The following is a 110,963-nucleotide window of genomic DNA, read 5'->3' as shown; positions in this document are numbered from 1 at the left end:
ACCGCCTCGATCCTGTCGATTGCGTCGATATCGATCTCCCCCAGCTCGTCTCGGTCGTAGGCCGCACGGATCGTCTTCGCGTCATCGGCCGGGATCATGCCGATCCGGCCCATGGCCTCGGCCGCGAAGACTTCGATCTGCCACCAGATGCGGTAGCGGTTTTCGGCCGACCAGATGGCCGTCATTTCGGGGCGGGAATAGCGGGGAACCATGGCAGGGGCGGCTAGCAGACAGGGCGCGGGGGTTCAAATCGCATCCCAAACCTCGCGCGATGAACGGGTATCAGGGGCCTAAAGCAGCGCTAAAGGAGCCTGATGGCCATTGCGCAGGCCGGGAGAGAATAGCCGCTTTACCGCCGCCACGCACGCCCGCAGGAATCCTGCAAGGAACACAGCTCGTTGAATTTAAAGCGGTTTTAGCATTTAATGTCGATGACGACCATGGAGTCGCGCGTTCTTGTGGAGGCGTGTGATGGGGTATTCAGGAGTCATCGTATTTGGCGATAGCTTGGTAGATGCTGGCAACGCTCTAGGTCTCGCAAATTGGTACGATGGGCTGCCCTTCACAGAGCCGGTGGATGCGGCGCCAACCGCCGATAAAGGTTATTACTCTGGCAGGTTCACCAACGGGTTCACGTTCGCGGATTTGATCTGCAACAAATATGTTGGCGTCCCGACCAAGCCGGTTTTCCCGTACGGATACGAGGATCCATACATCGGGGTGCGCATCGCGCCCTTTGCCTCCGATCCTTCCGGACATAATCTGAACTTCGCCTACGGCGGCGCGCAAATGCGCCGAGGTAGTGAGAAAGTGCCTGACATTGACGGGCAGACCGATGCCTGGCGTGATGCTGTCGACGGCGATGCCGATCCCAACGCGCTTCACATGTTCGCTTTCGGAGCAAACGACGTCCATGACCTGGTGCCCAAGACAGGCTCCTGGGCGAGCCTTTCATCAGCTACCGCGGCGCTGACGCAGGCAGCTGACAATTACATCCACGAGATCCTCGGGACCATCAACAAGGGCGTGCAACATGTACTGGTGATCGGGGTGCCCGACATCGGCATCCAGCCATATTACAATGGCCTCGCGGACGAAGCGGCGCGGCGCGCGGTCGCGACGCAATATTCCGCGCTGCTAGACCAAATGCTCCAGAGCAGGATTGCCGCGCTGAATTTACCTTCGAACGTAGAATTCAAATATGTGAGCTTCACCCAGATGGCCGACCACGTAATCGGCACTATGGACGATCTTTACCCGGCATCGCAGATTTATCCTCTGAACCAGAGCAGCGTTGTGTTCTTCGACCAGGCACATCCCACGGCCCAAGTGCATGCTTTGGGGGCGGCCTATGTTTTGGATCAGTTGAATGGCAGCGCTGCCGGTGATCGGTTCCCACTTACTGCACCCGACTACAGCCTGAGTGGCTCAATCGGTGTGAAGGGCGAGGTCGACACGGTCGTCGTGTCGCTCGCAGCAAGCACGTCTTACGCCTTCAACCTGTTGGGTCTGAGTTCGCTCGGCGGAAACGTATCGATGCTCGAGGACCCGTTGATCAAAGTGATCGGCCCAACGGGAGCCACCATCGGTTCAAACGATGACGGCGGCGTCGGCCTTGATGCGAGCTTCACGTTCACGACGGTGACGGCGGGGGATTATATTCTCCAACTTTCCGGCGTCGGCAGCATGACCGGTACCTACCGGCTGCAGGCTGACGGGACTGCCGCCGGCAATAACACCTACGCAGTGTCTCACAGCTCAGCAGTCATTCTGGAGCGCGCTGGCGAAGGTTTGGATACGGTATTGGCAAGCGTCAGTTACGCGCTTCAGGCTAATGCCTCGATCGAGCAGCTGAGGACCAACTCCGATATGGGTATCGGGAGCATCAATCTTACGGGAAATGATCTCGCACAGACTATCGTCGGCAATGCTGGGAACAATATCATCGACGCCAAAGGAGGAGCGGATTCGATCTGGGGCTTGGGAGGCATGGACATCTTCCTGTTCAGCACGAAACCTACGGCTAGCAACGTAGATCGCATCTACGATTACAACGTCGCGCAAGACACGATCCGGTTGGATGATGCCGCGTTTCTTGGACTAAGCGTCGGGGCTCTTGCAACTGGCGCATTCGCGACGGGAGCGGCAGCACAACAGGCCGATGATCGCATCATCTACGATCCGCTGACGGGTAACCTGTACTTCGATCCGGATGGGATGGGTGGAGCGGCGCAGGTGCAATTTGCTGCGCTCAGCGCCGGTCTTACCCCCAGCGCCGCCGATTTCGTCGTCGTTTGATGTCGAGCGCAAGCGCTCAACCGTTCACGACTGGTGGTAGGCGCCAGCCGCGCTCGAACGGTGGACTAACTGATGTTAGCCTGGACGCCGCAGGTCTGTGCGATTGTAACGAGTCCCTGCTTTGTGATTCGCGTGGGGCAAGTCACATTCGGGGCGGAAGAAGGCGCATGTCAGACGCCCTGTATCTAGTCGATCGCGCCCAACAAGAACTCAATGCAGCAATGCGATCCGCTGACTTGCGGGTCCGCCAGGTCCACCTCGAACTGGCGGACGCATATTCCCGTCGGTTGCGGGAAATAAGATGCCGCGAAAACAATATCATCCCCAGCGTGTTTTTCCGGGATGATGTGCAGCGAGATGTGACCTCGCAGTCCTAGAGGTAACGCTAGTGGAGATGCGCATGAGTTCGCAGATGAACGCCGTCATGGCGGTGGCGGTTACCGCGGGGAAGCTGGCGGCCAACCAGGCAAAGCAGAAGCCATTAGCTTCACCGAGCCGTGAACAAGCCAAGGCTTGTCCAACCATTCTGAACCAAAAAAGGGCGGCTCCGCCGTCGTAGCGCCGGAGCCGCCGCCAGAGGAGTCGCCAAGGGGTTGGGGAGGATGGCGAGTCCAAGAACTTCTATAATCATAAGCTAAGTGTCTGTGAAATTGGGAAAAACACCTAGGAATGCACCGCGAGAACCGGTTTCTTTGCTTGACAACCAACGCCTCGGCGCAGCGAGTGGTCAGCCATTGCTCGCATGAGGACTTGCGGCGCAGAAAGGCGAAGGGCCCAGTTCTACTGCGTCAATTGGGGACAGCGTCCTCGGTCTGAGGAACCCACCGACGCGCTAGCCGCTCCAGTTGCCATGTCAGACGGGGCGGAGAAACTACGTGCGCTCGCCGCGCAAAGCCGGGTGCTGTCGAGGCAGTCCTCCGATCGAGAGCGCGCCAAGCTGCTGCGGTCGCTTGCGGACCTGTATGACACACAAGCAACGGAGTTGGAGGCCGTTGAACCAGCGCCGGCACTTGGGTGACCGGTCGGCCCGATAGGCCTGGTCTTTGTAGCGCCAATGTCCGCAATGGCCCAAAGCAGATTAGATCAGCCCCATCGATCTCATGCTCGTTCGCCCTTGAGCCCCGACGATCACATGGTCGTGCACCGTGATCTTCATGTGCCTTCCCGCATCGACCAGATCTCGCGTCAATCGGATGTCCTGGCTTGATGGCGTCGGATCACCGCTGGGGTGGTTGTGGACGATGATGATGGCGGTTGCGCCTAACGCGATGGCACGCGCGATGACTTCCCGCACGTGGACGGAGGCTTCATCGACCGAGCCCTGCCACATGGCCTCGTTGGAAATAAGCATGTTCTTGGCGTTGAGGAAAAGGACGCGGACTTCCTCGATGCGCTGATGCGCCATCTGAGCGTGCAGATAGTCGCCTAGCGCGTCCCAGCTAGAAAGCACTGGCTGGTTCTCAATCTTGGTTTCAAGCAGCCTCAGGGCAGTCGCTTCCGCAATTTTCAGGGCAGCGATGGTAGGATCGCTCAATCCTTCGCGGCGGAGCGTGTCAGCGCTCGACGACAGCAAAGGACCGATCCCTCCAAACTCCTGAATAAGCTTCTTCGCCAACGGTTTGGTGTCGACGCGCGGGATCGTCAGGGTCAGCAGGTATTCGAGCAGCTCATAATCGTGGAAGCCTTTCGGGCCCGCGTCGAGTAGGCGTTGGCGGAGCCGGGCGCGGTGGCCGCTCGCCAGTTCGGCTTCATCGGATTTGGACGCGCGCTCGTACATGCCGCCCCTTGGTGAGCGATTTGTCCGAGCAACGCCGCTGTAGACGAGCGCCGCTCGACAAGGGAAGGGGTCATGCCGGTCTCGGAACGGTCCAAGGCCGCGGGGGTTAGTAAGTCCCAATGAGCGAGTGGTGGCCGAGTGAACAGGGGACGAGCCGTGCCGGATGATACCGGCGCGACCGTAGTCGTGCGCCGCACTCCCTGGGGCCGCATCGCTATGTTCGCAGCGCTCGGGCTGCTCATTGTCTTCGCCATTGCGATCGCCGTTGTCTGGATACAGCGCCGGCCGATCGCAACGCACTATCTCAAAGCCGAGTTCGAGAAGAAGGGCGTCACGGCCAGCTATCACCTCGATCGCGTCGGCTTCCGGACGCAGGAGGTCAGCAATCTCGTCATCGGCGATCCAAAGCACCCGGACCTCGTCGCCCGCCATGCGCTGATCCAGATGCAGCTGAAGCTCGACGGCAACTTCCAGGTGTATCGCGTGGTAGCCCGCGGCGTCCGGCTGCGCGGCAAGCTCGTGAACGGAAAGGTGAGCTGGGGCCAGATCGACAAGCTGCTTCCTCCGCCGAGCAAGCAGCCGTTCAAGCTGCCGGACATCGTCCTCGATGTCGCCGACAGCAGCATCGCGCTCGCTACGCCGTTCGGGCCGGTGGGCGTGGCGGCTGAGGGCTCGGGCCGGCTGAGCGGGGGCTTCAAAGGCAATCTCGCCGTTGCTAGCCCCAGGATCGTGCCGGGCAAATGCGCAGCGACGAATGTTCGAGCAAACTTCGCCGTGGCGGTGGTCGCTCGGCATCCGCGGGCAGAGGGCCCAGTCACTCTTGATCGCTTCGCTTGCCCGGCGAGCCGTTTTGACGTTGCGGCGCCGAGGTTTGACGCCAAGACCAGCTTCAACGAATCCTTCACCAGCATCGACGGTAGCGGTCGCATGGCGATCAACACGTTGGTTGCCGGCGAGAACGGGCTGGCAAACTTCGTGGGTTTCCTCACTTACAAGGGATCGCTGGAGCGCGTCGAAGGACAGGTGAAGCTGTCGGCGCAGAAGTCGCGGATGGCGACTATTTACGCGGACCGCACGCGGCTCAACGGCAGTTACCATCTTGGACTCAGCAAGGGCACCTTTGCGCTCTTCGGTGATTTCGCGGCGGACAGCGCGGCGCTGGATCCGTCGATGCTGGCGGGCGTGACTCAGCCGCTTCAGGCTGCGGCCAACACGCCGATTGGGCCAGTGATCACCAGCATCAGCAACGCGATCGGTCGGACCACCCGTAATTTCAACGCTGCCGGCGGCATTCAGGTCGTGAACTTCCCCGGCGGCGGAGCGGTTCGGGTGAAGGACGCGAACATCCTCGCGGCAGGCGGCGCGCGCGCTCGCGTTTCGGGTGGCAGCGGCGTGACTTATTATTGGCCGGCATCGGCGCTTCGTATCGACGGCACGATTGAGATGGCCGGTGGCGGCTTGCCCAGCGGACGGGTCAGCTTGAGCCAGGCACGTCCCGGCGCTCCGATGAGCGGTGCCGCAAATATCGCGCCTTATACGGCGGGCGGTCAGCGCCTGGCGTTCACGCCGATCCGCTTCGGCCCCGGACCGGGCGGAACGACGGCACTCAGCACCGTTGCACAGCTGGATGGGTCGTTCCCGGGCGGGCGGGCGCAGGCGCTAAGGCTGCCGATTGAAGGGCGCATCGGCAACGGCGGCAGCTTCGCGTTCGGCACGAGCTGCGCGGTGGTCAGCTTCAACTACTTCCAGATGAGCTCCGTGCAGTTCGGCGCGACACGCCTTCCCGTGTGTCCCATCGGCCCAGCGATCATCTCGAAGAGCACGAACGGTTCGGTCCTCACGGCCGCTCGCGTCAACAATCCGGTCCTGAACGGGCGTATCGGCACATCCCCGCTGCACTTGGCCGCTGCGAATGGAGAAATTCGAGGGGCGCAGTTCGCGTTTAATCGGATGGGGATGCGCATTGGGAAGCCTCAATCTCCTGTCGTTGTTGATGCAAACCGGCTGCAAGGGTCGTTCGCAAATGGGGGGATGTCGGGGACATTCGGCGGTGGCCGAGCGACGATCGGCGACATCAAGCTGCTTGTGAGCGACGCCAATGGCCGCTGGCGCTACGTCGGCAGCCGTTTGAGCCTGAACGGCGGGCTCAACCTGTCGGACAGCAGCGAAAAGGCTCGCTTCTACACGCTGCACAGCAATGACTTCAGCTTCCTGCTGGCCGGCGACAGCATCCGTGCAGGCGGCACGTTGGTTCATCCGGGAACAGGGATCCGCGTCACAGACGTGACGATCCGCCACGCGCTGTCGACAGGTAACGGACAGGCTCTCCTCGACGTGCCGCAATTGACGTTCGGCCCCAATTTGCAGCCTGAAGAACTGACCCCGCTGACGGAAGGGACAGTCGCTCTCGTCAACGGCACCATCAGCGGTCAGGGACGGATCAATTGGTTGGGCAACGGGAAGGTTACCTCGACCGGCGATTTCTCGACTTCAAACCTCGATCTTGCCGCGCCGTTCGGCCCAGTGACCGGCATGCGCGGGACGATCCACTTCAGCGACCTGCTCAACCTCGTCACACCACCGGGGCAGGTGATGAACATCCAGTCGATCAACCCGGGTATCCTGGTCGAGAATGGCGTCATCCATTACCAGCTGCTTCCGAACCAGCTGGTGAAAATCGAGCGCGGCGAGTGGCCGTTCATGGGCGGCCGCCTGGTCCTTCACGAAACCGTGCTGAACTTCGCCAAGCCGACCGCTAAGCGGCTGACCTTCGAGGTGGTCGACCTCGACGCTCACGTGTTCGTCCAGTCGCTCGGCTTCAAGGAGCTGGACGCGACCGGCAAGTTCAATGGCGTTCTGCCGATGATCTTCGACGAGAACGGCGGACGCGTCGTCGGCGGCCGGCTGGACTCCGAGGCGCCTGGCGGTTCGCTCTCCTATGTGGGAGTCGTCAACAAGGCCAACCTCGGCACGATGGGCAACATCGCCTTCAACGCCCTTCGAGACCTACGCTTCAAGTCGATGATCATCCGCCTCGACGGCGACCTCGCAGGCGAATTCGCTGCGCGCCTCGATATTGATGGAGCCGGCATCGGCCAGTCCAACCAGACCCAGAAGATCATCCGCGGCCTGCTCGCGAAGATTCCGCTTCACCTGAATGTGACCATCACCGGTCCGTTCCGCGCCCTGATCGCCACTGCGAAATCGGTCAGCGATCCGCGCGACCTGATCAAGGACGTACTGCCACGTCCGCTCGACGACGTCCCCGGCATCAGCACCGAGGTCCGTCGCATCGAAGAGCAGCAGCAACAGACCCAGACGCCTGTCGACGAGCAGGCCAACACCGCACCGCCACCCGCCACGAAGTGAGAGAGAAGATGATGAAGTCCCTTATAGCCCGTCCCGGATTGCTCGCCATCGCGGCCCTATCGGCGCCACTGGCGAGCTGCATCTCGCTCAAGGCGCCCGAGAAGCCGATCGACATCAACCTCAACGTGACGATCCGCCAGGAAGTGCTGGTGCGGTTGCAGCGCGATGTTGAGCAGCTGATCAACCAGAATCCGCAGGCCTTCCCGCAGCAACAGCAGAAGAAGCCTCAGTGAAGAAACTTGTCATTCTTCTGGCGTTGGCAGGTGCCGCGCCAGCAGTAGCGCAGTCGCCTGCCGTCGATGCGGCGCGCGTCGAGGGATCAGTGGGTGAGCGTTACGACGGATATCTTGGCGTGGCGGCGCCTGTTTCGGGTTCGGTGCGGAGCCAGGTCGCGACGATCAACATCCGCCGGCGCACGCTCTACAGCAATCTCGCGTCCAGCCGGGGCGTAAGCCCTGCAGATGTCGGGATCACGGCCGGCTGCCAGCTTCTCTCTCGCGTAGCGGTCGGCGAGGCCTATCTGTGGAACGACGGAACCTGGCGCAGGCGGGCGGCGGGCCAGCCGGCGCCGGTGCCGAGCTACTGCCGCTGAGGCTCGAATGACCCACGATAGAGGGGCTTGATCGCTGCGATCAGTTGCCGGCTGACTGGCAGCGTCACCTCATACTCGCCCTCGACATAAGGCCCCGCGACGTAAGGTGAGGCGGTGAAGGCGATCGCGTCGAAGCGCCCATTCTTGTTCTTGTCGACGGGCGCGATGGCCAGATCGGAGTATTTCGGACAAGCGTTGAAGTCAGGGAGGTTCATTTTCTCGCCCTGACGTCGCTTGTTTCGCTCCTTGTTCAGGGCGGCACAGTAGGGGCCCTTGGTCAGGGCAGAAAACGCGCTTGGCCGCAAGAACAGGGATTCGAGGCTGATCTCCCGGTTCATGCTGCGATCCCACAGGAGCGCGCCATAGACGGTGTTCGGATGAGCCCCGCCTTCGAAGCTGCCGAGATCGCTCTGGAGTGAGAGGAGCCGCGGTGTCTGCCCGGCGGTGGTCCAGTCCATCGAAAAATCGTGCCCGTTGAAATCGCGCTTGTCCTGCCGCGCCAGCTTCTGGTCTTCGCTCGCATTCTTCAGGGCTTCGGCGAGCTTCTTCTTCGCATCATTATAGAAGCGCGTGTCGAGCGCGGGGATCGCGACGGCTTCGGCCGGCCAGGTGTAGCTGAAATCCAGCGGCGGCGTCTGTCGCACGACTTTGTGAGGGCCAGGGGCTGCTGCGGTCAGCGCCAGTGCTACGAAAGCCAATATCACCCGTTTCATTCCCGCGGCTTACAGCCGTATCCCGCAGTTGACTATCTGCAGCCCCGTTCATAAAGGGTCGGCGCCTTGGCGGAATTGTCGTCCGCCATGTCCCTCGCCCGTGCCTGCCCTTGGATTTCAGCGGGGGCGACGCACAGGGGAAAGACATGGCTGAGGAAGATTCCGAAGAGGTCCCGAAGCTTCCGCAAGATGCACGGCTCGAATCCCTCAATGAGAGGCTCGACCGGGCGCGACAGCGCGAGGCCGAGAAGGCATCCAAAGTGCAGGTCGACCCCAATATGCGGGTCGCTCAAACTGTGATTGGGTATCTGATCGGCGGCCCTCTGGGGGGCGGACTGCTCGGGTGGGGTTTGGACAGCCTATTCGGGACCAAGCCCTGGTTGACGTTGCTGATGCTTTTCCTCGGTTTCGGGGTCGGCATCAGGGGCGTGCTTCGAAGTTCTAAGGTGCCGCCAGGGCAGAACCCTGGCGCTGGACGGTAAAGAGGAACGCGTGGCCGGCAAGATCGACCCGATGCATCAGTTCACGGTGGAAACACTGGTTCCGTTGCATATCGGCAAATACGACATCAGCTTCACCAACAGCGCAGCCTGGATGGTTGCCGCGCTCCTTGCGCTCGGTATCTTCATGTGGGGCGGAATGAAGCGTCAGGTCGTCCCTGGCCGCTGGCAGATGGCGGTCGAAGGGCTGACCGGCTTCGTCGACGATCTGGTGAAGGTGAACATCGGTCCTGAAGGCAAGAAGTTCACCCCCTTCATCTTCGCGCTCTTCACCTTCATCCTATTCGCGAATTTCCTCGGCATGCTGCCGCTGGCGATCGTGCCAGGCTGGCATGCCTTCACGCCAACGAGCCACTTCAGCATCACTGGGGTGCTTGCCATCGTAAGCTTCTCGATCGTGATCATCGTCGGCATTTGGCGGCACGGCTTGCACTTCTTCTCGCTTTTCCTGCCGGCCGGAACGCCGATCTACATGGCGCCGCTCATCGTTCCGATCGAGATCGTCTCGTTCCTGGTGCGGCCCTTCAGCCTCGCGCTCCGACTGTTCGTGGCGATGATGGCAGGCCACATCCTGATGGAAGTGTTCGGAAGCTTCATCGTCAGCGGCTTCGCTTCGGGCAGCGCCACGGGCTTTGGCGTGGGTCTCATCAGCTTCATTTTCATCGTCGGCGTTGGCGCGCTCGAGCTGCTGATCTGCGCCCTCCAGGCTTACGTTTTCGCTCTGTTGACGTCGCTGTACCTCAGCGACGCGATCAATCTTCACTAACCAACTGTTTCTAATAGGAGTTTCAACATGGACGTTGCATCCGCAAAGCTCATCGGCGCTGGTCTCGCCGCCATCGGTACCGGTGCTGCCGCCATCGGCGTCGGCTTCGTGTTCGGTCAGTTCCTCAACAGCGCGCTGCGCAACCCGGCAGCTGCCGACGGTCAGCAGGGCCGCCTGTTCCTAGGCTTCGCGCTCGCCGAGCTGCTCGGCCTGATGGCGTTCACCGTCGCTCTGCTCATCCTGTTCGTTTTCTGAGCTGAAAGCCGCGGCGCGATAGCCCGCGGATAGGACCGACATGCCTCAACTTAACCAGCTTCCCGACATCTTCTGGTCGCAGCTCTTCTGGCTGACGGTGGTGTTCGGTATCATTTTCTTCGCGATCGGGCGGGGAATGGTGCCGAAGATCCAGGGCACCGTGGACTTGCGTCAGAAGCAGATCGCTACGGATCTCGAGCGTGCGCAGGCCGCGCGCCAGGAAGCGGATGAAACGGAGGCTGCGTGGCGCGCGCGGATGGATGCCGCGCGTGCAGACGCTGCCCGCATCGCTCAGGAAGCCAAGGCGGCGAGCGCTCGTGATACCGAGACGCGGGTCAAGGCTGCGGCCGATGACATCGGGAAGAAGGTTGAGTCTGCCGAGGCGCGACTTCGCGATGCAGTCGGGTCGGCTCGCGCCGAGATCGAAGGTGTCGCGGCCGATGCCACTCGGGAGATGGTGCAGCGGCTGGCCGGCATCGAAGTGAATGCGGCTGACGCCGCAGCAGCGGTAAAGGCTGAACTGAATGTCTAAGGCACAGGTCCATACAAGCACCGAAGTGCCGACCCACGAGGCCGAACCGACTGCATTCGGCCTGACGGCGCCTGCCTTCATTGCGCTCGCGATGATCTGCGTCATCGCGCTTCTTATCTGGAAGAAGGTCCCTGCTGCGATTGCCGGAGCGCTCGACAGCAAGATCGCCACGATCCGGGACCAGCTCGCTGAAGCCGAGACTCTGAGGAAAGAAGCCGAGGCGCTGAAGGCCGAGTATCAGGCTAAGGCGGCGTCGGCGGACAAGGAGCGTGACTCGCTTCTCGAGCGCGCGCGTCACGAAGCCGAAGAGATCGTGGCCAAGGCGAAGACTGACGCGGAAGCTCTGGTCGAGCGCCGCACGCGCATGGCGGAAGACAAGATCGCTGCGGAAGAGCGGACGGCCATCGAGCAGCTTCGCGCCGCTGCGGCCGAAGCGGCCACCAAGGCCGCAGCGCGGATCATCTCGGAACGTCACGACGCGGCGACCGACGCCAAGATCGTCGATCGCGCGATCAAGGAAATCGCTTCCCGCTAAGGACGGTTCCTGCGCAGCCAGAAACCCTGCGCAAGAGCACAGCAGCTATTGGCGGTGTTCACCACCTGGCTGAGTGACGCCCTCCAGCGCCTCTGACGCACATTCAGTGTCGGTCTCGCGGCTGAGATCGCCCAGGCTGACGATGCCGCATAGCCGCTCATCCTGATCGATGACCGGCAACCGCCGCACCTGCGAATTGCTCATCTTGGTCGCGGCGTCTTCGACATCATCGTCGATATGGATGACCACGAGATCGCCGGTCATCAGGTCGCGCACCGGCGTGTCCGGGCCGTAGCCCTTGGCGATTCCGCGAACGGCTATGTCGCGATCGGTGATCATTCCGATAAGCCGTTCGCCCTCCGTGACGGGGATCGAACCGGCATCGGCATCGAGCATGAAGTTCGCGGCCTCTTGCACCGGTTGGTCCGGCCGCACCGTCTGCACGTCGCGGGTCATCACTTCGCTGACTTTCATGGTCGCTCTCCTCGGGGAAACTCGACGCTGGAAACGAACAGCGATCCGGCCGGTTGCGGCTCCTAAGGCACGTTCTCGGTCAAGAGATCGTAGGTGGCGACCAACTCATCCCTCTGGTTGAAGACTTCGACCGCCCAGCGGACCTGGCCAGTATCTTCCGACTTGATCGATTTGGCGCGCACGGTGAGTTCGACGCGCACGCTGTCGCCAGGGTAAAGCGGCGTCAGGAAACGAAGGTTTTCCAGCCCCGTGTTGGCGAGCACCGGACCCGGATCCGGATCGACGAACAGGCCGGCGGCGAAGCTGAGGATCAAATAGCCGTGCGCAACCCGCCCTTCGAAAATCGGTGAGGCCTTCGCCGCCTCCTCGTCCATGTGCGCGTAGAATTTGTCGCCGGTGAACTCCGCGAAATGTTCGATGTCCTCAAGCATCACGGTGCGGCTCTCGGTCTGCCAGGTGTCACCGATGTGAAGCTCGCTCATCTTCAGGCGGAACGGGTGGACATCGATGATGCGCTTGGGGGCGCCCGGCACATATTGCTCGGTGATCGCGGCGATCATCGCAGGCGAGGACTGAAGCGCCGTCCTCTGCATGTAATGCTTCACGCCTCGAACGCCGCCCATTTCCTCACTCCCGCCCGCGCGTCCGGGACCGCCGTGCACGAGGACCGGAAGCGGCGAACCGTGGCCGGTGGACTCAGCAGCATTGGTGCGATCGATGACGAGCATGCGGCCGTGATAGGCCGCAGCGCCTTGCACGAACTCTCGCGCAGCATCGGGCGAATGGGTGAATAGCGAAAGCGCAAGGCTGCCCTTGCCCCGGTTCGCCAGTGCGATCGCGTCGGTGATGTCTTTGTAGGGCATGATCGTCGAAACCGGACCGAACGGCTCGCAGTCGTGAACGGCAGCATTGTTCCACGGATCGTCGGTGCGCAGGAGGACTGGCTGCAGGAACGCCCCGCCCGGGATTGGCGGATCGGCATTCGGATCACCGGCAACGATCCGCGCGCCCGCGGCCTCAAGCTCCGCGATCTTCTGACGCACGTCTTCGCGCTGGCTGACGCTGACGAGCGCCCCCATGCGCGTATCCTCGGCGCGCGGATCGCCCACCTTGGTCTTGGCCAACCGTTCGCCAAGCGCCTGCTGGACCGCATCGAGATATTCCGCTGGCGCCATCGCGCGGCGAATGGCGGTGCATTTCTGCCCCGCCTTCACGGTCATCTCGGTCGCGACCTCCTTGATGAAGAGGTCGAACTCGGGCGTGTCGGGCGCCGCATCAGGACCCAGCAACGATGCATTGAGGCTGTCCTGCTCGGCCACGAAGCGAACGGACTCGCGGATGACGTTGGGGTGCGTACGGAGCTTCAGTGCAGTGGAAGCCGAGCCTGTGAAGCTGACGATGTCCTGACCCGTGAGATGATCGAACAGATCACCGACACCGCCGACGATCAGCTGGATAGCGCCGGCGGGCAGCACGTTCGCTTCGATCATGATCTTGAATGCGGCTTCGGTCAGGTAGGCAGTGGCCGAGGCCGGCTTCACGATCGCCGGCACCCCCGCCAGTAAGGTGGGCGCCAGCTTCTCCAGCATCCCCCACACGGGGAAGTTGAAGGCGTTGATGTGCACCGCGGCGCCCTGAAGCGGTGTGTAGATGTGCTGGCCAACGAAGGTGCCGTTCTTGGATAGGCCCTCGAGCTGACCGTCGAGCAGCACATGTGCGTCCGGGAGCTCACGGCGGCCCTTCGACGAAAAGGAGAAGAGCGTACCCGCGCCGCCTTCGATGTCGATCCAGCCGTCCTTGCGCGTCGCGCCGGTCAAATAGTTGAGCTCGTACAGCTCCTCTTTGCGTGCCATGATCGCGAGGCCCAGCGCCTTGATCATGCGCGCCCGCTCATGGAACGTCAGCCTTCGAAGAGCCGGACCGCCGACCTCGCGCGCGTGGCGAAGCATGCCGCCGAAATCGAGTCCGCTCGATCCGGTGAGCGCTACCGGAGCGCCGTCGATCGCGCTGGGGATCTCCGCGAGGTTGCCGTCACCACCGATCCAGCGATCACGCTGGTAATTTAGGAGCTTGAGAGTCTTCATCGCGCCTCCTTAGAAGAAGATTGGCGCCAGCAGGAGAGGCATCGATGATCGAACCGGTACGACCGATTGCGATCGAGGATATCGAACAGGCGCGCGATCGCGTCGCTACGACCGCGCTGCGGACGCCGCTGGTCAGGATCGACGTCGGCGACCCGCGCGAAATCTATCTCAAGCTCGAGAACCTGCAGCCGACCAACGCCTACAAGATTCGCGGCGCGACTAACGCGGTGGCGCGCCTGTCGGACACAGAGCGGGCACGCGGTGTCTGGACGATCAGCGCCGGGAACGCGGGTCAGGGCGTCGCCTATGCAGCGCGGAAGTTCGGCATTCCGGCTTCGGTCGTCGCTATCGAGACGGCGCCGCAGACCAAGCTCGATCGCATGCGCGCCCTCGGCGCGACGATCCTCCCTGTGTCCTACGAACGAGCATGGGTTGCGGCGGAGGCTCATGCCTTTCCGGGGCTGGAGGGCACGTTCGTTCACCCCTTCGACAAATATGACTTCATCGCCGGCCACGGCACCATGGGGTTGGAGATCTTGGAAGATTGCCCCGACGTCCGGACGGTGATCTGCGCCATTGGTGGAGGCGGGCTGATCACCGGCGTCGGCAGCGCGATCAAAGGCCGTCGTCCAGACGTGAGGGTGCTCGGCGCCGAGCCGGAAACTGCGGCTCCTTATGCTTTGTCGTTGAAGGAAGGTGGCCCGCAAAAGTTTGCAAGCTGGGAGGCATCGTTCGTCGATGGAGCCGGCGGCCAGAGTGTCACCGAACGGATGTGGGAGCGCATGCGACCGGTCACCGATGGCGCCATCACCGTGACGCTGGACGAGACGCGAGAGGCGATGCGGTTGATTGCGGAGAAGACCCGGACGATCGCGGAAGGCGCAGGCGCTCTATCGTTGGCGGCGGCTCTCGCTGATCAAAGCCTAGAAGGGCCGATCGTCTGCGTCGTATCAGGCGGCAACATCGACCTGAAGAAATTCTGTGAGCTGGTGAACGGCTAGGACAGCATCCGTATTTCAAACTTGCGCGTGGTCGGGTGGCTGGTCGCGAGGCCGCCATCAACCACCAGCGCAGTTCCGTTGACGTAACTGGACTCGTCGGACGCGAGGAACAGCGCGGCCCTCGCGATTTCTTCCGGCTCGCCGCCGCGCTTGAGTGGGTTGAGTTCGCCGATGCGGTGGGCCTGACCGCTTTCCCGCGCGAAATCGTACATCATCTTGGTCATGCCGGTTTCGATCAGACCGGGGCAAATCGCGTTCACGCGGACGCCTGAACCGGCGAGCTGCTGCGACGCCGTCTGGACGAGATTTACGACGCCCGCCTTCGAGGCCGAATAGGCGGCTCCGCCGGCCCCTGAACGCAGACCTGCCACGCTCGCGGTGCAGATGATCGATCCACCACCGCGCAAGTTCATCAGCGGAGCCGCGTGCTTGATCGCGAGGAATGGCCCGATCAGGTTGATGCGCAGGATCTCGGCCCAATCTTCAGCGGTCTGCTCCGAGATCGACGCCAGGCCGCCCGACACGCCGGCGTTCGCGAAGAAGATGTCGAGGCCGCCGTGATCGCGCGCGACCTGCTCGACCAGTGCGTGGACTGCTGCCTCATCGCCTGCATCCACAACAGCGTCCGCTCCGTCGGAAACGTCGGCGCCGACGACGGTCGCGCCTTCTGCGCGGAAGAGCTCGACGGTAGCCTTGCCGATACCCGAAGCAGCGCCAGTGACGATCGCAACCTTGCCTGAAAGCCGTGCCATTGGGCTGCTAATAGCCATGGCTGCGCCTTCCTGATAGGCGGCTCAAATGGATTTCAGCCTTGGGCCCGCCGAAAGCGAGTGGCGCGACCGGGTCCGCGCCTTCATGGACGAGCAGGTCCGGCCGCGTGTCCCCGACTATGATGCGCAGCAGCGCGAAGGCGATCGCTGGAAGGTGCTACCGGTCGTCGAAGAGCTGAAGGAAAAGGCCCGCGCCGAGGGTCTCTGGAACCTCTTCATGCCGCCGTCGCATGGCGCGACCCCAGTCGACGACAGCTTCCAGTTCGAAGGTCCGGGGCTCAGCAACCTCCAATATGCTTTCTGCGCCGAGGAGATGGGTCGCATCCTTTGGGCTTCGGAAGCCTTCAACTGCTCTGCGCCCGACACCGGCAACATGGAGGTCATCAACCGCTACGGCACTCGTGAGCAGAAGGACGAGTGGCTGAAGCCGCTGATGGACGGCGAGATCCGCTCCGCCTTCCTGATGACCGAGCCCGACGTCGCCTCCTCCGACGCCACCAACATCAAATGCCGCATCGAAATGCGCGGCAACGAATATGTGATCAACGGCCGCAAATGGTGGTCGAGCGGCGCCGGCGACCCGCGCTGCAAGGTCGCGATCCTGATGGGCAAAACCGACCCATCGGCCGACACGCACAAGCAGCAGTCGATGGTCCTGATGCCGCTCGACGCGCCGGGCGTGACGATAAAGCGGCACTTGCCCGTGTTCGGCTATGACGATGCCCCGCACGGCCACATGGAGATCGTCCTCGAGGACGTGCGCATTCCGCCCTCGAACATGCTGCTGGGCGAGGGCCGGGGCTTCGAGATCGCGCAGGGACGGCTCGGGCCGGGGCGCATCCACCACTGCATGCGCACCATCGGCGCGGCCGAAGAAGCGCTCGACGCGATGGTCAGGCGGCTGATGTCGCGCACTGCCTTCGGAAAGACGATAGCCGAGCAGGGCGTGTGGGAAGAGCGGATTGCCAATGCACGCATCGACATCGAGATGACGCGGCTGCTCTGCCTGAAGGCTGCGGACATGATGGACCGCGCCGGAAACAAGGCGGCGCAGGGCGAGATAGCGATGATCAAGGTTGCGGCGCCGATCATGGCCCTGAAGATCATCGACGACGCGATCCAGGCATTCGGAGCAGCGGGCGTGTCGGAAGATGTCGGGCTCGCGCGAGCCTATGCTTCAATCCGTACGCTGCGGCTGGCCGATGGGCCGGATGAAGTTCACCGCCGCGCGATTGCCCGGCTAGAGTTCAAGAAGCATCGATGACGGAGCAGCTCATCGACGAGGAAGCGCTGGGTCATTGGCTCGAAGCGAATGTCGAGGGCTTCCAGTCGCCGTTGGAGCTGGCGAAGTTCCCTTCAGGTCAGTCCAATCCCACTTATCGAGTTCGCGCGGCTTCGGGAGATTACGTGCTGCGGCGCAAGCCGTTCGGACAGCTGCTGCCCTCTGCACATGCTGTCGATCGGGAGTATCGCCTCCTCGCCGCGCTTCACCCGCTTGATTTTCCAGTGCCTGAGCCGCTTGCGCTCTGCGAGGATCCGGATGTCATCGGCGCGATCTTCTACGTCATGGAGCTGGCTCGCGGCCGCCCTTACGCGAATGGGGCACTGCCTGAGTTCGATCCGGCCACCCGCCGGGAGATGTACGAGCAGCTGATCGACACGCTTGCGGACCTTCACGTCATCGACCCGGAAGCTGCGGGGCTCGACGATTTCGGCAGGCCCGGAAATTATTTCGAGCGCCAGGTTGCGCGCTGGACGCGGCAATACCGGGATAGCCAGACCGACTATATTCCCGAGGTCGAGCGACTAATCGCTTTCCTGCCGGAGACGATCCCCGAGCAATCCCGCACGTCAATCGTCCACGGCGACTATCGCATCGACAATGTCGTGTTCGACGGCGACGGCACGCTGACCGCCGTGCTCGATTGGGAGCTTGCGACGCTTGGCGATCCGGTCGCGGATTTCTCCTACCTTGCAATGCAATGGATGATGCCCGCAGACGGGGGAGCGGGCCTAGCTGGCCTGAACCTGAAGGAGCTGGGCATTCCTTCGCTTGAGGGAATCGCTCAGCGATATTCGCAGCGTTCGGGCGTACCGCTTTCCGGCACGCTCGACTGGTACTTCGCTTACAATCTCTTTCGGCTCACCGGCATCGTTCAGGGCATCAAGAAGCGCGTGATCGACGGCACCGCGTCGCACGCGCAGGCCCAGGAAATGGCCAAGCGCGTGCCGACGTTGGCGGCCGCCGCGTGGAGCTTCGCGGAGAGGGCTGGCGCTTAGGCCTTCTCGATCGCGACCGGCACGCCGGCGCGAAGAGAATTGGCGATATTGGTGAGCGCCTTCGCGCGCTCGATCAGGTCCGACGGATCGGACCCGTCTGCCAACTGACAGTCGATCTTGATGCTCGCGTTCGTTGTCCGGCTTGGCTGTCCGCCGAATTCGAGCGTGACCGTTACTGCAAGATCGGAGATCGACACGCCGTCCTCATCGGCGAGCACCTGCAGGTCGTTGCAGATGCATCCGCCGAGCGCGAGCGCGAGCAGTTCGCCGCCATTGAAGCCGAGGCCCATCCCGCCGGCTTTCCCCTCGGGCCGGTCGGCAATGACGCTGTGCGCGCCGGCCTGACCGATTGCAGCACGGGTGCCGGGCCTCAGGCGATATTCGATGGTCGATGAGCTCATCGCTCAGCGCCCCGTGAACTTGGGCTGGCGCTTCTCCAGGAACGCCGCGACGCCCTCGCGATAGTCTTCGGTGAAGCCGAGCCGCCGCATCGTGCCGGCCTGTCGCTCGAGCTCCTCATCGAGGCTGTATTGCCAGCTCGAGCGGATCATTTCCTTCGTGGCCGCAAGGCCCAGCGGCGGGAGCGAGGCGAGTTTGTTGGCGATGGCATCCACCTCGGCGTCCAGCGCCTCGTCCTCGACTGCCTTCCAAATGAGGCCCCAATCGGCGGCCTTCTCCGCAGGCAGCGGTTCGCCCGTAAGCGCCAGAGCCATCGCCCGCGCCTGTCCAGCGATGCGCGGCAGATGCCAAGTGCCCCCGCTGTCGGGAATGAGGCCAATGGCGGAAAAGCTTTCGATGAATTTCGCGGACTTCGCCGCCACAACGATGTCGCAGGCAAAGGCGACGTTTGCGCCGGCACCGGCGGCGACGCCGTTCACCCGCGCGATCACCGGCTGCGGCATCGACGTCAGGGTGCGGATCAACGGGTTCCAATAGCCCTCGACGGTCGCGCCCAAGTCCACTGCCTCGCCCGGAGCGACGGCGCGGTCGTTGAGATCCTGACCGGCGCAGAAGCCGCGACCCGCGCCAGTGAGCACCACCACGCGCGCGTTGCCGAGGTTCGCGAGCGCGTCGCGCAGCTCCTCGTGCATCTTCACGGTGAAGCTGTTGAGCCGGTCCGGGCGATTCAGCGTGATCCGGGCAATGGCCCCATCCGCCTTGAAGTCGATGGTCTCGTAAGCCATGCCAGCGGCCTAGCGAAGGAGGGGGCGTGGACGCAAACGAACTCGCCAATCGGGTCGCCCATACAATGCTCGCCGCGGAGGGCACGGGACCCGCCTGGGATTTGAAGATCGAAGAAGTCCGCCAGGATTATGCGCGGGTGTCGATGCTCGTCCGCGCCGACATGCTGAATGGGCACGGCTTCGCTCACGGCGGCATGATCTTCGCACTGGCCGACAGCGCCTTCGCCTATGTGTGCAACGGCGCCAACCACGCGAGCGTGGCTGCTCAGGCTTCGATCGTGTTCCTGGACAAGGTACGCGAAGGCGAAACGCTGATTGCGGAGGCGGAAGAGGTCGCTCGCGAAGGTCGAGCGGGCGTCACACGCGTCGCCGTTAGCACTGGCGACGGACGTAAAGTTGCTGAGTTTACCGGGTACTCACGAACGCTTGGAGGACCGGTCATTGAATCGGGCGGGTCGGCGCGATGATGCGGCAGCCCTCTTAGGGATGCCTGTCTTCGGTTCTCCACATGATCGGCGGAGTGACGAAGACGTCTTCGATCGCCTTGCCCTGCTGATTTCGAGCGGGTTTGAATCGAGCTCTCTTCTTCAAGATCTTACACGTTTGCTTATCGAGTATGTCCCAGCCGCTGGATTCCAGAATTTCGCACCTCCTGACCGTTCCACGTGTTGAAACAAACAGGCGCGCGATCACGCGTCCTTCAAGTCCGTTCTTCTCAGCTTTTCTAGGATAATCGTCGCTGCTGAAGAGTTGGACGACATCGCGCGCGCCGGGACTCGGCGGATACAAGGTTTGGACAGACTGGGCGGCCAACAGCAGGATGAGAGTACCAATCATTAGGCAATCTCAGCACGCCTTCGTTCAAAGTAAAGGCGCGATCTGGAGCCACTCAACTGTATCGTTGCGCTTGCCCATTTGAACGTTGAGCGCCCAAGAGCTACATCGCACGCCATGTATACGACCGAGCTTCAGAAGACGGCCAAGATCGAGAATCTCGAGGATCCCAAGCTCCTTGAGGCCTTCGAGGCGCGAGTTGCGGCGGACGAGTTCATCGAGCCCAAGGATTGGATGCCGGAAGCGTATCGGCGGACGCTGACGCGGCAGATCTCTCAGCACGCGCACAGCGAAATCGTCGGCATGCTTCCTGAGGGTAACTGGATCACACGGGCGCCCTCACTTCGGCGCAAGGCGATCCTGCTCGCAAAGGTGCAGGACGAGGCGGGACACGGGCTCTATCTCTACTGCGCGGCGGAGACGCTCGGCACGAGCCGGGAGCAGATGATCGAGGCGCTGCACTCGGGCAAAGCCAAATATTCGACGATCTTCAATTATCCGACGCTGACCTGGGCGGACATCGGAGCGATCGGCTGGCTGGTCGACGGCGCGGCGATCATGAACCAGGTGCCGCTGCAACGCACGTCTTACGGGCCATATGCCCGAGCGATGGTGCGCGTGTGCAAGGAAGAGAGCTTCCACCAGCGCCAGGGCTACGAGATCATGATTGCGCTGGCGAACGGTACGACGGAGCAGCGGCGGATGGCGCAGGACGCCCTCAACCGCTGGTGGTGGCCGAGCCTGATGATGTTCGGACCGCCCGACGAGAATTCGCCTAACACTGCGCAATCGATGCGTTGGCGGATCAAGCGCGAGACCAATGACGAGCTCCGCCAGAAGTTCGTCGACATCACCGTTCCGCAGGCGGACTTCCTTGGCCTCACCGTTCCCGACCCGAAGGTCAGGTGGAACGAAGAGAAGGGCGGCTACGATTTCGGCGAGGTCGACTGGGAAGAATTCTATGCGGTCGTTCGCGGAGAGGGCCCGGTGGCGAAGGAGCGCATGAAGGCGCGCCGCGATGCCTGGGACAATGGCGCCTGGGTCCGTGAAGCCGCTGACGCTCACGAAGCCAAGCGCCGCGCGAGGAAGGCGGCGTGAGCGGTGACTGGCCGCTCTGGGAAGTCTTCGTCCGTGCCAAGGGCGGTCTTTCGCATCGCCACGTTGGCAGCGTTCATGCTCCTGACGCGGAGCTCGCGCTCCGGCACGCGCGCGACACCTACACGCGGCGCCTTGAAGGAGTGAGCCTGTGGGTGGTCCCTTCGGCGGAAATCGTTGCGTCCGATCCTGACGAGGCAGGCGAGTTGTTCGAACCGGCGGAGAGCAAGATCTACCGCCACCCAACTTTCTACGACATTCCCGACGAGGTGAAGCACATCTGATGGCTACCGTTCGGGAAGCGGACGCGCCGGTCTCCGCGCGCGAAGACTATCTGCTGCGCCTTGGCGATGACTCGCTGGTTCTCGGCCAGCGCGTGAGCGAGTGGTGCGGTCATGGGCCGGTGCTCGAGGTGGACATCAGCCTCGCCAATCTCGCGCTCGACCTGGTCGGGCAGGCGACGCTTTTGCTGAATGAGGCGGGCGACGGCGATCGGCTGGCTTTTCATCGTGACGTGCTCGACTTCCGCAATTGCCTGGTGGTGGAGCAGCCGAACGGCGATTTCGCTCAGACCATTGCGCGACACCTGCTCTACACGACCTGGCAGCACATGCTGTTCCAGCGGCTGACGGAGTCGAGCGATCAGTTCCTCCGAGAGTTCGCGCACAAGGCGGTGAAGGAAGTCGCCTATCATCGCGAGCTGGCGGCCGAATGGACCATCCGTCTCGGTGACGGCACCGAGGAAAGTGCGCGCCGGATGGCGGAAGGGCTCGATTGGAACTGGCGATTCGTGCCGGAGCTATTCGAAGTCGACGAGACGCTTCAATCACTGATCGATCTTGGCATTGTGCCAGACCCACGCACCTTCGAGGGCGAGTATCGCTCGGCGATTGCCGCGGTGCTCGCGGAAGCCAAGCTCGATGTGCCGGCCGATCAGCGCCCAATCCTTGGTGGGCGTCGCGGTCATCACAGCGAACATCTGGGTCACCTACTAGCCGTGATGCAGTTTTTGCCGCGCACTTACCCTGACGCGACCTGGTAATGTCGGTTCATTTCCACGCGCTGAAAGTCGCAGCAGTGGTTCCCGAGACCACCGAAGCCAATTCGATCCGCTTCGAGATTCCACCCGAGCTTCGGGATGCCTTCGCGTTCAAAGCAGGTCAGCATCTGACGCTGCGCGCTACGATCAATGGCGAGGAAATCCGCCGTAACTATTCACTCTGCACCGCGCCCGCGGAGACGGACTGGATGGTCACGGTGAAGCGCATCGGCGGAGGGCTCTTCTCCAACTGGGTCGGCGACCAGCTGAAGGCTGGAGACACGGTCGAGGTGATGGTCCCGCACGGCAGCTTCACCACAGAATTCAGCCCAACAAACAAGCGGCACATCGTTGGCATCGCCGGCGGGTCCGGAATCACGCCGGTCATGTCGCTCATCAAGACCCTCCTCCGCGAGGAGCCGCAGAGCCGCTTCACCCTGCTTTACGGCAATCGCGACAGCAGCTCGGTCATCTTCCTCGAAACGCTCGCAGCCTTGAAGGACAAGCATCTCGGAAGGCTCGAAATCTACCACTTCCTCGACCAGGAAGAGCAGGACATCGAGCTGTTCAACGGAATGCTGAATCGCGAGCGGCTGGAGGAGGCGATCCAGCACCTCGTGCCGGACGCTGCGGACGTGGACGGCTGGTTCATCTGCGGGCCCGGCCCGATGATGGACGCCGCAGAAGGCGCTCTGCTCGACCGGAATATCTCGAAAGAGCGCATCCATATCGAGCGCTTCACCGCCGACCGTCCTCCGGAAGCCGTGTCGCGCGAGATGGCCCAGCTTCAGACGCAGGCTGAGGGCGTGAACGTCGCCGTGACGCTCGACGGGCGCACCCGGCGCGTGCCGTTCACCGCAGGCAATATCCTGGACAGTGCGCGTGCCGCGGGCCTGCCGGCGCCGTTCGCCTGTAAGGCGGGGGTCTGCGCAACCTGCCGCGCCAAGGTGATCAAAGGTAAGGTCGAGATGGCTGCCCGCTACGGCCTCACCGACGAGGAAGTGGCCGACGGCTACGTGCTGACCTGCCAGTCCGTGCCCCTAGGGGACGGCGTAGCTGTGGATTACGACGCGTAACTTAGCTAATCGCCGTTCCATGCTCGACCAGACCGACGCAAAGGCAAGGGGGCTTGCCGATCTTCCGCCCGTAGAGTCCGACTCTCTTCTTGCGCTGATTGCGCTCTGCGATGCCGATCCACGGCCGGAGAAGATCGATGTCGGCGTCGGTGTTTACCGGGATGGTTCCGGTCGCACCCCGATCCTCGAGGTGATCAAGAAAGCGGAGCGCCGCCTGCTCGAGACGCAGACGAGCAAGTCCTACCTCGGTAGCGCCGGGGACAAGAAGTTCGCCGAACTGATCCGTCCGATCCTGCTGGGCCAGCACGCCTATGACGAACGGATTCTCGGAGTGCAGACGCCCGGCGGCTGCGGAGCGTTGCGGCTCGGGTTCGAACTGATCGCGACGGCCAACCCGAACGCGCGCGTGCTGATAGGAACGCCGACCTGGCCAAACCATCCGCCGATCGTCCGTGCGGTCGGGCTCGAGGTGGTCGAATATCCTTATTACGAGCGCGCCCAGTCCGTGATCCGCTTCGATGCGATGATCGACGCGCTGTCGCGGGCGGAGCCGGGCGACGTCGCGCTGCTCCATGGATGCTGCCATAACCCGACTGGCGCCGACTTGAATCACGAGCAGTGGGCCAAGGTCACGGATGTCGTCGTCGACCGCGGCCTGATTCCGCTAGTCGACATCGCCTATCAAGGCTTCGGGCGCGGCCTGAACGAAGACGCGCATGGCCTGCGCGGCATTCTCTCAGCTTGCGACGAAGTCATTATCGCGCAGAGCTGCGACAAGAATTTCAGCGTTTATCGCGACCGCGTCGGCTCTCTGTTTCTGAAGACCGGCTCCGTGGACGCATCGAAGAAAGCAATGGCGCACGTGTACCAGCGGGCGCGGGAGATGTGGTCGATGCCGCCGGATCACGGCGCCGCTGCCGTCCACATCGTTCTCGAAGACCAGCAGCTGCACAAGGACTGGCTCGTCGAGCTCGAAGCCATGCGCAACCGGATCAATTCCGTTCGCCAGCGCATCGCATCCGCGCATCCGCGCCTCGCCTTCATCGGGGGCCAGTATGGGATGTTCTCGATGCTGCCGATCTCGAAGGAGCAGGTGCTCCGGCTGCGCGAGAACTACGCAATTTACATGGCCGATAGTGGCCGCTTCAACGTCGTCGGCATGAGCGACGAACAGGTTGATCGTTTCGTCGAGGCGGTGACCGAGTGCCTCGATGGCTGAAAGGGATCCGGGCCGGGTGTCCGCCGACGTGAATTGGCGTGAAGTTGCGCGGCTGGTCCTTACCAGCCGTGAGATGGACCGACTGGAAGAGCAGGAGCTCGTTCCGGCGAAGAAGGTGCTCTACCAATTCAGCGCGCGCGGCCATGACATGGCGCAGGTGCTGCTCGGACTTCACCTGAAGGACGGCGACGCGGCGTGCGGTTATTACCGTTCGCGGCCTTTGCTCCTCGCGCTGGGCGTTCCGCTCGCGGATGCGCTCGGCTCGGGAATGGGCCTTGCTGGCGGCTATTCGGACGGCCGCGATATCGGCGTGGTATTCAACTATCCCAATCCGGGCGGCGCACACGCGCTTCCCATGTGCGGCGGAGTGGGCGCGCAGTACACACCGGCCGCCGGGTGGGCACAGGCGCTCAAGTACAAGCAGCACGTTCTCAAGGAGGGATCGCTCGACAGCATCGCCCTGGTCTTGGGAGGCGACGCGAGCTGCTCGACAGGGGGATTTTGGTCCGCGCTAACTATTGCCACGACACAACAATTGCCGCTGCTAATGTACGTGGAAGACAACGGTTACGGCATCTCAGTTCCCTCGGAATATCAAACGCCTGGCAAGGATATCGCCGCCAATCTCGCGAGCTTCGCCGGTCTCGAAATTTTCAACGGCGACGGCACCGATCCCGTCGAAGCGTCGCGCCTGATCAGCGATGCCGTCGGGTTTGTCCGGAAGCACCAGAAGCCTGCGCTGCTTCGGCTGAGCGTGCCTCGGCTCGAGGGTCACAGCTATCAGGACACACAAACATACAAGTCTGAAGCCGAGATCGAGGCCGAATGGGCGCGCGATCCGCTTCCCAAGCTCAAGGCGCACGTCGCCAAGCTGCAGATCGGCGATGAACAATGGGGTGACCTCGAACGCGAGGCCGCATGGCAGGTCGAAGCCGCGCGTGCCGAGGCCGAAGCTCGCGGCGTTTCTTCACCCGAGAAGGTGACGAGCCAGGTCTTCTACGAAGGCGAGTTGCAGCAGGTCGGCGGCCTATGGAACGGCGGGTACAAGGCGCCGGCTGCGACCGACGAGCCAGTGAGTTCGGGCCAGCGCATCAACATGGTCACCGCCATCCGGCGAGTCCTCGAGCAGGAGCTTGAGGCCAATCCAAAGGTGTTGGTTTTCGGTGAGGACGTTGGACCCAAGGGTGGCGTCCATGCGGTGACGCTCGGACTGCAGGAGAAGTTCGGACGCGAGCGCGTCTTCGACACGTCGCTGAATGAGGAAGGTATCGTCGGGCGCGCTGTTGGGATGGCGTTGGCGGGGCTGATGCCCGTGCCGGAAATCCAGTTTCGCAAATATGCCGAGCCGGCGACCGAGCAGATCCACGACGCGGGGACGATGCGATGGCGGACGAACAATCGCTTCGCCGCGCCGATGGTGCTGCGCGTGCCGGGTGGCTTCTTCAAATGCGGCGACCCGTGGCATTCGATGACCAACGAGGTCGAGTTCGTGCACAATCCCGGCTGGAAAGTTGCGGTGCCGTCGAACGCTGAGGATGCGGTCGGTCTTTTGCGCGGTAGCCTGCGCGGAAACGATCCGGTGCTGTTCTTCGAGCATCGCGCGATGCTGGACGACAGCTGGGCGCGGCGGCCCTGGCCCGGTGACGAATATGTCCTGCCGTTCGGCCGGGCGAAGAAGACGCGGGAAGGCGACAAGATTACGATCGTGACGTGGGGCGCCATGGTCCCCCGGTGCGAGGCGGCCGCCGATGGGTTCGGCGCCGACGTGATCGACCTTCGTACGCTGCAACCTTGGGACAAGGACATGGTGCTCGACAGCGTTCGCCGCACGCGCCGCTGTCTCATAGTGCATGAAGATCTGCGAACAGGCGGCTTCGGCGCAGAGATCGCTGCCGTCGTCGCGGACGAAGCCTTCCTAGATCTCGACGCGCCAGTGGCTCGTGTGACCATGCCGGACATCCCGAGCCCGCATCACCCGAAGCTGATGGAATGGGCGGTTCCGAGCCCGGCGCGTATTCGAGCCGAAATCGAGCGGCTGGTGGGATTCTAAAGTTGATTGAAGTTCGCGTTCCCGACGAGCAGGAAGGCACCAAGGCGGTTGTCCGTGCGTGGCTGAAGCAAATCGGCGATGCGGTCGCTGAGAACGATCCGCTGGTGGAGCTTGAGACCGACAAGGTGACGCAGGAGGTGCCTGCGCCGGCGGCTGGTGTGCTTGCCGAGATCGTCCTCGATACGGATGCGGAGGCGCCGCCTGGGGCGTTGCTGGCGCGAATTGAGACCGATGGCGCTGTCGCTGCTGCACCCAGTGCTCCCGCGAAGGCAGGAGCCCAGTCAACTGAGATAGAAGAAACTGGTCTCCTGCCTGCGCAGGAGCACGGTGACGTTACAGAGACCCGGCTTAGCCCTTCGGTGCGCAGAGCTTGCTTGCAACACGGCATCGATGCGTCCCGCATTCAAGGCACGGGCCGCAACGGTCGCGTTACTCGCGAGGATGTGGATCGAGCGGTCGCGTCAGCCACGGTGGTCAGCGTCGGAGAACCCGCGACGGCTCAACCGCGGCAGTTCTCCGCTCAGGACATTCCGCACGACCGCATGCGGATGACCATCGCCGAGAACATGGTTCGCGCCGTTTCCGAGGCGCCACACGTGACTGCCGTGTTCGAAGCCGATTTCTCGTCCGTCGGGGCTCACAAGGCGGCGATGGCGGCGAAGGGCACGAAGCTCAGCTACACCGCTTACATCGTGAAGGCGGCGGCGGAGGCGATGGCCGTGGCGCCAGCGATCAACGGGCGCTGGGAAAAGGACCGCATCGCCATCTCGCCGACGATCGACGTAGGTGTCGGCACAGCGCTTGGTGAAAAGGGGCTGGTCGTTCCGGTGGTGAAGGACGCCGGCGCCCTTTCACTCGAGCAGATCGGGGCAAAGCTCGACGGCCTCACGCGCCGTGCGCGCGAAGGAAAGTTGGAGCGTTCGGACGTGTCCGGCGGCAGCTTCACCATCTCCAACCACGGCGTCTCAGGTTCGCTTCTCGCAACGCCGATCATCCTTCATCAGGGGCAGGCGGCGATCCTCGGTGTGGGCAAACTGGAGAAACGCGTCGTGGTCCGCGAGGTCGGCGGCCAGGACGCAATCCTGGTGCGCCCGATGGCCTACGTAACCCTCACGATCGACCACCGCGTCGTCGATGGCCACCAGACCAACGCCTGGCTGTCCCGCTTCGTCGAAATCCTGGAAAATTGGCCGCAGCCGTAGGAACTTAACGCATGTTCTTCCGCTGACTCCGTGAACGTAACGGAGGTTTTGAATGGCGGAAGACAATGGTCGATCGAACTCGCGCAAGCTTGCCATCGTCACCGGGGCATCGAGCGGGATCGGATTGGAAATCGCGAAGCTGGCGGCGCAGGACGGCTATGACCTGATCGTCGCTGCCGATACGCCGTTCGTTGAGGCAGGACCGGCGCTCGAGGAATTCGGCGCGAACGTTCAGCAGATCGAGGCCGACCTGGCGACCCAGCAGGGCGTCGATCAGCTGCTTTCGCTTGTCGCAGACCGTCGGGTCGACGTGCTTGTCGCCAACGCTGGGCACGGGCTCGGCCACGGCTTCCTGGACCAGAGCCCGCCGGAGTGGATGCACGTCATCAACACCAATATCACAGGCACGTTGCTGCTGATCCAGCCGATCGTTCAGCGAATGGTTGAGCGCGGCGAGGGCAAGGTGCTGATCACCGGATCGATCGCCGGTCACGTGGCCGGCTCGTTCCAGGCGGTATACAACGGCTCGAAGGCCTTCGTGGACAGCTTCGCGGCTGCGCTGAACGAAGAGATCAAGGACAGTGGCGTCACCATCACATGCCTGAAACCGGGTGCCACCGAGACGAACTTCTTCCACCGCGCCGAGCTCGACGACACCAAGGTAGGCCAAGCCAAGAAGGACGATCCCGCCGATGTGGCGCAGGCCGGATGGGACGCCATGAACAAGGGCGAACCCGCGGTCATTTACGGGCTCAAGAACAAGATGCAGGTCGCGGCGTCCGGCATGATGACTGACGCGACGACAGCCAAGCTGCACCGGGCCCAGGCCGAGCCCGGCAGCGGAGAAGAGTAGCTAGTAAGCCGCGCGGAGGATCGCGCGCGTTCCTGGATGGTCCGGGTCGTAGTCGACCTGGCTCGATAGCGACCGGGCCATCGCCCCGATCAGCTTGGTGCCGAGGCCCGTGCCGCGCGCTTCGCCGTTCGCCGTGAAGCCGCGGCCGTCGTCTTCCACCGACAGCATGAAGTGCTGCGATCCGGCCCGTCGGAAATCGACGCGGACTTCGCCGGCAGCGCCGTCGTCATAAGCATATTTGCAGGCGTTGCTGACCAGCTCGTTGACGATGACGCCGAGCGACATCCTGGGCGATGGCGTCGATGCGGCGCTGCGTATCCGCGAGTGCGTCGCGTGCCAACCCTTCGGGCAGGTTGCGCGACTGCATGCCGACCATCGTCGACACGATCTGCAGTGAGTTGGCGACGCGGTGATTGACCTCCTTCAGGAGCGTCTGAAGGTGATCGTTCGAGATCCTCAGCGCTTCTTCGGCAGCGGCCTTTTCATCGGCCATGCGGCGTTTCGCCAATGCCAGAGTGAACGCCTGCTCCAAGAGATCGACGAAGTCGTCGCCGGTCGACTTCACCACATATTCCGATGCGCCGGCTCTCAGCGCCGCGATTGCCACGCGGCTTTCCTCGGAGCCTGTAACGTAAACGATCGGCGGGCAGTCCGGCAGCTTGTGAAGCTCCGCCATCGTCTCGAGCCCGTCCATGCCAGGCATGTAGTGATCGATGCCGATCAGCTCGAAATTACCCAACTTAGCGAGTTCGATCCCTTCCGGACCATTCGCCGCGGAGGTGATCGTGTGACCGCGACGGCCGAGCAGCCGCTCGACCAGCCGGCGGGTGCCGGGGTCGTCGTCAATATAAAGGATATTACGCGGCTGCTGCTGCATCAGGCTTCGGGATCGGGAACCTGAATGACCGAGAGGAAAAGGCCAAGTTGGCGGATGGCGTCGGCAAAGCTGTCATAATTGACCGGCTTAGTGATGTAGACGTTGCAGCCGAGGTCGTAGCAGCGCTGGATTTCGCGCTGGTCGTCCGTCGTCGTGAGCACCACCACGGGCGTGCGCTTCAGCCCATCGTCGCTCTTCACCTTCGCGAGGATGTCGGTGCCGCTCATATCGGGAAGGTTGAGGTCGAGGAGGACCAGGGCGGGGCCATTCATCTTGGGCCCGTCACTGTGGCTCAACAGATATTCCAGTGCCTCGCCGCCGTTGGTGAAGTGGAAGATCTGATTGTTAATGCCGGCCCGGCGAATGTTCTTCTCGATGAGCCGGGCGTGACCCTCGTCATCCTCGATCATAACGATGTTCACCGGACGATGATCGTTCAATTCCCCACCCCTTGCTCTTCGTAAGTCTCTGGAAGGCTTACCTGAAATGTAGCCCCTTGGCCAAGCTCCGACTGTAGGTCAATGAACCCGCCCAGCCGGTACGCCAGGGCGCGCACGTGAGCGAGACCAATGCCTTCGCCCGGCTGATCCTGCGCGCCGGATCGACGGAAGAGGTCGAACACCCGCTCGTGATCCTTCGGGTCGATGCCGCGGCCGTTATCTTCGACTTCGAAAAGGACGCGACCAGCCTCGCGTCTGCCTCGGATGACGATCTGACCGGGGCGGCCGGGCTGCAGATATTTCACGGCGTTCTCGATGATGTTCGAGAAGATCTGCTCGATCGCGACGCGGTCGCTGATAATGTCTGGAACGGGCTGCTCGACCGTGATCGTTGCACCGGTTTCGACCAACCGCTGCTCGAGTGAGGCAGCGATGCCATCCAAGAGTTCGCCCATGTTGAGGCGCTCAGGAGTTAGCGTCCGGCGCCCTTCTCGCGACAGCTTCAGGATCGCGTTGATCAGCCGATCCATCTTCTGCGTCGAGGATCGTATAAAACCGATGGCTTCGGGCAGGTCTTCACGGGCAGCCCGCGTTTCGTCCGTCAGAAGCTGCGGTGCTTCCTTCTCCGCCCTCTCGAGTAGCACGCTAAGCGACTTGTTGGTCTGCTCGAGCTCCGACGTGAAGCCGAGGATATTCACCAACGGTGAGCGCAGGTCATGGCTGACGATGTAGGCGAAGCGCTGGATTTCCTCGTTGGCTCGCCGAAGGTCGGCGGTCCGCTCCGCAACAGCGCCTTCCAAATTCGTGTTGAGGACGTGCAGGCGGTCGCGCGCGGTCACCAGGGACTCGGTGTAGCGCCGGACGATCACGACGACTGCCGCGCCGAGTGCCAGCAACAAGATCCCGGTGACCACCAGGATGACGAACAGCACCTTCGCAACGCCCTGTTCCTGAGCGGTGCGCCTAGCCAACAGACCCTGTTCTTCAGCCCGCATCGCGGCGGTGATTTTGCGGATCGACGCGACACGTTGGCTGGCCACGTCTCTCCCGAATGCGCTTCGCGCGTCGTCCAGTTGTCCCGCGATGGCCAGCTTCAGGATCTCATTAAGACGCTCTGTTTCCTCGGAAAGGAGCGGGCGCAATCTTGCGAGGTTCTGAACCTGCACCCGATTGTCGCTCGTCAGCGATGCAAGGCGATCCGCGGCTGCTGGCATTGCAGCAGAGTTCGCCCTGAAGGTTTGCAGGCGGGCAGGGTCGGGAGCCACCAGGTATCCGCGCGCTGCTGTTTCTGAGCGCTCAACGAACAGGTCCAGCTGACCGAGCTGATCCACTACCTGGTAGGTGTGCGTGACGAGGGCCGCGCTTCGCTGGTTCACACCCAAGGTGAGGATTACCGCGACCAGCGCGGTGAGCAGCAGCAGGAAGCCGACAACGATGCCGGTCAGGGCAAGCCGGGCGAACCGGCGGTCGTCGATTTGAATCATCGGCTTGCCATGAATTTAGGCCGGGATAGTTGCCCGGTTCAGCAGTCGCAAGCGCCTACACTTCGACAATGGCGTAGGGTTTGCCGGTCAGCGGCCTAAGCACGAATTGCGCGACATTGTAGACCGGGATGCCGCGAGGAGTCCTGCCCTCATAGGTGCCGTGATGAGCGTGGCCATGGAAGACCGCTTTGACGTGGTCGAAGCGGTCGATCGGTTCGCACAGCCGCTGCGAACCGAGATACTGGAAGATGGCCTCCGGCTCGCCTTCGATGGTGTCCACGACCGGGGAATAGTGGAGCACCGCAACGCTGCGCTCCGTACGCAAAGTCCGAAGCTGGTTTTCCAGCTTGCGGGACTCGTTCATCACCTCGTCGACAAAAGCCTTGGCGATTGGCTCCCCGAATGGAGCCAGTTCGCCGCGTCCGTAACCGCCCATGAAGCCTTTGACTCCGGCGAAGCCGACGCCGTCGACTTCCACGGCTTGCTCATCGAGCACCTTCATGCCCGCGCCGTGCAGGATCTCGACGACCTTTTCGGGCTGGCCGCATTCATAGTCGTGATTACCCAGGACGCCGAGCACCGGGATGGAGCAGGACTTGATGTCGTCCGCGAGTATTTCCGCCTCGGTCGTCTTCCCGAAGTTGGTAAGGTCCCCGCACAGGACGAGCACGTCGGCGTTGGCCGAGATTTCCGCGAACATCTCGCGGTAAGGCGCGACGCTATCCTCCTGCACGTGAAGGTCGCCGATCGCTGCGACGCGCAGCTTTCCGTCATTCGTGGGCATATTGTTCTTCGAGATTTCCTACTGCGTCGGAGAAGCCCCAGTCATCGACATCGACGGCATAGTCGCGGGGCGAGAAGATTCGGCCGCGGCAGACCTTCTTGCCCGGACCTTTCACGTCATACTGGTCGCGCAGGCGCTCCATCAGCTCGTCCATGATCCAGCGAGGAACGACGTGCCTTTCGCTCGGATAGACGAAGCGGAAGTTCAGCAGCGCCATCAGCAGCACTTCCCAATAGAGCTCCATGTGGCTGAGCAGTTGCCGCCAATCGATCTGTTCGTGTTGCTTCAGGATCATGTGCGCGACGTCGGCGCCGTCGTAACGATGATGGTCCTGGACGAAGATCTTCGACCAGATGAACTGGGTCGGGGGCACCAGCTGCACCTTCGCACCGAACAGTTCGGACGTTGGTGCATTGACGAACCATTCGTCAGTCACGTGCGTGGTGACCGTTGGCATGTTGTAGATGATGTCGACGAAAAGATCGCCGCGGGTGATCCGCGAAAGCCAGCGCTCGTCGACAATCTCAACGTCGAACCCTTGCTCCTTGAAATAATGGAGCATCTTCAAGCAGTCGCCGGCCTTGGTGAAGACGTCCACGTCCTTCGTCGGCCGGTCGATGCCTGTATAGCTGGCGAGCGCGTAGGTGCCGGACACCAGGAAGGGGATTTCCGATTTGGCCATCAACTGAAGCACTTCGGAATAGAAGGCTTCAGCCGCCGGGGGCGGCTGCATCAGCGGGGCGTTGCGCCTGGTTTCGACTTGAACGTCCATTCAGCCGCCTCAACGGGAGGCGAGGGAAGGATGTTCCGGCGGCTTAATGCAACTTCGCGCCGGCTTCGTATGCCCGCACGGCGGAATGGACCGTCGGGAAGAAGCGCCGTTCCCCGAAATGGGCGAACAGACCGAAGCGCTTGAGCTTGTCCTTCACCGGATCCTTGAGTTCGGCGAAGCTCAGTTCCGCGCCTTCGGCCTCGAGCGCCTTCTCGAGGTCGAGAAGTGCATCCGCGGCCGTTACGTCGACGCTGGTAATCGGTTCTGCCGCGACGACTACCTGACGCACCGGGGAGGGCGATTCAGCAACGGCCTGAAGCACACGCTGGTTGAACATCTCGGCGTTGGCGAAGAACAATGGCGCGTCCCAACGGAACAGCAGCAACCCGTCGATGCGCCGCGCGGCTGGGTAGCGTGTGATGTCGTGGAATCCCTCGACGCCTTCGGGATCGCCGAGCACGGCCCAATGCGGCCTCCACCCGTCCCAAAGAAATTCCAGGATCGCGATGACAATTGCGACGGCAATACCGGGGATAGCGCCGAATACGGCGACGCCCAACGTGCACAGGATCGACAGCCAGAACTCCCAGCGCTGGATTTTGTAGATGCGGCCTAGGTCGGCGAATTCGAACAGCCCCAGTGCCGCAGCGATCACCACGCCCGCGAGCGCTGCGTAGGGCAAATTCTTGAAGAGGGTGGGGGCTGCAACGATGACAAGGCAAACGATCAGGGCGCCGACCACGCCCGCCAACTGTGTCTTGGCGCCCGCCGCCTCGGCCACCGGCGTCCGCGAGGAGCTGCTGCTGATCGGGAATCCCTGGAAGAATCCCGCCGCAAAATTGGCGGCGCCGAGGCCGACCATCTCCTGATTGGGGTCGACTCGCGTGCCGGTCCGGATTGCGAAAGTTCGAGACAGGATGCTGGTGTCTGCGAAGGCGACGATTGCGACTGCGAGGCCGCCTGTAAGGATCGGGACGAGGTCGCTCGACTGGAGCCATGGGATGCTGAACTCCGGCAGTCCCTGAGGAACCGCGCCGAGGACCTTCACGCCCGCAGTTTCAGAGAGTCGGAAGAGGGCAGTGATCACCGTTGCGCCGATCACCGCTGCCAATATCCCGGGGAAACGAGTGTATCGTTTGGAGAGCCGAATGACGGCGAAGGTGCCGATTCCGACGGCCGCCGCGGTCCAGTTCGCCTTTCCGCCGAAGATACCTTCGGCGATCGACCACAAGTCGCGGAGCGGGCCTTTGCCGTCGATTGAAAAGCCGAACAGCTTGGGCAGCTGGCTGATCAGCACCGCGAGCGCGATCCCGTTCATGTAACCGTAGCGGATCGGCTTCGAGAGCAGGTCTGTGACGAACCCGAGCTTCAGGATGCCGGCGAGGATGCACACCGCGCCGGAGACGATCGCCATGCCCGCAGCGATGGCCACGGCGCGATCCGGGTCGCCTGCGGACAGTGGCAGCACAACTCCCAGGATCACGGGCGCCAGTGACGAGTCCGGCCCCAGGACCAGGATCCGGCTGGGACCGAAGATTGCATAAACGATCAGCGGGACGGCAGTCGCGTACAGACCGTTGATCGCCGGAACACCCGAGGCCACGGCATAAGCAACGCCGACCGGCACAAGCATCGTCGAAAGCACGATGCCCGCGACGACATCGTTCCGCAGCCAGACCGCCTGATATTCCTTGGCGATCTTGAGGCCGGGGATCCAGTCGAGCGCGCTTCGTCCCGGGGTACCTCCCCGCCGAACCTTGGCTCCTTGGCTTTCGGCTACTGTTGTCTGCACCGGATCAGCTAACCCTCCGGCTCAATAGACCTCCTTGACGCGCTTCACGCGGTGGAAGTCGATGTCGTCCTTGTACGCGTGCTTGTGAGAGCGCTTCGGCAGTCGGATCTTCTCCCGCTTGATCCTTTTGTACGGGATCAGCGAGAGCACATGCTTGATGCCGTTCAGGCGGGCCCTCTTTTGGTCTTCGCTGTCCAATACGTACCAGGGCGCCGCCTTCGTGCTGGTAGCCTTGAACATGGCATCGCGGGCGCGCGAATAGTCGTACCAGCGGGAGTAAGACTTGAGGTCCATCGGGCTGAGCTTCCACTGCTTCAGCGGATCGTCGATCCTCGCTTCGATCCGGCGGTCCTGCTCCTTCATCCCGACTTCTAGCCACAGCTTGATCAGGATGATGCCGGAATGGACGAGCCATTCCTCGAACTGCGGGATGATGTCGAGGAAGCCTTCGACTTCCTCCTTGCTAGCATAGCCCATCACGCGCTCGACCCCCGCGCGGTTGTACCAGCTGCGATCGAAGATCACGATTTCGCCGCCGGATGGGAAATGCTCGATGTAGCGCTGCAGGAAGACTTGCTTGCGCTGGTAGTCTGACGGTGCGGTCAGCGCGACCACGCGGAAGGTTCGCGGACTGACCCGTTCGGTCAGGCGCTTGATCAAGCCACCTTTGCCGGCGGTATCGCGCCCTTCGCATACGATGATGACTCGGGCCCCGGTCTCGCGCACCCAATCCTGCAGATAGCAGAGCTCTATCTGAAGCTTCTCAAGCTTCTTTTCATAGTCCTTGCGGGAGAGCTTTTCGGGTTTGGCCGGCACTTTGGCCTGGGGTTTCGCCCTCCTCGTGACGGGCTTTCGCTGGCGCTTGGTCTCGACGACCCGGAATGGCTCTTGAACCTCTACGTTCATGGCGGCGGCCTCCCTACCGAGCGATCAGCAACGCCACAGAACACCTTAGAGCGGTATCCGGAGATGCACTGATGTTTATCGATGGAGGGACGTTAGCGAGTGCCTTGTCGCTCGCGCATAGCGCCGCTAAGTCGGCGGCCACGCACCCGTAGCTCAGCTGGATAGAGCGTTGCCCTCCGAAGGCAAAGGCCACAGGTTCGAATCCTGTCGGGTGCGCCAGCTTTCCCTTGAGACTCACTTGGCTGCGGCAAGCTCGCGGTATCGGAAGCAGTGGACCAAATGGTCGTTGACCATGCCGACGGCCTGCATGTGAGCGTAGATGATCGTCGAGCCGACGAACTTGAATCCTCGCTTCTTCAGATCCTTGCTGAAGGCGTCGGACTCGGCTGACGTGGCTGGGATATCCTTCATTTCTTTGCGATGATTGTCGATCGGCTGGCCGTCGACGAACCGCCAGGAATAAGCATCGAAGCTTCCGAACTCATCCTGCACGGCGAGAAAGCGCTGGGCATTGTGCACGGCAGCCTGGATCTTGAGCCGGTTGCGGATGATCGCGGCGTCCAGCATCAAACCTTCGATGCGCTTCTCGGAATAACGCGCCACTTTCTCCGGGTCGAAGTTCTCGAAGGCTCGTCGATAGCCCTCCCGTTTCTTGAGCACCGTCGACCAGCTCAGTCCCGCCTGAGCGGCTTCCAATACAAGAAACTCGAAATGCTTTCGGTCATCGTGAACGGGAACGCCCCATTCGCGATCGTGATATTCGACCATCAAGGGATCGTCGGCGTTCACCCAGGCACATCGATGCTTGGTCATCGGCAATGTCTCAAAAAGGTGCCGAGTTCCTTGTGCAACGCTCCTCGCGCCGATCCGACGATCATACCGACGTGGCCCGCATCGATCCCGATCGTAAGCCCGGCGGGTGCCGTGGAAGCAGGAGCGATATGATCTCGCGCCGCAGTGAGATTGAGCAGCGGCAAATCGAGCCGATCGGTTACCGTCCGGCCTCCGACCTTCCACGAGCCATTGCCGGCCAAGTCCATCCCGAACAGTTCCTCGATCAATTCTCGCGCTGCGGCGTAGGGAAGGGCCTCACCCTCGTTCGCCCAATCCTCCAGATCGACGAATCGCCGCGCCTCGGGGCTGCGCGGTTCCAGTCTGCTGAAGTCGGCGAATTTTCGGACGGTGCGCTGAGGGTCGAGCGACCAGAAGCTCGCCTGGAGGACTTCCATAGGCAATGCACCAAGCTCCATGCTCGCCTGTTGAGAGTGGTTCCACATGTCCCGCAACGCGGTGCGCGAGGCCTGCGGGTATCGCTCGAACTGCCACGGCGCGGCTAATGTGACGACGCGCTCGCATTCGATGTGGTTGGCGGCTGCGATCGCCATCGTGCCGCCCAGGCAGTAGCCGACCAGCGCCGCGGGCTCGCCGATGCTGCGCAGCAATGGAAGCAGCAAATGTTCAACGTGTCCCGCGACATTGAAGGGACGATCTTCGGCTGCACCCCAGTCGAGCAACAGAGTGCGCCGCCCCATTTGCGCAATCACTTCTGCCAGCGACACCTCGGCGTCGAGATCGAGGATTCGGGGCGGGTTGATGAGCGATGGAATCAGGACAGCAAAACGTCCTTCGCCGCCATGATCGCGCAGGCAAGCACCTCGAATGCGAGCCATTTCCGGCTTCGGCTCCTTCTGCGGGCGACGTTCGGCAATCTCATAAGCGCGCAGTCCGGCGAGCGCTTTTCGCGCCAGCTCCGGATCGCTTTCCGACACCCGCCGTACCAATTCGAGAAACAGTGGAAGAGGCCGTGGCGCGCGTTCATGTTGCAGCGCACTATGTTGCGGTAGTAGATCGGCTGCGTTCTGGGAGTGGTTCATGGCCAAAGCTGCGGGCAAGGTAACGATCAAGAAGTACGCCAACCGGCGTCTCTATGACACCGAAAGCTCAACTTACATCACGCTCGACCGCCTTGCGCAAATGGTGCGCGAAGGCCGGGAGTTCGAAGTTGTCGACGCCAAGACCGGCGAAGACATTACGCGGCAGGTTCTGACGCAAATCATCGTTGACGAGGAGTCGCGCGGAAGCACGATGCTTCCGACCAATTTCCTGAAGCAGCTGATTGGACTCTACGGAAATTCGATGCAGACGTTCGTGCCGCAATATCTGGAAGCCGCGATGGAAGCCTTCCAGCGCAATCAGAGCGCTGCCCGGGACGCGTTTAGCGGCAACGTATTCGCCGATCTCGCCAAGCGAAACATGGCGATGTTCGAGGATGCGAGTCGTGCCTTCTCGGGAAAGACCAAGCCGGATGCCAAGCCCGAGACCAAGCCCAGCAGTGGCGAAGTCGACGAGCTGCGCGCCGCGCTCGCCGAGTTGCAGGCCAAAGTCGATCGTCTGAGTCGTTAAGCCACATATGAAAATTCGCATTGCCGCAGCGTTCGCGCTGACCGCTGCATCTTCGCTTCATGCGCAGACCGCGACCACAATCGCTCCAACCCTGTCGCCAGCAGGTGCGCCGACAACCCAAGCGGCTGCACCCACACCTGATCTGAGCACGACCGCTCCGATTGACGGGAATTGGGGATTCGCAACACAGCCTGGCGGAAGTGCGGCGACCTTCACCAACTTGACCGGAATGCCGCAAGTGACGGTCACTTGCGTTCGTGCCTCGCGCCAAGTGACCATCTCTCGTCCGGCGACAGGCGCTGCACCGTTCCTCCTGGTCTGGTCGAGCGACAAGTCTCGCAATCTTCCAGCCAGCTATACGCCAGCGAACGCGCTCCTGAGCGCTACGCTCGGCGCACACGACGCATTGCTCGATGGGATGGCGTTCAGCCGCGGGCGGCTTGGATTCAGTGCGCTCAACATGCCGATGCTGGTCGTGCCTGCATGGCCGGAAGTCGCCAGGGTAGTGGAAGATTGCCGCGCCTGAATCGCGACAAGGCCCAAGAGAATTGTCGAATCTTCACGTCATTACAAGTCTTGTCTTGAGGCCATATTCGACTCATCATCACCTTGGCTTCAACGCAGCGAAAGGAGGTGATCCGATGTCTCATGGTTCAGCAGGGAGGTCGGAGAGGGGTGTTCGCAGGCCCTAAGAGCTGACGAACGGCCACACCTTCGGCCGCTGACCATGTCGAAGGGCATCGCGGAATTAACCTCCGCGGTGCCCTTTAACATATCCGGACTTTGTGAATTCTCGGTCGTTTCAGTGACGACCCTACTTCATTTTGGAACCGTTACAGCGCTAAAGCGATATTCCCGCACGCGAGGGAGACTAAAGCGATGGCCAAAGCCTCTACAAAAAGTTCTTCAACTTCGAAGTCTTCGGGAAACGACACCGTCGATAAATTAGCCAAGGCGGCGATGAGCAAGGAAATGCTCGCTGCAGGCTTGGCGGCCGCAGCGGCGGCAATCAGCGCCAGCCCGGCCGCCCGCCGCAAAATCCGTGATGCGGGACTCGATGCTGCCGACACGGCTTCGGCCGCAGCAACCAATGTCATGTCGAGCGCGACCAAGCTCGGCTCGATCATCGCCGAAGCTGTCGCGGAAGCGGCACAGCGCGTGATGTCAGGGAAGTGGAGCGCCGAGGCGGAAGGCGGCGCGAGCTCCAGCTCCTCGTCATCCACGTCTGCGCGTGGTGGCGCCGCGCGCAAGTCGACGGGCACGCGCAAGAGCAGCGGAACGCGCAAAACGGCGACGCGCGCGAAATCGACAGGCACCGCGTCGACGCGTTCGACCCCGGGTCGCAAGCCCGCGGCGAAGCGCGCGACCAAGGCGGCCGGTGGCACGACCACTCGCAGCACGGCGAAGCGGAGCACCAGCACGCGTTCCCGCACCGGCGGCACGCGCGGTCGCGGCGGGCGCAAGCCCTCCGGCGGCGGAGCGTCCGGCGATAACGGCTGATCTAAGCCGCGCGATCCTCAAACTGAAGTCGAGCGAGGCGGGCGTAGAGTCCGCCTCGCGTGTTTAGGCTCGCGTGCGTGCCTTCCTCGACGATCCGGCCTTGATCCATCACGACGATGCGGTCCGCAGCGCGGACGGTGGCGAGGCGGTGCGCGATAACGATCGTAGTTCGGTCGGCCATCAGTCGGTCGAGCGCATCCTGCACCAACCGCTCGCTTTCGGCATCCAGCGCCGACGTCGCTTCGTCGAGGAGCAGTAGCGGCGCATCGCGCAGTAGCGCGCGAGCAATGGCAATGCGTTGGCGTTGCCCGCCAGATAGCCGCGCGCCGCCTTCGCCCATGTAGGTATCGAGACCCTGCGGAAGCGCGCGCAAAAACTCTTCGGCATTCGCATCGCGGGCGGCTTGCCAAAGCTGGTCCTCGCTCGCGTTCCAATTGCCGTAACGGAGGTTGTCGCGGGCCGACGCTGCGAAGATCACCGTCTCCTGTGGGACCATTGCGATGCGCTCTCGGACATCCGCTGGGTCCGCGTCACGCAGGTCGACTCCGTCGAGCAGAACGCGGCCGGACTGTGGATCGTAGAAACGCTCGGCGAGCTGGAAGATCGTCGTCTTGCCGGCGCCCGACGGGCCAACGACTGCCAGCCGTTCGCGCGGCTTCACCGACAGCGTGAAGTCGTTGAGCGCAGAGGTTTCGCGGCGTGTCGGGTAATGGAACGTCACCTGATCGAACTCGAGCCCGCCGAGTGCCAGCTTCGGCAATTCGATCGGGTGGGCGGGAGCTTTAATGTCGGGCTCTGCATGGAGCAGTTCCGTCAATCGCTCCGACGCACCCGCGGCACGAAGCAAGTCGCCGTAGACCTCCGACAGATTCCCGAACGCGCCCGCAAGCAATCCGCCGTAGAGGACGAACGCGGCGATCGTGCCGCCCGACATGTGGCCCGTCGCTACCGCCGACGCGCCCTGCCAAATCACCATCGTGATCGCCCCGAAAATCAGGAAGATCACGATGGCGGTCATCAGCGCGCGTACGAGGATGCGGCGTTTGGCGGTCGCGAAGACCCGGCCGACGGCATCGGCGAACCGGCTCGCCTCGCGGCCTTGCTGGTTGAAAGCCTGCACGATCTTCATCGCGCCCAGCACTTCGCTGGTCACTGTTCCGACGTCGGCGATGCGATCCTGGCTGCGCGTCGAGATCTGACGCACCTTGCGGCCGAGCACCGCGATCGGGAGCACAACAACCAGCGATCCGAGCAGGATTTGAATCGCCAGTGCCGGAGCCAGCGCGAACAGGATGACGACGCAGGCAACGCCGAGGACCGTGTTACGGAGAGCGACTGATACGGTCGTTCCCACCGCCTGCTCGATGATCGTGGTGTCGACGGTGATGCGCGACGTAATCTCTGCCGGCCGATTTTCCTCGAAGAAGCCGGGCGACAGCCGCAGCAGGTTGTGATGCACTGCCAGGCGGATGTCCGCGACCGTGCGCTCTCCGAGCCAGGACACGAAGTAGAAGCGCACCGCGGTCGCGATGGCCATCACGCCGACCAGCAGCAGCAGATATTGGAACCAGCGCGAGATGTCGTGCGGGTTCCCGCCCGAGGCGAAGCCTTTGTCGATGATCAGCTTGAAGGCGTACGGAACGCCGGACGTCGCTCCAGCGGCTACGAGCAGCGCCAGAGCCGCGACGACGATGTGGCCGGGGTAGCGGCTGGTGAAGCCCCATACCATCCGAAGGTTCTTGATCGATCGGCCCTTGGGGCGGCTTTGGGGTGAAACGGCCATTTCGGCTTCCTAACAACCTCGCAGCAGCGTCTCAAACGGTTGCATGCGTCGAAACCGGACATCTCGCATTACAGCGGTAGTTTTCCACAGTTGGATGCTGCATTGCACCTTTTGCGGCGCAACATCGCTTGTCACGGGATCGTTCGCCCGCCACATCTGTTGAGACGGGGCGCACTTGTGAGAGGTTCTATTGCTCTACGACGCCTATGAGGTCCAACGCTCCTTTCTCGCAGGTGCGAGCAAGCTAGCCGGGCTCGGAGCCGGCTGGCTCAGCAATCCAGCCAATCCGTGGGGATATAGCTCGATGAGCCCGATGGTGGCCGCGAGCCTCGAGGTGTTCGCCCATGCGGCTGCTCCCCGCGGGAAGCCCGATTTCGGGATCGAGTCCGTCCACGTCCGCGGCAAGGACGTGCCGGTCAACGAGGAGATCCTGCTCCGCAAGCCCTTCGGCCAGCTGAAGCATTTCTACCGCGAGGGCATCAACTCGGGCCCTAGGCTCCTGATCGTCGCGCCCATGTCGGGCCACTATGCGACGCTGCTGCGCGGTACGGTCGAGCGCCTGCTCCCCAGCTTCGACGTCTACATCACCGACTGGCGGGACGCGAAGCTGGTCCCGACCTCGGCCGGCACTTTCGATCTCGACGACTACATCGACTATCTGATCGAGTTCCTCGAATTGATCGGCGAGAAGACGGGCGAGCGCCCGCACATGCTCGCCGTCTGCCAGCCGGCGGTTCCTGCGTTCGCAGCCACTGCGCTGATGAACGAGGACAAGAACAAGTGGCGGCCCAAGTCGCTGACCATGATGGGTGGCCCGATCGACACGCGTGAGGCACCGACGGCGGTGAACACGCTGGCGACACAGCGCCCCTTCGCCTGGTTCGAGAACAACGTCATCGCGACTGTGCCGATGATCTACCCGGGCGCTGGCCGGAAGGTTTATCCGGGCTTCCTGCAGCTCGCTGGATTCATGACGATGAACCTTGGTTCGCACCTCATCAGCCACTGGGAGATGTTCAAGCATCTCGTGGTCGGCGACGAGGAAAGCGCGGCGGCGACGCAGAAGTTCTACGATGAATATCGCTCGGTCTGCGACATGACCGCCGAGTTCTACCTGCAGACGATCGATACGGTGTTCCAGCGGCACGCGCTCCCGAAGGGCGAGATGGAGCATCGCGGGCGGCTGGTCCGTCCCGACGCGATCCGCGACACGGCGCTTCTGGCGATCGAGGGTGAGCGGGACGATATTTCCGGGATCGGTCAGACCAAGGCGGCCCTCGACATCGCGACCAAGCTGCCGAAGCCCAAGAAGCAGTACCTTCTGGCCAAGGACGTCGGTCACTACGGCATCTTCAATGGCCGCAAGTGGCGGGAAAACATTGCGCCGGTGGTCGAGAAGTTCATCGCGGCGAACTCCTAACCGCTTGAATCTACGACAGTACGCACCATCTTTCGCTAGTGTTGAACTAGTGAAAGGAGGTGGTCTGATGTCTCATTGTCATATGCCGAACGTGGCTAAGGTGAGCGCAGCCTCCGCGGAGATCCGCGCTTAACGTCAGGCCGCTTCAGGCAAGACAATGGAAAGGCCGTTCCGGGTGACCGGGGCGGCCTTTCGTCATTTTTAGGCCGCGGGTTTCTTCATCTTTACGCCGGGCAGCATCGTCAGGGCGACGACACTCGCCAGCGCCGCGACGGCTCCGGAAATGAACATCGCGAGGTGAAAGCCGGAGAAGAGCTGTTCGCCTTCACTGGAGATCACTGAACCGAGCAGGGCGGTGGCGATCAGGCCCCCGGTGCGGGCGACCGCGCTATTGAAGCCCGATGCCATCGCTACATGCTGTTCTTCCACCGACCCGAGCACGGAGGAGGTGAGGGGAGCTACGGCAATCGTCATGCCGGTGGCCATCACCAGGACCATCGGGAAGGCGCCGGTCCAATAACTCCCATTCTGCTTCACCAACCGGCCGAGAATCATGCCGACACCGACGATCGCAGGCCCTGCGACTAGCGGGATCCTCGGCCCGATTCGGGCAGCGAGGCCGCCCATGGTCGGCGAGAGAATGGTCATGAGGACGGGCATCGGCAGCATCGCGAGACCCGCCTGCACCGGCGAATAGCCGCCGCTGGTAATCAGCACGTAGGGGATGAGCAGCATCGCTGCACCGAAGGCTCCGTAGAGCAGGAACGTGAGCAGGTTGAGGCCCGAGAAGCAGCGGCTCTTGAACAGGTCGAGCGGCATCATCGCGCGTCTGCCGCGATGATGTTCGTTCCACAGGAATGCTGCCAGCGCGAGCGCACCGATGGCCAGCGCGGTACCGGCCTGGCCGGTGAAGTGACGCGTGGCCGACCATAAGGTCAGTGCATAGGTCAAGCCGCCCAGACCCACTGTCGCAAGCAGCGCACCCGCATAGTCGGTGCGTCCTGCTCCAGCCTCGCGACTTTCGCTGACGAAGCGCGCTGCAATCAGGATCGCGCCGAGCGCGAGAGGCAGGTTGATGTAGAAGATTGCGGGCCAGCCCACGGTGCCGACCAGCCAACCCCCAATCAGGGGAGCGATGGCGGCGGCTGCGGCTCCGGCTGCAGCCCAGATGCCTACGGCGCGCCCGCGCTTCTCACCCTGGAATGCCGCGTTGAGCAAAGCGAGGCTGTTGGGAAGCAGCAGCGCTGCGCCGACGCCTTGTGCGGCACGAGCCGCGAGCAGAACCGGAAGGCTGGGCGCCAGCGCGCAGATAAGCGACGTGATCGCGAAAATGCCGGTGCCGATGAGGAGCAGCCGCTTCCGCCCGAAGTGATCGCCGAGCGCACCACCAAGCAACAATAGCGCGGACAGCGGCAGGAGGTAGGCGTTGACGACCCACTGAATTTCCTGCGCTGCGGCGCCGTAGCTCGCGCGAATGGCAGGCAGCGCGACGTTGAGCACGGAGCCTTCAACGAACGACAGGCTCGAGGCGAGGACGCAGGCGACGAGGGTCCAGCGCGGGTCGGCCCGCGTCTGTGCCGCGCTAGCGTCGCGCGGACTCAATCGACGCGTTCGCCGATCGCGGCCTCGACCATCTTACGCCACACGTCGGGATCGCCTACAGATGCCATGTCCGCGTCCGGCTCCCGCATCGTGTGAAGCACGGCGAGCGCCTGGTTCACATGCTCGCGCCAGACGAGATCGATCTTCTCGCTTGCCGACGGGTCGCTTCCTTCGGCGTTGCTGCTGTGCGCTGCGGCCGCAAGGACTCGCGCGATCCGTTCGACCAACGGCTGTTCAGAAACGGGCATTTCGTTCCTCCCTTTGCCCGCTCAACCCGTTTGCGGCCGTTTGGGTTCAAGGAAGCGCCTCAGCATGCGCCGGGCTGCGACGACCAGCCAGATGGACAGGATGACGAGGATCAGCGCGATCAGCGCAGCGGCGAGGGGGTTCGCGATGGCAAGGCCGAGCAAGCCGACCGTCGCAACGTCCTCGCCGGTCGAAACGACGATGTTCGAGAATGGCTCGGGGCTGGCGTTGACCAGCGTCCGCGCGCCCGCCTTGCCCGCATGCGCCAGCAGTGCAGCGCCGCCGCCAAGGAGAAAGCTTCCGACCTGCCAGCTGGGGTCGCCGCCGTCGATGATCGCCATCGAAAGGAGTGCGCCACCGATCGGCCGCACCATCGAGTGAACAGCATCCCACAGGCTGTCGACCCAGGCGATCTTGTCGGCGAAGAACTCCGCGAGCGTACCGACGCCTGCGATGCCGATAATCCAATTGTTGGCGAGGACGTCCAGCGCATGAAGCTGCTGCGGAAGCGCGATCCAGCCGAACTTCATGGCGAGGCCGACAGCGAAGGTGACGAGATAGAGCCGCCAACCGGCGAGCAAGCTCACCGTCGAGGCCAAGGCGATGAGCTCGATCGCGCTCATCGCCTTCTTATGCTCACGCGGCCTTGGGCGGGCAACTCGCCATTTTGTCGAGGGTCTCGTCGATGAGTGGCTTCACCTGCGCAGGGGTCAGCGCTGCAAGCTCCTTCAGCGACCGCGTCTTTCCTGCCTCCGCGACGACCAGATAGCCGAGATAATAGCCCATGCGCGCCGGAAAGCCTTCCACATGCTGGTCGCCGAAAAATAGCTTGGCGTAGTCCTGTTCCTTTTCGGACTGAAGCAGCGGCTTTGCGGCGCAAATCGCGCCCGCACGATTGGCATCGACAGCCGGCCGGATCGGGGCAGGTTTATCAAGCATCAGCGCGGAATCGCCAGCCTGGGGATTGAGCTTCGCTGCGACGTAGGTCGCGAGCCCTTCCTCCCACAGAGAACACCAGGCCGCGTTGCAGTCCTTCATCACCTTCTCATGGTAGACGTGGAAAAGCTCGTGATGAAAAAACGGCGTCATGTCATGGCCGTAGTGAATCTTCGCGATCACATCGGCGCCGAAGATCAAGGTGGACTTGCCGCCCTTGAGGTTGTCTCGCGTCCCGCCGTCCATCTCACCCATGCTGTGGAGCAAATAGACGGGTTGCGACGATGAGACCGGACCGAAGGCTTTGGTGAAGCTGGCCCGGGCGGGGCCGAACAGCTTCTGAAATTCCTGGCTGACGGCGAGGATCTTCTCGCGTTGCTCCGGATAGGCCTTGAGATTTGCAAGAACGCGCTTGTCGTACCGGTCTGGGGTGCGCTTCCGGGTGTAGAAACCGCCCGCGATCGGATCCATCCGCTTCTCGAATAATGCAACCTTCGCCTTGTCCGTCTTCAGCTTCGCCGTCGCGGCAGCAGTCTTGTCGAACTCGGAGGTGAGATCGACGAAGCGCAGACCTTCGCTAGGTTTCGGCGCCGCTTGAGCTGGCATGCTGGCAACTGCGAAGCCTAGCGTTGCCGAGACGAACAACTTCCTCATGAAACCTCCACTGTATTGCATAAACAATACAGCGAACGACAAAGCCGTCCAGAGGAATTCGACGAGTAGCCTACAGGACTTCGAACAGTCCCGCCGCGCCCATGCCGCCGCCGACGCACATGGTGACGACGACGTACTTCACGCCGCGGCGCTTGCCCTCGATGAGGGCATGGCCAGTCATCCGAGCGCCGCTCATGCCGTAGGGGTGGCCGATCGAGATCGAGCCGCCGTCGACGTTGAGACGATCCTCGGGAATACCGAGCTGCTCCGCACTGTAGATCACCTGCACGGCGAAGGCCTCGTTGACCTCCCAAAGCCCGATGTCGTCGACCTTGAGGTCGAAGCGCTTGAGGAGCTTCTTTACCGCATCGATGGGGCCGATGCCCATTTCGTCCGGCTCTGTGCCGGCGACAGCCATACCGATGTAGCGGCCCAATGGGGCCAGCCCGCGACGGGCAGCTTCGCCGGCTTCCATCAGGATGGAGGCCGAGCTTCCGTCGGACAGCTGGCTGGCATTACCGGCGGTGATTGACGTGTCCGGACCGAGGACCGGGTTGAGGGCCGAGAGACCCTCGAGCGTCGTATCGGCGCGATTGCCTTCGTCTTTCGCGACGGTGATTTCGCGCTGCGAAACCTCGCCGGTCTCCTTGTCCTTGACCGACATGGTCGTGGTCACCGCAACGATCTCGTCGTCGAAGCGGCCGGCAGCTTGCGCGGCGGCGGTGCGCTGCTGGCTCTTCAGCGCATATTCGTCCTGCCGCTCGCGATTGATGCCGTAGCGCTGCGCGACCGTCTCGGCGGTCTGCAGCATCGGCATGTAGACATGCTTGTGCATGGCGATCAGCGAGGGATCGGGCGCGATCCGCATCTCCGGCGTTTGCACGAGACTGATCGAGTCCTGCCCGCCGGCTGCGACCACATCCATTCGGTCGATGATGATCTGCTTGGCGGCGGTGGCGATCGCCATCAGTCCGGAAGAGCATTGGCGATCGATCGTCATGCCCGACACGCTCACGGGGCAGCCGGCGCGAAGCGCGACCTGACGGCCGATGTTTCCGAACTGCGTACCCTGGGTGAGGACCGCACCCCAGACGACGTCGTCAATCTCGCCAGCGTCGATCCCGGCTCGCTCGATAGCCGGCTTCAGCGAGAAGGCGCCGAGGGTCGGTCCGGGCGTGGCGTTGAACGCGCCCTTGTATGCGCGGCCGATCGGCGTCCGGGCGGTGGAAACGATCACGGCATCGCGAGCCATCTTACTCTCCTCAGGTGATAATCAGTCCAAGCCATACGGCGGTGAGTGCGGGCTTTTCCTCGTCCTCGATCTCGACCGTAACCGTATGACGCAACAGCCATTGTCCGGGCGCTTTCTCCTCCACGGAGTCAAGCGCGAAGCGGCCGCGAACGCGCCGGCCCGATCGCACAGGCGCGAGAAAACGAACTCGATCCAGCCCGTAGTTCACGGCCATCTTGAGGCCCTGGGGAAGGAGCATCGCTTCAGCCGCCATGCGCGAGAGCAGGGATAGCGTCAGGAACCCATGAGCGATCGTGCCGCCGAACGGCGTCTGTGCCGCGGCGGCGGGATCGGTGTGGATGAATTGCCGATCTTCGGTCGCCTCAGCGAAAGCATCGATGCGCGCCTGGTCGACCGCGAGCCAGCTCGAAACGCCGACTTCCTCACCGATTTTGGCATGGATGTCGTCGAGGCTGGCGATGGGCATGCGCGCTTACTTGCAGATGTGTGAATAAGTGCGCAAGCCGCCTAAAGCTGCAGCGGCGCGGTTTGCTGGTCCGATGCGCGAACCAGCTCTAGCTTCTGATCGCCCAGTGCCTCGACAAGCGAGCGGAGGATGTTGGCGCGGTCCACTGCCAACTTGTCGGCATCGCGCGTGGCGTCGTCATAGACGAGGTCGTAGGTCAGCGCGCCATTGCCGGCCCCCGACAACACGCAGCGGATGAACTTGCAGCCCTTCTGGGCTTCGACCGCAGCTTCCGCCGCTGCGACGACTGCATCGATGGAGTCCGCGGAGGCCTCTCCGCCGACAGCTAGGTAGAGCGTGATCCGACGGGCTTTGGTGAGCGCGAGGTTCTGGATCTGGCGTTCGAGAAGCTTGGTGTTGGCCATGATCAGCTGCTCGCCCGTGACCGAGCGCAGGCGCGTCGTCTTGAGGCCGATCCGCTCCACCGTGCCGGTGCTATTGTCGTAGCGGATCGTGTCGCCCTTCTTGAACGGCTTGTCGAAGAGGATCGAAAGCGCGGCGAAGAGGTCGGAGAAGATGCCCTGCGCGGCAAGGCCAATCGCGATGCCGCCGATGCCGAGGCCCGCGACGAGGGCAGTGACGTTCACGCCGAGATTGTCGAGGATCAGGATGCCGGCGATTGCGAACAGCGCCACGCTGACCAGCACGCGGATGATCGACATCGCGTTGCCGAGTGATCCGGAGCCATTCTCCCGTTCGACCTTGCGGCCGATCAGGCCGAGGATCAGTTCGCGAACCCAGATCGCGCCCTGGATCGCGAAGCCGATGGTGAAGGCGATATCGATGAGGTGCGAAAGCTTGCGCGGCGGCTCGGCATAGGTGGTGACAGCGTCGGCGGCCGCGACAACCATGAAGAAGATCGTCGTCTTGGACAGCACACGTGCGGCGACATCGCGCCAGCTGATCCCATCCGGATTGCTCGCGATGATCCGGCGCCCGTACGTCCTGAGGCCCAACATTATTGCGACGAGGACTAGGCCCACGATGCCGCCGAGGAGCAGGCCTTCGCGGTTGTTCACCAGCCAGTCGATCACACTTTCGAGGATCATCCGGCCGGTCTTGGCGACCGGAACAGCAGCAATCAAGCGGCAGCCTGCTCCCGAACCGCTGCTTCGCTCGCGGCCTTCTCTTGCGGGGTAGGCTTGCGGCGGCGCGAACGTTTCGCGCCGCGAGCGAGGAATTCGAGCAAGGCGACCTCAGCCGTGGATAGCCGCTTCCTGCCTCGCGGGCGCTCCATGCCATTAAGCGGGTCGCGCGGATCTTCCTTCACGGCGTCCAACAACCCAGGATGGACGTAGGATTTGCGGCTTATGGCCGGCGTATTGCCGAGCGCTTCGGCGACGGGTTCGATCACCGTCTTCACGCTGATCCGTGCGTCCTCGCGCTTCTTCAGCATTTGCTCGAGAGCGATGACGCTCGCGCTCCATGTACGAAAGTGCTTGGCGGTGAAATCGCCTCCCGTTGCGGCCTTGATATATTCGTTCACGTCGCCCGACGTGATCGGCTTAGGCTCGCCGTCACCGTTGACGTATTGGAACAGCATTTGGCCAGGCAGCTCCTGGCAGCGCTTGCAGATGCGCTTCAGGTTTGAATCCGAGATCTTCACCTCGTGCACGATCCCGTGCTTGCCGGTGAAGCGCATCATCAGGCCGTGGCCCGTGCGCTTGAGGTGCCGCGTTCGAAGCGTTGTTGCACCGAAGCTTTTGTTCGTCCGCGCATATTCCTCGTTGCCGATGCGGATATGCTCCGTATCGAGCAGGCGGACGACAGCGGCCAGCACCGCCTCGCGTGTGAGGTCGCGCTTCTTGAGGTCTTGCTCCACGCGCCGCCGCAGCTTCTGAAGCGCCTTCCCGAATTCCAGCAGGCCTTCGTACTTCGCGCTCTCGCGCTTGGCACGGAAGTCGACGTGATAGCGGTATTGCTTGCGGCCGCGCGCATCGATCCCAGTCGCCTGCAAGTGGCCGTTGGGATCGGCGCAAAACCACGCGTTCTCGTAAGCCGGCGGAAGGCCGATCGATGTCAGCCGATCGATCTCGTCGCGATCGGTGATGCGATTGCCCTCGGAATCGAAATAGGCCCAGTGGCGACCCATCCGCTTTCGGCTGATGCCCGGCTCGGTGTCGCTGCTATGGCGAAGCATTTTCGCGGCCAGCTGGTTTTACTTGAATCATCGAAGCGCATAAGCGCTGGCGAAGCGGGCGGGTTCCTGGGGCCGCAGGACAGGAGACTCGAAAATGCCGAATATCCCAGACTCACGGATTCTCATCGTCGCGACCGACGGCTTTGAGGAGTGGGAGCTCTTCGGGCCCCGCGAGATCCTGCAGAAGCGCGGCGCGGAGGTCGTGCTGGCCTCGTTGAAGCACGATCCGATCCAAGCGACGGTCCACGACGATCCGGGCAAGACGATACGCCCCGACATGACGGTCGACGAAGCGCTTGCTGACGATTTCGACGCGCTGATCCTTCCGGGCGGCCTCCGCAATCCGGATCACCTGCGTTTGAACGTCAGGGTCATCCAGTTGATCAAGGACTTCGCCGAACAGGGGAAGCCGATCGGCGCGATCTGCCATGGTCCCTGGCTGTTGGTGGAGGCCGATTTGCTTCGAGGTAAGACCGCGACGAGCTGGCCTTCGATTCGTACGGATCTGCGGAATGCCGGCGCCAATGTGGTCGACGAAGCAGCGGTCACGGACGGCAACATCGTGACCAGCCGCAATCCGCAGGACGTCCAGGAATTCACCCAAGCAATCATCGACCTGGTGGAAGATGCTCCAGAGGTCAGTGAAATTCGCAATCCGAAAGAGGTTCCCGCCTAACCGAACATCAAGGATTGCACGCTATGCGCCCTTCTCATGCGGGGGCGTAGGGAAGAGCGAGTAGAGCAGGTAATCGATCACGCGGCTGCCTTGGGGCTGGCAGCGGCGGTCGGAACATCAGCGAACTTTGGCCTGACGGGGAGAATCGCCGGGCCGAAGGTGCTGGTGACAAGCCTGGCTTTGGCAATCCTTGCTTACATGATTGGCGTGCGCATCCTGCGCCGAGTCACGGCGCGGACACCGGTTTTCGCTATTCAGATCTTCGAGCTTCCGGTCCTGGACACTGCCGACGAACTCATCCTCACTGACGCGGATCGCTATCACCTGCCGATCGATGAGCTCGTGCTGACCGATGCCGATCGCCTTCCGCCCCGCGCTGAAGAATTGGTCCTCACTGATGCGGATCGTCTTCGTCAGGCCGTAAGCGAGCTTGTGCTGGATGACCGCAACACCGTCGATGAACTTGTGCTCGAGGACATCCTGGCCGAGCTTGGGCCGGACTCCCGTGTAGTCCGGCTTTTCGATCCGGCGGCGATGCCGACGCCGGGACAGCTCAATGCGCGTATCGAGCAACATCTCCGCGGAGACCCTTCGCCTCCCGCGCCTGCGGACGCCTCGCAGGCACTGTATGAGGCGTTGAGCGAACTGCGACGCTCGCTGCGCTAGCTTATTCCTCGACCGTCAACGCTTCGATGACGACAGAAGTCGATCCGTCGGCCGCGCGTGTCGGTGCACCGGTCACCGCAACATCGGCCACGATGTTGCGAGGAATGGTAAATTCCGCATCCTCGATGCCATCGATCATTCGCTTGACGAGGGTCTCGGATTCCGGTCCGGTCACCCGCAGATCGAAGCGGTGGCGTTCGCCTATTAACGTTAATGATTGCCAATCCGTTGAACGAACGTCGGTAAGCAAAATCCTATCGCGAGAGGTGCCGGATCGAACGATCAATGCGCGGAGGAGGCCGGAAGCGGCCGACGACATGGCAATGCGATTCATCGGACAGTCTCCAGGTAAGCGCGCACTCGTGCCACGGTCGCCGGCCTTGGATCACGGCCGTTTCTCAAGTCGAATACGAAGCGGGGGTCGCCGACTGCGTCACGGCCGAACCGGGTGGGAGCAACGTCACATCGACGCAGAAACTTCTCTACTTCTCTCAACAACTGCACTGAACAATCGGTACTTATCCCCTTGACGCATGTAAACGAAAGGGGTACATATAATGCATGAGCAAGACCAAAGGCCCCACGCTTCGCGAGTTCCAGAACCGCTTTCCGACTGAGGACAGCTGTCTCGATCACTTGTTTGAGGTTCGGTACGCTGGCACCGACTGCCCGAAGTGCGGGCGTCCGGTGAAGTACAGCCGCGTCAGTGGTCGCCGTGCCTACCAGTGCCAGTGGTGCGCTAACTTCCTGTATCCGACTGCCGGAACGCCGTTCGATCGCACCCGCACCAGCCTTCGCGACTGGTTCTATGTCATGTTCCTGTTCTGCACGACGCGGAACGGCGTGGCTGCCAAGCGTGTCGAGCGCGAGATTGGCGTCACCTACAAGACTGCGTGGCGCATGTGCGACCAGATCAGGAAGTACATGACACAGCTGGACAGCGACGACCCACTGGGTGGCCCCGGTGAAGTCGTGGAAGTCGATGAGACGTTCGTTGGCGGCCAGATCAGCGGCAAGGGCCGGGGCCTTCACATGGAGAACAAGTCAGTCGTTCTCGGGATGCTGGAGAGGGGCGGCGAACTAGTCACCCGCGTCGTTCCGAACACCCGCGAAAAGACCCTGTACCCGCTCATCAGTCGGCACATCTTGCCGGGTACGTTCGTGCATACCGACCGCAGCAATTCGTACCGCAATCTGCACAAGGGCTATCGGCACGAAACCGTGAACCACAACGATGACGAATACGTCAGCCCAACGGGCTGCACTGTGAACTCGATTGAGGGTTTCTGGGCGCTCCTAAAGCGCGGGATCAACGGCACTCACATTCACGTTAGCGCGAAGCATCTTCCGAAATACTTGGGTGAGTTTGAATATCGCTGGAATATGCGCGATGTACCGCACCTTATGCTTGATCGGCTGATGTATAGCTTTGCGCGTTAAGTTCTTTAACTTTCGCACGATTTTATCCGGGAGTGGCTACGTCGTCCACCGCCCAGAGGATGAGGGCGAGCTAGCGCCTTCAGACATCTTTTATAAGAACGAATATATTAGGTGGCGATCAAACGTGGCCATTGCCATTGGCACGGGGTTCTTCCTTGCGGCTGTGGTGCGGTACAGTGACCACGGCGCTGATTGGCCCACTATCTTCTGGTTTGGGGTGGGCCTTGTGATAATGTGGGCCAGCCAATACGTTTTATCGTACTTGGACGCGGAGAAGTAGGTATGCAGCTAAGCCTCTTGGTACCGGGACTTCTCGGCCTTGCCTTCGCGGCGTGGGTAGTGGTGTCGGCCCGTTCAATCGCGAGCAAGCGCACGGCTCGCGTAACCTCGCCAGCAGCGGAAGAGAAACACCCGCCCCGCCCTTTTGACTTTAGCCCTCCGACCGTTCCGGCGGCTGCGGAGGGCACGGTTCAGGCGCATCCGGTTGAGCAGATTCGGGAGATGGTTCTTGAGGTTTCTTCCCGGCCTTAGGCGGCTCGCCTGAGACCATCGCCTTTAGAAGGCGGTCAAAGCGGCTTTGCACACTCATTTGTCGAACCTCTCATCTGGAAACAGGGACACATGTTGCCCCAGCCAGTTTGTTTCGATGGGGATAGTACCAGATTTCTCGCCAATCGGCGCGCCAACGGCCCCGGTTAACGTCAGAACACCAAAGCTGGGCGACTGATTGTAGAGGTAGACCGTGACCGCGTTTGCCTCTCCCGGCAGAATCCGGTCCAGAGGTAGCGCGATATCCAGTTTGCCGATTTCTTGGCCGCTCTGAGTTTGACCAGGGGCGGGCCTCAGGCACTCTTGCACTGACATTTCACCCTTCAGGTGAACGCCAAGAAGCGGCCTGTCGCCATGGTTTGTTACAGTTATACGAGCGCCATGCGGCGGCCTCTCGTTTCCCCAGTCGAGAGCCGCGCCGTCAGTGTACGGCCTCGTCCCTCTGCTCATGGAGTATGCGTTGTTACCCATGTTGATGAGCGAGAAGGTCCTCATCAGGCCATCCCCCTTCAGCGACGCGGGCAACCGCCCCATGTGGCAATCAACGTACAGCGGAAGTCTTTTGGGCCAGAAGTGCCGCACGGCCCGCAATATCAGCGGCAGTAATGCCCCAGTGACAACCAATAACAGGCCTAGCCCAAGGAGGTACGGCCTGAACTGTTCAGGGACTTGGTCCGGACCGAACGCGCTCAAGAGACCGCCGCCACAGACAAGGGCAAGACGGGACGCCCCGAGAACGTAGTTACTAGTTTGAGCCATGTGGTTGATCTTGCCTCCGCGCTCCTCGTTTGTGGGGTCAGGCAAGTAACGAATTGTTTGGTAGGCATTTTCCTATTATCCCCTACATGCTCGAAGGGGATAAGTACCGAACAATCCTTACTCGACCTAACGACTCGGCGGATTGTCCATTCCCAATGCAATTCCTACTTGTCTAGGCAGATACCTATCGTTTACGAGGGATTAATGATGTCCGACCCGCGCGCCGTGATTGAGAGTTTATGCTCCGAACGTGGAGAGGACTTCGCCGGCCTCTCGCGGATGCTCGGCCGCAATCCGGCTTACATCCAGCAATTCGTCCGTAGAGGCGTGCCCAAGCGCCTGAAGGAAGAGGAGCGGCGCAAGCTAGCCCGCTATTTCTCAATCTCCGAAACATTGCTCGGCGGTCCGCAGGAGGAGCGCGTTGCCGAGGGGCTTGTTAGCATCAAGCGTCACCCGGTGTTCGCTTCGGCCGGCCCCGGCGCGATCGTCAACGAAGGCTATGGGAAACCCTATTTCGGCTTCGACGAGCGCTGGCTCAAAGCGCTCACGGCGACGCCCGCGTCCAATCTGTCGATCGTCCGTGTCGAAGGCGATTCCATGTCGCCCACCCTCAACGACGGCGACGACATTCTCGTGGACCTCGGCGATTGCGGCGACCGTCTTCGCGATGGCATCTATGTCTTGCGGGTCGACGAGGCCCTGGTCGTGAAGCGCCTCGCCCTCAGTCCGATGGGGCGGAGGGTCACGGTGCGCTCCGACAATCCCGCTTATCCCGATTGGCCAGACCGCAGCATGGACGAGATCAATTGCATTGGCCGGGTGATCTGGTCCGGCAGGAAAGTCGTCTAGCCAGAACGCCTGCTGTCGATCAGCCAGAGCAGGGCAGCTAGCACGATTCCGACGCCCGTGCCGATCAAGATGCCTTTCATCGGATTACCGATGCTGAGACCGATGGGGAAACCCGCAAGGATACAGATGGTGAGGAGGCATCCCCCAGCCATGGGTGTACGGTTCGTCATCGGCGGCGCAGTGGCACGAGGGTAGGGTAAGCGCCAGCGCTAAGTCGGGAAGTCCAGGCGTTTGAGCAGAGCCTGGAACCGCGGGTGCTTGCGAACAGGATCCAGCAAGGGATCAACTTGGGCGAACGTCAGACCGGGATCGATCTTCGCCAAGCCGTCCTCCAGCGCCGCGAGCGCCTGGTCTGCGCGACCTTGCTGAGCGAAGACCTGCGCATATTGGTACAGGGCGCCATCGCCCATCGACTTCTGCATGATGGAAACGAGCCGGTCCGCCTCGGTTCGGTCGCCCTGGCGTTCGGCTGCGACCGCGCGCCAGGCGAGCCATGGCCCATCGCCGCCGATTGCCGTGAAGATCTGCGCCGCCTCATCCACACGGCCCATCTGCATCAGGTAGTATCCGCGAAATGCGCGTGGCCAGATCATTTCTGGTCCGAGCTCTATCGCCTGGCGAATGACCTGCTCCGCCTCGGAATAGCGGCGAGCGCTCGCAAGGGTCATCGCCTTGGATGAGTAGGTGTAAGGGTTCAGCGGATCCGCCGCGATGACTCGTTCGGCGCGGGCCGCCGCTTCTTCGAAGCGATGACATTGGGCGAGTGCGAATGCGTAGGAATCGAAGCCGCTGAAATAGCTGGATGTGGCGCCCGGCAGCTTCGCCATGCGTGAAAACTCGGCGAGGCCTGCTCTGAGCTGAAGCCCGCCCCACAAAATGTCGGCCAACGCCCCGCGCGCGGCGGCGGAGCGGGGTGAGACGCGGATAGCCTCGCGTGCAAGCTTTTCAGCCGCCTCCCGCTTGGCATTGGCGTCGGCTGCGCTCCGGCCCAGGTAGCCGCCAAGATAAGCGAGGATGTACGCCTTCGCGGTCAGTGCGTCGCCAAACTTCGGGTCGAGCGCGAGGGCACGGTCGACCAACTCCATCGCGCGGCCCACGGAGGGTGCGTCGTCGCTCCGCCACACAATCTCCTGGGCCTGGAGCAGTAGGTTCAATGCTTCCGGATTGTTGGTGCCGCCTTCGTTCAGGGCGCGCCGCTCGTCGGCTCCCAAGTGAATGCTGAGGGCCTGCGCCACCATGTTCGCGATATCAGTCTGAACCTGCAGCAGGTCGCCGGCCGGCCGGTCGTAGACGTCGGACCAGCGCTCTGTGCCGTCCTTGCCGTCGACCAATTGCGCACTGACCCGCAGCATGGCGGGAGAGCGGCGAACGCTGCCCGAAAGGATGTTGTCGACGTGCAGCTTGGAAGCAGCAGTCTTTGCGTCAGCATTTCTCACTGCCTCGGAAGACGTTCGCGCCACGACGTCGAGATGCGGAATGCGCGAGAGCACGGTTCGCAACTCCTCCGCCATGCCGTCGGAAAAGTATGCCTGGCCAGGGTCGCCGCTGAGGTTGGCAAACGGCAACACCGCAATGCTGTTGTCGCGGCTCTTTCGAGATTGTGTGAAATACCAGCTGCCGCTCGTTGCCACCGCCGCGACCGCCGCTGCCGTACTGGCAATCAGGAGCGTCCGGCGATCGAGGTCTTTTCTGCTGGGCGCGGGGACGGCGGACGCGACACGCTCTCCACCCAGCCGACTGCGCAACGCCGCGACCAGGGCCTGATATCGCTGATCGCCGCGGTCGCCTTTCCAACCCTTGAGGTCGAGCGCCTGCGTCTCTCCAAAACCTAGCGGCGGGTCGACCTTTTCGATGCGGACCGGAAGATAAACGCCCCGTCGCATCGCCCGGCTTGCCTCGTCGCGGACGAATTCACCGCTGGGGCCGACCGATCTTTTGCTCCAAACGACGATCACGCACGCGGCGGCCTGAAGCTCGCGCAGGATCGTGTCGCGCCACCGGTCGCCGCCCCCAATATGCGCATCCCACCAGACGGAGTAGCCGTCCATCTCCAGCGCCTGCACGAGCGGCGCAACGCGGCTTCGGTCTTCCGCTTTGTATGAAAGGAACAGGTCGGCCACGGCGCCCCCACTCGCGGGCGGCAAGCTTATGCCTTCTGCCGGCCGTTGCCAAACGGCGCCGACACGTCAGGCCGGAAAGTCGAGGCTCTTCAACAACGACTGAAACCGTGGATCCGATCGCACCGGATCAACGAGGGGGTCGACTTTCATCATTGTCAGGCCAGGATCGCGCACCTCCCAAGCCCTGTTGAGTGACGCGATGGCTTCGTCCCGTTTCCCCATCTGCGCGTAAATCTGCGCCATCTGGTAAAGGCCGCCTTCACCCGACGCTTTCAGGCGTTCAAGCACCTTATCGCCCAAGGCATGATCTTTGGCAGTAAGCGACGCGAGGTCGCCCGGCGGGGCCAATAAAATATCGCCGAACGCCGCAGCGAATTCTTTCCGGGCCTGCTCCGTGTTCCCCATCATCGCTTCACAAAACGCGTGAAAAGATCGGGCGGGTTTCGATTGAGGTCTTAATTCGATCGTCTTTTCGATTGCAGCGGCAGCATCGGAGTAGCGCCGCGCATTGGCCAGAGCTGCCGCCTTCAACCGATAGCTCACGGGGTTCAGCGGATCGAGCGCGATACCGCGATCGGTCAATTGCAGCGCCTCTCCGCTGCGACCGAGCTCGGACAGGACAATCGCATAGGTCGGAAGGGTCTTGGCGTCGTCGCCGGGGAGCGACGCCATCTTCTGGAACTGCTGCAAGGCGGCGCGACGTTGCAGCTGCTGATCCTGGATCACCGCGAGCGCGAGATATCCTGAGCGTGACCTTGGGGCGAGCTGAATCGCGCGTCGCGCTGTCTGCTCCGCCACCGCATAACCCTGCCGATACTCTGCAGCGTTCGTAGAGAACGTTCCGGCTTTGATAGTGAGCAATTGAGCCTTCGTGGCGACCGCATCGGCGTACTTCGGATCCAGCGCAATTGCCGCATCAACCATGCCGATGACCCTTTGCAACGCCGCGGAATCGGGCCCCTGGCTTTCGTAGGATTGTGCCTTCAGCAGGAGATCGTGGGCGTCCACATTCGTGGTGCCGCCTTGCTCGAGCCGCTTGCGGTCGTCCGGCGCAAGGCGAATGCTCAATGCATCGACGACCTGATTGGCAATGTCAGTTTGGACTTGAAGCGCATCGACCGCCGGCCGGTCATAGACTGCGGACCAGCGTTCGACCCCCTGGTTGCCGGCCACCAACTGGGCGCTGACGCGGATCATGTTGGGTGAGCGGCGGACGCTTCCGGTAAGGATGTTGTTCACGCCGAGCTTGTGTGCCGCCTCTTTCGCGTCCTCGTCACGGACGGCTTCGGACGAAGTTCTCGCGACGACCTTGAGGCCATTGATTTGCGACAAGGCGCTGCGAAGCTCCTCGGCCATCCCATCGGAGAAGTAAGCCTGGTTCGGGTCGCCGCTGAGGTTGGCGAAGGGGAGTACGGCGATGCTGTCGTCGTTCCCGCCGGCGCTTCGTGTGTAGAGCCAGGTGCCGAGCCCCGCGATCGCAGCAGTGCCGACGGCCGCTGCTCCGATCATTACCGTCCGGCGGTTTGAGCCCCCGCTTTGCGAGGGAGTCGCGGCAGGGGTCCCCTCAATTCCGAGTCGCTTCCGGAGCGTCGCTAACAACGCCTGATAACGTCGGTCGGATCGATCGCCCTTCCAGCCGTGAAGGTCGAGCGCCTGGCTCTCGCCAAACCCGAGCGGCGGCTCGACCTTGTCGATGCGCACCGGGAGGTACGTTCCGCGCCTCAGCGCCCGCGACGCCTCATCGCGCACGAACTGGCCGTGAGGTCCGATCGAGCGCTTGCTCCACACGACCATGACGATGCGGGCACTCTCAAGATGGCGCAGGATGGTGTCGCGCCATTCATCGCCCCCGCCGATATGTTCGTCCCACCAGACCGAGATCCCATCGGTCTCGAGCGCCTGTACCAGCGGCGCCACGCGCGGCCGGTCTTCCGCTTTGTAGGACAGGAACAAGTCCGTCACGAAGGCGCCCCCCTTCCAGTCACGCATTCTATGCGAAGTTAATCAGCGCGCAATCGGCGCTCGCAGCTCGAAAACATAGTGAACAGTTCGTTGACCTTGCTTGTGCGCAGTCGGGAAACAGCGGCGCGGTTACTGGCCTGTGCATGGACACGCCCTTCATCCACGGACGGCTCGCGCTGGCAGATGCGGCGGAGCTGATGGAACGCTTTGGCGACGATGCCGGCTACGAAGCCGCGGCCAGGGCGGAGCGGAGCCGCGACGATGGCAACGTCAGCCGTTTCTGCCACTGGCGGCACATCGAGCGCGTGATTGCCACGCTCAGCAATGACGAAGTCCGCGGGCTGATCCACTAAGGCATTGAATTTAAAAGCGCCGCGGCGGCCGTTCGACCCGCCGAAGTGAAAGCTTCATACTGGCGCCGTTCAGCAGTGCTGGTTAAGGCTTGCCTCTAATGACCGGGCGGGGATCATTGGGGCGGGCCGCGCGGCTGCTATGCGCGGCTGCGACCGTGTCGGTCGTGCCCAGTCACGTTGTGGCGCAAGCGGCGCAGGTTCAGACGCAGCCTCCGCCGGAGCCGGGCGAACTCGATCCGTCCTCGCCAATGGCCCCGCTGCCCAACCTCGGCGTCGAATGGCCCGATCTCAACGCGAGAGACCAGGCGGAGCCTGTGCCGACGACACCGAGCGGGCAGGCTGCCGCAACGCCGGCGGTCGACGAGGCTAGCGGCAATATACGCTACAGCTGGGCGATCGAAGGCATCGGCGGGATCGGCAATTCCGAAGAGCTGCTGAAGTCCTTCCGGCAGCAATCCGCCCTCGAAGCCGACCGCAAGGATGCCGCTAACGCGGCGCAGATCAGCCGCCGCTCACGCGCCGACGCAGACCTGCTGACGCAATTGCTGCGCGCGCAGGGCTATTACGACGCAGTAGTCGATGCGCGGACCGAACGCAGCGCCGGCGCCATTCAGGTCGTGCTCGCCGCCGATCCAGGTCAGCAATATCGCTTCGTCTCCGTAGAGCTGCCCGGGCTCGCGGCTGCCGGGGAGACGGCGGCGAAGTTGCGCAACGCCTTTGCGGTGAAGCCCGGCGATCCGGTGATTGCCGCTGATGTAATCGCTGCAGGAACGGCGCTCACCCGTGCCCTCGGGCAGAACGGTTTTGCTCAGGCGAAGCTCGGAGAGCAGCAGATCGAGGTCAATCACCAGACGCATTTTGCGAGCCTGGTGCTGCCGGTTACACCCGGTCCGGTCGCGCATTTCGGAACGATCCGCGTCACAGGACAGCCACCGTTCAGCGCCCGCCACGTTGCCATCATCGCGCGATTCCGGCCCGGCGACCTCTACAAGCAATCGAAGGTCGACGACCTCCGCCGCGCTCTGATCGCGACGACCTTGGTGTCGAGCGCCGACATCCAGCTCGTGCCCGTGAACGGCGGGCGGACTGTCGATCTGGCAGTGCATCTGGAACCTGCGCCATCGCATACGATCGCCGGTGAACTGGGCTACGGAACGGGGCAGGGCTTCCGGGCGGAGGCCAGCTGGACCGACCGCAACTTCTTCAATCCGGAAGGCGCCCTGACCTTGCGCGCAGTCGCAGGTACGATGGAGCAGCTTGCTGCCGTTCAGTTGCGCCGCAACGACTTTATGCGGCGCGACCAGGTGCTCAACATCGCCGCCTCGGCAGGTCACCAGAAGTACGATGCATATGAGGCGCGGACCATTTCGCTGTCCGGCAACATCGAGCGGCAGAGCAACTTCATCTGGCAGAAGCGGTGGACCTGGACCTACGGCGCCGAGATCCTCGGCACGGACGAGCAGGGCGCCTTCGACCGGTCAGGCGAGAAGTCCACGCGCAGGTTCTTCATCGCCGCGCTCCCGCTTGGGCTCGGTTATGACGGCAGCGACAATCTGCTCGATCCGACCAAGGGCTTCCGCCTGAACGGACGGGTCAGTCCCGAACTGTCGATGCAGGGCGGCCGCTTCACTTATGCTCGCGTGCAGTTCGACGCGAGCGCCTATCACCGGCTGTCCGACAGCGTTGTTGCCGCGGGCCGGATTCGGCTCGGCACCATCGCCGGCGCCTCGTCCTTCGACATTGCGCCGTCGCGGCGTTTCTATTCGGGCGGCGGCGGTTCGGTTCGCGGTTACGGGTACCAGCAACTTGGGCCCAAGGACGTCGACGGAGATCCGATCGGTGGCCGGGGTCTCGCCGAGTTCGGTCTCGAAACTCGCATCCGGCTTAAGCAGTTCGGCGGCAATTTCGGAATCGTGCCGTTCCTCGACGGCGGCTCGCTTACAACAAAGGCGCTGCCAAGCTTCAGCGACTGGCGTCTGGCGGCCGGTTTGGGCGTTCGATATTATTCGAGCTTCGGCCCAATCCGCATCGATGTCGGCGTACCGCTCAACCGGCAGAAGGGGGACGGACCGGTCGCCGTGACGGTCGCGCTGGGTCAGGCCTTCTAAGATGGCTGACGTAGCCGCCACCACAGAAGGAACGCCGCCTCCGCCTCGGCGGCTTCGGCCCGACTGGAAGTGGCGGCTCCTCAATGAGCTGTTCGCAGCCTTCGTCGCTCTGCTCTTCCTGCTCGCGGCAGCGCTTGTGCTGCTCGACACCGCCCCTGGGCATCGCTTCATTGTCGACCGCATCCAGAGGCTCGAAACGTCATCGGGCCTGAAGATCCGGATTGGGCGGATCGACGGTTCGATCTTCGGCAAATCGCAGCTTCGCAACGTTGTCGTATCCGATCAGCGCGGCGTCTTCCTGACTTCGCCGAACATTAAGCTCGACTGGGCGCCGGGCGCCTGGCTCAATAACAAACTATCGATCGACAGTTTGACCGCCGAGCGCGTCAGCCTGCTTCGCCTGCCAGCGCTCAAGCCGAGCACCAGGAAGGGACCAATACTCCCGGGCTTCGACATTCATGTCGGCGAGTTCCGCATTGACCGGCTTGATATCAGCCCGAAAATTGGCGGTCAGGCGCGGAGCGGAAGCCTTCATGGGAAGGCGGACGTTCATCGTGGCCGCGCACTGGTCGAGCTGAGCGCGCTCATCAACAACGGCGGGGACCGGATCGCTTTCAAGCTCGATGCCGAGCCTGACCGGAACAAGTTCGACATTGGCGCTCGGGTGATTGCGCCCGCGAACGGCCTTGTGCCTGCGCTCGTGGGAACCCGCCGCGCGATCAATCTCGACATCGATGGGAATGGCAGCTGGAGGCGTTGGCGGGGAAATGCCGCGCTCGATCTTTCCGGCCGCCCGGCGGCCCGGTTCGCATTGGGTGTCGACAGTGGCCGCTACCGCCTCGAGGGCAAGTGGGCTCCCGCGCAATTCCTGACCGGCAAGCTCCAGCGTCTGACCGTGCCGATGGTCAATGTTCACGGCGAGGCGACGCTCAAGGATCGCATCCTCGACGGCGATCTTACTATGGCGACGCCGGAGCTTCGCGCGGTGGCGAAGGGTGCGCTCGACCTAGCCAACAATCGCTTCCGAGGCATGCGGCTGGGTGTCGACCTGCTGAAACCGCAGGCGCTGTTCCCGAACATGACGGGCAAGGACGTCCGCATGGTGTGGACGCTAGATGGGCCATTCTCGACCGCCGACTATTCATATCGCCTGACGTCGCCGCACGTGCAGTTCGACGACACGGGCTTCGACAACCTGCGGGCGGAAGGGCGAGGGCGGCTTGGGCCCTGGCCGATGCGCGTGCCGATAGTTCTCAGCGCCCGCGCCATCACCGGTATAGGCGACGTTGCCGGGGCGATGCTCGCCAACCCCAAGATCGCGGGCTGGCTGACGATCACACCGAAGCTCGTGCGCGGCGATGGCCTCCGCCTGACTAGCGCGAAATGGACCGGCAAGATCTCGCTGCTGATCGATCTCGTCACGGGCCGTTTCGACGTGACGCTTTCAGGCGCGATGCAGCGCTACCTGATCCCTGGCCTCGGCATCGTCGACGTGATGACCGACCTTCGCGTCGTGCCCGGTCCGAACAACAAGGGCTCCCACGTCGTCGGGACGGCGAAGGCGTGGGTCAGGCGCCTCGACAACAGCTTCTTCCAGCAGCTGACCGACGGATTGCCGTCGCTGACGACCAACCTTGAGCGCGGAAACGACGGGATCGTCCACTTCACCAACCTGCAGCTCTATTCGCCGAAGCTGAGGCTCTCGGGGGCGGGGCAGCGCTTCCATGACGGTACGTTCCACATCGTCGCCCAGGGCAGGCAGGCGCAGTATGGCCCTCTGCGGCTGATCCTCGACGGCCATATCGAGCGGCCCAGGCTCGACCTGTTCCTGACGAGGCCGAACGATTCCCTCGGCCTCTCAGACGTGCGGCTGCTACTCGATCCGACGCCGGCGGGCTTCAACTATCGCGCCAGCGGTGGCTCCAGTCTCGGCCCGTTCACCAGCAACGGCCGGATACTGCTTCCGCCGAACCGACCGACGATCATCTCCATCGCGGCGCTCGACGCGGGGGGTGCGCATGCGAGCGGCGACCTGCGATCCGATCCGGGTGGTTTCACCGGCAGACTGACGCTGGGCGGCGGTTCGCTCGCCGGAACGCTGGACTTCTCGCCCGCCGGAAAGGCGCAGCGGATCGACGCGCATTTGACGGCGAACAATGCGAAATTCCCCGCCTTCGCCGTCCTCGCCGGCCGGGTCGACGGCTCGATCATTCTCGCCGACCAGCGCACGACCATCGAGGGCTCCCTCGACGCGCGGGGCCTTTCGGCTGGCGCGGTTTCGCTCGCGCGCCTCACCGCCAATGCGAAGATGGTCAATGGCACCGGCGAGGTGCGTGCAGCCTTTGCGGGCCGGCGAGGTGCGGCATTCGCATTCTCTACAGTAGCAAGCGTGTCGCCCGACATGATCCGGCTGACCGGCAGCGGACGTGTCGAGAACCGACCGCTCGTCCTGAACCAGCCAGCCGTGCTGACTCGCTCCGGCGACGGGTGGGCGCTTGCGCCGACTAGCCTCGGTTTCGCCGGGGGCACGGCTGTCGTTTCAGGCCGCAGCGGATCGCATCCGGAAGTCCATGCGCAGCTGCAAGCGATGCCGATGGAGGTTCTCGACATCGCTTGGCCCAACCTCGATTTGTCAGGCTCTGCGAGCGGGCGGCTCGATTATGCCTGGAAGGGCAATCGCAGCGGCAGCCTCCACCTGAAGATCCGTGGGCTCAGCCGCGCAGGGCTTGTGCTTGCGTCCAGCCCGATAGACGTGGGCGTCGCGGCCGTCCTCAGCAACGACAAGGCCGCGCTTCGCGCCGTCGCTGCAAACGCAGGGAAGATCGTCGGCCGGGCGCAAGCGCGCTTCGCGCCCATGGGCGGCGGACCGCTGGTCGCCGAGCTGATGAACGCACCTCTGTTCGCACAATTGAGATTCTCTGGATCGGCGGAGACTTTGTGGCGCCTGACGGGAAGTGAAGTCATCGACATGTCCGGCCCGATCGCCGTCGGCGCGGACATCGGCGGGCGGCTCGGCGATCCGGTCATTCGCGGAGCGCTACGGACGCAAAATGCTCGGCTCGAAAGCCCCGTGACCGGCATGGTCATCCAGCAGGTCACGGCGCAGGCGCGCTTCTCCGGACCTCAGCTCATCTTTAATCAGATCAGCGGCAATACGTCGGGTGGCGGTTCGATCTCCGGTACCGGCAGCGTGACCTTCGCAGAGGGCCGCACGGACCTCAATCTGAACTTCAACGCCAACCAGGCTTTGCTGCTCAACCGCGACGACGTCGCGGCGCGCGTGACAGGTCCGCTGCAGATTAGGTCGAACGGGCAGGGGGGAATGATTTCCGGCGAGCTCAAGCTCAACAAGGGCAAGTTCCAGCTCGGCCATGCGAGCGCCGCCTCCGGCGTCCCGCAGCTCAACGTTCGCGAGACCGGCCTTTCGCCGGAGGACGTGATCGAGCCGCGCGAGCTGCACCCGTGGAAGCTGAACTTGAAGGTCGCCGGCAATGACGTGCGCGTGACCGGCCTCGGCATCGACAGCCAATGGTCGACCAACCTCCGTGTCGGCGGATTTGCTGATGACCCAAGCTTCACCGGCACCGCGAACCTTGTTCGAGGCAATTACGACTTCGCCGGCCGTATCTTCCGTCTCGACCGCGGGGTGATCCGTTTCGCCGGTGAGACGCCGGTCAATCCGCTGCTCGACATCCACGCGGAAGCCACCGTGCAGGGATTGAGTGCATCGGTCGACGTCCGCGGTACAGGTCTGAGGCCAGAGATCACCTTCGCCAGCACGCCACCGATGCCCCAGGACGAACTGCTGTCGCGAATCCTTTTCGGCACGTCGATCACCAACCTGTCGGCGCCGGAAGCGCTACAGCTCGCGTCCGCGGTGGCTGCGCTTCAGTCTGGTTCAGGCAGTCTGGATCCGATCAACGGGCTGCGAAAGGCAATCGGCCTCGATCGACTGCGCATCGTGCCTGCGGACGTCGCGACTGGCCAGAAGACCGCGATCGGCGCGGGCAAATACATCACGCGCCGCCTGTTCGTTGAAGTGGTCACGGACGGGCAGGGCTATTCCGCAACACGGGTCGAATATCAGATGACGCGCTGGCTATCGCTGCTGTCGACCATCTCGACGATCGGTCGGTCGAGCGCGAGCGTGCGGGTGTCGAAGGACTATTAGAGCGGCGCCCGAACCCCGAAGATCGACAACCCGCCTTACAATCGGGCGGAAAGCGCCCATATAGCCCCTGCTAATAGTCGCAAACTGACGGTTTTCAGGCGCTTTGCGGCTCCTTTTTCCTTCTCTTGTCGCTCCTAGCAGGAGGAGTCCGGCAATTCGGGTTCCAACAGAAGGAAAAAGCAAATCATGCCGACCGGCACCGTAAAATTCTTCAACGAGAACAAAGGCTACGGCTTCATCGCGCCCGAGGGCGGCGGAAGTGACGCCTTTGTCCACATCTCCGCAGTCGAGCGCGCTGGCATGCGCACGCTGCGCCAGGACCAGCGCATCAGCTACGAGCTGCAGCAGGACAATCGCGGCAAGACGAGTGCAGTGAACCTCACTTCGGCCGAAGATTCTGCGCAGTCCCAGCCGAACGCTTCGGAACCTGCTAACGACGCGCGGGCGGAATAAGCTTGAGCGGACCAGTAATCCGCAACTCCACGCTCGATTTCTTCCTCGCCCGCGCCGAACAGGCACGGGTCGAGGGAGAAGCTGCAACGCTGCAGCATGTGCGCGAACGCTTCCGCCGATCCGAAGAGGCCTGGAATGCGCTTGCGGCGAGAGCCGTTCGTGCGGAGCAACTGAAGGTCGCCGATGCGCAACGACGGGCAGGACAACCACTAGATTAAGGCGCGACCTTCGCGCCGGAATAGAATGATGAATAGCATTACGAAAAAACTGGATCGTCAGGTCCGCTCCTGGCGTGAGCGCCGGGAACAAACACCAAAGAAGATCCGCCGAGCTTTCGATCCGGTGGCATATGCCGCCGTGGTCGAGGTCATGGGCTAATCCGCATTCGCGCTCTGCGCCGGAAGCTGATACACAGAACTATCGCGCGGAATACCAATGTAGGCAAACGCGTGGCTGAGAGACCGATACGTGCTCCCGCTTACCGAATGGAGCACAAGCTTGGATCCCGAACCTTCTCCCAAACCACGCCCTCAAAATAGCGACACGGCCGACAGCCTGCGCGAGCAGGCTGCATCCTGTCGCCGGCTCGCCGCCGCTGCCCGCACCCGCAGCGGGGCGAGAGGGTTGAATGATCTTGCCGATCATTTCGAGCGGCAAGCGCGCGACCTTGATCCGACAAGCATGTGGAGGTGAGCCGCGCTGCTCTGCACGGCGCTTGCTGTGATGCGGCCGATAAGTGCGATCAGGCTGAACGGTCCGCTACGACTAGCGGCTTGCATAGCTCGGACGGGTCGATGCGGATGGTCTGCTGGCTATAGTCGGGCTTGATGTCGAGCTCGTCGAAGCGCTTGAAGAAATAGGGGTAGTTCACGGCGCGCCGGTTAAGCATCAACTGGGCCTGCGCAAGGCGGACTCTTGCTTGACGTCTGCTTTCCGGCTGGTCGGCAGTGAGCAGGAGCGCACTCAGCCCGTTGGCGTTTGCATTTTCCTCGTCAAGGAACTGCCGCCAATTGTCGATTGCGCCGTAGAGGCTCGCGTAGGTCAGTCGCTCCTTCAATGGGATGTGTGCGGCCGCCTGGCTCGTCTTGGCAAGGTCCCACGCGCTGGAATGCATGTTGAAAAGAAAGATGCGGAACGGATTGCCGCTAAGCCTCTCCCCCGCGGGGGCGCTTGCTAGCCAGCGGCCGAGCGCATCCAGCCGCTGCTGCGTGCACCGGTCCCGCAGCCTCATTCCCTCCCACCGGGCGCGATCGTCGGCCAGCTCGGCGCGCAACGCGGCACGAAGCTGAGCCACGTCGTCACGTTCGTGGATCGACTGAACGAACTGCTCGGCGCTGAGAGCGATCAGGACGCCGACCACAATGATCCCGATCTCGCCAGCGAGCGCGCGCCAGCCGTGCAGCGGCTTGGGCATACGGAAGCGCATCAGCTGACCCCCACGGTTCCGCTAGCGTAACAGAAGAGTTGCCGTCCGCAATGGCGGGGACACTGCCAGCAGCGAACAAGCAAGCCGGATCCATCGGATCAACGGCGAGGCGGACGTCAGCCGATTGAGTGCGGGGTCGCCGCTCACTTCACGATTTCGGTTAGCGGTTTGCCTTTCTCGACGACGTATGTCCCAAGTTCCGCCGCCTTGGTCGTTCCCACATTCTTGGCGGCATGAACGACCCGGTCGGGCACGAAGAGCACGTCTCCGGCCTTGAGGATCACAGGCTCTTTTCCCTCAACATCATATTCAATTGAGCCTTCCAGTACGTAGATGATTTCCTCGCCCGGATGCCTGTGGCGCGGGAAGGAAGCTCCGGGCGCGAAATCGACCTTGAGCTGATAGACCTCGTGCCCTGGGATACTGAGATCGTGCCGTTGAAGATCGACACGTGTCGTGCCCACTGGACGCGCCTGTTGTGCATGGACCTGCACCACACCGCCAATAAGCAGTCCTGCCGTAGCAAGGCGGACGAGTTTCCTGAGCATAGAGCCGCCGCCTCAGCGTATCGATTTGAACGCAGCGCGCAGATCGTCCGCGAAAATCTGCGGCTGTTCCCAGGCCGCAAAGTGACCGCCCTTCGCAGCCTGATGGTAATAGAAGAGCTTCGGATATGCCTTTTCGGTCCAGCTTCGCGGGGCCAGATACTGCTCGCCGGGGAAGGCGGTCACCGCGACGGGAATGTTCACGCCTTTGACGTTGAAGAAGCCGCCCTTGTATTCCCAATAAAGTCTTGCCGCCGAGACTCCCGTGTTGGTCAGCCAATAAAGGGTGATGTTGTCGAGCACTTCATCCCGGGTCAGCTCGCCTGTCGGGCTCGAGGTTCGCTTCAACGCCTCGACCACAGCCGCTGCCGGCTGACCCCCACCGTCGCCGTGGTCGATCATGTAGGCTGCGAGCGCGACCGGCGAATCCGCGAAGCCGTAGAGCGTCTGCGGCCGGGTTGCCATCAACTGATAGATGGTCACATGCTTGTAGGTGAAAGCCAGCCCATCGTAGGCCCGCTTCTCCTCAGCAGAGAGACCCGCTGGCGCAGGCTCGCCAGCAATGGCCGCCTTGTCCACATCCGCTGGAACCACTCCGGGCATGTTGTTGTGAATCGCCAACAATCCGGGGGTGCCTGGAGGCCCATATTGTCGACCACGAAGGCGCCCCAATCTCCTCCCTGAGCGACGTAGCGAGTGTAGCCGAGCCGCTTCATCAGCACATCCCAGGCCTTGGCCATGTGCTCCACTCCCCATCCGGGGGCTGTGGGCTTACCGGAGAAGCCGTAGCCAGGCATCGACGGAATCACGACATCGAACGCGTCTTCGGGTTTGACTCCATATTTGGTGGGATCGGTAAGGCGGTCGATAAGCTTGATCTGTTCCAGAACCGATCCAGGCCAACCGTGGCTAATGATTACGGGTAGCGCGTGCTTCTCCTTCGACTTCACATGGATGAAGTGGATATCGAGACCGTCGATGTTCGTGATGAACTGCGGGTAGCTGTTGAGCTTCGCCTCCGCCTTGCGCCAATCGTAATCCGTGGCCCAGTAGCGGGCGAGTTCCTTCATCGTCTCCAGCGGTACGCCTTGAGACGTGTCAGTCACCGTTTCCTTCTCAGGCCATCTAGTCGCAAGAATCCGACGTTTGAGATCGGCGAGCTGCTCATCGGTAGCATGGAATTGAAAAGGCCGGATCGCCGCATCAGGCGCCTGGGCTGCAGTTACTCCCGATCCTATGATCGGAGCGTCGAGCGTCGGTTGTGGAGCGGGGGGTATTGTCGTCGTGGACCCAGCGGTCATGGTGACTGCTCCTCCAGGAGCCTGTGTCGGCGCGCCGGTGAAAGCGACGCCAGCGACAGCAAGCATTGAGAATGAAAGCGGAATGCACAGCTTACCGAACATGGCGTTGCTCCTCGTTGGGAGTACGCACGGGCCGTGGAATGCGGTTGAGCTACCAACAGGCGGCTGCGGTTCGCTCTGCGCGCGCGTCCTGAGTCAGTCAACACGGGGAATTTCTGCGCGGGCATAACGACCGCTTTGGGTCGAAAGCAGACATTAGGTACCTCTCTTGAAAGCGTACCAAGCTATGCAGCATGCGGACGACCAGCCTTGACTTGAACTTGTTCTTTCCATTTCGCTGATCGCACCGCGACCGAACTTCCCGCGGGATCGGTTCTCGCCCATCGTGGCGGCGATTGATCGCGCGCTCGTCGGGCTGAAGCAAAGGGGGTGGCGCATGCGATTCTCGAGCAAGTTTGCAGGCATTTCGATCATGGCGGGTTCGGTTTCCCTTGCCCTCGTCGCGTGCGGACCTTCGAAAGACTCCTCCTCGCCATCGGTAACCTCTTGGGGCAAACCGACGGCCGGCGAACCACAATACGCACCCGCGATGATGCGTGCGATGACCCAGGCGATGAAGGACAACGCAGTCCCCGGCCTCGTCATTTTGGTGCGTTCGCCTAAGGGGGATTGGTCGACAGTGCTTGGCACTGCGGAGATCGGCACCAACAAGCCCTGGACGCTCGACGATCACTTTCGGATTGGCAGCAATACCAAGACGATGACCGGAACCGTCATCATGCAGCTCGCGCAGGAAGGGAAGCTCGCGCTCACCGATCCGGTATCGAAATATATCCCCGGCGTTCCCAACGGCGATAAGATCACGATCGCCAATCTGGCCGAAATGCGCAGCGGCCTGTTCAGCTACACGTCCGACGCCAAGTTCAATCAGACCCTCGACAAGGAACCGAAGAAAGCGTGGACGCCTGCGGAGCTGCTCCGAATAGCCTTCTCTCACCCGGTAAACGCGGCGCCGGATACTGAGTTCGAATATTGCAACACCAACACCGTGCTGCTCGGTCTCATTATCGAGAAGCTGACCGGCATGTCGGCATCAAACGCTTTCAGGAAGCGCATTTTCGAACCTTTGGGCCTGAAGCAGACTTCGCTTCCTATGCCCGCCGAATGGGCGCTGCCCGATCCGCATCCGCAGGGCTATCAGTTCCTCACCAACGCTGAGACCATCGACAGCTATGCGGTCCCGAAGGACAAGCTGGCGGCGGCGCTCGATGGCACATTCAAGCCGCTCAACTTCACCGATGCCAGCCCGTCCTGGGCGTGGACTGCCGGCGGCGCGATTTCGACGGCGGGGGATTTGGCGACTTACGTCAAGGCAATGGTCGGCGGCGGCCTGCTCGACGCCAAGATGCAGAAAGTCCGCTTCGATTCCATCCGCCCGATCACGTCCGGCGCAGGCTATGGTCTCGGCATCGCGCAGTTTGGACCGATGTATGGCCACGATGGGCAGCTGCCCGGTTTCTCGAGCTTCATGGCCTACGATCCCAAAGCTCAGACGACGCTGATCATCGGCGCGAACCTGTCCGCCGAGCCAACTCACGGTGCCAATGCCGCCACCGAGCTCGCTAAGGCAGCGATGCGTGTGCTCTACGGCTCTGCAGTGACCCCGCCCGGAGACCCGGCAGCGAAAAATTGAGGAGCACTCCGGAGTAAGCACGACGTCGGAGTCGGCCACCTCTGCCACGCCACCGGCCCAGCCTCACAAGATGGATCTGCGGCAGGCCGTGCGCACTGGTCGGTGAGACGGAAACTAGCAGAAAGATCAAGGGCTTGTGCGAGACCCATTCGTCTTTACGCTCACCTTCGTCGCAACCGCTGGGTCGGTTGCCAGTAACAGGGGAGCCAACTGATGGCGAACACACGCTTCGATTTTGAAGACTATACGAAAAGCCACGGCAATTCGGGTTTTGGCCTTGGCCACGATCGTGGACTCGATCTCAGAGTTCACGTGCCGGACACAACCGATCGGTTGGTCGGCGTCGACCTGACGCACGTCATCCACACCAATGACGTCGAAGCCGCTCGCGGCGGCGGAGGCCACGGTGGCGGTGGCGGAGGAGGAGGAGGGACGACCTTCTTGCCCTACACCAGCGGCTCTGCCGATGGGTCAGGCTACAACATCACCATCCAGTTCAACGGCACGTGGACTCAGGAACTGCACGATGTTTTCGTCGACGCAGCGAACCAGCTGACGTCGATCATTGCGGGCGATCTTCCCAACGTGACCGTGCGCAATCGCGGGACCACGACGACCGTCGACGACATCGTCATCAGCGCGGAGCTCGGCAATATCGACGGCCTGTACGGCGTTCTCGGCCAGGCAGGCCCAACATCGGTCCGCAGCGACAGCTCATTGCCGGCAACCGCGACGATGCAGTTCGATATCGTAGACGTGAACGACATGGGGCTGACGGTCTTTTCAGACGTCGTCCTTCACGAAATGTCGCATAGCCTCGGCTTCGGCTCGATCTGGGGCCGCCTCGGGCTGGTCACGAACGGTGAATACACCGGCGCCAATGCTGTCGACGCCTATCATGACCTCGGCGGCACTGGCTATATCGCCGTCGAACAGGACGGCGGCTCGGGCACCGCAGGCTCGCACTGGGACGAAGAAACGTTCGGGAACGAGCTGATGACTGGCTACATCAACGACGGTATGAATTACTTCACCAGCATGAGCGCCGCTTCCTTCGCGGACCTCGGCTACCACCTCTCGAGCAACTATCTTGCTTATACCGATTCTGGATACGTGCTGGTCTAACCAGTAGGTAAACCGAAGCACGGGCCTTTCCGGAAGACGCTCTGGGAAGGCCCGTGCTGTCACGCGCTTATTGGTGCGAACTTCGTGACGTTCCGCAAAACGTACGCCTTGGGCAAATCAGAAGATTGACGACTTCAGTCGGCATTGCGAGCGTAGCGGTGCAATCCGTTCGCTGGCTGGATTGTGTCGTCGCTCGGCTCCTCGCAGTGACGATTGGAGGAGAGCCGAATGAAGAATTGGAACGTCCGCAAAGCGATCGTCGCGCCGGAAGAGGTGCCGGAGGAGCATCGGCTCAACAAGACGCTCTCCTGGCCGCATCTAATCTTCCTTGGGGTCGGTGCGATCGTCGGGACGGGTATTCTCGTGCTGATCGGCACGGCGGCTGGAAAGGCCGGGCCGGCGATGATGCTGAGCTTCGTCATCGCCGGCGTGATCTGTGCCGCGGCTGCGCTGGCCTACGCGGAGGTCGCGACAATGATCCCGCAATCGGGGTCGGCATACACCTATTCCTATGTCGTTTTCGGCGAGTTGATCGCCTGGTTCGTCGGCTGGTCGCTGATCCTCGAATATAGCCTTGTCGTCAGCGCGGTTTCGGTCGGTTGGTCCGGCTATTTCTCACCCTTGGTCCATATTCCGGAGCAACTCGCGACGGCGCCTTTGCTTGGGGGCGTGTTCAACTTCCCGGCTCTATTCATCATCGCTGTGATCGCCGGCTTGCTCATCTACGGCCTCCGCGAAAGCGCGACGCTCAATTCGATTTTCGTCGGGATCAAGATGCTGGCGCTGGCCATGTTCGTCGTGGTCGCCATCAGCGTCTTCAACACCGACCACTTTCACCCGTTCATGCCCTACGGTTTCGCCAAGAACGGACCTCCGGGGCAGGAGGTTGGCGTCATGGCCGCGGCGGCGATCATCTTCTTCGCCTTCTACGGCTTCGATGCGATCGCCACCGCGGCCGAGGAAACCAAGAACCCTGGTCGCGACCTGTCCATCGGCATCATCGGATCGATGGTCCTCTGCGTGGTGATCTACATGGCTGTGGCGGCCGCCGCGATCGGCGCCGAACCTTATCAGCGTTTCGCTTCGAGCACCGAGCCGCTGGCCTTGATCCTGCGCGACATCGGGCAGTCGGTGGCCGCGAAGATCCTTGCGCTGTCGGCGTCGATCGGCATGCCGACGGTGATCCTGGCTTTCTTCTACGGGCAGAGCCGCATCTTCCTCAGCATGGCTCGGGATGGGCTTCTGCCTAGACGCCTCGCATTGCTGTCGGGGCGCCAAAACCCGGTGCGTATCACCTTGTTCACCGCCGTCATAACCGGGCTGCTCGCGGGACTAGTGCCGCTGAACGACCTGGTCGCGCTGGCCAATGCTGGAACGCTCACGGCGTTCATTGCGGTCTGCGCAGCGATGCTGACGATGCGTCGGCGCGATCCGGGTGCGAAGCGCGTGTTCCGCACTCCGCTACCGCTACTGACTGGAAGCGTTGGAATCCTGGGCTGTGCGTATCTGTTCTACAGCCTGCCCCGCTACACGCAGGAGTGGTTCCTCATCTGGAACGCCGTGGGGCTGGTCCTCTACTTCCTGTTCGCCTCGCGAAACGCTGAGCGCACCCGCGGCGAACTCAAGTCCTGAGCAGGCAAGGTTTTGCATCCGCGCAAGAGGCGCGAGCCGATGGAAGACTATGGGAGGTGGGAGGGATGTCCTCCACCGGCGTCGCTTTGACAGCCAGACTCTCTCGCTGCCCCTAAGCCGGGATAATACATAACAATTGTTACACGGCTAGAGCGATTTTTCCGCCGCTCTTCGAGGGTTTCGAAGAGCGGCGGCGGTTTGGTCGATGGGCTTAGCCCGAATAGTACATGTCGAATTCGACCGGGCTGGGCGTCGTTTCCCAGCGCATGACCTCTTCCCACTTCAGCTCGATATAGCTGTCGATCTGGTCGTCGCTAAAGACGTCGCCGCGGGTGAGGAAGGCGCGGTCGTTCTGCAGTGAGACGAGCGCTTCGCGGAGGGAGCCGCAGACCGTCGGGACGTTCACCAGCTCCTGCGGCGGCAGGTCGTAGAGGTTCTTGTCCATCGGATCGCCCGGATGGATGCGGTTCTGGATGCCGTCGAGGCCAGCCATCATGATCGCCGCATAAGCGAGGTACGGGTTGGCCAGTGCGTCGGGGAAGCGGAACTCGACGCGCTTCGCCTTCTCGCCCGCTCCGTACGGGATGCGGCAAGAAGCGGAGCGGTTGCGGCTCGAATAGGCGAGCAGCACCGGCGCTTCGAAGCCCGGAACCAGGCGCTTGTAGCTGTTGGTCGACGGGTTGGTGAAGGCGTTCAGCGCGCGGGCGTGCTTGATGACGCCACCGATGAAGTAGAGCGCAGTCTCGCTGAGGCCCGCATAGCCGTTGCCAGCGAAGAGCGGCTTGCCGCCCTTCCAGATCGACATGTGGGTATGCATGCCGCTGCCGTTATCCTGGGCGATCGGCTTCGGCATGAAGGTCGCGGTCTTGCCGTATGCATGGGCGACCATGTGCACGACATACTTGTAGATCTGCATGCGGTCGGCGGTCTCGACCAGCGTGCCGTAGGTCAGGCCGAGCTCATGCTGAGCAGCGGCGACCTCATGGTGGTGCTTGTCCATCGGCAGACCCATCTCGATCATCGTCGAGACCATCTCGCCGCGGATATCCATGGCGCTGTCCACCGGAGCGACGGGGAAGTAGCCGCCCTTGGCGCGCGGCCGGTGGGCAAGGTTGCCGCCCTCATAGTCGCGGCCGGTGTTGGTCGGCAGCTCGATATCGTCGATGCGATATCCGCTGGCGCTGTATCCATCCTCGAAGCGGACGTCGTCGAACATGAAGAACTCGGCTTCCGGACCGACGAAGACGGTGTCGCCGATTCCGGTGGCCTTGAGATAGGCTTCGGCCCGGGTCGCAGTGGAGCGCGGGTCGCGGCCGTAAAGCTCGCCGGTCGAAGGCTCGACGACATTGCAGAACAGCACGAGCATCGGCGTCGCGCTGAACGGATCGACGTAGGCAGCGTCGAGGTCAGGCTTCAGGATCATGTCGGACTCGTTGATCGCCTTCCAGCCGGCGATGGATGATCCATCGAACATGAACCCGTCGGTCAGCTGGTCTTCGTCGATCAGGCCCGAGGCCATGGTCAGATGCTGCCACTTGCCCTTTGGATCGGTAAATCGGAGGTCGATCCAGTCGATTTCCTCATCCTTGATGCGTGTCAGGATGGTGCCTGCGTCGGTAGCTTTCGCCATGTTCGATACTTTCCCGCTCTAATTTCGATGCTGCCCGAACAGGCCGAACACCGGCATGCGCCGGAGAGCAGCGTCGCGATTCGAGCTTGGTAGGCATCTGATTCCCCACCGCTGGCCGAGAGTCAGGAGGGCGGTGAGGATTTCACGAGGGAGCGAACCGCCAGGGGAACCTGTTCCAGCTGCGGATCATTCAGCGCCGCGAGTGGGCAAGTAAGGAGACAGTCTGATGCGCTCCATCCTGCTGTGGCTGATCGGTATTCCGATTCCGATCATCCTGCTGCTGGCGCTCTGCACGCACCATTTCTGAGGTAGCTGACTCAGTCCTCGCTAACCGCCTGAGCTTCCCATCGCTTGAGTTTGTGGCTGCCGAGCCAGAGCTCCATCGGTTGGCCATTGTTCCAACCGGTAGCGACGACAATCGCCTCTGCATCGTCGTCCGCAATAAACTCGCGGCGATGTTCGATGTGACCGCTATAACGGTCCATGAAGTACAGCCGGTACCCGCTCATAGGCGCCACCCCCGTGGCGATTCGGTGTGTATCATTTATCCGCGGCAACCGCGCCTGATCCAAGTTAGGGATCGAACCCGCATGGATTCCCATGAGTTGCTCTGCTCCGTCGTCGGATGTCGCAGGCGCGGACGGAACCAACTCCGGTAACTTGAGTTATAAGCGGACACCGCTTGGCGTGGATTTATTGTGTCAGATCAGAAAGATAATCAGGAAATCGCTCATCTCGAGCAGGTGAATGCAGAGCTAACGCGCAGCCTTAAGCGCTGCCGCGTGCTTCTCGACGACTGCCGTTCGAAGCTCGCTGCCAATTCTAATGAGCGCGAGACTGCGGACAATGATGACGAGGGCCAAGAGGACGAGAGCGACCGCGCCTGACGTCTAGCGTCAGGAGTTCGCCCACTCCTTCGTCTTATCGAGAATGGTTAGCTCGCGCAGAAGCGCGTCTACGTCGTGCGTCAGCTCCGGCAGGAAACTGACCTGGTGCCTCGCGCCGCGGTAAGATTCGGCCATCAGGATGGCGTCGAGCAGGATGGGCACCACGAGGCTCTCCGGATCGTCCAGCTCCGCGAGAGAGCGTAGCCGTTCCAGCGCCTTGCGGCGTGCCGCTTCAGGGTTGGAAAGGGCTTCGGTCCGCCCGATGAACCAGCTCATACGCTCACTCCTCAATGACTTGCGCCAAGGATAATCCAGGCGAGCGCACAAGGAAGTTCGGGCGGGCGCGAGGCGAGGGCGGTTGGCCGCAGGCGCTCTCTATCGTTCGTCGCGCAAGGGTGTCCGGACCGGAGTGCTGACCTGCCTGGCTAACGCTACGTGCAGGCGCCGTGCGCCCACGAATGGCAAACGGCCGTGAGCGAACCGCATATTGTCGAGGATGAGAATGTCTCCGGCACGCCAGATCATTCGGTCTTGTCGTCTAATGAAGGCCTCCCGAACTTCTTCAATGATAAGGTCGGATATGGGTGAACCGTCGCCGTAAGTTGCCGACCGGGGAAGACCATTGGACCCATAGGTCTTTTCCAACGCGTTCCTGATAGGCGAGGAGAGTGCGGCCGCGTGAAAGATGTGAGCCTGATTGAACCAGAGGTCGCGTCCGTCCTCGGATCGGATCGTTCCCTGTGCAGTGTGGCTTGTGACGAGGTCGTCGCCTTTGAGCCACTCGGTGCACAGGCCGTTTTTCGCGCAAAGATCGCTAACTACGTCCTTGCTTTCAGTCTGGAAGGCTTGCTGCCAGGGGACATCGATGCGCTTGTGGAACCGCCGCCTGTAGGTGACGCCAAGCTCCCGGAAGGGGTCGAGCATGTTGCGTATGTCACTGCTGACAGCTTCGAGACTGCAGATCGACGTTTCGCCCCCCTGATCAGCCGGCCTGATACAATGGAAAGCGATCAAGCGAGGCCACTTCGCCATGTACGACATTTCTGAATGAGCCGAGATCACCCGGTCGCTCGGAAGCTCGGTCGCGGTGAGGGTGTTGCCCTTCACGCGGCTTCGCGGCGTTGACCAGAAAGCGTCTTCCAGCAGCTGGTCGTCGATGCTCCGGAGTGCAAGCTCCGCGCCGTCATCTCGCGTCACGTCGGTTCGAAGCAGAACAGCGCCATCGCGTTGAAGCGCGCCTTTTGCCTCGCTTGACCAGCTCGCGGTGAGAAATGCAGATTCGTCGAGGATCTCGACGGTCGGGCAACGAGCCGCAAAGTCGTCGGATGACACGTTAACTCGCCTCTGCTGGCAGACTGAGCAAGCGTTGACCGGATTTTAGCCGGGCGGCCGCGACCCGCCGCAAAATAAAGTTCACCGCGTGCCAGGCGCCAATTCCAGCCGGGATGGCGACGGCAACCGTCAGCCAGTGATTGGTCCCTAGCTTGTTCAATGCGCCGAGCACGATCGGATGCGTCAGGTAGATCATAAAGCTCGCAAGAGCGACCTGTAGAACCGCATATCGGACGGCCGGCGGTAGCTTGACCGTAGGAATGAAGAGCAGAATCACAACTGCCGCAAATGTGATCGGAAGATGCCCGACGTCGTCGAAGCCCGACCAATAAGCGGGCGGCATCACGTTTCCCAGGATGATAAGCACAAATGCCACATTCGATAGCGCAAGCTTGGCCTGGCGAGTTCGGGCGAATTGAATGCACCATCCCATCGCGACAGTTGGAAGGAATTGATCGAGAGTACGTCCAACCAGATCCTGATGGTGAAAGATCGGGACCGCCACTGCTTTGACCGCAAGTGCGACCGCGAGAAACCAGATCCCGAATAGTCCAGGCCGATCACTGATCAATCGACTGACGCGAGGAATGCCGCTCACTATCAGGAGCGCCACGAGGAGCTGCACATATCCCGCGACGAACCAGTAGGGCGTTAGGATATCCGTCGGCCTCACGAAGAGATTGCTGACAAGCAGATAATCCCGCCAGCTTACGACCTGCGGCTGGTGCCAAAGGGAATATGCAAACATGATGAGCCAGAAGGGCACCACGATCTTCAGCGCCGCATCGCTCAGTAGCGTCCAGCGCCGCCGCGAAGCGAGACGACCTCGCTGAGTTCGCGCGACATTCAGGCCCACCAGCAGCAGAAGAATGTCCACGCCGCCACCGATGTCGATGGCGCCCGTGTGGTGCACGACCACCATTGTGATGGCAAACGCCCTGAGCACGACTTCGGAGCTAATCGTCTGCAAGCGTGGCGTGTGGGCTGTCATCGGAGCCGGAGCGACAAGCTCCTGCAGATCGGCGACACTGAGGGCTTCCCAACCGTCAGGAACGTTCTCGCACAGCTCCGTCAGACCTACCGAGATCTCGATATGCGCGAGCGAATCTCCATCAAGGCTGTCGAAGCTGTCGTTGGGGGACACCCGCTTGCCAGGAAAGGCTGACCGGAAGATTGACAACACGTCAGTGTCGATGACGGGCGCGGCGTCAGAGGGCGCAGGAACGCGAGCTAGAACTTCTGCGGCCAGAGAGGATCGCTGCACCTTCCCGGTGGGCGTGACCGGAATTGAGCTTACGCGCTCGACGCGAAGAGCGGACGCCGATTGAACGCCAGAGGCCTCAAGCACCTCGCGCGTGGCCGATGCCAAGGCGTCTAGGTCGCTCACCGTGGCATCGGCGGCCAGCAGCACCCCTTCGCCTAGAAGTGGGTCGGGAATACGGGCGACCGCAAATCCGGCGGAGAAGCCCTTTCGCTCGCGTAGTGCGTCTTCGACGACTTGGGGGGAGACCTTCATTCCACCGATGTTGATGATCTCGTCCGCGCGGCCCGCGTGATAGAGATATCCATCGGCAATGCTGCCCACGTCGCTAGTCTCCAGCCAACCTTCTTCGTCCAGAAGCGGCTCCAACCCATTGGCGCCAATCATCATTGTGGCTGCATTCGGCCCACGGATCTTGACCCTTCCGTCGGAGGTTAGGCCGATCTCGGTCTCTCCAACCGCTGTTCCAACGGAATCCAGCTGCGTTTCATGAGCATTCGAGATATCGAGGAATGTGGAGCGCGATGCTTCCGTGAGGCCGTAGTGCTGGAAGATCCTGGCGTTTGGGAAGATCGACCTCAGTGCCTTCTTTTCTGAGACGCTGAGCGGCTGGCTGCCAACTTCGATCCAGCGCATCCGATCGCCGAACAAGCCTAAGGAATCGGCATTACTCAGCAGCACCCGGATTTGCGTGGGGACTGCCGACAGCGCATTCACTTCCCCTTCGCACAGCATCTGGGCCAGTTCATGCGGATCGAAGCCTCGGGTAGGCAGGAAGGCCCGCCCTCCTACCGAAGCCGCAGCGCGGAACCTCGCAAAGCCAAACGAGTGATAAGGCGGAACTGCAACATATTCCCGCAGCTCTGGCGTCAACTCCATGACCTCAACGAGCTGGCGGGTCGTGTAAGCGAGATTATCGCCGGAAAGGAGTATGGCCCGCGGAACTCCGGTGGTTCCGGAGGTGAAGCTCAGACATGCAGGGGCTCCGCTTGGGACGCCCGCTTGCAAATTATCGATCCAGCCAGCACTGCCGCCGACGTCGATTATCTCGTCAAACTCAATGCTGGGCGTCCCTGAGGAAGTTCCTTGCTCGGGGATGGCTGCAAAGACGCGGCCTTGGTGAAGAAACTCCAGCGCCGCCCTGACATAGGCAAGCGAGCTTCGTCTGACCAATCCCGTGACGCGCATCGCTACCCCCATGCGATCGAGACCCGCGGCGTTCCGCAATCACCGCCGAGCGGGTTATACGTCGCAACTGCATTTACGCGAAATTGGCCTACTGCTGCCTCTTGTCGCTCCGAAAACCGCTCGCTATCAGGCCCGCCAATCGCGCCGGATGTCCGTCCGGAGCAAGGTCGCTAGCGTGCCGGTCCCGGCGCCAATGCAACAAGCGTCAAAAGGGGAATGATGGCCACCAAGGCACAATCCGCTGAGGGTTCCGATAACACAGGTTCGGAAGACGGCGTTCGTCGTCGCGACTTCCTCAATGTGGCAGCGGTCAGTTTCGCAGGCGTCGGCGGGGTCGCGGCACTCTTGCCTCTGCTCACGCAGATGTCTCCGTCGCAGGACGTCCTCGCCCTCGCGACCACCGAAGTCGACATCTCCAAGGTCCAGCCGGGCCAGGGCATCAAGACCCAGTGGCGCAAGCAGCCGATTTTCGTTCGTAACCTGACGCCGAAGGAAATCGCCGAGGCGAATGCGGTGCCGCTGTCCGAGCTGCGTGACCCACAGACGCTTGCTGAGCGCACCAAGCCGGGCAAGCAGAACTGGCTGATCACGCTCGGCGTCTGCACCCACCTGGGCTGCGTGCCGCTGGGCATCGGCGAGGGTGAGAACCGCGGGCCTTATGGCGGCTATTTCTGCCCGTGCCATGGTTCGGCTTACGACACGGCAGCTCGGATCAGGCAGGGCCCGGCTCCGCTCAACCTGCAGGTTCCGGAGTACAAGTTTACCGGGCCGACCACGGTCCAGATCGGCTAAGGGGACGGTCAGAACATGAGTTTTTCCTGGGCCAAGCCCTACGAACCCAAGACGGCTCTCGGCCGTTGGTTTGACGAACGCCTTCCGCTGCCGCGCCTGGCCTATGGCGCCGTCGGCGGCGGTTATCCGGTGCCGCGCAACCTGAACTATTTCTGGAACTTCGGCGTCGCCGCCGGCCTGTTCCTGATGATCCAGATCATCACCGGTATCGTCCTCGCGATGCATTATTATGCGTCCACCGAGGGTGCGTTCAATTCGGTGAACCAGCTGATCATGCGCGACGTCAATGCGGGCTGGCTGCTTCGCTACGCGCACATGAACGGCGCGAGCTTCTTCTTCATCGTCGTCTACATCCACATCTTCCGCGGCCTTTATTACGGATCGTACAAGGCGCCCCGCGAGCTGGTGTGGATGCTCGGCCTAGTCATCTATCTGCTGATGATGGCGACGGCCTTCATGGGCTACGTCCTGCCGTGGGGCCAGATGAGCTATTGGGGCGCGCAGGTCATCACCGGCTTCTTCTCGGCGTTCCCGCTAATCGGTGAGCCGCTGCGTGTGTGGCTGCTTGGCGGCTATGCGCCTGACCAGGCTGCGCTGACGCGCTTCTTCTCGCTGCACTATCTGCTGCCGTTCGTGATTGCGGCGGTCGTGATCCTGCACATCTGGGCGCTGCACATTCCGGGTTCGGGCAATCCGACCGGCGTGGACGTGAAGGACGAGAAGGATACGCTTCCGTTCCACCCGTTCTACACGGCGAAGGACGGCTGGTTCTCAGGGCTGATCCTGCTGGTCTACGCGCTGGTGACCTTCTTCGCGCCCAACTATCTCGGGCACCCGGACAACTACATTCCCGCGAACCCGCTGGCGACGCCGGCGCACATCGTGCCCGAATGGTACTTCTGGCCCTTCTACGCGATCCTTCGCTCCTTCACCGTGGACTTCATCATCCCGGCGAAGCTGTGGGGCGTGCTGGCGATGTTCTTCTCGATCCTGCTGCTGTTCTTCCTGCCATGGATCGACAAGTCGCCGGTGCGCTCGGGCTCCTACCGCCCGGTGTTCAAGCGCTTCTTCTGGCTGCTGGTCGCCGATGTCCTCATCCTCGGTTACGTCGGGGGTGCACCGATCAGCCCGTTCCGCACGGCGCTCGGCCAGGCCGCGGCAGCCTATTACTTCCTTCACTTCCTGGTGATCCTGCCGATTGTGTCGGCCCTCGAGACGCCGCTGCCGCTGCCGAAGTCGATCAGCGACTCCGTGCTGCACGGCGAGACCGAAGAGGCCGCGCCGCTGGGACAGACCAAGCGCCGCAGCGGTTCTGCCGCAACGGTTGTCCAATAAAGGGGCGGGCAGACAAATGCGTTTCATCCTCGGATTCATCGGCGCGGTTTTCGCCCTGATCCTGACGATCTCGCTGATCAGCGGGGTGTCGACCTACCTTAACAGCCCGCCGGCGCCGCTCGCCGCCGACAAGTTCCACGCGGAACCGCGGCCGCTGTACCTCGCCAGCGATGGTCCGTTCGGCAAGTTCGACAACCAGCAGCTTCAGCGTGGTTTCCAGGTTTATTCGGAAGTCTGCTCGGCTTGCCACAGCCTCAAGCTGGTCGCTTTCCGCGACCTCAAGCGGATCGGCTACAACGATGCCGAGGTGAAGAAGATCGCCTCCGACTGGAAGATCCAGACGCCGACGCTCAACCCGGACACCGGTGAACCGTCGACCCGTAAGCCGTTGCCGTCAGACACGTTCCCGTCGCCTTTCCCGAACGAGATTGCGGCGCGTGCAGCCAATAACAATGCGCTTCCGCCTGACCTGTCGCTGATCACCAAGTCGCGTGAGGGCGGGGCGGCATACGTCCATTCGCTGCTGACCGGCTACCGAAACCAGGCCGGCTACAAGAATGAGGAAGGTGAAGAGCTCCTGAAGGAGTTCCCGGATGCGAAGACGCCGGCGAACCTCCACTTCAACCCGTATTTCGCGAACCTCAACATCGCGATGCCGCCGCCGCTCACGACGGATGGACAGGTAAGCTACGAGGATGGCACCAAGCCAACGGTCGACCAGATGGCCAAGGACGTTTCGGCGTTCCTCGTGTGGACGGCTGAGCCCAACCTGGCCTCGCGTCACGCCGCTGGGCTCTCGGTATCGCTGTTCCTGCTGATCGCCACGATCCTGGGCTATCTGGCGTACCAGAACATCTGGGCCGAGGCGAAGCGCAAGGTTCGTGTGACCGGTCCGCTCGATCCTGAGAATCAGGCGAAGAGCAGCCGGGCGAAGGCCAAGCAGGGCGTAGCCGGCTAAGCATTCACGGCTCAGTTAAACGCAGGCCGTCGGCGGGCTCAGGTTCGCCGGCGGCCTTTGCTTTTGACGCCAGTTTTGGGAGCTATAGGAACGCCCTCACACGGAATTCGTTTTGCACTTCAAACCCCTATTGGATTTGGCAGGTGTAAAATGCGTATTCCGTTCATCAGCATGGCCGTTGCGGGCTCACTCGCGCTCGGCGGATGTGCCTACGGCGATTTCGGCTACGGCGTGGGCGCCGGTTACGGCAGTCCTTATGGTTATGGATACAGCCCCTATTACGACGGCGGCTATGGCTACAGTCCCTATTACGGGGCGAGTCTGGGCTACGGCTGGTACGACAACTACTATTATCCGGGCACCGGTTACTACGTGTACGACCAGTATCGCCGCCCTCATCAGTGGAGCGACAGGCAACGAAACTATTGGATGCAGAACCGTCGGTCGAACACGACTCAGGCGCAGAACTGGAGCCGCTTCGCCAGGACGGCGGGCCGCATTTCGGACGCAAACGTCTCTTCGGCGAATACGACGAACACGACGACAACGACGCAGCGGCAGCGTCGCCGATCGCACTAACTCAGTGGGCTGACGACCGCCTGCGGATCAGGACGATCGAGATGAAGGTCATCACAATCTCGCCGTTCTGATTGGTGACGGTCGTCTGCGTGCGGAAGGACCCTATCTCGGGCTTGCTCCGGGAGGGGGTCTTTTCGAGAACTTGCCCGCGAACGTGCAACGTATCCCCCGGGTAGACCGGCTTCTTCCAACGAAGCTCGTCTATGCCGGGTGATCCAAGGCCCGCCTGCTCATGATCGACGACATGGCGAGCGATCACCGCCATGACCATCGCTGCCGTGTGCCAGCCGCTCGCCGCGATGCGGCCGAAGTGAGTCTTCGCCGCGGCCTCGTCCGAAATGTGGAAGGGTTGGGGGTCGTACTTATGCGCGAACTCCAGCACTTCTTCGCGGGTTACTTCGTAGGAGCCGAATTCAGTTTCGGCACCGACCACCAGGTCTTCGAAATAGATCATCGAGGCCGCATAGCGACGGCTTCCGCTTGGCGTAAGTAGAGTCCGCCCTTAGGCTGCCTACGTGGCCACTCATTCACCAGCAGGATCGCACTGGAACCCGCGCCTCATCGAGGCGGCCATGGCGCTGAACGAGAACCGCTTGGACGTCGCCGAACGCCTGCTGAAGCCGCACCTGAAGGAAGATCCATTCGATGCTGCTGCGATCCGCATGCTGGCGGAGCTGGCGGCACGGATCGGCCGCTGGCGCGACGCGGAGAATCTGCTCCGGCGGGCAGTCGAGCTGGCGCCGGCCTGGGTGCCCGCGAAGGCCAATCTAGCGCTTGTGCTCGGCCGCATGGGGCGACCCGCTGAGGCGCTGGCGCTACTCGACGATATCTTCGCCGCGGAGCCGGAAGAACTCGGGCACTGGAACCTCAAGGCTGCGACGCTCGGGCGCCTCGGCGACTTCGACGAAGCGATTCAGATGTATGAAGGCGTCCTGCAGCGTGCGCCGGATCAGCCCCGCGTCTGGCTGAGCTACGGCCACATGTTGAAGACCGTCGGTCGACAGGCGGACGGGATTGACGCTTACCGCAAGGCGATCGCGATCAAGCCCGAATTCGGCGAGGCCTGGTGGAGCCTTGCGAACCTGAAGACCGTAAAGTTCGGCGAAAGCGACATCGAGGCGATGAAGGCGGCGCTTCAGGGTTCAAACCTCACCGACGACGACCGCTTCCACCTCGACTTCGCTCTTGGCAAGGCGATGCACGATGCCGGACGTCCGGACGATGCTTTCGCTCATTATTCACAAGCGAACGCCCTTCGGCTGAAGTCGCAGCCGTATAATGCCGGCGATATCAAGAAGGCGGTGGACCGCTGCATCGCCGCGTTCACGGCGAAAGCCTTCGACGAGCGGACGGGTGGCTGCGAAGCGCCCGACCCGATCTTCATCGTCGGAATGCCGCGCGCGGGTTCCACGCTCGTCGAGCAGATCCTGTCGTCGCACAGCCTGGTCGAAGGTACCTCGGAGCTTCCCGACATTCCGCTGCTTGCGCGCAAGGCCGGCGGGTATCCGGAAGGCGCGCTCAAGCTCAGTGAGGGAGACCGGCGGGAACTCGGCGAGAAATATCTGAAGCGGGCAGGGGTGCAGCGCCGGACCGCGAAACCGTTCTTCATCGACAAGCTGCCGAACAACTGGCTGTACGTGCCCTTCATCCGGCTGATCCTGCCCAACGCGAAGATCATCGACGCGCGGCGGCATCCCTTAGGCTGCTGCTTCTCCAACTTCCGCCAGCACTTCGCGCGAGGTCAGGCCTTCACCTACGATCTCGAGGACGTGGGTCGTTACTATGCCGACTATGTGCGTCTGATGGCGCACGTCGATGCCGTGCTCCCTGGCAGTGTTCATCGCGTGATCTATGAGCGCATGGTCGATGACACTGAGGCCGAGGTCAGGTCGCTACTCGACTATTGCGGACTCGAGTTCGAACCGGCGTGTCTCGAGTTCTACAAGACGGACCGCGCGGTTCGCACTGCAAGTTCGGAACAGGTACGGCAGCCCATCTATCGCGATGCGACCGATGAGTGGCGCGCATACGAAGCGCATTTGGGTCCACTGAAGGACGCATTGGGCCCCGTTCTGGACTCCTGTCCGCTCGCTCCAGCGGCCTGAACGCAACGGTTCCACAACAATCGTCGGAATGCCGACAAAGCGGCGTTGACAACCCCCGAATCCTCTGCCGCAATGCTGTCATATTCGGAGGGGGGTCTCTATGAATCGCGGGTATCGTGCGCTGACGCTTGGGCTTCTCGCGTCAACGGTTTTAGCTGAACCTGCATGGGCGCAAGACACGCAGCCCCAAACTACCGGGCAATCGCCTGCTCCTGGCACGAATGCGACCGACGTGACGGCTCCTCCGCCGGCGGCGCAGCGAGCGCAGGACGGCAATACGCCCGACCGTTCTGAGATCATCATTACCGCCACCAAGCGTGAGGAGAACGTCCAGAACGTTCCGATCAACGTCATCGCGATCGGCACTCGGCGACTGGATCAGCTGAATATCTCGAACTTTGAGGATTACACGCGCCAGTTGCCGTCGGTCAGCTATCTGACGACGCAACCTGGCCAGACCACGGTGTACATGCGCGGCGTGTCCGCGGCCGGCGGCACGAACGCGGAAGGCAATCACTCCGGACCGCTTCCTCAGGTCGGTACCTATCTCGACGAGCAGCCGATTACGACGATCGGCGGAACGCTCGACGTCCACATCTACGACATCGCGCGCATCGAGAGCCTCTCGGGGCCACAGGGCACGCTTTACGGCGCATCGAGCGAAGCAGGCACGATCCGCATCATCACCAACAAGCCCGAGCTTGGGAAAACCTACGGGCGCGTTGACGGTGAGCTGAACAGCATCGCCCACGGCGATATGGGCGGCAAGCTGGAAGGCATGATCAACGTGCCGATCGCATCCCACGTCGCGTTCCGCGGCGTCGGATTCTACGAGCGCGACGCGGGCTTTATCGACAACATTTTCGGATCGCGTACCTATTGCGGAGATCCGATCAAGATCCCCGATCCCGACCATCCCGGAGAGTTCATCACGGTCGGATGCGTGAAGAACGGCCCAACGGTGACCAACGCCGGGCTGGAGGAAAAGGACTTCAACCACGTCGATGTCTATGGCGGTCGCGCCGCGCTGAAGATCGATCTCGACGACAATTGGACCGCTCTGCCGACGTTCATGTACCAGAAGACCACGGCGAACGGCGTCTTCTTCTATGATCCGAAACTCGGTGACCTGAAGATCGACCGTTTCCGCAAGGAGCCGAGCAAGGATCGCTTCTGGCAGGCGGCGCTGACGGTCCAGGGCAAGATCGCGAACTTCGACGTCACCTATGCGGGTGCGTACATGGATCGCCCGAATTCCGGGGTGAACGACTATGCTGACTACACGGACGCCTACGACCAGCTTTATCAATCGTACGGCGGCCTCGCGAACTACTTCTACATCACGGATGCCGCCGGCAATTTCGTCAGCAATCCGCAGCAGTTCATCAGCTATACGAACCACTTCCGCAAATTGAGCCAGGAGCTGCGGTTCGCCTCTCCGGCCGATAGTCGCTTCCGGGTGATCGGCGGCCTGTTCTTCCAGCGCCAGTCGAACTTCATCCACCAGGATTACAAGGTCGATGACCTCGGTCCCGACGTATCGGTCAATGGCTTCCCCGGCACCTTGTGGCTCACGCAGCAGAAGCGCGTCGACAAGGATTACGCGATTTTCGGCGAAGCGAGCTACGACATCACATCGCAAATCACGCTCACCGCGGGCGGGCGCTTGTTCAAATATGACAACAGCTTGATCGGCTTCTTCGGTTTCGGCCGAAATCCAGGAGTGGACCCGGAGGAAGGTGGGCCGTTCTCGGCGACGCCGCCAAACGCAGCCGGAAGTAACCGTACTGGCGTCGCGCAGTGCTTCACGGAGAGCGGACAGCGGCTCTACGACCGCGATACCGACACTTACGCCGACTCGCGCGTGTTGCTGGCGCCGGTCGTACCGGGCAGTCCGTGCACCAATCTCGGCGTCTACCAGAATGGGAAGGTGGTGCCGGTTCGGGTCAAAGACACGGGCTTCACGCACCGCCTCAACGTGGAGTGGAAGCCGCGCACCGGACTCATGTTCTACGCGACCTGGTCGCGCGGCTTCCGGCCGGGCGGCATCAATCGCCGTGCCGATGTGCCTCCATATGATGCGGACTATCTGACCAACTACGAACTTGGCTGGAAGACGCAGCTCGGCCCCGTGCGCTGGAACGGTGCAATTTTTCACGAGATCTGGAGGAAGTTCCAGTTCGCGTTCCTCGGTGCCAACAGCTTCACGGAGATCCACAACGCCAAGGATGCGCTCATCAACGGTCTCGAGACCGATGTGAGCTATGTCCATGGCGGGCTGACCCTGAACGGGGCGTTGGCCTACACCCACTCCAAGACGAAGGGTAACATCTGCACCTTCGCGTCCGATACGACGCCGGACTGTTCGGAGGACGGCGACTTCATCGCAGCGCCGAGCGGCACACGGCTGCCGCTCACGCCGAAGCTGAAGGCGACCGGAACCGCGCGCTACACGTGGCCGGTCTGGGGGGAGACCAAGGCGCACGTCCAATCTGCAGTGACTTATCGCGGATCTGCCCCATCGTCGCTGCGCACGGACATCCTGTTGGTTGGTCCTGACGGCGGTCATGCGAACCCGAATGTTTTCCAGGGAAAGCTTAACTCAGCAACCTTGGTCGATCTGTTCGCTGGTCTCGACTGGCCGACTTGGAACGTCGAAGCGTTCGTGGAAAACCTGCTCGACAAGAACGTCGATATCAGCCGCACGACGGCTTGCGGCAGCTGCACGCGGGCGCTGGTCGTCGCGGGCCGTCCACGCACGATCGGTATCCGCGCGGGGTACAAGTTCCGGTAGATTGCAGGCGGCGTGAAACGCGCCGCCTCAATGGGGGTTTGAAGCCGCTATGACGGTTTCGAAGTCTCACAACCAATGGCGATTGATCGCAGCCATTGTCGTGCTCGCGGCGATATGGCTTGCGATGTTGCTGTGGGGCGGCGGTCCGCTGGACCGGTCAGTCTACCTGGCCTTGTATGCGGGCAAGAATCCGACGCTGATTGCCATTGCACGCGCGTTCACCGCGCTCGGGGAGCCAACAGTCCTAATCAGTGCCGGCGTCGCATGCGCTCTGTGGCTCTGGTACGCTGGGCATCGCCACCTGCCATGGGTTTTGATCGCGATTACGATGCTTGGCCGAGGCCTTAGTGAGCTTCAGAAATATTGGATTGCTCGCGCACGCCCCGACCTAGGCGAGCATCTGGTAGTGGTGAAGACGTCGTCCTTCCCGAGCGGCCATGCGACGAGCTCGATGATATTCTACTTGGTAATCGCCCTGACGCTGACCGCGGGAACGCGCTGGCACCGGATTGCCGTGGCGGGCGCGATCTTGCTGGCTTTCCTGATCGGCCTGAGCCGCGTCATGCTCGGCGTGCACTGGCCGAGCGACGTCATCGGCGGTTGGGCCTTCGGGATGCTATGGGTCTTGCTGACCCTCAGGATCGCCGGAAGGTTCGTTCGCGATGAAAACCGGCCAGCCTAGACGTTGAAGCGGAACAGCATCACGTCCCCGTCCTGGACGACGTATTCCTTGCCTTCCGACCGCAGCTTGCCCGCGTCCCGCGCGCCGGCCTCACCGCCGAACTTGACGTAATCGTCGTAGGCGATGGTCTCCGCCCGGATGAAGCCGCGCTCGAAGTCGGTGTGGATTTCGCCTGCCGCCTCCGGTGCCTTGGCGCCGCGGTGGACGGTCCAGGCGCGCGCTTCCTTCGGCCCAGCAGTGAAGAAGGTGATGAGGCCAAGCAGCTCGTAACCGGCTTGGATCATGCGATTGAGACCGGTCTCGTGGAGGCCGAGGTCGGACAGAAAGGCGTCGCGCTCTTCCGGCGGAAGCGTTGCGATTTCGGCTTCGATGGCGGCGGAGATAACGACCGCCTTCGCGTTTTCTGAGGCCGCTTTGTCGAACACGCGCTGCGACAGCGCATTGCCGGTTGCAGCTTCACCTTCGTCGACATTGCAGACGTAGAGGACGGGCTTGGCAGTGAGCAGTTGTGCGCGCTGGAATGCCTTTTCCTCTTCCGCATCTTTAGGCTGCACCAAACGCGCCGGCTTGGATTCGCGTAGCAGATCGAGAGCTTGGCTGAGCACCGCCGCTTCGATCTTGGCCTCCTTGTCACCCTGCTGCGCTTTCTTGACGAGGTTGGGGACGCGACGCTCGAGGCTGTCCAGGTCCGCTAGCATCAACTCAGTCTCGACCGTGTCCGCGTCAGCAATCGGGTCGACACGGCCCTCAACGTGGGTCACGTCACCGCCTTCGAAGCAGCGCAGGACGTGCACGATGGCGTCCACCTCCCGGATGTTCGCGAGGAACTGGTTGCCCAGGCCTTCGCCCTTGCTTGCGCCGCGGACTAGGCCGGCGATGTCGACAAACTCGATCTGAGTTTCGATTTCTTGCGCGGAGGAAGCAATCTCGCGGATCTTGTCCAGACGTGGGTCGGGGACGGCGACGCGACCGACGTTCGGCTCGATCGTGCAGAAGGGATAGTTCGCTGCCTGCGCGGCAGCGGTCTCGGTCAAGGCATTGAAAAGCGTCGATTTGCCAACGTTCGGCAGGCCGACGATGCCGCAGCGGAAGCCCATGGTTTTCCTGATTGGTAAGGGAAGTTGCGGCCCTTTAGGCGAACTAGAGCCTGAAGCTCAACTCCGCTCACGCAAAGTTGAAGCTGATCGACAAGCGCTCACCCCGCCCAGTTCCCGGCAGGACTTCGTGTCTGAGCCAGCTTTCCCACAACAGCAGCAATCCGGCCTTAGGATCGATGGTCACAAAGGGTTGAAGCTCTTCCGGCGCGTCTTTCCGACGGAGCGGTGCTGCCATCATCGAGGGCAGGCGAGGGTCCTCGAAGCGGATGGATCCTGAGCCGTCCGGCACTTCGACATAGAGCGTACCGGAGATGATGCTGTGCGGGTGGATGTGTGCGCTGTGATGGCCTGAACCGCGCAGCAGATTCACCCATAGACTGTCGAGCTTCGGCTTGCGCGCAATGTCGAATGCGCACTCCTCTGCAAATGCAGCCGCGTGCCGCGTGAGCAGCTTGGCGAGATCGGCGAAAGCCGGGTCACGTCGCGGCAAGTCGTTTAGCGACGCGTAGCTGGTATAACCCGAATAACGGTGCTGCTTCGACCAGTTGCGGCCGGCGGTGTCCTCGTCCGCGAGGTGGCGGATTGAACGGGCCAGCTCCTCGAGCAATCGCGGTTGCTCGATGACAGCTTCGTACAGCCGTGTGGCGAAAAGAGTGCGCAGCATGTCGCACCCCTAGTGCGCTGACGCATGAGGCGGAAGCGCTGCCGGTCGTCTGACGATCCATCGAAGGGCGAAGGCACCTTGCCGAAAGCGGGGTTGGTCCGCCGCGCAACGAGCCCATGGCCCGAGTGCCTGCAATGGCGGGCGAGTGGGAAGGGGAACCAAGTGAGTTTAAGGGCGAGTATTTCCTACGGCGTCCTGGCCGCGGGGCTGATGTGCGGAGCGACCGCGGCTGTCGCCCAGGATCGATCGCAGGAGAATGCCGTCACCCAGGCCGAGGATGCGTTCGGTTTCGTGATCGGACGTGAGGCGCTCGGCATCTACAATGCAAACAACACGCGCGGATTCTCGCCGACTGCCGCCGGCAATCTCAGGATCGACGGCCTCTACTTCGACCAGATGTTCAACTTGCCCGGTACGCTCGTTGACTCTTCGAGCATCAAGGTCGGGCTGACCGCCCAGGGCTACCCGTTCGCGGCGCCAAGCGGGATCGTAGACTATTCCTTGCGCGAGCCGGAATATGAAGCGGGAGCCTCGATCGTCACGAATTTCGACAGCTTCGGAACGCTGGGCGTCGAGGTGAGCGGGTCGCAGCCGCTCTCGAAGAAGCTCACTCTAGGCTACGGACTCAACGCCACGCACGTCGAGTTCGCCGACGGCACCGACAATTTCAATCATACGGAGAGCTTGAGCCTCCGGTGGCAGCCGACTTCGAGCATTCAGATCATGCCCTTCTGGTCGGCGAACAACGACTATCATGACGAGGCCGGCACCTTCTACGTGCCCATCGGTCCGTTTCTGCCCAAGCTTCCGAAGCAGCGTCATAACGAGGGCGCTGCGTGGGCGGACTATCGCTACACGGGCACCAATTACGGTCTGCTTGGGTCGGCCCGGCTCGCCGAGAACTGGGTTATCCGTGTCGGCGCGTTTCGCTCGATCAACGATCAGAAGCATAGCTTCTCAAACCTGCTCGTGGACGAGCAGCCCGACGGCAGTGGCGAGCGAATATTGTTCGCCGATCCGCCGAGCGAGTCAGCTTCCACGAGCGGCGAGATCCGGCTGACGCACAGCATTCCGGATGGACCGCGGCTGCACGTCATCCACGTGAGCGTGCGCAGGCGCGATGCGCGTCGCGAATTCGGCGGCTCCGACTTCATCGACTTCGGTCCAGGCAAGATCGGGGAGCAGGTTCATGCGCCGGAGCCGGACGAGTTCAACTTCGGCCCAATCAGCTACGATCGGCTGAAGCAGACGACGGTTGGCGTCGCCTATGACGGCCGCTGGAAGAATGTCGGCGAAATCAGCTTCGGCATCTCACAGGCGAACTTCAACAAGCGGACGGTGATCCCTGACGTCCCGGTAGCAATCACCAAGTCGAAACCTTTGCTCTACAATGGAACGGCCGCGGCCAACGTGACCTCTTCGATCACTGTCTACGCGGGCTATTCGCGCGGGCTCGAGGAAAGTGGCACGGCGCCGCCCAACGCCGCCAATCGCAACGAACCGCTGCCGGCGATCCTGACCCAGCAGAAAGACGCAGGCGTTCGCTTTGCGGTGACGAAGAAGGTCACGGCGGTCGCCGGCGTGTTCGACCTTACTCGACCCTATTTCGGCTTCGATTCCCACAACGTCTTCAAGCAGGTCGGTACCGTCGAGAGCCGCGGCGCGGAATTCTCCGTCTCAGGCGCCGTGACTCCCAAGCTCGACGTCGTCGCGGGAGGCGTCTTCTTGAGACCGCGCGTCACGGCCAGCGACACGGCGGATGGTAATATCGGGTCCAAGCCCGTCGGACTTCCGACGCACCTTCTGATCGCGAACGCCAATTGGGTCACGCCCATTGCAAAGGGCCTGGAGTTGGACGTGGCCATTTCTCATCGAGGTGAGATACCGGCCACGACCGACAACGCGGTGTTCATTCCGCCACGGGCCCGGCTGGATCTTGGCAGCCACTACCGCTTCAAGCTTGCTAAGCGCAACGCGACGTTCCGGGTGCAGCTGGTCAACGTATTCGACAATCCTGGATACGGGCTCGCGGGCTCGGGCATCTACACGTCGAATCCGGGCCGATATGTGCAGGGCTATCTTACGGTCGATCTCTAGTCGCTATCCTGCATCCTTAGCGCCACCTCACTCATGAAGCGGGGATCGTCGCCGTCCGCGAGCCACTCGGCCTCGGCGGCAATCGCGGCGAGCATGTCTGATAGAGGCTCCATCTCTGCCTTCGCGTAGTTGCCGAGCACGTGAGGCGTGACGAGGTCCTTTCGGCCGGGGCCGGGATGGCCGATGCCGATCCGCACGCGCCGGAAGTCGGGTCCGAGTGCGGCATTGATCGACCTCAGGCCGTTGTGACCGGCCAGGCCGCCGCCGACGCGAACCTTCACCTTGAAGGGCGCTAGGTCCAGCTCGTCATGAAAAACGGTCAACGCTTCCTCGTCGAGCTTGTAGAAGTTCAGCGCCTGCTGAACCGCGTCGCCGCTGTCGTTCATGAAGGTCTGCGGCTTGAGCAACAGGACACGGTTGCGGCCGATCCTGCCTTCCGAGATCAAGCTACGGAATTTCTTCTGCCACGGACCGAAGCCGTGAACCTCCGCGATGATGTCGGCCGCCATGAAGCCGACATTGTGCCGGTGCAGCGAGTATTTCGCACCAGGATTTCCGAGGCCGACCCAGAGTTGCATGGCTGATCGCTAGCAGGAGCTTTGCGCAAAAAGAAACCGCCCATCCTTTCGGATGAGCGGCTTCCTTATTCGAACAGAGTGAAGCTCAGGCTTCTTCGCCGCCCTCGGCTTCGGCTTCGCCTTCCGCCTCTTCGCCCTCAACGGTCGGAACCGCATCGGCCGGAGCAGTCTCTTCCTCTTCCGCCTTCATCGCCGACGGAGCGACAATGGTGGCGACGGTGAAGTCGTCTTCCGTGTTGGCCGGCGAAACGCCATTCGGAAGCTTCACGCTGCTGATGTGGATGGAATCACCGATTTCCAGCCCGTCGAGCGGGATGTGGATCTCGGCCGGGATGTGCGCCGCGTCGCAGACGATTTCGAGCTCGTGGACGACCACGTTGAGAACACCGCCGCGCTTCAGGCCCGGCGAAGCCTCTTCGTTGTCGAACCGCATCGGAACGGCGACGTTCACCTTGGTGTGCTCACCGATGCGCAGGAAGTCGACGTGGATCGGCCGGCTCGACACCGGATGGAAGTCCACGGCCTTCGGCAGCGTGCGATGAGCTTTGCCGGCCAGGTCGATCATGACGACTGAGTTCATGAAGTGGCCGGTGTGAAGCATCTTGGTCAGGAGCTTCTCTTCGACGTGAATCGAAAGAGGCTCTTTCTTTTCGCCGTAAACCACGGCGGGCACCCGTCCATCGCGGCGCAGTGCACGGGAGGCTCCCTTGCCAATCCCATCGCGCGCTTCGGCGGGCAGCGTCAGCTGATCGCTCATTTGCTATTCTCCAGTTGCAAAAAGCCCCGCCACGCCTCCAGGGATGACCATGACAGGGGAGGGCGCGCACTAGTGCAGACGCACCCGAAACGCAAGTTAGTGCACGGCTAGTTGACTCGGCTCGAGTAGATCCCCCGCTCGGCGAGCTGGACCAGGACGCTGTCCTTGCCGGCCAAGTGGCCCGCGCCGACGGCGACGAAGACCGTCCCAGGGGTCTGCAGGCGCGCACGAATCCAGTCGGCCCAGCGAGCATTCCGCTCCGTGAACATCACGCGATATGTGTCCGGCGAACTTTGCTCCAGCTGGCTGAGCATACGGACGAACACACGTTGGTCGCCGCGCTTCCAGGAGTCCTGCATCTCCGCCATCGACCGCGAGAGGCTGTTCATCGCCTGGGTGCCTTCTGTCCTGGGCGCGGCCGCAGGCGCGGGCGGCATTTTGACGAACATGTTCAGTTGGGATTCCAGCGTCTCGAGGCCTTCGACCTGCTTGCCTTCCGCTTCCGCAGCCCGGCGGAGGACCATGTCGGCGCCATTGCCCACCTGCATTCCCTGCGAACGACCGGCATTGATCGCCATGCGAGTGGTGGCGAGGAACGACGCCGAGGGCGTGACCAGGCGCGGAAGCGCTTGCACGACGGGTGCGCCGACTGCCGGCTGCTCCGGGACGAGTGTTTCCAGGACCAGCTCGCTCGACTGCTCGAACGCATTTCGAACGTTGTCGTTGAACCAGTGGGTCTTGCCGTCGAGCGCGTGGAAGGTGCCGAAGAGATACACGGTCGTATCGGCATCGCGGACGACGAAGATCGCTGGGGCGGCCACGTCTGGAGCATCCGGGGCAGGCGCGATCGAAGGCGTTGCTGCGGCAAGCGCTGCTGCGACGAGGATTCCGACCATGGCCCACCCTTCCGTACGGCGTCGGAGCTTATGGAAGGCGGTCGGCGAAGGGAGTCAGCAATTCACTGGACAAGCGCGTGATTCCACGACCTGTCCAACAGCGAGGAAACCCTCGCTTTTACTCCCTACGCGTATCGAAACCCCCCAGCCCGATACCAGGCAATCATGCTCACCGAGTCGTTAAGAAAAGTCTAGCGCTTTCCGTGACATCGGAGATGTTATCCACAGGGTTGCGGCGAGCCGAGCTACTGAAGGCGGCGAACCTGGTAGCCGTCGCGCTTCAGCAGGTCGATGACGGAGTCCTTGCCGGCCAGATGGCCGGCTCCGACGGCGACCATCACTGCTCCCGGTTGTGAGAGGCGCTGCTCGATCCACTTGCTCCAATTGGCATTGCGACGCTTGATCAGCGCCTGCTCGAGCTCCGGCGATTTGCCGAGATCGCGGTTGAAGGAGCGGGCAATCGCCTTCACGTCGCCGCGGACCCAGGCCGAAAGCATGTCCTGGAATTCGGTGTTCACCTTGCTGGAATCATCGATTGAGCCTTCGAGCAGCTCGCGCTGGGCGCTCTCGGGAAGACGATCGAAGAAGGTTAGCTGCTCAAGGTTGCTTTCAAGCTCGCCGATCGGCTTGCCCTGGCCGGTGAAGGTGGTGCGGAGATTGGACTCCACGCCTTCGCCGCTTTTGAGCCCCATGTCCTTGAACTGGTTGCCGAGCAGGATGAAGGCCGCTGCCCACGTCTCCATCCGGTCCAGGGCCTGCGGCGGGAAGCCGCTCTTCTTGACCGCCGCCGCGAGGGCCGCGCGCTTTTCGGCAGGAACGCGAGCGGAGAGTGGCGGGAGCCCTGGCGAGAAGGCGAGGCTGGACATCGCTTGGAAGAGTTTCAGCGGGTTCTTTTCGTCCACGATGGTCTCGACGACCAACTGCTGAGAGCCACCCATCGCCTGATCGAGCTTTGGCGTACGCCATTGATAATTCTCGGGAAGCAGGTGGATCGTCCCGAACAGATAAATGGTCGTATCGGCATCGGAGACGGACCAAAGCGCGGGCCGGGCGACGTGGGTTTCCGCCTCTGCCGCAGTGGCGCCGGAGAGTAGCGCGAGGAAAGCGGCGAAGGACGCAACGAGGCGGTGCAACAGATTTGTCATCATGAGCTCCGAAGTGGTGCTCAGGATTTACGGCTGCAAGCTTGCCGATTGCTGAAGACGCGGATGACTTGCCGATCCAGAGTCCATTCGCCAAAGCCCGGTGAAACCACTTCGCTTGTGACGGGGCCTTATCCTTTGAGCCTGAGTTTCCAGGACCTGATCCTTACGCTCCACCGCTATTGGGGCGAGAAGGGCTGCGTCATCCTTCAACCTTACGACATGGAGATGGGGGCGGGGACCTTTCACCCGGCGACAGTGCTGCGCGCGCTCGGACCGGATGCGTGGAAGGCGGCGTATGTCCAGCCATGCCGGCGTCCGACTGACGGGCGCTATGGCGAGAACCCGAACCGCCTCGGACATTATTACCAATATCAAGTCGTTCTGAAGCCGAGCCCCGAGAACCTTCAGGAGCTCTATCTCGGAAGCCTGATCGAGATCGGTATCGATCCGTTGAAGCACGACATCCGTTTCGTCGAGGACGATTGGGAGAGCCCGACGCTCGGCGCATGGGGCCTTGGCTGGGAAGTCTGGTGCGACGGGATGGAAGTCACGCAGTTCACTTACTTCCAGCAGGTCGGTGGCTTCGAATGCCGGCCGGTGACGGGCGAGCTGACCTACGGGCTCGAGCGGCTGGCCATGTACATCCAGGGCGTCGACAACGTCTTCGACCTCAGGTTCAACAATGAGGGCGTGACGTACGGCGACGTGTTCCTCGAGAATGAGGTCGAGATGTCGACCTATAATTTCGAGGTCGCGGATACGGACGCCCTGTTCGACCTGTTCCGCAAGGCCGCTGCCGAATGCGAACGTTGCCTGTCGGCGAAGCTGCCGATCCCCGCATACGAGCAGGCGATCAAAGCGAGCCACGTGTTCAACACGTTGCAGGCAAGGGGTGTGATCAGCGTGGCCGAGCGTCAGGCCTATATCGGCCGGGTACGCGATCTGGCGAAGGCGGCTTGTGCGGAGTGGATCGACGTCAGGGGGTATGCCGCCTGATGGCCGACTTCCTGCTCGAACTTCTCTCGGAAGAAATCCCGGCGCGCATGCAGGCCAAGGCGCGCAATGACCTAGCCACGCTATTCGCAGAGGGCGTGCAGGCTGCGGGCCTGAAGACCCGAGCGATCGATACGCATTCGACGCCGCGCCGGCTGGTGCTGATTGCGCGCGATGTTGCTGAAGCAACTGAGGCGTCTCGAGAGGAAATCAAGGGTCCGCGCTCATCGGCGCCGCCGCAGGCGCTCGAGGGCTTCCTCCGCAAGACTGGATTAACGCGCGAGCAGCTTGAGGAGCGAGAAGGCGTCCTCTTCGCGGTTGTAGAGCGCGAAGGACGATCCGCTGCGGATGTGATCGCTGAAACCGTGAAGCGGATCATTGCGGATTTTCCGTGGCCGAAGTCGATGCGCTGGGGCGCGGGGTCGATGCGCTGGGTACGCCCGCTACACGGCATTGTGGCGATCCTGGGGGAAGAGATCGTTCCCGTAGAAGTCGACGGCATCCAGTCGGGCGCTTGCACGGTGGGCCATCGTTTCCACCATCCCGGGCCGATCACGATCGGCGGTGCGCACGATTACATGGAGAAGCTTCGTGCATGCCACGTCATCGTCGACCAGGACGAGCGCGAGCGCCTGATCCGCGAGGGTGCACAGGCCGCGGCTTCGGAAGCGCGCCTGACCCTTCTCGACGACGAGGGCCTGGTGGTCGAGAACGCCGGCCTGACTGAGTGGCCGCAGCCATTGCTCGGCCGCTTCGACCCGGACTTCCTAGACGTGCCGCGCGAAGTGATCGTGCTCACGATGCGCACGAACCAGAAGTATTTCGCCTGCGTCGATGCCGAGGCAAACCTGGCGCCGGCATTCGTCTGCGTCGCGAACGTCGATGCGAAGGATGGGGGCGAGGCGATCGTCGAGGGTAATCGCCGGGTACTGGCCGCGCGCTTGTCCGATGCGCGATTCTTCTGGGAGCAGGACCTCAAGATTCCGCTCGAAGAGCAGGCCAAGAAGCTCGACGGGATCGTGTTCCACGAGAAGCTCGGAACCGTTGCGGAGCGTGTTGAGCGCATTGCCAAACTGGCGCGCTGGCTGGTCGAGAGTGGTGTCGTCAAAGCCGATCCGGATCAGGCGGAGCGCGCTGCTCGCCTGGCAAAGGCCGATCTTGTCTCGGGGATGGTTGGCGAGTTCCCTGAGGTTCAAGGCGTCATCGGCGGCCACCTCGCGAGAGCACAAGGCGAACCGAATGCCGTCGCGGATGCAATTCGCGATCATTACGGAAGCCCATCGCAACCGACTTCCATCGCGGTCGCGCTGGCGGACAAGCTCGACACGATCTCAGCCTTCTTCGCGATCGATCAGAAGCCGACTGGGTCGAAAGACCCGTTCGCGTTGCGGCGAGCGGCGATCTCCTCCATCGAGATCATCGTTCGTAATGGCTTGCGCCTTCCGCTGACGGAGGCGGTGCGCGGCGCTTTGGCCAACCGCGCCGGACAGGTTCGTGAGAGCGATGCCGCGCACCGGCTGGATCGCACGGCGCCGGAGATCCTCGACTTCTTCGCCGACCGCCTGAAGGTTCAGCAGCGGGACGCCGGCGTTCGGCACGATTTGATCGATGCGGTGTTCTCGCTTGGTGGCGAGGACGATCTGGTGAGGCTGTTGGCGCGCGTGAACGCACTGCAGGAATTCGTTGAGACCAAGGACGGGGCGGACCTGCTCACAGCCTACAAGCGCGCGGCCAACATCCTGAAGAAGGAGAACTGGACGGGTCCCCAAGTGATGAGCTCCCCGGAAGAGCAGGGGATTCCCCAGACTGGCGAAGAAGACCCGCTGGTGCTCGTCGAAGAACCTGGCTTGAAAGAAGCCGTCGCCGAGATGGCGTCAGGTCAGGCCGGTGCCGACTTGCCCGAAGAGCGAGCGCTGATTGCGGCTCTCGATGAAGCGGAGCCGAGGGCAGCGGCCGCGGTCGAAGCGGAAGATTTCACCGGCGCGATGGCCGCGCTCGCTACGCTTCGGAAGCCAATCGATGACTTCTTCGATCATGTGACGGTGAACGATCCCGATCCGGCCAAGCGCGAACGCAGGCTCAACCTGCTGATGCGCTTCCGCGACGCGGTGAACCAGGTAGCGGATTTCTCGAAGATCGAAGGATGACGTACTCGCCCAGTCCCTCGGACTAGGCTGCGCTCGTCATAGCGGCCGGTCGTCCGCGGGATCGCGACCGCTTCTGATGGCTGCGCTGCGCAGACTGTCACGCTCGCGCCATTCCTTTTCCTGCTCGGCCCAGTGCTTCTCGCGATCGGCTTGCGCCTTTTCAACCTCGCGGCGCCGTTCGACCTCAGTGTCGTACCGCGTCTTCCACTTGCGCCGCCCGCCTGACGTCAGGAACACGCCGACTAACAAGCCGAGCAGGAAGACAAGTCCGTAGATCACCCAGACATTCGGATCGGTGGAGACGTTCATTTCGGCCCCGTCAGCAATGGATAACGCCGCCTCTACGCTTGAAGCGCGGGCGGCGTTCCAACTGTTCGTGTGCGGGGCAGGCGTGCCGCTCGGCCGAAGCCGAGCGGCGCACCATCAACTGCCGTGCAGGAAGCTGTCGTTGATCGAGCAGCTCGCGGGACCCAGGATGACGATAAACAGGGTCGGCAGGATGAACAGGATGAGCGGGACCGTCATAATCGCGGGAAGGCGGGCTGCCTTTTCCTCGGCGCGCATCATGCGCTCGTGACGGAACTCGGCCGAGAGCACGCGCAGCGATGAAGCCAGCGGCGTACCGTATTTCTCGGTCTGGATCATGGTCGTGACAACACCGCGCACCGCTTCGAGATCGACGCGATTGGCGAGGTTCTCGAACGCCTGGCGACGCTCGGCAAGGAAGCCAAGCTCGATCGCGGTCAGGCCGAACTCGTCGCCAAGCTCCGGATAAGCCTTACCAAGCTCGCGAGAGACGCGGCCGAAAGCGGCGTCCACGGTAAGGCCGGCTTCGGCGCAGATCACGAGCAGGTCGAGCGCGTCCGGCAGACCCTTCCGGATCGCGTTGCTGCGCTTCTGGACCTTGTTCTTCAGCCAGAGGTCGGGCGATTTGTACGCAAGGCCGACGACGCCTGCGGTCGTTCCGTAACGACGGAACCACGACCACTCAGGGAACATGCCGACGAAATAGAGGCAAACCACCGCAGCGATGCCGAGCACCACCGGCAGAATGAAGCGCGCAAGAATGATGAAGAACGCCAGGTCCTTGGTGCGGATGCCGGCCTGCATGAGGCGCATCTGCGTCTTCTTGACCTGATCTTCCTGCAGCATCTTGAACTGCGACAGGAGCTGGCGAACGTTGTCCGCCGCCTGGTTGCGGTTTCGAAGCGATTTACGCTTGTTGGTGGACGCGACGATGCCCGCCTTGAGCTGCTCGCGGCGTTCGTTCAGCGCTTTGACACGGCGCGCCATCGGATCCTTGACCGTGGTCGCCGCATAGATGGCGAGGAGCACGGCGAAGGTGGCGACGGCGCTGAGCATCGTCGCGATCCAGATGACGTCGAAGCCGAGGAGCGTCGGGCCTGAAGGAGGCGCAGCCTGCATGATGGTCTAATGCCTCCCTTAGATCTCGAAGTTGACCATCTTGGCCATGATACCGGCGCCGATACCCATCCACACCATGCCACCAAGGCCGGCAATGATCAGGCGCTGGTCCGTGAAGAACGGCGCCATGTAGTGGGGGTTGATCATCCAGACGAGGCCGAAGACCACGAACGGCAGTGAGCCGACGATGTAGGCTGAAGCCTTGGATTCCGAGCTCATCGCGCGGATTTTCAGCTTCATCTGCGAACGCTTGCGCAGCACGTCGGCAAGGTTCGACAGAGTCTCGGCCAGGTTACCGCCGGTCTCGCGCTGGATCGCCAGCGTGATGACGAAGAACTGGAATTCGGGCGTGCCGAGACGGTCTGCAGTATCCTGCAGCGCAGCTTCCATCGTGCGGCCGATCTTCATCTTGTCCGACACGGCACGAAACTCCATGCCGACGGGACCCGGGATTTCGCTGGCGACGATGCCGAGCGTCTCGGTGATCGGCAGACCCGAACGAAGACCGCGAACCATCAGTTCGATCGCGTCGGGGAAGTTCGACGTGAACTTGGCGACGCGGCGCTTGATCATCTTGCCGACAACGAAGTGCGGCACGCCAACTCCGACGAAGATGCCAAGGAGCAGCGACAGAAGGAACGGTGCTCCACGCAGCATCAGCGCGAGGGCAACGAACGCGAGCAGGCCCAGGCACACCGTTGCATATTTGCCGAGGGTGATATCCTTACCCGTCATCTCAAGCCGCTTGCGCAGCAATGCCGGCTTCGGGATCAGCGTCGAGGCGAGGCCGTCGAGCTTGTTGTTGCGCTGGGCGAAGAGCTTGCGGATCTGAGCCTGAGCGGTTCCCGCAATGACGTCGCCATGACGCTCACGAATGAGCTCCATGCGGCGCTTGACGGACTTGCCCGCCGAGGGCCCGCGCATCGCCATGAAAGCGAGCCCGAGTGCTCCGACGCCGCCACCGATGATGAGCCACAACAGCATTGTGCCTTCGCCTCTCACTCTTGCCGACCGCCGCGTTGCCGCGACTGCCGGTAAACTTCCTGCCGCTTAGGCGGCGGCCTTGTCCTTCGGCTTCGCCAGCATCGACTTGAGATTATCGACGAGGGACTTGGCGCCCGGGACGACCTTGCTGTCGGTGCCGGCGCCTTCCTCGCTCGCATGGCTCAGAACGACGCTCGAGAGCTGCGTGAACGGTGCGGACATCTTTCCGCTAGCCACTTCAGCGAGCGGCTTGCCGAGCTTTGCCGCCTGCGCGGCGAGCTTCGCGTCGTACGGGAAGACGATGTCCACCGGACGCTCGATCGACTGCTCGAAGTCCTTGCGGCTGATCTCCAGCGCTCCGCCTGAAGGCACGCCGTTCGCGACCACGACGACCTTCGTCTGCGGCGCATTTGACTTCAGCCAGGCGAGAACGCGGATCGTGTCACGGGTTGCCGCGAGTGTCAGCTCTGCGACGACGACGGCAACATGCGCATCGTGCACCATATGCGGATATTGGATCAGCATGTGGCGCGGCAGGTCGAGAACCGTCGATTCGAACGCGTTCTTCATTTCTTCCTGAAGCTGGAAGAAAGCCGTGCCGTCCGTGACTAGCGGCTGGTTGATCGGCGCTTCAGCCGAGAGGACCGAGAGCCGCTCGTTAGCGCGGACCATGGCGCGCTCGATGAACAAGCCGTCGATGCGGCTCGGGTTCTCAATCGCGTCGGTGAGGCCGCGGCCGGGCTCCAGATCCAGCGCCAACGCGCCGGTTCCGAAGTGCACGTCGAGGTCGAGCAGGGCGGTCGACCGATGCGCTTTCTCGCCGAGCAACCAAGCCAGCGAAGTCGCGATGGTCGAGGCACCTACACCACCGCGGACGCCGACGACGGCCGCCATGACGTGCGGCTTGTCGGCCTGAGCTTCACCCCGCGGACCCGACAGGATCGCCTGGGCATGGGAGAAACAATCACGCAGCTGATCGACCGTGAACGGCTTCAGCAGGTAATCGTGGATGCCGCTTGCAACGAGGTCGCGATAAAGGCGAACATCGTTGACCGTGCCGGCCGCGATGACGATCGTGCCGGGCTCGCAGACTTCCGCCAGCGCGTTGATGTCGTTGAGCGGATCGCCCGACTCGCTGAGGTCCACGAACAGGATGTTCGGGCTCGCCGAGACCGAGAGCGACTGGACAGCGTTGCGCAGCCCGCCCTTGTTTACCTTCTCCGGCGACCAGCCGTGTTCGACCGCGACCGGCCGAAGCATGTCGGCGGTTGCGTCGTCGCACACGAAGGCCGTGAACGGATCGCGAAGACCCGCGCGTGCCTGGAACGGAGCATTCATCACTTGCCTCCCGACTGGGTGGATTCTTGCTTGAGACCCTTCGAGCCGGAGGGCGGAGTCGTCCGGTAAAGGATAACAGCCTTGGTGCCGGCAGCGTTGGTGCCGATGCCGCCGTCGCGCCCATGGATCAGGTCTTCCGGGTTCGCGACCATTGCAGCGAGCGCGCCATTCACGCCGCAGCCGAAGTTCGGCATCATGCGGTTGTTGTAGTTCGGCTGCGCGGGACGGTCCCAATTCGGGCAGCCGGGGACTTCGGCGCGATTGCGGCTTACGATGACACGTACGTTGCCCGGCGCGACTGCGCCTGCCGTCACGGGGGCACCCGGCTCGAGCATCATGCCGAAGTTGCTCGCAACTCGAGCGACCTCATAGCGCGCTGAGTCAGCGTAGGGTGCGTCTACGTAGATGGAGTCGCCGTAGCCGATGTTCAGGCCTTGAAACCATGCCTGAAGACGCGAGGTCTCGGCTGGCGCAAGCGATCCGCCGGGAGCTGCCGCGTCGAAGACGTAGTCGGCGCGGGTGACCACCGGAGTGTTCACAGCTTCGACACCGCGATCAGCGAGATCTCCCGAATTTGCGTGATAACTGCACCCGGCGACCGAGGCCGCAGCGATCAGGAGAACAGCGAGTTTAGAACGCATGGTGGCATCCTTCCTAAGCGAGCGGCGGATCACAGTTTGAACCCGGGAGCAGCGGCAGCGGCGCCGGTGCTGGTGGCGAGCCCAGGCGCAGGAGCCGGCAGGCGACCACGAGGACCGCTAACGCCCTTGAACGTCTGACCTTCGAGCACCCGCTCCGGATCGGTCGGCGCGCGATAGCCATCAGTCGGCAGAGCGATGCGTCCCGAGACTGGGCGAACCAGGTAGGGCGTGACGATGATCACGAGCTCGGTTTCCTGCCGACGATATTTCGTCGAGCGGAAGAGCGAGCCGAGGATTGGCAGGTCGCCAAGGAGCGGCGCCTTGTTGATCGAGTTCGTGTTGTTGTTCCGCAGAAGGCCGGCGATCATGAAGCTCTGGCCCGAGCCGAGTTCCACCGTGGTCTCTGCCCGGCGCGTGGTCAGCGCCGGAACGACGAAGTTGTTGAGCGTGACGCTGCCTGCGTCAGAGAGCTCGCTGACTTCGGGGCGCACACGCATCGAGATGCGGCCGTCCTGGAGGACGATCGGAGTGAAGGCGAGGCCAACACCATATTGCTTATATTCGATCGTCACTGCGCCGAGCGATTGAGACACCGGGATCGGGAATTCGCCGCCAGCCAGGAAGCTTGCGGTTTCGCCCGACAGGGCGGTCAATGTCGGCTCGGCGAGGATGCTCACCAGACCGTCGGTCTCCGCCAAGTCGACGGATGATAACAGATCCAGACCCAGTAGCTTGCCTGCACCGGAAAGTGTGGTTCCGATCGGGCTGCGGATGACCTTCGGTACTCCGCAATCCGATGTGCAGCTGACGTCGGGCAGGTTGATACCGGTGCCTTGTGCGACGCCGAATTTAAAGCCGCCGCCCGTTGAGGCGAGGAGGTTTACGCCGATCGATTTGAGCAGATCACGGCTGACCTCTGCGACCTTCACCTTGAGCGTGACCTGGAGCGGAGTGGCGACCTTAACACGGCTTACCGGCACGATGTTGAGGGCCGCCCCGTCCTTCGTCACGTCGACGCCTGGATTAAGAGCGGCTTTGACCAGCATTTCAGCCTGAGCAGCGTCTTCTGGCGATGCCACAGTTCCGTTGATGACGGCGACTTGACCGACGGTCCGGACGCTCAGGTCTGCATCCGGCATCGCCTGATGCAGGATGTCGTCGATGTCGCTGATGTTCTGATTGACGCGGACCTTCGCACCGTAAACGACCGAGCCGTTGGCGGAGGTAGCGATGACCGTGGCCTCGCCCATCTCCTTGCCGAACAGATTAATCTGGCGCGGGCTGTTGACGTAAACGTCGGCAACCTTCGGGTTCGAAGTCCAGACGCTGGCGACGTTCCGCGGCAGATTGATCATCTGGCCTTCGCCGATGTTGAGCAGGACCTGGGTCGTGGGGCGATAAGAGCCCGACGCGTAGGCCTTCGGCTGAGCAGCCTGGGCCGGCGCAGCAACCGCAGTCAGGCCGATGGCCAGCGCGGTGAGCGCGGTGCCGAGGCGTACCCGGCTGTTGGTGTTACGAGTCTTCATTTTAGCGAGCTCCCACCGGGACACTTTTAGTTGACACTATTGCCGCGAACGATGCGCACACCGTTGCTGACAGACGCTGGCGCAGGTGCTCCGGCTGCAGCACCCGAAGGGGCGGCCGCCATGCTCATCTGCGGGCGGGCAGGGACTGTGCGGCGCTGGAAGCGCGACACATCACCACCGGTCGAGAAAGTCGTGTTGTTGTCGATCGGACGGTTCGCCGCCGCGAGCAGCATCTGCTTCTCTTGAGCGGGGTCCGTACCAGCCGGAACCTTCACGTCACCGGCCGCAACCGCACGCTCCAATTCGGAGCCATTGTCGGCGAGCGAGCGAAGCGACAGCGACAGCGTGCCCAGGCTCTGCGCAACCGAGATCTTCTCGGCGATGCGCGGAGTGACTTCGAGCGTCACGTTGGCGAAGGTGCGGACCTGGATCTTGCCGTCCTTGTCCTTGTCATCGACGCGCTGGTCGGTTGCGAGGACGCGGACATTGCGGATGATCGTTTCGGAAACCTTGAGCGCGGGACCATCGCCGCCACCTTCGACCTGCTGCGTCAGCATGAGGTCGACGTGGTCGCCCGGGAACACGAAGCCGGCGACGCCGGTCGAAGCGTTCACGGGAACGGTGATGGCGCGCATACCGGCACCCAGTGCCGCTGCGAGGAAGCCGCGGTCCTGCGGACCGACGAGCGTGCCGCGAGTGACCGGCTGGCCGGCGGTGACCGGATAGCGAACTACCTGGCCCATCAGCGACTGCGGGTTCGAGTCAGGCGAGCCCTCGACGTAATAGGCGCTCTGCATGAGCTCCTTCGGCCAAGGCTGATAGGTGAACGCATCGGCGTCGATGATCGTGCCAACCGGCAGAGCCTTCTTGGCGACAAGCACCTTCGGCCCGACCGGGACCGCGGCCGGAGCGGCGGCAGCCTGCTGCGCTCCTGCGCCAGCGAACATATTCTTGGCCATGACGGCGGTAACCACCGCAATGACCAGCGCTCCTACGAGCAGAGCGAGCTTCTTCACATCCATGGCGCAATCGCCTCCCCTAGCAGGGCCCTCTGAACTGCTTCAGACATCAGGCAAAATGGTTAAGAAACGGTTGGGCTAGAATTGCGAGACCCCCAAAGGCGATCGCAACCCCGTACGGAATCTCGGGTTTTCCATCCCGGCGCTTGGCTCGATGCCATGCCAGGATCCCGAGGGTCAGCAGGCCGCCCGCAAGCGACATGAAGACGATGAACTTTACGGTTGATGCAGGCGGAAACCACAGCGCCAAGGCCGCGGCGAGCTTGACGTCACCCCCACCCATCATACCGGCGTAAAAGGCGCCCGCGAATAGCAGGAACACAACCCCTGCAACGCCAAGCTGGACCGCGACACCGGGCCATGGCGACAGAGCGATCGACACCCAATAGAGCGGCGCCAGCAGGGCCACGGTCAAATTGAGGCGATTCGAAATGGTGAAGGTGCGCACGTCGATCACTGCCGCCACCACCAGTAGGGCGGCGAGGCTGGCGAGCAGCAGACCGGTAAATGCGCTGTTGAACATGAGATAAGGCTCTAGAGGGTGGGACTTTCCAATTCGTAACCACGGGTCCAGGGGTCTGCTAGGCGAATGATTAACTTGGATATTTTGATCGTCGGCGGAGGAATCGCGGGGGCGAGTCTCGGCTCGGAGCTGGCTTCGAAGCGACGGACGATGATCATCGAGGCCGAGGATCAGTGCGGATATCATTCGACTGGTCGCTCGGCCGCCTTCTTCCTGGAGAGCTATGGCGGTCCGATCGTTTCGCCGCTCTCTTCTGCATCAGCGGACCTGCTGGCCGATCCGCCAGCCGACTTTTCGGACCACGGATTTCTTCACAAAAGAGGCGCGATCCACCTGTCGCAGACCGACTGGCCGGAACTCCCGCCCGACGTCACGACCTACCGAATCGACCGAAAGGAGCTCGAAGAGTTCGTGCCTGGCCTCAAGCCGCGCTGGATCAAGGCGCTGGTGGAGCCAGGCTGCGCGGACATTGATGTCGCCGCTTTGCACGCCGCCTTCCTGCGCCAGTTCCGCAAACTGGGCGGAGAAGTCGGGACTGATGCGCGGCTCGTCAGCGCTAGCCGCGAAGGCGATCTCTGGATTGCTACCCTCGCGGACGGCTCTGAAATCAGCGCCTCGATCATCGTCGACGCGGCTGGGGCGTGGGCCGATCCGGTTGCGGAAAGCTGCGGCGTTCGGCCCCTCGGCATTGCTCCGAAGAGGCGCACCATGGTGCAACTGCGCGTCGGTCGATCGGGACTGAAAGAGTTGCCCTTGGTCAATGATTCGGCCGGCAATTTCTACTTCAAGGGAGAGGGTGATCGCTCGATCTGGCTCAGTCCTCACGACGAGATCGAGACCGATCCCTGCGATGCGGCTCCCGAAGAAATCGACATCGCCGCGGCGATCGATCGCTTCGAAGGCGTGGTCGACTGGCCAATCGAGAGAGTGGAGCGGAGCTGGGCGGGCCTGAGGAGCTTCGCGCCGGATCGAATCCCGGTCTACGGTTTCGACCCAGATGTGCCAGGGTTCTTCTGGTGTGCTGGGCAGGGCGGCTTTGGGATTCAGACCGCTCCAGCTGCCGCGAAAATGGCTGCTTCTATCCTGCTAGGCGAGGAGCCGGACGCGAGCGTGGCGCACATCGATCCTGCGCCATTCTCACCGTCGCGATTTAGATGAGGGTACGGGGGAGGCGGACTAAGTCTACCTCCCCCACACCGGCTTTCCACGAACAGGGGGAACGAGAGAGTCGGTGATGTCGCGCTAAATGAACCCGCCAGCGCGTGGGACAAGTGAACTTTCTGTCACAGTCGATGTAACGTCCGCTGATGGTCGGCCTCGGCACAGGCTAGGGCGTCGACACGATCGTTCTCGGGATGGCCGCTGTGGCCCTTCACCCAGTGCCATTCGATGCGGTGCGGAGCTGACGCTTCGATCAGCTCTTGCCATAGCTCGGCATTCTTCACCGGCTTCTTGTCCGATGTCCGCCAGCCATTTCGCTGCCAGTTGTGAACCCAGCGCGTGATCCCATCGCGGACGTAGACGCTATCGGTGTGAAGCTTCACCCGGCAAGGGCGCTTCAGCGCTTCGAGGCCCTTGATCGCAGCAAGCAACTCCATGCGATTATTGGTGGTAAGCGGCTCGCCGCCGGAGATCTCGCGCTCCTTGTCACCCGTGCGGAGGAGTGCGGCCCAGCCCCCCGGGCCAGGATTCCCGCGGCACGCGCCGTCCGTGAAGATCTCGACTTCGGTCAAATCGTTCAGGCGACGAGCTCGCGCGGAAGCTTGAAGGTCATCCGCTCAGGGGTATGGTCGGCAACTTCCTCGGTCACGTCGAATCGTGTGCGAAGAGCCTCGAGAACCTCGCGGACGAGAACTTCCGGCGCAGACGCACCGGCCGTCAGCCCAAGCGTTTCCGGCTGCCCCAACCAGTCCCAATCAATGTCAGATGCGCGTTCGATGAGCCGGGAAGGAACGCCCATTCGCTCGGCAACCTCGGCGAGACGCAGCGAGTTACTGCTGTTCGGGGCGCCTATCACCAGCAGCCGTTCGCATTCGAGAGCGATTGCCTTCACGGCCGCCTGCCGGTTGGAAGTGGCATAACAAATGTCTTCGCTGCGCGGCGCCCGGATGCTTGGAAAGCGGGTCTTCAGCGCGTCTACGATCGCCGCCGTGTCGTCGACCGACAGCGTGGTCTGGGTCAGAAAGGCAAGGTTTCCGCTATCTTCCAGGTCGAGGTCGCTTACGTCCTCGACCGTCTCGATGAGGCTCATGGAACCGGCCGGGACCTGTCCGAACGTGCCGATGACTTCCGGATGGCCCGCGTGACCGATGAAGAGGATGTGACGGCCTTCCTCGATCAGCCGTTCAGCCTGGCGATGAACCTTCGACACGAGCGGACAGGTCGCATCGACGTAGGTCAGCCCCCGGTTCTGCGCCGCGCTAGGTACGGACTTAGGAACGCCGTGTGCCGAGAATACGACCGGACGGTCGTCGGGCACCTCATCGAGCTCGTCGACGAACACGGCGCCCATGTCGCGCAGCCGATCGACCACGAAGCGGTTGTGCACGATTTCGTGACGCACATAGACCGGTGCGCCGAAGCGCTCGAGCGCGAGCTCGACGATCTGAATGGCGCGATCGACACCGGCGCAGAAGCCGCGCGGCGCAGCGATGAGCACGCGAAGGGAGGGCAGTGGCAATGTAGGTTCAGGCACGATGCAGGCCATGTAAGGCATCGCTTGCAGCCTTAGAAGGGCCTTCCTATGAACGCCCCTCATCCGAATTCTTGAAGGTTGTCCTAGTGAAGCTTCGCCTTGCAGCACTTGCCGCCGTGATCCTGCTCAGCGCCTGCCGCCATACCGGCGAGATCACGGGCGAGAACGGGGGCGGCGTTTTTGCATTGCGCAGCGCCTGTCCGATCGCCGGGGTCCCTGCGGGCACCGGGGACATTACGTTGTTCAATCCTCAAGGAAGCATTGCGGCCAGCGCCATCGACGTGACGGCAGCTATCACGAACGTTCGCGCGGCGTGCCAGGATGCCGGCAACGACGTCGTCTCTACGGCGACATTCACCATCGTTGGACTTCGCCGCGACACGAGCGCGGCGCGACAGGTCGTGCTGCCTTACTTCGACATTGCCCTTCAGGGCGGCAGCAACGTTGCTGCCAAGCAGATCGGCCAGGCCGTACTTAGTTTCCCGGCTGGAAGCGCTCATGCATCGACCCAGGTGCAGGCGACCATCCGCGTCAATCGTGCCGTGGCAACGCTTCCGGACAATGTCCGCCAGCTCCTGACCCGTCCGCGCAAATCCGGGCAAGCAGAGGCTGCGACCGATCCGCTCGCCGATCCGGCGATCCGGACGGCGGTCAACAATGCGACGTTCGAGCATCTCATCGGCTTCCAGCTGACCCAGGATCAGCTGCGCTACAACGCAACTCGATAAGGGCTGGGCGAAACCCGCGTTGACTCGCGCTACGCGCGCGGCCAAGGCACGCGCGTCGCCGGGAGCTTGCTTCCGGATGGCCACGCGGGAGAGTTCCGCCGTTGCCTTCGGGCCATGGCGGGCGCCGAAGGAGCAACCGCCCCCGGAATCTCTCAGGCACAAGGACCGCGCGCGCCAAGACAGTCTGGAAAGAGTCCTTTGTGGCTTAGGCTCATAAGGACCGCCGAAGGGGCAAAGCTCTCAGGCGCTAGGGACAGACGGGGGCGGCAGGTCGAAGCCGGCAGAGGTGGAGGCTGTCGCTTATCGTCCAAGGAGCGCTTGATGAGCCGAGAAGTCCACTCAGGT

112 protein-coding genes, 1 tRNA gene, 1 pseudogene and 1 riboswitch (2 of these 115 cut by a window edge) are annotated in these 110,963 nt (G+C 62.4%); of the genes and pseudogenes, 54 read left to right on the top strand and 60 right to left on the bottom strand.

Annotation, left to right across the window (positions count from 1 at the left end):
- Positions 1–212 carry the beginning of an adenylosuccinate lyase gene (purB, locus tag AC4GYV_RS08570; RefSeq protein WP_491100230.1) on the bottom strand. 1,114 nt of this gene lie to the left of the window's left edge, so the window shows 212 of its 1,326 coding nt (coding positions 1–212); the start codon lies at positions 210–212; the stop codon falls past the left edge of the window.
- A gap of 259 nt (positions 213–471) precedes the next feature.
- Here purB and AC4GYV_RS08565 point away from each other — a divergent pair, with 259 nt between their 5' ends.
- Both AC4GYV_RS08565 and AC4GYV_RS08560 read left to right on the top strand, forming a co-directional pair.
- Positions 472–2,298, top strand: a complete 1,827-nt coding sequence (locus AC4GYV_RS08565; protein ID WP_491100229.1) for an SGNH/GDSL hydrolase family protein — start codon at positions 472–474, stop codon at positions 2,296–2,298.
- Between the two features lie 400 nt (positions 2,299–2,698).
- Positions 2,699–2,857, top strand: a complete 159-nt coding sequence (locus tag AC4GYV_RS08560; RefSeq protein ID WP_491100228.1) for a hypothetical protein — start codon at positions 2,699–2,701, stop codon at positions 2,855–2,857.
- Positions 2,858–3,376: 519 nt separating this feature from the next.
- Here AC4GYV_RS08560 and radC read toward each other — a convergent pair.
- Positions 3,377–4,075, bottom strand: a complete 699-nt coding sequence (gene radC / locus AC4GYV_RS08555) for a RadC family protein (RefSeq protein ID WP_491100227.1) — start codon at positions 4,073–4,075, stop codon at positions 3,377–3,379.
- Positions 4,076–4,231: 156 nt separating this feature from the next.
- Between radC and AC4GYV_RS08550 the strand changes: the two genes are divergently transcribed.
- Genes AC4GYV_RS08550 through AC4GYV_RS08540 form a run of 3 tightly spaced genes read left to right on the top strand, consistent with a single transcriptional unit; the run spans position 4,232 to position 8,036 of the window.
- Positions 4,232–7,444 carry an intermembrane phospholipid transport protein YdbH family protein gene (locus tag AC4GYV_RS08550; RefSeq protein WP_491100226.1) on the top strand — a complete coding sequence of 1,071 codons (3,213 nt, stop codon included), beginning with the start codon at positions 4,232–4,234 and terminating at the stop codon, positions 7,442–7,444.
- Between the two features lie 8 nt (positions 7,445–7,452).
- Positions 7,453–7,677 carry a YnbE family lipoprotein gene (locus tag AC4GYV_RS08545; protein WP_491100225.1) on the top strand — a complete coding sequence of 75 codons (225 nt, stop codon included), beginning with the start codon at positions 7,453–7,455 and terminating at the stop codon, positions 7,675–7,677.
- On the top strand, positions 7,674–8,036 hold the full coding sequence (locus AC4GYV_RS08540; RefSeq protein WP_491100224.1) for a YdbL family probable chaperone protein: 363 nt from the start codon (positions 7,674–7,676) through the stop codon (positions 8,034–8,036). The genes AC4GYV_RS08545 and AC4GYV_RS08540 overlap by 4 nt, the downstream gene beginning before the upstream one ends.
- Here AC4GYV_RS08540 and AC4GYV_RS08535 read toward each other — a convergent pair.
- Complete coding sequence (locus AC4GYV_RS08535; RefSeq protein WP_491100223.1) at positions 8,024–8,749, bottom strand: PdaC/SigV domain-containing protein; 726 nt, start codon at positions 8,747–8,749, stop codon at positions 8,024–8,026. The two genes, AC4GYV_RS08540 and AC4GYV_RS08535, sit on opposite strands and share 13 nt — an antisense overlap.
- 146 nt (positions 8,750–8,895) lie before the next feature.
- Here AC4GYV_RS08535 and AC4GYV_RS08530 point away from each other — a divergent pair, with 146 nt between their 5' ends.
- From AC4GYV_RS08530 to AC4GYV_RS08510, 5 genes are read left to right on the top strand one after another with little or no spacing between them, the layout of a single operon-like run.
- A complete protein-coding gene (locus AC4GYV_RS08530) occupies positions 8,896–9,231 on the top strand; it encodes an AtpZ/AtpI family protein (protein ID WP_491100222.1) in 336 nt (111 codons plus the stop codon).
- Between the two features lie 31 nt (positions 9,232–9,262).
- Positions 9,263–10,015: a F0F1 ATP synthase subunit A gene (locus AC4GYV_RS08525; protein ID WP_491100410.1), complete on the top strand. Its 753-nt coding sequence runs from the start codon at positions 9,263–9,265 to the stop codon at positions 10,013–10,015.
- A gap of 27 nt (positions 10,016–10,042) precedes the next feature.
- The gene (locus AC4GYV_RS08520) at positions 10,043–10,270 is read left to right on the top strand and encodes a F0F1 ATP synthase subunit C (RefSeq protein WP_491100221.1); all 228 of its coding nucleotides are present in this window, start codon (positions 10,043–10,045) and stop codon (positions 10,268–10,270) included.
- 40 nt (positions 10,271–10,310) lie between these two features.
- Positions 10,311–10,802 carry a F0F1 ATP synthase subunit B family protein gene (locus AC4GYV_RS08515; protein ID WP_491100220.1) on the top strand — a complete coding sequence of 164 codons (492 nt, stop codon included), beginning with the start codon at positions 10,311–10,313 and terminating at the stop codon, positions 10,800–10,802.
- Positions 10,795–11,337, top strand: a complete 543-nt coding sequence (locus tag AC4GYV_RS08510) for a F0F1 ATP synthase subunit B family protein (protein ID WP_491100219.1) — start codon at positions 10,795–10,797, stop codon at positions 11,335–11,337. The genes AC4GYV_RS08515 and AC4GYV_RS08510 overlap by 8 nt, the downstream gene beginning before the upstream one ends.
- A gap of 45 nt (positions 11,338–11,382) precedes the next feature.
- Here the strand turns inward: AC4GYV_RS08510 and AC4GYV_RS08505 are convergent, their stop codons facing one another.
- Both AC4GYV_RS08505 and paaZ read right to left on the bottom strand, forming a co-directional pair.
- Positions 11,383–11,811 carry a CBS domain-containing protein gene (locus AC4GYV_RS08505; protein WP_491100218.1) on the bottom strand — a complete coding sequence of 143 codons (429 nt, stop codon included), beginning with the start codon at positions 11,809–11,811 and terminating at the stop codon, positions 11,383–11,385.
- A 62-nt stretch (positions 11,812–11,873) separates the two neighbouring features.
- Positions 11,874–13,895 carry a phenylacetic acid degradation bifunctional protein PaaZ gene (gene paaZ, locus AC4GYV_RS08500; protein WP_491100217.1) on the bottom strand — a complete coding sequence of 674 codons (2,022 nt, stop codon included), beginning with the start codon at positions 13,893–13,895 and terminating at the stop codon, positions 11,874–11,876.
- Positions 13,896–13,939: 44 nt separating this feature from the next.
- Here paaZ and AC4GYV_RS08495 point away from each other — a divergent pair, with 44 nt between their 5' ends.
- Entirely contained in the window at positions 13,940–14,896 is a 957-nt protein-coding gene (locus AC4GYV_RS08495; RefSeq protein ID WP_491100216.1) for a threonine ammonia-lyase, read from the top strand.
- On the opposite strand, the gene AC4GYV_RS08490 is transcribed toward AC4GYV_RS08495, so the two are convergent.
- The gene (locus AC4GYV_RS08490) at positions 14,893–15,666 is read right to left on the bottom strand and encodes an SDR family NAD(P)-dependent oxidoreductase (protein WP_491100215.1); all 774 of its coding nucleotides are present in this window, start codon (positions 15,664–15,666) and stop codon (positions 14,893–14,895) included. The two genes, AC4GYV_RS08495 and AC4GYV_RS08490, sit on opposite strands and share 4 nt — an antisense overlap.
- Positions 15,667–15,694: 28 nt before the next feature.
- Here AC4GYV_RS08490 and AC4GYV_RS08485 point away from each other — a divergent pair, with 28 nt between their 5' ends.
- Both AC4GYV_RS08485 and AC4GYV_RS08480 read left to right on the top strand, forming a co-directional pair.
- A complete protein-coding gene (locus AC4GYV_RS08485) occupies positions 15,695–16,930 on the top strand; it encodes an acyl-CoA dehydrogenase family protein (protein WP_491100214.1) in 1,236 nt (411 codons plus the stop codon).
- On the top strand, positions 16,927–17,946 hold the full coding sequence (locus tag AC4GYV_RS08480) for a phosphotransferase family protein (protein ID WP_491100213.1): 1,020 nt from the start codon (positions 16,927–16,929) through the stop codon (positions 17,944–17,946). Before AC4GYV_RS08485 ends, AC4GYV_RS08480 begins: the two co-directional genes overlap by 4 nt.
- On the opposite strand, the gene AC4GYV_RS08475 is transcribed toward AC4GYV_RS08480, so the two are convergent.
- Positions 17,943–18,347, bottom strand: a complete 405-nt coding sequence (locus tag AC4GYV_RS08475; RefSeq protein ID WP_491100212.1) for an OsmC family protein — start codon at positions 18,345–18,347, stop codon at positions 17,943–17,945. The two genes, AC4GYV_RS08480 and AC4GYV_RS08475, sit on opposite strands and share 4 nt — an antisense overlap.
- A 3-nt stretch (positions 18,348–18,350) precedes the next feature.
- The gene (gene paaG, locus AC4GYV_RS08470; RefSeq protein WP_491100211.1) at positions 18,351–19,130 is read right to left on the bottom strand and encodes a 2-(1,2-epoxy-1,2-dihydrophenyl)acetyl-CoA isomerase PaaG; all 780 of its coding nucleotides are present in this window, start codon (positions 19,128–19,130) and stop codon (positions 18,351–18,353) included.
- A gap of 26 nt (positions 19,131–19,156) precedes the next feature.
- On the opposite strand from paaG, the gene paaI reads away from it, so the two are divergent.
- Positions 19,157–19,597, top strand: coding sequence for a hydroxyphenylacetyl-CoA thioesterase PaaI (gene paaI / locus AC4GYV_RS08465; protein ID WP_491100210.1), 441 nt, complete (start codon positions 19,157–19,159; stop codon positions 19,595–19,597).
- 13 nt (positions 19,598–19,610) lie between these two features.
- Here the strand turns inward: paaI and AC4GYV_RS08460 are convergent, their stop codons facing one another.
- A complete protein-coding gene (locus AC4GYV_RS08460) occupies positions 19,611–19,967 on the bottom strand; it encodes an energy transducer TonB (RefSeq protein WP_491100209.1) in 357 nt (118 codons plus the stop codon).
- 114 nt (positions 19,968–20,081) lie between these two features.
- Here AC4GYV_RS08460 and paaA point away from each other — a divergent pair, with 114 nt between their 5' ends.
- The 8 genes from paaA to AC4GYV_RS08420 are packed head-to-tail and all read left to right on the top strand — an operon-like array spanning position 20,082 to position 28,498.
- Positions 20,082–21,062 (top strand): 1,2-phenylacetyl-CoA epoxidase subunit PaaA, encoded by a 981-nt coding sequence (paaA, locus tag AC4GYV_RS08455; protein ID WP_491100208.1) that lies wholly within the window; start codon positions 20,082–20,084, stop codon positions 21,060–21,062.
- Positions 21,059–21,343, top strand: a complete 285-nt coding sequence (paaB, locus tag AC4GYV_RS08450) for a 1,2-phenylacetyl-CoA epoxidase subunit PaaB (protein ID WP_491100207.1) — start codon at positions 21,059–21,061, stop codon at positions 21,341–21,343. The genes paaA and paaB overlap by 4 nt, the downstream gene beginning before the upstream one ends.
- Positions 21,343–22,101, top strand: coding sequence for a 1,2-phenylacetyl-CoA epoxidase subunit PaaC (gene paaC, locus AC4GYV_RS08445; RefSeq protein WP_491100206.1), 759 nt, complete (start codon positions 21,343–21,345; stop codon positions 22,099–22,101). Before paaB ends, paaC begins: the two co-directional genes overlap by 1 nt.
- Positions 22,101–23,174 carry a 2Fe-2S iron-sulfur cluster-binding protein gene (locus AC4GYV_RS08440; RefSeq protein WP_491100205.1) on the top strand — a complete coding sequence of 358 codons (1,074 nt, stop codon included), beginning with the start codon at positions 22,101–22,103 and terminating at the stop codon, positions 23,172–23,174. The genes paaC and AC4GYV_RS08440 overlap by 1 nt, the downstream gene beginning before the upstream one ends.
- 19 nt (positions 23,175–23,193) lie before the next feature.
- Positions 23,194–24,393 carry an amino acid aminotransferase gene (locus AC4GYV_RS08435; protein ID WP_491100204.1) on the top strand — a complete coding sequence of 400 codons (1,200 nt, stop codon included), beginning with the start codon at positions 23,194–23,196 and terminating at the stop codon, positions 24,391–24,393.
- Positions 24,386–26,443: an alpha-ketoacid dehydrogenase subunit alpha/beta gene (locus tag AC4GYV_RS08430; protein WP_491100203.1), complete on the top strand. Its 2,058-nt coding sequence runs from the start codon at positions 24,386–24,388 to the stop codon at positions 26,441–26,443. The genes AC4GYV_RS08435 and AC4GYV_RS08430 overlap by 8 nt, the downstream gene beginning before the upstream one ends.
- Before the next feature lie 2 nt (positions 26,444–26,445).
- Entirely contained in the window at positions 26,446–27,645 is a 1,200-nt protein-coding gene (locus AC4GYV_RS08425) for a dihydrolipoamide acetyltransferase family protein (RefSeq protein ID WP_491100202.1), read from the top strand.
- A gap of 52 nt (positions 27,646–27,697) precedes the next feature.
- Complete coding sequence (locus AC4GYV_RS08420; protein ID WP_491100201.1) at positions 27,698–28,498, top strand: SDR family NAD(P)-dependent oxidoreductase; 801 nt, start codon at positions 27,698–27,700, stop codon at positions 28,496–28,498.
- Here AC4GYV_RS08420 and AC4GYV_RS08415 read toward each other — a convergent pair whose 3' ends face one another.
- Genes AC4GYV_RS08415 through ppk2 form a run of 8 tightly spaced genes read right to left on the bottom strand, consistent with a single transcriptional unit; the run spans position 28,499 to position 35,553 of the window.
- A complete protein-coding gene (locus AC4GYV_RS08415; protein WP_491100200.1) occupies positions 28,499–28,783 on the bottom strand; it encodes an ATP-binding protein in 285 nt (94 codons plus the stop codon).
- Positions 28,725–29,375, bottom strand: coding sequence for a response regulator (locus AC4GYV_RS08410; protein ID WP_491100199.1), 651 nt, complete (start codon positions 29,373–29,375; stop codon positions 28,725–28,727). The genes AC4GYV_RS08415 and AC4GYV_RS08410 overlap by 59 nt, the downstream gene beginning before the upstream one ends.
- A complete protein-coding gene (locus tag AC4GYV_RS08405; protein WP_491100198.1) occupies positions 29,375–29,815 on the bottom strand; it encodes a response regulator in 441 nt (146 codons plus the stop codon). Before AC4GYV_RS08405 ends, AC4GYV_RS08410 begins: the two co-directional genes overlap by 1 nt.
- A complete protein-coding gene (locus AC4GYV_RS08400) occupies positions 29,812–31,299 on the bottom strand; it encodes a sensor histidine kinase (protein WP_491100197.1) in 1,488 nt (495 codons plus the stop codon). The genes AC4GYV_RS08405 and AC4GYV_RS08400 overlap by 4 nt, the downstream gene beginning before the upstream one ends.
- Positions 31,300–31,354: 55 nt before the next feature.
- Positions 31,355–32,083: a metallophosphoesterase family protein gene (locus AC4GYV_RS08395; protein ID WP_491100196.1), complete on the bottom strand. Its 729-nt coding sequence runs from the start codon at positions 32,081–32,083 to the stop codon at positions 31,355–31,357.
- A complete protein-coding gene (locus AC4GYV_RS08390) occupies positions 32,070–32,855 on the bottom strand; it encodes a nucleotidyltransferase (RefSeq protein WP_491100195.1) in 786 nt (261 codons plus the stop codon). The genes AC4GYV_RS08395 and AC4GYV_RS08390 overlap by 14 nt, the downstream gene beginning before the upstream one ends.
- 43 nt (positions 32,856–32,898) lie before the next feature.
- Entirely contained in the window at positions 32,899–34,647 is a 1,749-nt protein-coding gene (locus AC4GYV_RS08385) for a SulP family inorganic anion transporter (protein ID WP_491100194.1), read from the bottom strand.
- 21 nt (positions 34,648–34,668) lie between these two features.
- Positions 34,669–35,553, bottom strand: coding sequence for a polyphosphate kinase 2 (gene ppk2, locus AC4GYV_RS08380; RefSeq protein ID WP_491100193.1), 885 nt, complete (start codon positions 35,551–35,553; stop codon positions 34,669–34,671).
- 142 nt (positions 35,554–35,695) lie between these two features.
- Here ppk2 and AC4GYV_RS08375 point away from each other — a divergent pair.
- Positions 35,696–35,772: transfer RNA gene (locus tag AC4GYV_RS08375), tRNA-Arg, on the top strand.
- A 15-nt stretch (positions 35,773–35,787) separates the two neighbouring features.
- Here AC4GYV_RS08375 and AC4GYV_RS08370 read toward each other — a convergent pair.
- Complete coding sequence (locus AC4GYV_RS08370; protein WP_491100192.1) at positions 35,788–36,366, bottom strand: DNA-3-methyladenine glycosylase I; 579 nt, start codon at positions 36,364–36,366, stop codon at positions 35,788–35,790.
- The gene (locus AC4GYV_RS08365) at positions 36,363–37,334 is read right to left on the bottom strand and encodes an alpha/beta hydrolase (protein WP_491100191.1); all 972 of its coding nucleotides are present in this window, start codon (positions 37,332–37,334) and stop codon (positions 36,363–36,365) included. The genes AC4GYV_RS08370 and AC4GYV_RS08365 overlap by 4 nt, the downstream gene beginning before the upstream one ends.
- Before the next feature lie 91 nt (positions 37,335–37,425).
- Here AC4GYV_RS08365 and phaR point away from each other — a divergent pair, with 91 nt between their 5' ends.
- Together phaR and AC4GYV_RS08355 are read left to right on the top strand one after the other, a co-directional pair.
- Entirely contained in the window at positions 37,426–37,956 is a 531-nt protein-coding gene (gene phaR / locus AC4GYV_RS08360) for a polyhydroxyalkanoate synthesis repressor PhaR (RefSeq protein ID WP_491100190.1), read from the top strand.
- 7 nt (positions 37,957–37,963) lie between these two features.
- On the top strand, positions 37,964–38,482 hold the full coding sequence (locus AC4GYV_RS08355; protein ID WP_491100189.1) for a hypothetical protein: 519 nt from the start codon (positions 37,964–37,966) through the stop codon (positions 38,480–38,482).
- A gap of 307 nt (positions 38,483–38,789) precedes the next feature.
- On the opposite strand, the gene AC4GYV_RS08350 is transcribed toward AC4GYV_RS08355, so the two are convergent.
- Positions 38,790–39,068 (bottom strand): hypothetical protein, encoded by a 279-nt coding sequence (locus tag AC4GYV_RS08350; protein WP_491100188.1) that lies wholly within the window; start codon positions 39,066–39,068, stop codon positions 38,790–38,792.
- Between AC4GYV_RS08350 and AC4GYV_RS08345 the strand changes: the two genes are divergently transcribed.
- Positions 39,052–39,456 carry a hypothetical protein gene (locus AC4GYV_RS08345; RefSeq protein ID WP_491100187.1) on the top strand — a complete coding sequence of 135 codons (405 nt, stop codon included), beginning with the start codon at positions 39,052–39,054 and terminating at the stop codon, positions 39,454–39,456. The two genes, AC4GYV_RS08350 and AC4GYV_RS08345, sit on opposite strands and share 17 nt — an antisense overlap.
- A 1-nt stretch (position 39,457) precedes the next feature.
- Here the strand turns inward: AC4GYV_RS08345 and AC4GYV_RS08340 are convergent, their stop codons facing one another.
- Positions 39,458–41,239: an ABC transporter transmembrane domain-containing protein gene (locus AC4GYV_RS08340; RefSeq protein WP_491100186.1), complete on the bottom strand. Its 1,782-nt coding sequence runs from the start codon at positions 41,237–41,239 to the stop codon at positions 39,458–39,460.
- Positions 41,240–41,429: 190 nt separating this feature from the next.
- Between AC4GYV_RS08340 and AC4GYV_RS08335 the strand changes: the two genes are divergently transcribed.
- A complete protein-coding gene (locus AC4GYV_RS08335; RefSeq protein ID WP_491100185.1) occupies positions 41,430–42,659 on the top strand; it encodes a polyhydroxyalkanoate depolymerase in 1,230 nt (409 codons plus the stop codon).
- A gap of 201 nt (positions 42,660–42,860) precedes the next feature.
- Here the strand turns inward: AC4GYV_RS08335 and AC4GYV_RS08330 are convergent, their stop codons facing one another.
- From AC4GYV_RS08330 to AC4GYV_RS08295, 8 genes are all read right to left on the bottom strand, one after another.
- Complete coding sequence (locus AC4GYV_RS08330; protein ID WP_491100184.1) at positions 42,861–44,261, bottom strand: MFS transporter; 1,401 nt, start codon at positions 44,259–44,261, stop codon at positions 42,861–42,863.
- A complete protein-coding gene (locus tag AC4GYV_RS08325; protein ID WP_491100183.1) occupies positions 44,258–44,509 on the bottom strand; it encodes a hypothetical protein in 252 nt (83 codons plus the stop codon). Before AC4GYV_RS08325 ends, AC4GYV_RS08330 begins: the two co-directional genes overlap by 4 nt.
- Before the next feature lie 21 nt (positions 44,510–44,530).
- Positions 44,531–45,130 carry a DUF4126 domain-containing protein gene (locus AC4GYV_RS08320; RefSeq protein ID WP_491100182.1) on the bottom strand — a complete coding sequence of 200 codons (600 nt, stop codon included), beginning with the start codon at positions 45,128–45,130 and terminating at the stop codon, positions 44,531–44,533.
- A gap of 13 nt (positions 45,131–45,143) precedes the next feature.
- A complete protein-coding gene (locus AC4GYV_RS08315) occupies positions 45,144–46,097 on the bottom strand; it encodes a hypothetical protein (RefSeq protein ID WP_491100181.1) in 954 nt (317 codons plus the stop codon).
- A gap of 70 nt (positions 46,098–46,167) precedes the next feature.
- The gene (locus AC4GYV_RS08310) at positions 46,168–47,349 is read right to left on the bottom strand and encodes an acetyl-CoA C-acyltransferase (RefSeq protein ID WP_491100180.1); all 1,182 of its coding nucleotides are present in this window, start codon (positions 47,347–47,349) and stop codon (positions 46,168–46,170) included.
- A gap of 10 nt (positions 47,350–47,359) precedes the next feature.
- Positions 47,360–47,815: a MaoC family dehydratase gene (locus AC4GYV_RS08305; RefSeq protein WP_491100179.1), complete on the bottom strand. Its 456-nt coding sequence runs from the start codon at positions 47,813–47,815 to the stop codon at positions 47,360–47,362.
- A gap of 41 nt (positions 47,816–47,856) precedes the next feature.
- Entirely contained in the window at positions 47,857–48,939 is a 1,083-nt protein-coding gene (locus AC4GYV_RS08300) for a mechanosensitive ion channel family protein (protein ID WP_491100178.1), read from the bottom strand.
- Positions 48,936–49,994 carry a DNA topoisomerase IB gene (locus AC4GYV_RS08295; RefSeq protein ID WP_491100177.1) on the bottom strand — a complete coding sequence of 353 codons (1,059 nt, stop codon included), beginning with the start codon at positions 49,992–49,994 and terminating at the stop codon, positions 48,936–48,938. The genes AC4GYV_RS08300 and AC4GYV_RS08295 overlap by 4 nt, the downstream gene beginning before the upstream one ends.
- 94 nt (positions 49,995–50,088) lie before the next feature.
- Here AC4GYV_RS08295 and AC4GYV_RS08290 point away from each other — a divergent pair, with 94 nt between their 5' ends.
- Positions 50,089–50,670: a DJ-1/PfpI/YhbO family deglycase/protease gene (locus AC4GYV_RS08290; RefSeq protein ID WP_491100176.1), complete on the top strand. Its 582-nt coding sequence runs from the start codon at positions 50,089–50,091 to the stop codon at positions 50,668–50,670.
- A 36-nt stretch (positions 50,671–50,706) separates the two neighbouring features.
- Entirely contained in the window at positions 50,707–51,336 is a 630-nt protein-coding gene (locus AC4GYV_RS08285; protein WP_491100175.1) for a hypothetical protein, read from the top strand.
- A 1-nt stretch (position 51,337) separates the two neighbouring features.
- On the opposite strand, the gene AC4GYV_RS08280 is transcribed toward AC4GYV_RS08285, so the two are convergent.
- On the bottom strand, positions 51,338–51,670 hold the full coding sequence (locus AC4GYV_RS08280) for a hypothetical protein (RefSeq protein ID WP_491100174.1): 333 nt from the start codon (positions 51,668–51,670) through the stop codon (positions 51,338–51,340).
- Between the two features lie 227 nt (positions 51,671–51,897).
- On the opposite strand from AC4GYV_RS08280, the gene AC4GYV_RS08275 reads away from it, so the two are divergent.
- The gene (locus tag AC4GYV_RS08275; protein ID WP_491100173.1) at positions 51,898–52,776 is read left to right on the top strand and encodes an IS1595 family transposase; all 879 of its coding nucleotides are present in this window, start codon (positions 51,898–51,900) and stop codon (positions 52,774–52,776) included.
- 585 nt (positions 52,777–53,361) lie between these two features.
- Here the strand turns inward: AC4GYV_RS08275 and AC4GYV_RS08270 are convergent.
- On the bottom strand, positions 53,362–53,859 hold the full coding sequence (locus AC4GYV_RS08270; RefSeq protein ID WP_491100172.1) for a hypothetical protein: 498 nt from the start codon (positions 53,857–53,859) through the stop codon (positions 53,362–53,364).
- 432 nt (positions 53,860–54,291) lie between these two features.
- Between AC4GYV_RS08270 and AC4GYV_RS08265 the strand changes: the two genes are divergently transcribed.
- Positions 54,292–54,933 carry a S24 family peptidase gene (locus AC4GYV_RS08265; protein ID WP_491100171.1) on the top strand — a complete coding sequence of 214 codons (642 nt, stop codon included), beginning with the start codon at positions 54,292–54,294 and terminating at the stop codon, positions 54,931–54,933.
- On the opposite strand, the gene AC4GYV_RS08260 is transcribed toward AC4GYV_RS08265, so the two are convergent.
- The 3 genes from AC4GYV_RS08260 to AC4GYV_RS08250 form a co-directional block, all read right to left on the bottom strand.
- Positions 54,930–55,103, bottom strand: a complete 174-nt coding sequence (locus tag AC4GYV_RS08260) for a hypothetical protein (protein ID WP_491100170.1) — start codon at positions 55,101–55,103, stop codon at positions 54,930–54,932. The two genes, AC4GYV_RS08265 and AC4GYV_RS08260, sit on opposite strands and share 4 nt — an antisense overlap.
- Positions 55,104–55,142: 39 nt before the next feature.
- The gene (locus AC4GYV_RS08255; RefSeq protein ID WP_491100169.1) at positions 55,143–57,053 is read right to left on the bottom strand and encodes a TIR domain-containing protein; all 1,911 of its coding nucleotides are present in this window, start codon (positions 57,051–57,053) and stop codon (positions 55,143–55,145) included.
- Positions 57,054–57,119: 66 nt separating this feature from the next.
- Positions 57,120–59,042 (bottom strand): TIR domain-containing protein, encoded by a 1,923-nt coding sequence (locus AC4GYV_RS08250; RefSeq protein ID WP_491100168.1) that lies wholly within the window; start codon positions 59,040–59,042, stop codon positions 57,120–57,122.
- A gap of 116 nt (positions 59,043–59,158) precedes the next feature.
- Between AC4GYV_RS08250 and AC4GYV_RS08245 the strand changes: the two genes are divergently transcribed.
- The 6 genes and pseudogenes from AC4GYV_RS08245 to AC4GYV_RS08220 all read left to right on the top strand — a co-directional run bounded on the left by AC4GYV_RS08245 (position 59,159) and on the right by AC4GYV_RS08220 (position 66,478).
- Positions 59,159–59,368, top strand: coding sequence for a hypothetical protein (locus AC4GYV_RS08245; protein ID WP_491100167.1), 210 nt, complete (start codon positions 59,159–59,161; stop codon positions 59,366–59,368).
- A gap of 98 nt (positions 59,369–59,466) precedes the next feature.
- Positions 59,467–61,476 (top strand): autotransporter assembly complex protein TamA, encoded by a 2,010-nt coding sequence (locus AC4GYV_RS08240; RefSeq protein ID WP_491100166.1) that lies wholly within the window; start codon positions 59,467–59,469, stop codon positions 61,474–61,476.
- Position 61,477: 1 nt separating this feature from the next.
- Complete coding sequence (locus AC4GYV_RS08235; protein ID WP_491100165.1) at positions 61,478–65,647, top strand: translocation/assembly module TamB domain-containing protein; 4,170 nt, start codon at positions 61,478–61,480, stop codon at positions 65,645–65,647.
- Positions 65,648–65,833: 186 nt separating this feature from the next.
- Positions 65,834–66,037: pseudogene (locus tag AC4GYV_RS08230) on the top strand (cold-shock protein); the annotation flags it as partial.
- A 65-nt stretch (positions 66,038–66,102) separates the two neighbouring features.
- Positions 66,103–66,318: a hypothetical protein gene (locus AC4GYV_RS08225; RefSeq protein WP_491100164.1), complete on the top strand. Its 216-nt coding sequence runs from the start codon at positions 66,103–66,105 to the stop codon at positions 66,316–66,318.
- 28 nt (positions 66,319–66,346) lie between these two features.
- The gene (locus AC4GYV_RS08220; protein WP_491100163.1) at positions 66,347–66,478 is read left to right on the top strand and encodes a hypothetical protein; all 132 of its coding nucleotides are present in this window, start codon (positions 66,347–66,349) and stop codon (positions 66,476–66,478) included.
- A gap of 364 nt (positions 66,479–66,842) precedes the next feature.
- Here the strand turns inward: AC4GYV_RS08220 and AC4GYV_RS08215 are convergent, their stop codons facing one another.
- The 4 genes from AC4GYV_RS08215 to AC4GYV_RS08200 form a co-directional block, all read right to left on the bottom strand.
- Positions 66,843–67,526, bottom strand: a complete 684-nt coding sequence (locus AC4GYV_RS08215; protein ID WP_491100162.1) for a hypothetical protein — start codon at positions 67,524–67,526, stop codon at positions 66,843–66,845.
- Positions 67,527–67,669: 143 nt separating this feature from the next.
- Positions 67,670–68,074, bottom strand: coding sequence for a cupin domain-containing protein (locus AC4GYV_RS08210; protein WP_491100161.1), 405 nt, complete (start codon positions 68,072–68,074; stop codon positions 67,670–67,672).
- Between the two features lie 12 nt (positions 68,075–68,086).
- Positions 68,087–68,536: a hypothetical protein gene (locus AC4GYV_RS08205; protein ID WP_491100160.1), complete on the bottom strand. Its 450-nt coding sequence runs from the start codon at positions 68,534–68,536 to the stop codon at positions 68,087–68,089.
- A 14-nt stretch (positions 68,537–68,550) separates the two neighbouring features.
- Positions 68,551–69,474 carry an epoxide hydrolase family protein gene (locus AC4GYV_RS08200; protein ID WP_491100159.1) on the bottom strand — a complete coding sequence of 308 codons (924 nt, stop codon included), beginning with the start codon at positions 69,472–69,474 and terminating at the stop codon, positions 68,551–68,553.
- 334 nt (positions 69,475–69,808) lie between these two features.
- On the opposite strand from AC4GYV_RS08200, the gene AC4GYV_RS08195 reads away from it, so the two are divergent.
- From AC4GYV_RS08195 to AC4GYV_RS08185, 3 genes are all read left to right on the top strand, one after another.
- Positions 69,809–71,065 carry a serine hydrolase domain-containing protein gene (locus AC4GYV_RS08195; RefSeq protein ID WP_491100158.1) on the top strand — a complete coding sequence of 419 codons (1,257 nt, stop codon included), beginning with the start codon at positions 69,809–69,811 and terminating at the stop codon, positions 71,063–71,065.
- 213 nt (positions 71,066–71,278) lie between these two features.
- Positions 71,279–72,190 carry a leishmanolysin-related zinc metalloendopeptidase gene (locus AC4GYV_RS08190; protein ID WP_491100157.1) on the top strand — a complete coding sequence of 304 codons (912 nt, stop codon included), beginning with the start codon at positions 71,279–71,281 and terminating at the stop codon, positions 72,188–72,190.
- A 228-nt stretch (positions 72,191–72,418) separates the two neighbouring features.
- Positions 72,419–73,822 (top strand): amino acid permease, encoded by a 1,404-nt coding sequence (locus tag AC4GYV_RS08185; protein WP_491100156.1) that lies wholly within the window; start codon positions 72,419–72,421, stop codon positions 73,820–73,822.
- 211 nt (positions 73,823–74,033) lie between these two features.
- Here AC4GYV_RS08185 and glnA read toward each other — a convergent pair whose 3' ends face one another.
- Positions 74,034–75,452, bottom strand: coding sequence for a type I glutamate--ammonia ligase (gene glnA, locus AC4GYV_RS08180; RefSeq protein WP_491100155.1), 1,419 nt, complete (start codon positions 75,450–75,452; stop codon positions 74,034–74,036).
- A gap of 317 nt (positions 75,453–75,769) precedes the next feature.
- Positions 75,770–75,961 (bottom strand): hypothetical protein, encoded by a 192-nt coding sequence (locus AC4GYV_RS08175; RefSeq protein ID WP_491100154.1) that lies wholly within the window; start codon positions 75,959–75,961, stop codon positions 75,770–75,772.
- 189 nt (positions 75,962–76,150) lie between these two features.
- On the opposite strand from AC4GYV_RS08175, the gene AC4GYV_RS08170 reads away from it, so the two are divergent.
- A complete protein-coding gene (locus AC4GYV_RS08170; protein WP_491100153.1) occupies positions 76,151–76,339 on the top strand; it encodes a hypothetical protein in 189 nt (62 codons plus the stop codon).
- A 9-nt stretch (positions 76,340–76,348) separates the two neighbouring features.
- Here AC4GYV_RS08170 and AC4GYV_RS08165 read toward each other — a convergent pair whose 3' ends face one another.
- The 3 genes from AC4GYV_RS08165 to AC4GYV_RS08155 form a co-directional block, all read right to left on the bottom strand.
- The gene (locus AC4GYV_RS08165) at positions 76,349–76,615 is read right to left on the bottom strand and encodes a hypothetical protein (protein WP_491100152.1); all 267 of its coding nucleotides are present in this window, start codon (positions 76,613–76,615) and stop codon (positions 76,349–76,351) included.
- Positions 76,616–76,714: 99 nt separating this feature from the next.
- Positions 76,715–77,671, bottom strand: coding sequence for a TauD/TfdA family dioxygenase (locus AC4GYV_RS08160; RefSeq protein WP_491100151.1), 957 nt, complete (start codon positions 77,669–77,671; stop codon positions 76,715–76,717).
- Between the two features lies 1 nt (position 77,672).
- Complete coding sequence (locus AC4GYV_RS08155) at positions 77,673–80,159, bottom strand: AMP-binding protein (RefSeq protein ID WP_491100150.1); 2,487 nt, start codon at positions 80,157–80,159, stop codon at positions 77,673–77,675.
- Positions 80,160–80,339: 180 nt separating this feature from the next.
- Between AC4GYV_RS08155 and petA the strand changes: the two genes are divergently transcribed.
- From petA to AC4GYV_RS08135, 4 genes are all read left to right on the top strand, one after another.
- On the top strand, positions 80,340–80,912 hold the full coding sequence (petA, locus tag AC4GYV_RS08150) for a ubiquinol-cytochrome c reductase iron-sulfur subunit (RefSeq protein ID WP_491100149.1): 573 nt from the start codon (positions 80,340–80,342) through the stop codon (positions 80,910–80,912).
- Positions 80,913–80,927: 15 nt separating this feature from the next.
- Positions 80,928–82,247 (top strand): cytochrome b, encoded by a 1,320-nt coding sequence (locus tag AC4GYV_RS08145; protein WP_491100148.1) that lies wholly within the window; start codon positions 80,928–80,930, stop codon positions 82,245–82,247.
- Between the two features lie 16 nt (positions 82,248–82,263).
- Positions 82,264–83,205 (top strand): cytochrome c1, encoded by a 942-nt coding sequence (locus tag AC4GYV_RS08140; protein ID WP_491100147.1) that lies wholly within the window; start codon positions 82,264–82,266, stop codon positions 83,203–83,205.
- 150 nt (positions 83,206–83,355) lie between these two features.
- Positions 83,356–83,784, top strand: coding sequence for a hypothetical protein (locus tag AC4GYV_RS08135; protein WP_491100146.1), 429 nt, complete (start codon positions 83,356–83,358; stop codon positions 83,782–83,784).
- Position 83,785: 1 nt separating this feature from the next.
- Here AC4GYV_RS08135 and AC4GYV_RS08130 read toward each other — a convergent pair whose 3' ends face one another.
- Complete coding sequence (locus AC4GYV_RS08130) at positions 83,786–84,238, bottom strand: MaoC family dehydratase (protein ID WP_491100145.1); 453 nt, start codon at positions 84,236–84,238, stop codon at positions 83,786–83,788.
- Positions 84,239–84,356: 118 nt separating this feature from the next.
- Here AC4GYV_RS08130 and AC4GYV_RS08125 point away from each other — a divergent pair, with 118 nt between their 5' ends.
- From AC4GYV_RS08125 to AC4GYV_RS08115, 3 genes are all read left to right on the top strand, one after another.
- Positions 84,357–85,889, top strand: a complete 1,533-nt coding sequence (locus AC4GYV_RS08125; RefSeq protein WP_491100409.1) for a tetratricopeptide repeat-containing sulfotransferase family protein — start codon at positions 84,357–84,359, stop codon at positions 85,887–85,889.
- 100 nt (positions 85,890–85,989) lie between these two features.
- Positions 85,990–88,683 (top strand): TonB-dependent receptor, encoded by a 2,694-nt coding sequence (locus AC4GYV_RS08120; RefSeq protein WP_491100144.1) that lies wholly within the window; start codon positions 85,990–85,992, stop codon positions 88,681–88,683.
- 49 nt (positions 88,684–88,732) lie between these two features.
- Positions 88,733–89,365: a phosphatase PAP2 family protein gene (locus tag AC4GYV_RS08115; RefSeq protein ID WP_491100143.1), complete on the top strand. Its 633-nt coding sequence runs from the start codon at positions 88,733–88,735 to the stop codon at positions 89,363–89,365.
- Here AC4GYV_RS08115 and ychF read toward each other — a convergent pair.
- Together ychF and AC4GYV_RS08105 are read right to left on the bottom strand one after the other, a co-directional pair.
- Positions 89,362–90,462, bottom strand: a complete 1,101-nt coding sequence (gene ychF, locus AC4GYV_RS08110) for a redox-regulated ATPase YchF (protein ID WP_491100142.1) — start codon at positions 90,460–90,462, stop codon at positions 89,362–89,364. The two genes, AC4GYV_RS08115 and ychF, sit on opposite strands and share 4 nt — an antisense overlap.
- A 67-nt stretch (positions 90,463–90,529) precedes the next feature.
- Positions 90,530–91,126, bottom strand: coding sequence for a TIGR02466 family protein (locus AC4GYV_RS08105; protein ID WP_491100141.1), 597 nt, complete (start codon positions 91,124–91,126; stop codon positions 90,530–90,532).
- 162 nt (positions 91,127–91,288) lie between these two features.
- On the opposite strand from AC4GYV_RS08105, the gene AC4GYV_RS08100 reads away from it, so the two are divergent.
- On the top strand, positions 91,289–93,223 hold the full coding sequence (locus AC4GYV_RS08100) for a TonB-dependent siderophore receptor (protein ID WP_491100140.1): 1,935 nt from the start codon (positions 91,289–91,291) through the stop codon (positions 93,221–93,223).
- Here the strand turns inward: AC4GYV_RS08100 and pth are convergent.
- The 4 genes from pth to AC4GYV_RS08080 form a co-directional block, all read right to left on the bottom strand.
- A complete protein-coding gene (gene pth / locus AC4GYV_RS08095; RefSeq protein ID WP_491100139.1) occupies positions 93,220–93,801 on the bottom strand; it encodes an aminoacyl-tRNA hydrolase in 582 nt (193 codons plus the stop codon). The two genes, AC4GYV_RS08100 and pth, sit on opposite strands and share 4 nt — an antisense overlap.
- A gap of 85 nt (positions 93,802–93,886) precedes the next feature.
- Positions 93,887–94,558, bottom strand: coding sequence for a 50S ribosomal protein L25/general stress protein Ctc (locus AC4GYV_RS08090; RefSeq protein WP_491100138.1), 672 nt, complete (start codon positions 94,556–94,558; stop codon positions 93,887–93,889).
- 107 nt (positions 94,559–94,665) lie between these two features.
- Positions 94,666–95,454 (bottom strand): TraB/GumN family protein, encoded by a 789-nt coding sequence (locus AC4GYV_RS08085; RefSeq protein ID WP_491100137.1) that lies wholly within the window; start codon positions 95,452–95,454, stop codon positions 94,666–94,668.
- Positions 95,455–95,699: 245 nt separating this feature from the next.
- Positions 95,700–96,599: a TraB/GumN family protein gene (locus AC4GYV_RS08080; protein WP_491100136.1), complete on the bottom strand. Its 900-nt coding sequence runs from the start codon at positions 96,597–96,599 to the stop codon at positions 95,700–95,702.
- A 135-nt stretch (positions 96,600–96,734) separates the two neighbouring features.
- Here AC4GYV_RS08080 and AC4GYV_RS08075 point away from each other — a divergent pair, with 135 nt between their 5' ends.
- Both AC4GYV_RS08075 and glyS read left to right on the top strand, forming a co-directional pair.
- Positions 96,735–97,595, top strand: coding sequence for a glycine--tRNA ligase subunit alpha (locus AC4GYV_RS08075; RefSeq protein ID WP_491100135.1), 861 nt, complete (start codon positions 96,735–96,737; stop codon positions 97,593–97,595).
- Positions 97,595–99,739, top strand: coding sequence for a glycine--tRNA ligase subunit beta (gene glyS, locus AC4GYV_RS08070; protein WP_491100134.1), 2,145 nt, complete (start codon positions 97,595–97,597; stop codon positions 99,737–99,739). The genes AC4GYV_RS08075 and glyS overlap by 1 nt, the downstream gene beginning before the upstream one ends.
- A 36-nt stretch (positions 99,740–99,775) precedes the next feature.
- Here the strand turns inward: glyS and AC4GYV_RS08065 are convergent, their stop codons facing one another.
- From AC4GYV_RS08065 to AC4GYV_RS08030, 8 genes are all read right to left on the bottom strand, one after another.
- Positions 99,776–100,048, bottom strand: coding sequence for a hypothetical protein (locus AC4GYV_RS08065; protein ID WP_491100133.1), 273 nt, complete (start codon positions 100,046–100,048; stop codon positions 99,776–99,778).
- A 114-nt stretch (positions 100,049–100,162) separates the two neighbouring features.
- On the bottom strand, positions 100,163–101,164 hold the full coding sequence (locus AC4GYV_RS08060) for a type II secretion system F family protein (RefSeq protein ID WP_491100132.1): 1,002 nt from the start codon (positions 101,162–101,164) through the stop codon (positions 100,163–100,165).
- Positions 101,165–101,182: 18 nt separating this feature from the next.
- Complete coding sequence (locus AC4GYV_RS08055; protein ID WP_491100131.1) at positions 101,183–102,148, bottom strand: type II secretion system F family protein; 966 nt, start codon at positions 102,146–102,148, stop codon at positions 101,183–101,185.
- Between the two features lie 66 nt (positions 102,149–102,214).
- On the bottom strand, positions 102,215–103,486 hold the full coding sequence (locus AC4GYV_RS08050) for a CpaE/TadZ family protein (protein WP_491100130.1): 1,272 nt from the start codon (positions 103,484–103,486) through the stop codon (positions 102,215–102,217).
- Positions 103,486–104,127 carry a CpaD family pilus assembly protein gene (locus AC4GYV_RS08045; protein ID WP_491100129.1) on the bottom strand — a complete coding sequence of 214 codons (642 nt, stop codon included), beginning with the start codon at positions 104,125–104,127 and terminating at the stop codon, positions 103,486–103,488. Before AC4GYV_RS08045 ends, AC4GYV_RS08050 begins: the two co-directional genes overlap by 1 nt.
- A gap of 29 nt (positions 104,128–104,156) precedes the next feature.
- A complete protein-coding gene (locus AC4GYV_RS08040; protein WP_491100128.1) occupies positions 104,157–105,653 on the bottom strand; it encodes a type II and III secretion system protein family protein in 1,497 nt (498 codons plus the stop codon).
- Between the two features lie 26 nt (positions 105,654–105,679).
- Complete coding sequence (gene cpaB, locus AC4GYV_RS08035) at positions 105,680–106,675, bottom strand: Flp pilus assembly protein CpaB (RefSeq protein WP_491100127.1); 996 nt, start codon at positions 106,673–106,675, stop codon at positions 105,680–105,682.
- A gap of 46 nt (positions 106,676–106,721) precedes the next feature.
- Positions 106,722–107,195, bottom strand: coding sequence for an A24 family peptidase (locus tag AC4GYV_RS08030; RefSeq protein WP_491100126.1), 474 nt, complete (start codon positions 107,193–107,195; stop codon positions 106,722–106,724).
- A gap of 66 nt (positions 107,196–107,261) precedes the next feature.
- Here AC4GYV_RS08030 and AC4GYV_RS08025 point away from each other — a divergent pair, with 66 nt between their 5' ends.
- Positions 107,262–108,353, top strand: a complete 1,092-nt coding sequence (locus AC4GYV_RS08025; RefSeq protein ID WP_491100125.1) for an NAD(P)/FAD-dependent oxidoreductase — start codon at positions 107,262–107,264, stop codon at positions 108,351–108,353.
- A gap of 125 nt (positions 108,354–108,478) precedes the next feature.
- Here AC4GYV_RS08025 and rnhA read toward each other — a convergent pair whose 3' ends face one another.
- Positions 108,479–108,937, bottom strand: coding sequence for a ribonuclease HI (gene rnhA, locus AC4GYV_RS08020; RefSeq protein ID WP_491100408.1), 459 nt, complete (start codon positions 108,935–108,937; stop codon positions 108,479–108,481).
- A complete protein-coding gene (ispH, locus tag AC4GYV_RS08015) occupies positions 108,934–109,911 on the bottom strand; it encodes a 4-hydroxy-3-methylbut-2-enyl diphosphate reductase (RefSeq protein ID WP_491100124.1) in 978 nt (325 codons plus the stop codon). The genes rnhA and ispH overlap by 4 nt, the downstream gene beginning before the upstream one ends.
- A 65-nt stretch (positions 109,912–109,976) precedes the next feature.
- Here ispH and AC4GYV_RS08010 point away from each other — a divergent pair, with 65 nt between their 5' ends.
- Positions 109,977–110,618: a hypothetical protein gene (locus AC4GYV_RS08010; RefSeq protein WP_491100123.1), complete on the top strand. Its 642-nt coding sequence runs from the start codon at positions 109,977–109,979 to the stop codon at positions 110,616–110,618.
- A 75-nt stretch (positions 110,619–110,693) separates the two neighbouring features.
- A riboswitch (glycine riboswitch) is annotated at positions 110,694–110,796 on the top strand.
- 143 nt (positions 110,797–110,939) lie between these two features.
- On the top strand, positions 110,940–110,963 hold the start of the coding sequence (gcvT, locus tag AC4GYV_RS08005; protein WP_491100122.1) for a glycine cleavage system aminomethyltransferase GcvT. It continues 1,173 nt past the right edge of the window; the window shows 24 of its 1,197 coding nt (coding positions 1–24); the start codon lies at positions 110,940–110,942; the stop codon falls past the right edge of the window.

The sequence above is a fragment of the Sphingomonas sp. SP4 genome, assembly GCF_058313375.1.
Note: the sequence above shows the minus strand (reverse complement) of the source record. Positions and strands in the feature narration are given on the sequence as shown.

Excerpts from the sequence above, each read along its gene's own strand:
- AC4GYV_RS08280 (WP_491100174.1), bottom strand. The coding sequence starts at position 51,670 with ATGAATCGCATTGCCATGTCGTCGGCCGCTTCCGGCCTCCTCCGCGCA.
- paaC (WP_491100206.1), top strand. The coding sequence starts at position 21,343 with ATGGCTACCGTTCGGGAAGCGGACGCGCCGGTCTCCGCGCGCGAAGAC.
- AC4GYV_RS08085 (WP_491100137.1), bottom strand. The coding sequence starts at position 95,454 with ATGGTCGGAATCCTCGTCGCAGCAGCGCTTGCCGCAGCAACGCCTTCG.
- AC4GYV_RS08165 (WP_491100152.1), bottom strand. The coding sequence starts at position 76,615 with ATGAGCTGGTTCATCGGGCGGACCGAAGCCCTTTCCAACCCTGAAGCG.
- AC4GYV_RS08390 (WP_491100195.1), bottom strand. The coding sequence starts at position 32,855 with ATGGACGTTCAAGTCGAAACCAGGCGCAACGCCCCGCTGATGCAGCCG.
- AC4GYV_RS08055 (WP_491100131.1), bottom strand. The coding sequence starts at position 102,148 with ATGCTGTTGTGGCTCATCATCGGTGGCGGCGTCGGAGCACTCGGGCTC.
- ispH (WP_491100124.1), bottom strand. The coding sequence starts at position 109,911 with ATGCCTTACATGGCCTGCATCGTGCCTGAACCTACATTGCCACTGCCC.
- AC4GYV_RS08325 (WP_491100183.1), bottom strand. The coding sequence starts at position 44,509 with ATGCCCGTTTCTGAACAGCCGTTGGTCGAACGGATCGCGCGAGTCCTT.
- AC4GYV_RS08270 (WP_491100172.1), bottom strand. The coding sequence starts at position 53,859 with ATGGGGCGGTTGCCCGCGTCGCTGAAGGGGGATGGCCTGATGAGGACC.
- AC4GYV_RS08530 (WP_491100222.1), top strand. The coding sequence starts at position 8,896 with ATGGCTGAGGAAGATTCCGAAGAGGTCCCGAAGCTTCCGCAAGATGCA.
- AC4GYV_RS08525 (WP_491100410.1), top strand. The coding sequence starts at position 9,263 with ATGCATCAGTTCACGGTGGAAACACTGGTTCCGTTGCATATCGGCAAA.
- AC4GYV_RS08310 (WP_491100180.1), bottom strand. The coding sequence starts at position 47,349 with ATGGCTCGCGATGCCGTGATCGTTTCCACCGCCCGGACGCCGATCGGC.
- paaA (WP_491100208.1), top strand. The coding sequence starts at position 20,082 with ATGTATACGACCGAGCTTCAGAAGACGGCCAAGATCGAGAATCTCGAG.
- AC4GYV_RS08515 (WP_491100220.1), top strand. The coding sequence starts at position 10,311 with ATGCCTCAACTTAACCAGCTTCCCGACATCTTCTGGTCGCAGCTCTTC.
- AC4GYV_RS08510 (WP_491100219.1), top strand. The coding sequence starts at position 10,795 with ATGTCTAAGGCACAGGTCCATACAAGCACCGAAGTGCCGACCCACGAG.
- AC4GYV_RS08235 (WP_491100165.1), top strand. The coding sequence starts at position 61,478 with ATGGCTGACGTAGCCGCCACCACAGAAGGAACGCCGCCTCCGCCTCGG.
- AC4GYV_RS08125 (WP_491100409.1), top strand. The coding sequence starts at position 84,357 with ATGGCGCTGAACGAGAACCGCTTGGACGTCGCCGAACGCCTGCTGAAG.
- paaG (WP_491100211.1), bottom strand. The coding sequence starts at position 19,130 with ATGGCTTACGAGACCATCGACTTCAAGGCGGATGGGGCCATTGCCCGG.
- AC4GYV_RS08090 (WP_491100138.1), bottom strand. The coding sequence starts at position 94,558 with ATGAGCGATCAGCTGACGCTGCCCGCCGAAGCGCGCGATGGGATTGGC.
- AC4GYV_RS08060 (WP_491100132.1), bottom strand. The coding sequence starts at position 101,164 with ATGCAGGCTGCGCCTCCTTCAGGCCCGACGCTCCTCGGCTTCGACGTC.
- AC4GYV_RS08320 (WP_491100182.1), bottom strand. The coding sequence starts at position 45,130 with ATGAGCGCGATCGAGCTCATCGCCTTGGCCTCGACGGTGAGCTTGCTC.
- AC4GYV_RS08185 (WP_491100156.1), top strand. The coding sequence starts at position 72,419 with ATGAAGAATTGGAACGTCCGCAAAGCGATCGTCGCGCCGGAAGAGGTG.
- AC4GYV_RS08215 (WP_491100162.1), bottom strand. The coding sequence starts at position 67,526 with ATGCGCTTCCGTATGCCCAAGCCGCTGCACGGCTGGCGCGCGCTCGCT.
- AC4GYV_RS08050 (WP_491100130.1), bottom strand. The coding sequence starts at position 103,486 with ATGAATGCTCCGTTCCAGGCACGCGCGGGTCTTCGCGATCCGTTCACG.
- AC4GYV_RS08295 (WP_491100177.1), bottom strand. The coding sequence starts at position 49,994 with ATGCTTCGCCATAGCAGCGACACCGAGCCGGGCATCAGCCGAAAGCGG.
- AC4GYV_RS08395 (WP_491100196.1), bottom strand. The coding sequence starts at position 32,083 with ATGCCCACGAATGACGGAAAGCTGCGCGTCGCAGCGATCGGCGACCTT.
- AC4GYV_RS08495 (WP_491100216.1), top strand. The coding sequence starts at position 13,940 with ATGATCGAACCGGTACGACCGATTGCGATCGAGGATATCGAACAGGCG.
- glyS (WP_491100134.1), top strand. The coding sequence starts at position 97,595 with ATGGCCGACTTCCTGCTCGAACTTCTCTCGGAAGAAATCCCGGCGCGC.
- AC4GYV_RS08115 (WP_491100143.1), top strand. The coding sequence starts at position 88,733 with ATGACGGTTTCGAAGTCTCACAACCAATGGCGATTGATCGCAGCCATT.
- ychF (WP_491100142.1), bottom strand. The coding sequence starts at position 90,462 with ATGGGCTTCCGCTGCGGCATCGTCGGCCTGCCGAACGTTGGCAAATCG.
- AC4GYV_RS08220 (WP_491100163.1), top strand. The coding sequence starts at position 66,347 with ATGAATAGCATTACGAAAAAACTGGATCGTCAGGTCCGCTCCTGGCGT.
- AC4GYV_RS08400 (WP_491100197.1), bottom strand. The coding sequence starts at position 31,299 with ATGATTCAAATCGACGACCGCCGGTTCGCCCGGCTTGCCCTGACCGGC.
- AC4GYV_RS08420 (WP_491100201.1), top strand. The coding sequence starts at position 27,698 with ATGGCGGAAGACAATGGTCGATCGAACTCGCGCAAGCTTGCCATCGTC.
- AC4GYV_RS08305 (WP_491100179.1), bottom strand. The coding sequence starts at position 47,815 with ATGCCCATCGCCAGCCTCGACGACATCCATGCCAAAATCGGTGAGGAA.
- AC4GYV_RS08045 (WP_491100129.1), bottom strand. The coding sequence starts at position 104,127 with ATGCGTTCTAAACTCGCTGTTCTCCTGATCGCTGCGGCCTCGGTCGCC.
- cpaB (WP_491100127.1), bottom strand. The coding sequence starts at position 106,675 with ATGGATGTGAAGAAGCTCGCTCTGCTCGTAGGAGCGCTGGTCATTGCG.
- AC4GYV_RS08145 (WP_491100148.1), top strand. The coding sequence starts at position 80,928 with ATGAGTTTTTCCTGGGCCAAGCCCTACGAACCCAAGACGGCTCTCGGC.
- AC4GYV_RS08440 (WP_491100205.1), top strand. The coding sequence starts at position 22,101 with ATGTCGGTTCATTTCCACGCGCTGAAAGTCGCAGCAGTGGTTCCCGAG.
- AC4GYV_RS08120 (WP_491100144.1), top strand. The coding sequence starts at position 85,990 with ATGAATCGCGGGTATCGTGCGCTGACGCTTGGGCTTCTCGCGTCAACG.
- AC4GYV_RS08025 (WP_491100125.1), top strand. The coding sequence starts at position 107,262 with ATGATTAACTTGGATATTTTGATCGTCGGCGGAGGAATCGCGGGGGCG.
- glnA (WP_491100155.1), bottom strand. The coding sequence starts at position 75,452 with ATGGCGAAAGCTACCGACGCAGGCACCATCCTGACACGCATCAAGGAT.
- AC4GYV_RS08435 (WP_491100204.1), top strand. The coding sequence starts at position 23,194 with ATGCTCGACCAGACCGACGCAAAGGCAAGGGGGCTTGCCGATCTTCCG.
- AC4GYV_RS08485 (WP_491100214.1), top strand. The coding sequence starts at position 15,695 with ATGGATTTCAGCCTTGGGCCCGCCGAAAGCGAGTGGCGCGACCGGGTC.
- AC4GYV_RS08260 (WP_491100170.1), bottom strand. The coding sequence starts at position 55,103 with ATGACGAACCGTACACCCATGGCTGGGGGATGCCTCCTCACCATCTGT.
- AC4GYV_RS08105 (WP_491100141.1), bottom strand. The coding sequence starts at position 91,126 with ATGCTGCGCACTCTTTTCGCCACACGGCTGTACGAAGCTGTCATCGAG.
- AC4GYV_RS08065 (WP_491100133.1), bottom strand. The coding sequence starts at position 100,048 with ATGAACGTCTCCACCGATCCGAATGTCTGGGTGATCTACGGACTTGTC.
- AC4GYV_RS08290 (WP_491100176.1), top strand. The coding sequence starts at position 50,089 with ATGCCGAATATCCCAGACTCACGGATTCTCATCGTCGCGACCGACGGC.
- radC (WP_491100227.1), bottom strand. The coding sequence starts at position 4,075 with ATGTACGAGCGCGCGTCCAAATCCGATGAAGCCGAACTGGCGAGCGGC.
- AC4GYV_RS08135 (WP_491100146.1), top strand. The coding sequence starts at position 83,356 with ATGCGTATTCCGTTCATCAGCATGGCCGTTGCGGGCTCACTCGCGCTC.
- AC4GYV_RS08285 (WP_491100175.1), top strand. The coding sequence starts at position 50,707 with ATGCGGGGGCGTAGGGAAGAGCGAGTAGAGCAGGTAATCGATCACGCG.
- AC4GYV_RS08545 (WP_491100225.1), top strand. The coding sequence starts at position 7,453 with ATGATGAAGTCCCTTATAGCCCGTCCCGGATTGCTCGCCATCGCGGCC.
- AC4GYV_RS08250 (WP_491100168.1), bottom strand. The coding sequence starts at position 59,042 with ATGCGTGACTGGAAGGGGGGCGCCTTCGTGACGGACTTGTTCCTGTCC.
- AC4GYV_RS08245 (WP_491100167.1), top strand. The coding sequence starts at position 59,159 with ATGGACACGCCCTTCATCCACGGACGGCTCGCGCTGGCAGATGCGGCG.
- AC4GYV_RS08265 (WP_491100171.1), top strand. The coding sequence starts at position 54,292 with ATGTCCGACCCGCGCGCCGTGATTGAGAGTTTATGCTCCGAACGTGGA.
- AC4GYV_RS08430 (WP_491100203.1), top strand. The coding sequence starts at position 24,386 with ATGGCTGAAAGGGATCCGGGCCGGGTGTCCGCCGACGTGAATTGGCGT.
- petA (WP_491100149.1), top strand. The coding sequence starts at position 80,340 with ATGGCCACCAAGGCACAATCCGCTGAGGGTTCCGATAACACAGGTTCG.
- AC4GYV_RS08410 (WP_491100199.1), bottom strand. The coding sequence starts at position 29,375 with ATGCAGCAGCAGCCGCGTAATATCCTTTATATTGACGACGACCCCGGC.
- AC4GYV_RS08560 (WP_491100228.1), top strand. The coding sequence starts at position 2,699 with ATGAGTTCGCAGATGAACGCCGTCATGGCGGTGGCGGTTACCGCGGGG.
- AC4GYV_RS08370 (WP_491100192.1), bottom strand. The coding sequence starts at position 36,366 with ATGACCAAGCATCGATGTGCCTGGGTGAACGCCGACGATCCCTTGATG.
- AC4GYV_RS08080 (WP_491100136.1), bottom strand. The coding sequence starts at position 96,599 with ATGACAAATCTGTTGCACCGCCTCGTTGCGTCCTTCGCCGCTTTCCTC.
- AC4GYV_RS08460 (WP_491100209.1), bottom strand. The coding sequence starts at position 19,967 with ATGATTGGTACTCTCATCCTGCTGTTGGCCGCCCAGTCTGTCCAAACC.
- AC4GYV_RS08505 (WP_491100218.1), bottom strand. The coding sequence starts at position 11,811 with ATGAAAGTCAGCGAAGTGATGACCCGCGACGTGCAGACGGTGCGGCCG.
- AC4GYV_RS08205 (WP_491100160.1), bottom strand. The coding sequence starts at position 68,536 with ATGGCAACCCGGCCGCAGACGCTCTACGGCTTCGCGGATTCGCCGGTC.
- pth (WP_491100139.1), bottom strand. The coding sequence starts at position 93,801 with ATGCAACTCTGGGTCGGCCTCGGAAATCCTGGTGCGAAATACTCGCTG.
- phaR (WP_491100190.1), top strand. The coding sequence starts at position 37,426 with ATGGCCAAAGCTGCGGGCAAGGTAACGATCAAGAAGTACGCCAACCGG.
- AC4GYV_RS08275 (WP_491100173.1), top strand. The coding sequence starts at position 51,898 with ATGAGCAAGACCAAAGGCCCCACGCTTCGCGAGTTCCAGAACCGCTTT.
- ppk2 (WP_491100193.1), bottom strand. The coding sequence starts at position 35,553 with ATGAACGTAGAGGTTCAAGAGCCATTCCGGGTCGTCGAGACCAAGCGC.
- AC4GYV_RS08475 (WP_491100212.1), bottom strand. The coding sequence starts at position 18,347 with ATGAGCTCATCGACCATCGAATATCGCCTGAGGCCCGGCACCCGTGCT.
- AC4GYV_RS08200 (WP_491100159.1), bottom strand. The coding sequence starts at position 69,474 with ATGTTCGGTAAGCTGTGCATTCCGCTTTCATTCTCAATGCTTGCTGTC.
- AC4GYV_RS08480 (WP_491100213.1), top strand. The coding sequence starts at position 16,927 with ATGACGGAGCAGCTCATCGACGAGGAAGCGCTGGGTCATTGGCTCGAA.
- AC4GYV_RS08190 (WP_491100157.1), top strand. The coding sequence starts at position 71,279 with ATGGCGAACACACGCTTCGATTTTGAAGACTATACGAAAAGCCACGGC.
- AC4GYV_RS08030 (WP_491100126.1), bottom strand. The coding sequence starts at position 107,195 with ATGTTCAACAGCGCATTTACCGGTCTGCTGCTCGCCAGCCTCGCCGCC.
- paaZ (WP_491100217.1), bottom strand. The coding sequence starts at position 13,895 with ATGAAGACTCTCAAGCTCCTAAATTACCAGCGTGATCGCTGGATCGGT.
- AC4GYV_RS08175 (WP_491100154.1), bottom strand. The coding sequence starts at position 75,961 with ATGAGCGGGTACCGGCTGTACTTCATGGACCGTTATAGCGGTCACATC.
- AC4GYV_RS08195 (WP_491100158.1), top strand. The coding sequence starts at position 69,809 with ATGCGATTCTCGAGCAAGTTTGCAGGCATTTCGATCATGGCGGGTTCG.
- AC4GYV_RS08040 (WP_491100128.1), bottom strand. The coding sequence starts at position 105,653 with ATGAAGACTCGTAACACCAACAGCCGGGTACGCCTCGGCACCGCGCTC.
- AC4GYV_RS08140 (WP_491100147.1), top strand. The coding sequence starts at position 82,264 with ATGCGTTTCATCCTCGGATTCATCGGCGCGGTTTTCGCCCTGATCCTG.
- AC4GYV_RS08490 (WP_491100215.1), bottom strand. The coding sequence starts at position 15,666 with ATGGCTATTAGCAGCCCAATGGCACGGCTTTCAGGCAAGGTTGCGATC.
- AC4GYV_RS08210 (WP_491100161.1), bottom strand. The coding sequence starts at position 68,074 with ATGCTCAGGAAACTCGTCCGCCTTGCTACGGCAGGACTGCTTATTGGC.
- AC4GYV_RS08415 (WP_491100200.1), bottom strand. The coding sequence starts at position 28,783 with ATGTCGCTCGGCGTCATCGTCAACGAGCTGGTCAGCAACGCCTGCAAA.
- AC4GYV_RS08315 (WP_491100181.1), bottom strand. The coding sequence starts at position 46,097 with ATGAGGAAGTTGTTCGTCTCGGCAACGCTAGGCTTCGCAGTTGCCAGC.
- AC4GYV_RS08340 (WP_491100186.1), bottom strand. The coding sequence starts at position 41,239 with ATGGCCGTTTCACCCCAAAGCCGCCCCAAGGGCCGATCGATCAAGAAC.
- AC4GYV_RS08520 (WP_491100221.1), top strand. The coding sequence starts at position 10,043 with ATGGACGTTGCATCCGCAAAGCTCATCGGCGCTGGTCTCGCCGCCATC.
- AC4GYV_RS08535 (WP_491100223.1), bottom strand. The coding sequence starts at position 8,749 with ATGAAACGGGTGATATTGGCTTTCGTAGCACTGGCGCTGACCGCAGCA.
- AC4GYV_RS08345 (WP_491100187.1), top strand. The coding sequence starts at position 39,052 with ATGTCGAGCGCGACCAAGCTCGGCTCGATCATCGCCGAAGCTGTCGCG.
- AC4GYV_RS08130 (WP_491100145.1), bottom strand. The coding sequence starts at position 84,238 with ATGATCTATTTCGAAGACCTGGTGGTCGGTGCCGAAACTGAATTCGGC.
- AC4GYV_RS08565 (WP_491100229.1), top strand. The coding sequence starts at position 472 with ATGGGGTATTCAGGAGTCATCGTATTTGGCGATAGCTTGGTAGATGCT.
- AC4GYV_RS08240 (WP_491100166.1), top strand. The coding sequence starts at position 59,467 with ATGACCGGGCGGGGATCATTGGGGCGGGCCGCGCGGCTGCTATGCGCG.
- AC4GYV_RS08355 (WP_491100189.1), top strand. The coding sequence starts at position 37,964 with ATGAAAATTCGCATTGCCGCAGCGTTCGCGCTGACCGCTGCATCTTCG.